This is a genomic window from Cupriavidus sp. SHE (assembly GCF_000812445.1).
Taxonomy (GTDB): domain Bacteria; phylum Pseudomonadota; class Gammaproteobacteria; order Burkholderiales; family Burkholderiaceae; genus Cupriavidus; species Cupriavidus metallidurans.
The window spans coordinates 1-106,316 of sequence record NZ_JWMB01000003.1 but is presented as its reverse complement, the minus strand read 5'-3'; the positions used below and the strand labels follow the sequence as shown (position 1 = coordinate 106,316).

Sequence of the window (106,316 nt, the reverse complement as noted above, 5' to 3'; positions counted from 1 at the left end):
ACCAGATCGCCCAGGCGGTCCGACGACATATCCATGCCGTAGACCTCCCATTGCGTCGTTTCCAGGATGCGGCGCGTCAGATGGTGGCCGATGAAGCCGTTGATGCCAAGAATCAGGACTCGCTTCTGCTGCATGGATATATATGAAACCAAATTGATAGTGACCGACCTGAAGCCAGCCGGGGAGTTATTCGGAGCAGGTTTTACTGGGGCCCGGCAAGCGATGCCACGTTCGCCACCACCACGCGACGCCAGTCACGCGCCACCACGTACATCGACAAGGTCGGCGCGAGCGCCAGATAGGTGTCCGGGGACATCACGGCCATGGCCGGCTGGCCGTTCTTCCAGAGCTTGGTGAAACTGTCGACATCGGGCACCACGCGCTGCGGCTCCACCGTCGCGCCAAACGTCAGTTCGTCGGCTTGCCCCACCATCGTCAGCGGATGACGCAGGTAGAACGGCAACGTATGGTCGAGCATCTGCACGCCGTAGAGCGGCATCTCCGGCGTCAGCTTCTGCGCGATCTGCGGCGCGATATCGGCGCCCGACGCCGGGCGGCCGACCGTCTCGTGGCCAAGCAGCGCCACGGTGAAGCCCAGGTACATGCCCATCGCGTAGACCGCCACGCTGGGCAGCACGCCACGGCGCAGCAACAGGCGGGCCGCCGCGATGCCCAGCAGCATCACGACAAAGGCCACGGCCACCCAGACTGCGTAGGCGCGGTAGAACGAATTGGGGATGTGGTTGGCATTGAGCGTGGCCACCACGGGACTGGCCAGCAGCCCGCAAGCCGCCACGATGGCCATGCCGATGAGTTGCTTGCCCCAGCTACGCGGGCTCAGGCGATCGAGCGCCACCCCGGCGAGAATGCCCAGCGCGGGGATGACCGGCACGATATAGCCCGGCAGCTTCGAGCGGGAAATGCTGAAGAACACGAAGATCGCGATGGCCCAGATGCCGGCCATCAGCGCCGGACGGAAGCGTGCCTGCGTGCCTTCGACCGGCGCGCGCATGGCGGTCCACAGCTTCGGGAAGATGCCCGCCCACGGCAGGAACCCGCCGATGACCAGCGGCAGGAAGTAGAAAACCGAGCCCGAGCGCGAGTGGATATTCGACGTGTAGCGCTGCCAGTGCTCGTGAATAAAGAAGAAGTTCGGAAATTCGGGGTTACGGACCGATACCAGATAGAACCACGGTACCGTGATCACGAGCATCACCACGACGCCCAGCGCCAGATGCAGGCGGCGCCAGAGGCCCCAATCCCGCGTCACCATCGTATAGACCACCAGCACCAGCCCCGGGAGCGCGATGCCCACCAGCCCCTTGGTCAGGATGGCCACGCCCATCGCGGCCCAGCAGGCGACCATCCAGCCGCGCCGCGCCGCCACGGAGGCGTCCGGATGCTGGCCCATCAGCATGAAGGCAAGCACGCAGGACATCACGCCCGCCAGGGTCATGTCGAGCGTATTGAAATGGGCCGCCACGCTCCACATCGGCGCGGCCAGCAGGGCAAGGCCGGTGAAGGCCGCGGCACGCGCGCCGAACCAGCGACGCGCGGCCATCATCGACACGCCGATGCCGAGCAACCCGGACAGCGCCACGGCCAGCCGTGCCTGCCACTCGCCCAGCCCGAACAGTTCGTAGCCCACCACCGTCACCCACATATGGAATGGCGGCTTCTCGAAATACTTCAGCGCGTTATAACGAATCGTCACCCAGTCACCCGAGGCGAACATCTCGCGCGAAATCTCCGCATAGCGCCCTTCGTCGGGCCCGACCAGATGGCGCATGTCCAGCGAGACGAACCAGACCACCAGGGCCACGGCGACGAACAGCGCGACCCAGCCTGTGGCGGCCGACCAGCCGACCGCCCCTTGGGTCGACTGCGAGGATGCGACGGACGCGCGTTGCTGAGAGGTGGGTTGCGGCATGAAAGGGAGGGATGGAAAGGTGGGCTATCAGGGAAATCTCTGGCGCGACGCCATGCCCAGAACAGCCGGCGCTCGCGATGACACCGGCTAAAAATAGCGCGCAGATTATGAGAGAAACGTTAACGTCAGATTAATAATGCGACACACAGCCTGCGATGCTACGCTTTCCACCGGCTGATATGGACCTTACGGCGCGATTGGTGCCACTATCTCAAACAGCCGTTTCAGTCACTATAAGATGCGAATCCTGATTGTTGAAGACGACCCGATGCTCGGCGACGGGCTCCAGCGCGGCCTGAAACTGATAGGTCATGCCGTGGACTGGTTTGGCACTGCCGCTGAAGCGGACCGTGCCATTGGCATGATGCACTACGACGCAGTGGTGCTGGACCTTGGTCTGCCAGACGACGATGGCGTGGCGTTGCTCGGCCGTTGGCGCCAGCAGGGCCGGCAGATGCCGGTCGTGGTGCTGACCGCGCGCGATGCCGTGGCCAGCCGGATCTCCGGGCTAGACGCCGGCGCCGATGACTACCTGGTCAAGCCAGTGGAACTGGACGAGCTGGCGGCCCGCCTTCGCGCGGTCACCCGCCGTGCGGCCGGGATGCCCGAGCCCGTCTGGCGCCATGGCCCGCTCGAATACCAGCCCGCTGCGCGCCTGGCGCTCTGGCACGGCAAGGCCGTGGACCTGACCAGCCGGGAATCCATGCTGCTGGAACTGTTGCTGACCTACCCCAACCGCGTGCTGACGCGCGAATTCCTGCGCGACAAGCTCTATGACTGGGACAAGGGCTCCGAAAGCAACACGCTGGAAGTCCACATCCATCACCTGCGCAAGAAGCTCCATCCCGGCATCGTGCGCACGCTGCGCGGCGCCGGCTACACCCTGGGCACGCTCGAGGCGATCGAGATCGGCACCTCGGAACCCGAGGGCGGGGATCGCGCATGACGCTGCGGCGGCGGCTGATCCTGGCCGTCCTGGCCGCCGTGGCGTTTGCATGGGTACTGACCAGCGCATTGATCTACCTGAGCGCCCAGGAAGAAATCAACGAGCTCTATGACACCGCGATGGTCCGCATGGCCCAGCAGATGCAGGCCCTGCTGCCGCGCGTGCATACGCAAAGCTCGCCGGCGCCGCCGTCGGGGAACGGGCCGATCCCCGGAGATGCCGATCTGGGCGACGAGGGGTCGGCCGGGCTTGGTGATCTGGCGATCGCCGCATGGCGCCCCGACGGGGAGCCCCTGCACATCGACCCGGACGGCGATCACCTGCCCCGGCTGCCCGACGTCCAGGGGTTCACCGAGCGCAAGATCGACGGCGTGCCCTGGCGGCTCTACTACCTGAACGACCCGGCACAAGGCTGGCGCGTATGCGTCGGTCAGGTCAAGGCCGAGCGTGGCGAACTGATCGTCGCGTACCTGCAGGCGCAGGTATTGCCCTGGGTCTTTGGCCTGCCGCTGCTGACCACGCTGCTGCTCTGGGGCGTGAGCCGCGCCCTGCATCCCGTGCTTACGCTGTCGCAGGCCATTGCCGCGCGCGTGCCGGGCGATCCCACCCCGCTGACACTGCATGAGGTGCCGCGCGAACTCGTGCCGCTGGTCACGGAAATGAACAAGCTGCTGAGCCGCGCGACGGCGCTGCTCGAGCATGAACGCCGCCTGACCGCCGATGCCGCGCACGAACTGCGCACGCCGCTGGCGGCCCTGAAGGCCCAGTGGGAAGTCGCTCGCCGCTCCGACGATCCGACCGAGCGCTCCCGCGCCGCCGCCAACGTCGAGGCCGGCATCGACGGTATGAGCCGGCTGGTCTCGCAACTGTTGACGATGAGCAGGCTCGAGGACGAAGAGGCGCCGCCCACGCGTGGCCCGGTGGACTGGCGAGAGGTGTCGCGGCAGGTGCTGTCGGATTGCCTGCTGCTGTCCGAACGGCGCAACGTCGACATGGAAGTGCTGTGGCCCCCGGCAGGCCAGCAACCGCTACCTGTCAACGGCGACCCGACACTGCTCGGCACGATGCTTCGTAATCTGGTGGACAACGCCATCCGCTATAGTCCGGCTGGCACGGTGGTGACGCTGGCGTTCGAACCGGACCGGATTACCGTGTCCGATCGTGGACCGGGCGTGGCACCGGAACTGCTGCGGCGGCTCGGCGACCGCTTCTTCCGCGCCGCAGGCCAGCAGGAGCAAGGTAACGGACTCGGGATTTCGATCGCGCGCCGCGTGGCCGTGCTGCATGGGCTCGCGCTGGAGTTCGCCAACCGTCAGGATGGCGACGGCAGTGGACTGGTGGCTGCCATCCGCCTCAATGGCATGTATTGATCGGCATTGGCCCACAATGACGGGAAATCGTCAGAACCAGCATCCGGCATGAGCACGCTCCGCGCCACCGAAACCCATCGCGCCAGCCAAAGCGCCTGGGAGGTCTTCCTTGTCTTCCTGCGGCTCGGTCTCACCTCCTTTGGCGGACCGATCGCCCATCTGGGCTACTTCCGCGACGCCTTCGTCACGCGCCGTCGCTGGCTCAGCGAACACGCTTATTCCGATATCGTCGCGCTATGCCAGTTCCTGCCCGGCCCGGCCAGCAGCCAGGTAGGCATGGTGGTCGGTCTGTCGCGGGCCGGCTACCCCGGCGCGCTGGCCGCGTGGGTCGGCTTCACATTGCCATCGGCAATCGCATTGATCCTGTTCGCGCTGGGCCTGTCGCACTACGGCAATCTGGTGCCACCGAGCGCGCTGCACGGGCTCAAGGTGGCGGCGGTGGCGGTGGTCGCGCAGGCGGTCTGGGGCATGGCACGCTCGCTGTGCCCCGACGCTCCGCGCATCACGCTGATGATTCTCGCCGCCGTAGCCGTGACACTGATCCCTTCGCCGTGGTGCCAGGTCGGTGTGATGGTGGTCGCCGGGATGGTCGGCGCGCAGCGCTTCCGCACCGCACAGGTCCCGCCACACGAACCGCTGTCGATACCCGTCGGGCATGGCGCGGCAATCGGATTCCTGCTGCTGTTCGCGGGACTGCTGGCCGGCCTGCCCGTGGTTGCCAGCATGATTCCGAACCATGCCCTGGCGCTGGTCGATGCGTTCTACCGTGCCGGCGCGCTGGTGTTCGGCGGCGGACACGTGGTACTGCCGCTGCTGCAGGCGGCAGTGGTACCCACAGGCTGGGTCGACAACGACACCTTCCTGGCCGGCTATGGCGCAACGCAGGCAGTGCCGGGCCCCCTGTTCACGTTCGCGGCGTTCCTCGGCGCAGCCGGTGGTCCCGCGCCGACTGGCTGGATCGGCGGCATCGTGTGCCTGTTGGCGATTTTCGCGCCGTCCTTCCTGCTGGTCCTTGGCGCCCTGCCGTTCTGGGAGCGGTTGCGCCGCCACGCGGGCACGCGTGCGGCGCTCGCGGGTGTCAACGCGGCCGTGGTGGGCCTGCTGCTGTCCGCGCTCTATCAGCCGGTCTGGACCAGCGCGATCCATGCCCCCGCCGATTTCGCGCTGGCACTGCTCGCGCTGGCTGCGCTGACCGTGTGGCGCGTGCCACCGTGGGCCGTGGTGACGGGTTGCGCGCTGGCGGGCTGGGGGATGCATGTGGGCGGGATGGCCTGAGCCAATGAAGCGCGCGGGGCTGGCTCGCCCTTGCGCCCGCGTGGCAATCGCCGCGCTGATCACGCTGCTGTCGGGCTGCGCCACCTCCACCGAAACCCCTGCTGCGAATGACCCGGCCACCACCATCGACGTGGTCGAGCGCGACTGGCACACCGACGTCTGCATCCGCACCGAGGATGCGGATACGCACCTGATGCGGCTGGTGGTCGGGTACGAGGGCTCGCATTACCTGTGCTTCGGCTTTGGCGATCGACACTACCTGCTCAGTCGCGAGCGCGGCCCGATGACGCTGCTGTCGGCGCTGCTCCCAGGCGCAGGCGCCATCCTGCTGACGGTCCTGCGCGATACGCCGGCCGCAGCATTCGGCACGGACAACGTGGTGCGGCTCGACGTCGGCGAGCCCGGCATGGAACGGCTACGGGAATTCCTGGGCAACGCCGTGCAGACCGACGATGCCGGCGCGCCGATCAGCCTTGGAGAGGGCCCCTATCCAGGCGGCCTCTACTTCGGCGCCACGGCTGACTATGACGGCTTCTATACGTGCAATACCTGGACCGCCGACGCCTTGCGCGCGGCCGGCATCCCGATTCTTGGTCCCGTGCTGTTCGCCGACGGTGTCATGCGACAGGTCCGGCAGATTGCGCAGCCCGCGCGCTAGGCCACTAGCACGGCGCCGGACTGCAGATCGTTGTCGTGGTACCCGGGGCCGGTGTCACCACGGTGGTCTTCTGTGGAGGACTGGGATCGCTGCTGCTGAACGACACGCAACCGGCAAGGCAGATCGGCAGCATCAGGATCAAGATGAGTCTGGACATGGTGTGTCCCTCCTGGATGTGCAAAAGAACAATACGCGGCCAGTTTAAATAGCGGTACTCGGGCGCCGCCATCGGCCTATCTCCTACAGCGGGTAGACAAGAAGACGCTGGCAAGTGGCGTTGGCAACGCCCTGAAAAGAGAGTGCCGAGCCGGTTGTGGCGGTCCGGAAACAAATAGAGCCGTCTCGAAAGACGGCTCCATGCCCCGCGTATTTAGCGTCAATTCGCCACCCGCCCATCCTGGTGCCTCTGCGGGCCTCCATGGAAGATACCGGCGATAGCGAAGTCGGCCCGCGGCAACCCCTCCGGTCGCATCTGGATTCCCGACTTATTCAGCGGGCCAACAACGGATGACATTCTGACGATGCAATATTTCGGAAATAAGACGCTGCCGAGCCTGATACCGCACACGTGGATCAGATCCACGCTTATTTCTGTGGCGTCCGTTATCGTGGCGCCATCCACTCGCTAGAATGAAACAACCTGCTTCCCGGAGAGTACGTATGAAACGCGATGCCGTTGCCGTGACCGAGACAACTCCAGAGGGGCTGGCCGCCCTGATCTATCACATTGCCCACAGTGCCAGTCAGGGGCAGCTCGATCCCGAATTCGTACGCAAGCTTGGCAAGCGCGTGGACAAAGAACTCGAAGCGATGGAAGCCGTTGGCAAGATGAATGCGACCGACAAGAAACAGTTGCTGCACGCGGTGCAAACGCTGCACACGACCACAGACGTGGAGGAAGGCGCCCGCCTGACACGAGCGCTGGAGCGCCTGCGCGATCATGATGCGCGCGCCGCGCTGCCCCCCGCCCAGTAAAAGCCCCCGCTGAAAATGAAGAACGCCCCTGGGCCGCCAAGTCGGTCCAGGGGCGTTTTTTTATCCGGCAGGACGGGGGGAAAGGCCCCGCCTGTCGGTGCCTCCCTTTAGCCGGATCGTGGTTGCTTAGAAGCGGTGACGGATACCTGCGATGGCACCGGTCTGGTTGGCACCGGCGATAGCCGTGCCAGCACCGTTGAGGCCCAGGTTCGATGCGCCCTTGTTGGTCACGTAACCCACGTTCAGGTAGGCATCGGTGCGCTTCGAGAAAGCGTAATCGGCCGACAGCACGAACATCCACGAATCGTTGTTGCTCTCATGCGCATCAGTGTAGTACGCGGCACCAGTCAGGGACAGGGCCGGGGTCACGCGGTACAGGCCGCCGAGCCAGTAGACATTGTTGCGCGCGGCGGCAGTAGCTGCCGTGGCCACGCCATCGTCACGCATCCAGCGATAGCCGGCGAACACCTTGGCCGGGCCAAAGTCGTAGGACGTACCCACGGCCAGACGCTTGATGGCGCGGTCCGAGATGGCCGGCGTGCCGCTCTGAGTCTGGTCATAGGCGGTGCCGACCGAGAAGGCGCCGGCGGTGTAGGCCAGGCCGGCGCCGAATGCGCGACCAGCCTTGTAGTTGCCCGGCACTTCGCCGTTATTGTTGGCACCCGTGCTGTAGTACCCGGTGCCGGTCAGGCCACCGAACTTGCCGGTGTACTTGAGCGAGTTGTCGGCGCGGCCATTGAAGCCCGAGTCAACCGAGTTCAGCGAGTACTTCGGACCCACGCCCATCGGGTCGTAGGCACCGAACAGGTCATACAGCGCGTTCTGCTGGCGACCCAGGGTCACTGCACCGAAGCCGCCCTGCAGGCCCACAAAGGCCTGGCGACCGAACAGTCGGCTGCTCTGGCCGGACAAACCGGTGTCGATGTCAAAGCCCGACTCGAGCGTGAAGATCCCCTTCAGGCCACCGCCCAGGTCTTCCACGCCACGCAGGCCCCAGCGCGAACCGGACATGTTGCCCGAGCTCACGCGCACCGCGGTACCACCGTTGCCACCCGGGGAATGGGTAGCGAATTCAATACCTGCGTCGGCGATGCCGTACAGGGTCACGTTCGAGGCGGTTTGTGCCGATGCAACGCCGGACAGGGCGCACGTACCCGCAGCCGCCAAGGCAAATAGAGCTTTCTTCACTGTAAATTTCTCTGTTTTGTTTAAGACATTGAGATGCTTCCCCGCTCCGCAGTCGTCCGGAAAGTGCTTGCAACACAACGCCGTCGAGCGGCGACCGATGGGGGCGCATCGCAATTATTCCGATTCAGTATGAAATTCTTGTGTCGTAACCCGAGTTATTGCCATATCAGGAATCCACCCTCATAGAGGGTTGTGCTTTCAGACGATGCGTGATCCGGGTTTTCCCTGCCCACAATTTGGTAGCATTCACACTTTTCCGAGAACGGCATTTGACGCCCCGATGACAGCGCGCAACGGGACTGAGGTGCCTGTGTCAATGCGCCTGGATTCCATCAAGACCTTCATCGCTTCACGCCTGTCGCTGATCCGTCAGCATTTGCGCCGTCCCACGCGGCGCGAGGTCGTGCTGGCGGTGGCCGCCATCCCGGCGCTGGTGCTGCTCTATATCCTGTTGCTGATCCCGTTCACGCCGGGCATCAGCGACATCCGCAAGGCCAAGTCCGAACAGCCCGCGCAGGTGCTGTCGGCCGACGGCAAGGAGATCGCGGTCTACCGCTGGGCCAACCGCGACTGGGTCAAGCTTTCCGAGATCTCGCCCAATGTGGTCGACGCGCTGATCGCCACCGAGGACCACCGCTTCTACCAACACCACGGGCTCGACTGGCGGCGCACCGCCTCGGCCGCCCTGCATACGTTCTCGGGCGACCGCCAGGGCGGCTCCACGCTCACGCAGCAGCTGGCGCGCAACCGCTACCCGGACGAGATCGGCCGCGCGCCCACGCTGACGCGCAAGCTCAAGGAAGCGATCACGGCCCTGAAGATCGAAGCGCTTTACTCGAAGGACGAGATCCTCGAGACCTACCTCAACACGGTGCCGTTCCTGTACAACGCGTTCGGCATCGAGATGGCCGCGCGCACGTACTTCGACAAGTCCGCCGACAAGCTCGACGTGCTGGAAGCCGCGACGCTGATCGGGATGCTCAAGGGCAACAGCTACTACAACCCGGTGCTGAACCCCGAGCGCGCGCTGGATCGCCGCAACACGGTGCTGGCCCAGATGGTGAAACGCGGCAAGCTCGACCCGGCCCGCTTCGAGACGCTGAAGAAGCGGCCACTGCGCATCGACTTCGAGCGCCAGATCGAGGCACCCGGCCCCGCGCCCCACTTCGCCCAGCAACTGCGCAAATGGCTGATCACCTGGGCTGACCGCAACGACTACAACCTCTATACCGACGGCCTGGTCATCCATACGACGATCGATTCGCGCCTGCAGACCATGGCCACGCAGGCACTGACGCGCCAGGGCAACCAACTGCAATCGATCGCCAACGCTGCCTGGGCACCGCGCGCGGGATGGTCCGAGAGCCGGGGTCTGGTGCAGGCATTCGTGCGCGAAACGCCGGAGTTCCGCGCCGCGGTGGCTGGCGGCCAGAGCGAGGAAGACGCGCTGAAGCGCCTGATGGCCGATCGCCCCTTCATGCAGGCGCTGCGCGAGCAGAAGACGCGCGTGCAGGCCGGCTTCATGGCGATGGACCCGACAACCGGTGAAATCAAGGCCTGGGTCGGCAGCCGCGACTTCACCGTCGACGCGTTCGACCACGTGGCCCAGGCGCGTCGCCAGCCCGGTTCCACGTTCAAGCCTTTCGTCTATGGCGCCGCGTTCGCGCGCGGGCAGAGTCCCGACGAGACCTTTATCGACCAGCCGGTCGAGATCAAGCTGGCCGGTGGCGAAATCTGGCGCCCCACCGATGAATCGCCACCCACGGGCCGCGCGCTGAGCCTGCGTGACGGTCTGGTCTACTCGAAGAACACGATCACCGCCCAACTGGTGCAGACGATTGGCGCGGACCGCGTGGCGCAACTGGCCCGTGCGATGGGCGTGCGCGACAGCAAGCTCGAAGCCGTGCCATCGCTGGCGCTGGGCACGAGTCCGGTAACGCTCAAGGAAATGGTCAGCGCCTACGGCACCATCGCCAATGGCGGGCAATACCTCGCGCCGACCATGGTCACGCGGATCGAGGACCAGCAAGGCAATGTGCTGGCGCAGTTCCGCGAGCCGTCACCGCAACGCGCGCTGTCGACCTCGGCCAACGAAACGCTCGTCGACGTGATGCGCGACGTGATCGACCGCGGCACCGGCACGGCGATCCGCACCCGCTTCGGCATCCGTGCCGACGTGGCCGGCAAGACCGGCACCACCCAGGACAATGCCGACGGCTGGTTCATCCTGATGCATCCCCAGCTCGTGGCCGGCGCATGGGTCGGCTTCAACGACAGCCGCGTGACGCTACGTAGCGACTACTGGGGCCAGGGCGCACATAGCGCGCTGCCGATCGTCGGTGACTTCTATCAGCGGGCCCTGCGTGCGCGGATCATCGACCCGCGCGTGCGCTTCGCGGAATCCGACGAGAAGACCTGGTACTCCGCGATTACCGATCAGATCAAGGGCTGGTACCAGAAGCTGTTCGGCGCCGGCAAGAAGGAAGAGGCCGCGCCCGTTCCACGTCCGGCGCCGCGCCGCCCGGCACTGCCGGAGACCGATAACGACGCCTTGCCACCGGCCAGCGCATCGGCGGCAATCGCCGACGGCGGCATGGCACTCGACCCGGGTGAAGTGGTGGAAGCCACGCCACCGTCGTCTTCCGCAAGCGCCCCGGCCGCCCCGGCCGCGTCCTCCATCTCGGCATCGGCACCGCCCGTGCCAGCGGTCTCGCCCGTACCGCCAGTGGCACCTTCGGTGGCCGGCGAGCCGGCTCAGTCGCCCCAGCCAGATACCGCGCCGGCTACGACGCACTGACCCAGACGCTGGTGACTCAGGGCGCCGCGCGCAACGCGCGCAGCGCCTCCTCCGACAACGTCAGCGCCGGCACCTCGGCGGGACGTGCCAACAGGTAACCCTGCGCATAGTCGATACCGAGTTCGCGGCACACGAGCAGATCGTCCACGCGCTCGATGCCCTCAGCCACCAGCTTCGTGCCACTGAGCTTCGCCAGCTTGCACAGCGCGCGCACGGCTTCGAGCTGGAACGTCGACGTGGCAATGCCGTCGATGACGACGCGGGCGATCTTCACGTAATCGGGCTTCATCGCGATCCACTGGCCCAGGTTGGCATGGCCGGTGCCGTAGTCGTCGAGCGCGAACTGCGCGCCGCGCGCGCGGATCGAGAAAACGGCCTTGGTCAGCGATTCCAGCGGCCCCAGTGGTGCCTGCTCGGTCAGCTCCAGCACGATGCGGTCCGAAGGCATGTCCACGCGCAGCAGGAAGTTGCGCACATCCTCCCGCGTGTCCTCGATATCACGCAGGGAGTCCGCGCTGTAATTCAGGAATAGCTTGCCGGGCAAGCGCGCCTGCATGAATGCGGCAATCGCGGTGCGCGCGGCTAGCCGCTCCATGCGCACCAGCGCCCCCGCCCTGGCGGCTTCCGCGAACAGGGCGACAGGATTCTCCAGCGGCGTGCCCACCGGGCCGCGTATCAGTGCCTCATACCCGAGGATGTCGCCAGTGGCGAGCGACCCGATCGGCTGGAAAACCGGTCGCAGGTACCTTTGTTCGAGGCAATCGGCGATGGTTGGCGTCATGGTGGCGACAAGGCTTGCACTCAAACTGGCGTTGGTTCATGCGGATCTTGCGATCGGAAGAGTCCGCTCCCACCGCAGCTATCGGCATAACTCCACCGCCACTTGAGCCACAACACACCCTACTTGACGGGGGCATCACCCCCTACTTTCGCACCCCCTGCCCCCCGGCTGCCACTACGTATGCCAGCACACCCGCAGCGCTACACCAGACCGATATCCCGCGAGCGCGTCCCCGGAAACACCTGCGCCAGACGCGCATCGTCCAGGCCATACAGACGACGGAAGACACCCCCCAGCACAGCGCGGTAGTCGTTCAGCACGGGATAGTCCCGGTTCTGATTGAGCGAGGCCTGCGTCACCGCGACCTGCTCGCCGACGATGCGGCCACCCCGTACATTGCCGCCTGCCACCCAGTACACCGTGCCATGACCGTGGTCGGTGCCGCGCGTGCCGTTCTCGCGGAACGTTCGGCCGAACTCCGAGATCGCCACCACCGTCGTATTGCGCCAGGTCGGGCCGATCTCTTCGGCGAATCCGGCAATGCCGCGCCCCAGGTTATCGAGCAGGTTCGCCAGTTGGCCCTGCGCGCCCCCTTGATTGACGTGGGTGTCCCAGCCGCCCACATCGATGAAGCCGATATTGAATTTATCGCGCATCAGCCCGGCCATGCGGCGGGCTTCCTGCTCGAAGCCACGGGCACTCAGCGCGCGGCGGTTGGCCGCCTGCATTTCCTCCATGCGACCCGACATCGACTCACCCTCCGCGCTGCGCATCGCGGCCTCGTGCTTGCGCATCGCCTCGGCCTGCTCGGCAACCGTCTGGCGCAGCTCGAAGCCCTCGGCAATCAGCGACTCGAAACGTGTTCCCTTGTACATCTGCGCCAGCATCTGGGTCTGGCGCGCGTCAAATGGTGTGCGCCCGGTGCCCTTCAGCGACACGTTTGGCACGCTGAGCGCGCCCGACATCACCATCGGCAAGCCATCGGTAAACGCGACCGGAGCCGCCTGACCACCCATCGACTGCGCCAGGCGATTCAGGAAACCGCTCCCGCGTGGCATGCCGCCGCCGTGCCCATCACCCGCCAGTCCGGCTTCGATACCATCCTGCGTCTCGAAGTGGCTGCGCGACATGTCACTGGTCCCCGCGAACGGGATAAACGCCAGTTGCTGGCGCTGCCACAGCGGCAACATCGTCGTGCCCAGTACCGGATGCAGCGCCCAACCGTCCGCCGACAGCGGCAGCGCCGCAGCCGGATCGGGCGACGCGCCGTCGGCCACCGGACGCTTGATGGCGATCGTCGGCCGCGACGCATAGTAGAAATCGCTGCCCGCCGGCACCAGAACGTTGGCCGCATCGTAGCCACCGCGCAGGAACACCAGCAGGAAGCGCGCATCGGCCTGCGCAGGCAGCGCGAACACGCGCGACGACATCGTCGGCAGCGTCAGGGCCAGCCCCGCGCCACCCAGGGTCCTGAGCCAATCACGTCGATTCATGACATGCTCCTTGCGCATTCAACGTTGCATCCATTCGGGCGAACTCAGCAATACCGCATTCCATTCCTGCTGAGACCCAGCCTGCGCCAGTGCGCCGCGCGTGGCGGGGCCCAGCGTGGCTTCGATCGTGTCGTAGAACATGCGGCTATTCGGCATCGGAAAACCACGCCGCTGCGTGGGTTGGCCATCCTCGCCAGTGAACAGGCCCGCCGGGCCATTGCCGATGGTCCGCGCGATCTCGAAGCGCCGCACCAGTTGGCCCGAACTGGCCCACGCGCTTTCAGCGGCCGGGTAGCCGTCCGGCGTCACGTGCCCGTACAGCGGTTCGCCCAACTGATTGAGCCAGTTGATCACCGGACGCAGATTGGTCACCGGCCGCCCGTCATAGGCCAGGCGCATCGACGAGACCACAAAAACCATCGGGTCCTTGAACTTGCGCGCGCCGTGGGCCGCGGCACTGTCGAACTCCTTCGACAGCAGCATCGTCCGCAGCACCGCACCAATATCGCCGTCGGTACGCGTGAACGTGGCGGCCATCCGGTCGACCAATGCTTGCGGCGGAGCATCGGACACGAAGTACGTGGCCAGCTTCGCCGAGATGAACCGCGCCGTGGCCGGATCGCGCGACAGAATGGTCACGGCCCGCTCCACCTCGCTGTAGCCGGTGGGTTCGATGCGCTGGCCCAGCAGCACCTTGGAACCGAAATCATGGCGATTCGGATTGAACTCGAACAGCCCCTCGCCGCGATACATGGCCGCGCGCGCCGGCCCTAGCTTCGGCGGCTCTCCGCGCAGGTTCACGCCCAGCCCGGTCAGCACGCGTGCCAGCTCCTGCACGTCCTGCTGCGTATAGCGCGAGCCGCTGGGCCCGCCCGATATACCCAGCGTGTGCAACTCCATCAGCTCGCGCGCGTAGTTCTCGTTGATACGATTGGCCGCGCTCTGCGCGTTATCCAGATACACCAGCATGGCCGGCGAGGTCACCGTCGCCATCACCAGGTCCCGGAACTTGCCCAGCGCATGCGGACGGATCGCACGCTCTTCGTACTCGGGCAGCATCGACCCGACCTGCCCCTTGGCCGCATAGACGCTGAAGTGGTTCATCCAGAACCAGGTCATCTGCTCGCGCAACTGGCCGGGCGAGTACAACGCGCGCAGCAGATGACGACGCTCGGTGTCGAGCACAAGCTCCCGCGTCTGGCGGTTGATCGCCTGACGCGCCTGCTGTTTCTCGGTTTCGTCGGTAAGCGTGTTGATGCGCTCCCGCTCGGCGCGCACGGCCTGCTGGCGCTGCACGGCGTCGCCCTGGCTGACGGGCAACGCCGCGATTGCCACCGCCACCGGTTGCGGGTCTGCCAGCGGCGTGTGCAACTGCTCTTCCAGATAACGCTCACGTCCGATCGCCTGGAGGCGCTGCACGCTGGCCTGGTCAGCGCCGAAGCTGACCGTGTTCAGCCAGCGCAGGTCGGCCGACGACAGGCTACCGGGCTGCGTCGCCCCCGATGGCGGCGTCTGGGCGCAGGCCGCCAGGAACGTTGCCGTGGCCAGCAGCGCCAGCAGGCGCTGCCACTTCCGCGCGTTCGACTTGGGGTTAACCATGAGGACACCCTCTTCTATGACAGATACAGATGGGAATGCCGGTTTGACGCCTGGACGATGCGGTTGGTTGACGGCCAAAGGTACCGAGTCTGTTACGAGAGCTTTCCGCCTGGGCCTGTCATCGCCCGGTCACACACGCATCCCAGAATTCGCCCTCATGACAGGCGCAGGGCCCGGGCGAATCGCATCGACGATGCGGCATCGCAGCAACGGAAAACCTTGACGCCTGATTTTTCGGCGCTTCAATGAAAACGTTTTCATCGCTGCGTGCCCCCAACCCCCGACGAGGAAGCCCATGCCGACGTCCCGCCGAACCGTGTTGTCGCAAAGCGTTGCCTCCGCCGAGCCCGGCCACGGTGTGACACTGGCCGACGTCGCCCTCGCGGCGAAGGTATCGCTGGCCACCGCCTCGCGTGTGTTCAGCCATCCGCAGCTCGTCAGGGAAACCACCGCCAACCGCGTTCACGAGGCCGCGCAGCGGCTGTCGTTCCGCCCCAACCTGCTCGGCGCCAAGCTGCGCGCGCAGCAGACCCGCATTCTCGGCGTCATGCTACCCACGCTGGAAAACGCGGTATTCGCCGAATGCTGGCGCGGCATCGAGGAATCGGCGATGGTCGCGGGCTACTCGCTGATGCTTGTGACGAGCGGTTACGACACCGAGCGCGAGCGCGAGCGGATCGAGTATCTGCTCCGTCATCGTGTCGACGGCATGGTGCTGACCGTTGCGGATGCCGCCCAGAGCCTTGTTCTCGACCAGCTCGACAAGGAGTCGGTGCCCTACGTGCTGGCCTATAACCAGGTATCGGTTCCAGGCCGGCACTCGGTGTCCGTCGACAACCGCGCCAGTGCATGCGAGGGCGTCAAGGCGCTGATCACCGCGGGCCACCAGCGCATCGCCGTGATCTCCGGCGCCTTCATGGCCTCCGATCGCGCGCGGCAGCGCTTCGCGGGCTATGAGGACGCGATGCGCGCGCATGATTTGACGCCGCTCGCCCCGGTCTGCCTGCCGTCACACACGGCCAGCAATGCCACGCAGATTCGTGAACTGATGACGCGTGCCGACGCCCCCACCGCATTCTTCTGCACCAACGACCTGCTGGCGATCGGCGTGATTTCCGATCTCAAGCGGCTGGGCCGCCGCGTGCCGGGCGACGTATCCGTGCTCGGCTATGACGGCATCGCACTTGGCGCGCTGGTGGAGCCGCCGCTGGCCACCGTCATGCAGCCGAACGCCGAGATCGGCGCGCAAGCCGTTCACCAGCTTCTGCAACGGCTCCAGCATCGCAACCTGAACCACGATGACGCAGCGGAAGGCGCTTTCCTGCTGCCACACATGCTGCGCCTTGACGGTACCGTCAGCGCGCCGCGATAAAACCTGCCAACAAGCGCCATACGCACCACTTGCCGTCTCAACCTTCAACCAGGGAGCTTCACATGTCGACGCAATCCTTCTGGCGCCGTCCGCTGCGCTGGCTGGCCATCACCGCAACCGCCGCGGCCTTCAGCCAGGGCGTGGCCGCGCAAACCGCCATCTGCTACAACTGCCCGCCCGAATGGGCCGACTGGGCCGCGCAGATCCGCGCGATCAAGGAAAAGACCGGCATCACCGTGCCACTCGACAACAAGAACTCCGGCCAGTCGCTGGCGCAGCTGGTTGCCGAGCGCGCCAGCCCGGTGGCCGACGTGACCTACCTGGGCGTGACGTTTGGCATCCAGGCCAAGGCCGACGGCGTGACACAAGGGTACAAGCCGGCCAACTGGAACGACATTCCCGACGGCCTCAAGGACCCGCAGGGCAACTGGTTCGCGATCCACTCCGGCACGCTCGGGTTCATGGTCAACGTCGACGCACTGCGTGGCAAGCCCGTGCCGCAGTCGTGGGCTGACTTGCTCAAGCCCGAGTACAAGGGCCTGATCGGCTACCTCGACCCGGCCAGCGCCTTCGTCGGCTATGTGGGCGCCGTGGCGGTGAACCAGGCAATGGGTGGCACGCTGGGCAACTTTGGCCCGGCCTTCAAGTACTTCCGCGATCTGCAGAAGAACCAGCCGATCGTGCCGAAGCAGACTGCCTATGCGCGCGTGCTGTCCGGCGAGATTCCCATCCTGCTCGACTATGACTTCAACGCCTATCGCGCCAAGTACAAGGATCACGCCAACGTGGCGTTCGTGATTCCGAAGGAAGGCACGCTGGTGGTGCCCTACGTGATGAGCCTGGTCAACAACGCGCCCCATGCCGCCGAAGGCCGCAAGGTGCTTGATTTCGTGCTGTCCGACCAGGGCCAGGCGCTGTGGGCCAACGCCTACCTTCGTCCGGTGCGTAACGTGCCGATGCCGAAGGACGTGCAGTCGCGCTTCCTGCCCGCCGCCGAGTACGCTCGCGCCAAGCCGGTCGACTTCGGCAAGATGGCTCAGGTGCAGAAGGCCTTCAGCGAGCAGTACCTGAAGGAAGTCCGCTGATCCAGGCGCCGCCAGACTCCATCATGACCAGACGATCCCCCGCCCTCTTCCTGTTCGCGCTGCCCGCGCTCGTCGTGTTCCTGGCGTTCTTCTGCCTGCCGATGGCACGGCTGATCGAAGTCAGCCTGACCGGCAAGGACGGCGCGGGGGTCTACTGGACCGTGCTGACCAGCGGCCGCTACCTGCACAGCCTGATGGTGACCGTGCTGCTCTCGGCGCTGGTCACGCTGGCGACGCTGGTGATCGCCGGCATATCGGGCACGTTCCTGCAACGCCATCCGGTGCCGTGCAAACCAGTGCTGGTGGCAATGCTGACGTTTCCGCTGGCCTTCCCAGGCGTGGTGATCGGCTTCATGGTCATCATGCTTGGGGGCCGCAACGGCCTGCTGGCTTCGATTGGCGATGCGCTGACCGGCGAACGCTGGACCTTCGCCTATGGACTCGCCGGCCTGTTCGTTGGCTACCTGTATTTCTCGATTCCGCGCGTGATCCTGACGGTGATGGCCGCCGTCGACAAGCTCGACACCTCGCTGGAGGAAGCGGCGCGATCGCTCGGCGCCAGCCGCTGGCATGTGGTGCGCGACGTGATGCTGCCCGCGCTGATGCCGGCCATGCTGTCGAGCGGCGCGATCTGCTTCGCCACCAGCATGGGCGCGTTCGGCACAGCCTTCACGCTGGCCACCCAGCTCGACGTGCTGCCGCTGACGATCTACAACGAGTTCACCAACTACGCGAACTTCGGCATGGCCGCCGCCCTGTCGATCCTGCTTGGTGCTGTCACCTGGATGCTGCTGGCGCTGGCCCGCTGGTACTCCGGCGATGCGGTCGCCGCTACCGCCTAAGAGGCCTGCCGAGGATGCCCGATGATCTCTAAACCCCGCCGCGCCGCCTATTGGCTGCAACTGGCACTCACACTCGCGGTCTGCGCGTTCATGACGGTGCCCGTGGTGCTGTCTGTGCTGGCCGGCCTGACCAACAACATCTTCGTCGGCCTATCCAGCGGCCTGACTACCCGCTGGCTGGTCGAAGTCTGGTCGCTCTACCGCAACACGATCTTTCTTTCGCTGGGTATCGCGCTGGCTTGTCTGGCCTGCACGCTCGTGATCGGTGTGCCGGCCGCGTACTACATGGCGCTGCGGCGCAACCGCGTGACCCGGCTGATCGAGGAACTGCTGATGCTGCCCGTCGCCGTGCCCGGGCTGGCCACTGCGCTGGGCTTGATCCTGCTGTACGGCGGCTGGCAGGCACTGCGGACGAGCTGGGTGTTCATTCTGATCGGACATGTGCTGTTCACGCTGCCGTTCATGGTCCGATCGGTGCTGGCGATTCTCTCCGCCATTGACATCCGCACGCTCGAGGATGCTGCCGCCAGCCTGGGCGCCACGCGCCTGCAGCGCTTCTTCACGGTGGTGCTGCCAAATTGCCGCCAGGGCATCCTGGCCGGCGCGCTGATGGTGGTGACGTTGTCGGTGGGCGAATTCAACCTGACGTGGATGCTCCATACGCCCACCACGCAAACGCTCCCGGTTGGGCTGGCCGACAGCTACGCGTCCATGCGGCTGGAAATCGGCTCGGCCTACACCATCGTCTTCTTCGTGATGATCATTCCGCTGCTGGTGTTCATGCAGGCGCTGAGCGCGCTGGGAGCGCGTGCGCGCCGCCACGCTCCCCAACCTGAAGCCACCGCCGACCTGCCGGTGACTGCCGTACCCCAATCCGCCGAGACCCGCCATGCATGAGCCCACCGCCATCCGCCTGCGCCACTGCGCCAAAACCTTTGCCGATGGGACGACCGCCCTGCAGCCGCTCGACCTCGATATCGGCGCGGGGGAAACCGTGGTGCTGCTCGGCCCGTCGGGTTGTGGCAAGACCACCACGCTGCGCATCATCGCCGGCCTGGAGCAACCCGATGCCGGGGGCGAAGTCTGGTTCGGGGACACCGCCGTTACCGACCAGCCAATCGAACAGCGCGGCGTCGGCATGGTGTTCCAGAATTACGCGCTGTTCCCGAACATGACTGTGGCCGAGAACATCGCGTACGGCCTGCGGGTGCGTCGTACTGATTCGGCCACGCGCAAGCGCCGCGTCAATGACATGCTGGCGATGATGCACCTGGAGCCATTCGCTGACCGGCGCGTCGACCAGCTCTCCGGCGGCCAGCGCCAGCGCGTGGCGCTGGCACGCGCCATCGCCGTGCAGCCCCGCGTGCTGCTGCTGGATGAGCCGCTCACCGCGCTCGACGCCAAGCTGCGTGACGCGCTGCGTGCCGACATCAACCAGCTTTTACGCAGTCTGCACATCACGGCCGTCTATGTGACGCATGACCAGGCCGAAGCCATGGCGCTGGGCGACCGCATCATCGTGATGGACAAGGGCCGCATTGCGCAGGCCGGCACGCCGCAGGAGATCTACCGCTCGCCCGCGAATGCCTTCGTGGCCGACTTCATTGGCACGATGAACCATCTGCCCGCCGTGGCCGAAGCCAGACGCTGGCGCGTGCCGGGCGGTACGGTGCCGATGGCCCCCTCGAACGACGCCCCGGTCTCAGCGCAGGCACGCCTGATGTTCCGCCCCGAGGACGTGGCGCTGGTTCAGGCCGATCAAGCCCATGTGGAAGGCACCATCGTCACCGCGCTCTTTCTTGGCAACCACACCCGCCTGCTGGTGGACGTGGGGACCGGCCAGCCGATGGTTGTCGAAACCGCCCGCCGCGATGCATGGCGGGCCGGTGAACGTGTCGGCCTGCGGATCGACACGGATCACCTGATCACGCTTCACGAAGCGGCATGACCCGCACGACCTGGACAGACAGCATGAACGCCGCTCCCTATCTGGTCGCGCAACTGACCGATCTCCATATCAAGGCGGGCGGCAAGCTGTCGTACCGCCGGGTCGATACCGCCGGCGCGTTGCGCACCGCCATCGACACCCTGCTCGCCGCGCCGCAACTGCCCGACATCGTCATCGTCACCGGCGATCTGGTGGATTTCGGCAGCGAATCGGAGTACCGCTTCCTGCGCGATCTCCTGCAGCCCCTGCCTATGCCGGTCAGGCTGCTGCCCGGCAATCACGATCATCGTCCGTCGCTGCGTGCCGTGTTCGCCGATCACGACTACCTGTTCGCGCATGGCGATGGCGACGCCCCGGTGCACTACGCCATCGACGCCGGACCGCTGCGGCTGGTCGGTTTCGATTGCACCGTACCGGGCAAACCGGGGGGCCGGGCCGAAGATGCCGGGCTGGCCTGGCTCGATGCCACACTGGCGGCGGCACCGAAGCAACCGACGCTGGTGATGCTGCACCACCCGCCGTTCCACACCGGCATTGGCCATATGGACGACCAGGGCCTGGAGAACGCGCCGGCGTTCGAGGCGGTCATCGCGCGGCACCCGCAAGTGGAGCGCGTGGTCTGCGGCCATCTGCACCGCCATATCACGCGCCGCTTCGGTGGCACCATCGCCATGACCGCGCCGGGGCCCGCGCATCAGGTTGCCCTCGACCTCGATCCCCAGGCCGCGTCGCGCTTCCGCATGGAGCCGCCGGGGTACCTGTTGCATTGGTGGCATCCCGCGCACGGGATGGTGACGCACCTTGCCACCAGCGGCGACTATGGCGCGCTGCATCCGTTCTTCGACGCTAACGGGAAACTGATTGATTGATAGGGCGGCCGGGCTCGTCCGCGTTCGGTACGCCACATTCAAACGCATGAAAGAGAACCAAGAGCCGCGCCAGAACGCCCGGATCGTGCCAAAGTAGGGCTCCCGCAACCGCGCGACGTCGATGCGACGAGCAGAGATTCCCATGAACCCGCTCATCAATCATCCCGCCATCCTTTTCGTTGTCATGCTGGTGGTCATGTCGTCGGCCACCGCACTTGGCGCGCTGGTGCTGCGCCGGATCCGGCCACTCCCTGCCGAAGTCAAGGACGACTTCGGCATCGTCCAGGGCGCCACGCTGACCCTGCTGGCCCTGCTGATCGGATTCACGCTGTCGATGGCCGTGGGACGGTACGATCAGCGCAAGAACCTTGAGGAAGAAGAAGCGAATGCGATCGGCACCGAATATCTGCGGGCGGACCTGATCGAGGGGCCGGAAGCCGAACAGGTCAAGGCGCTTCTGGTCCGATACCTGGACCAGCGCATTCTCTACTACCGCACGCGCGACAGCGCTCAAATGCAGGAAATCGAAGCGGCCACCTCGCAGATCGAGGACGAGATGTGGAAGCTGATGCGCTCGGCGGCACGCGCGAAACCCACGCCGATCACGGGCCTGGTGGTGTCCGGCATGAACGACGTTATCAACAGCCAAGGCTACGCCGAGGCCGCGTGGATCAACCGGATTCCGGCCTCGGCCTGGGGCCTGATGATCGTCATCGCCTTTTTCAGCAGCATGATGCAGGGCTACGGCGCCCGATCTGAAAGCGCCAAGATCATCCTGATGCTGGTGCTTCCGTTCACCGTGTCGCTGTCACTGGCGCTGATCTCGGACATCGACAGCCCGCGCGGCGGCCTGATCCGTGTGTTGCCGCAGAACCTGCTCAGTCTTCAGGCATCGTTGAAGCGATAGGCCGCGCTTGCCCGATCGGTGCGCCCGGTACGGGACGGGGACGGGGGACGGGGAAACCACGCGGCATCCCCCCATGGCGATGCCTATAATGCACTGGCACCCGGCATCGCCCGCAGAGGCGGAGCCCGGCATGCCGACATTGCCCACCCACCCTCCGCCCCGCCATGCATCCTCTTCGCCATCGTCTTGCCCTGGCCACGCTGACGCTTGCCATTGCCACTGGCTACACAGCCTCCGCCCTACTCGCACTCATCGTACTCATCGCACCCTTCGCACCCAACGCACACGCGCAGCCCGCGCCCGTCGTCTGGCAGATGGCTACCGAGTACCCGGCCACGTCGATGCCCGGCGAAGGACTGACCACGTTTGCCCAGGAAGTCGCTACCCGCACGCAGGGCACGTTGGCGCCGCAGCCGACCTTCGACGCCAGCGCGGGCATCAAGTCCGCCCAGATGCCAGCCGCCATCCGCGACGGCAAACTGCAGGCCGGCGATGCTTTCGGCGGCGCGTTGGGCGAGGTCGATCCGATTTTCCTGCTGTCATCGCTGCCGTTCGTGGCGACGTCGGTGGACAAGGCCCATCGCCTGGCCGATCTGGCCCGCGCGGACTACGCGCAGGCATTCGAGAAGCAGGGCCAGCACCTGCTCTACATCACACCCTGGCCGCCAACGGGCCTCTGGACACACAAACCCGTGGGCACGCTCGACGATCTGCGCACGCTGTCCGTGCGCGCCTATGACGAAACGTCCGCCGACGTCATGCGCGCCGCGGGGGCAAAGGCGCAGAACCTGTCGTTCGCCGATGCCATGCCGCGTCTGAAGGATGGCTCGGTCAATGCCGTGCTTTCGTCGGGCGATGGCGGCGCGGGCCGCAAGCTCTGGGACTACCTGCCCTACTTCACGGCCATCGGCTACGCCATGCCGTTGTCTTTTACGACCGTCAACGCAGCCGCCTGGCAATCCCTGACACCCGCCCAGCGAGACGCCGTGACCGCCGCCGCCAAAGCGACCGAAGACAAACAATGGTCGCGGCTGAATACCCGCCTGACCGAGAACACCGCCCGAATGCGCACCAACGGTGTGACCATCGACGACAATCCAGCGCCCGCCGTGCAACAGGCCCTGCAAGCCGCCGGGCTGAGCGCGGTCGGCGTCTGGCAGACACGCGTCGGCGAGCGCGGAGCCGCCTTGCTGAAGACCTATTTCAGCGCGGAGGCAGGGCTCCGCTGAGCTTTGTGGCGTGGGCGGGCGACCGGAAGCGCGTCGACCAGATGTTCGTGCTGAGCATGGCCCGCCTAAAACCCCGTACGTATGCGCTCCCTGGGACAAGTCCGTCTGCAGTTGCAGTAACGAGCAAAGAATGCCGGAATTGAGTGCCCAACGACTGAAAGCATCGATTCAAGAGCACGCAGCTTCCGCATTGTGAAAACAAGAGATCCTCACCAGCACGGGCATGAAGCATGCTGTTTGGGCGGGGAGCGCTTCAGCAGCCGACTAGGCGGCAATCATGCCGTTCAGCAAAGAAAGGCCGCGTCTGCCTTGGCATCCCTCTCCCCCATGCGACCTGACCGCTATCCGGGACTCGTTCGCCAATGACGCCGAGAACGATGCCGGCGTGCCCTTGCGTCTTGAACGGGTATTTAGTCTTTCTAAATCCTGTTATCAAATTACTTCATTTCGAATCGGAGTAGCGCTATAGAAAGCGGGCGGCGTTTCTGAAAACATAGGTTACGTCGAATTGGGGCGTCAATTCTCTTAAAGGAGTGTCAAGCCTTGAATACGCAGCCTACAGCGGTCCGCCCTTGCGGGCATGTCCTACACACCACGCCGGACTTGTACATCCTCGTCCGCTATCAGCCAAAGAAAGGCCAGCCGGATTATTGCCGGGTATCGTGCGAATACGTCGATGATGAAAAAAAGGACAAGGGTAGCGGCATGTCTGTCTACCTCTCCCCGTTTGATGCCTGCATTGATGCGGTCTTTCGTTCCAGTCCCGGCGAGCAATACCACACCATCCCCGCGTATGAGTTCGACCCGCGCGAAATGGTTGCAGATAACAACGGGAATCTGAATTTCTTCTTGCATTGCGGCTGGGGTGCGAGTGACGAGCGTTTGGTCACCCGGAAAAAAGGCAGCCTCGTGAGCCTATATGCCATCGACACGGTAAAAGTCCCGTCCGCTGGCAGGAACGCCATCGACCTGAACATCGACAAGAAAGACCTTGGGCGCTACGACCGGATGAGGCAGAGCGCTGGATTGTTTGCGCACGCTGACTCCCATGGCCGAGTGCTGGCGCTTGATGAACGTCAGCGAATGCAACACGTCGCGCGCGCTATCGATGCCATCCCCGGCAAGGTGGCGGTGGGCTGCGAGATAAACCAGATGGCAATGTATGACTTCGACGCTGCGCAATGGCATTTCATCTCGCTCGAAGTCTTTGATCAAATCATGGACGACAAGGAGGCGTAATGCCTGATACTCGCTATGCCCTGCGCAATGGGGACAAGACCACAACGAACGGCATCCTGATTGCCACGGGCGAAAGCATGACCCATCACGGGGTCAAGGTTGGGGTCGAAGGTGACCATGCAACCTGCCCGGTCTGCAGCGTTGGCGGTCCCGTTATGAATGATTGTTATCCCGCATTCAATGTGCACGGCAAACAGATACTGGTCAGTGGCGCGAGGGTCTACTGCAAGTGCCAAAAACCGCCGCTCGTCATCCACTCTCAGACCAATTTCACGATTGAAGTTAATCGCTCCAGCCGAGGAATAGTTAACACTGAATCGGCATCTTACGCTTCACTCGCCTCCACTGATTCGGCTGAAATTATAGAGCAATATTTCGAAATTACAGGAGAGGATGGGCAGCCAGTTGAAGACTATCGCTATGATCTGTTTGCGAGTGGTGCGCAAGTAGCAAGAAACACCAAAATGAATGGTGGGCGCACAATCTCTGTGGATGGCGGCCATGATCTTCACATCGTTATGTGGCTGGACAAAAATGGGCAGGAATGCGCATGACTGACAAACTCGACGCCGAAACTCGCTTGCTTGCGGCTATTGTTTATGGTGAGTCTTCGACGGCAGATGTCTTTGAGGAAATGGCCGCACTGGCAAATGTCATGGTTCGGCAGAGCAAAGCGAGAGGCTACAATACCATTTCCGCATTCACATCAAAGGAAAAATCATTCTCCTACGTTGTTACTGATGGAAATAAACGGTTTGCAAAATTAATGAAATCGAAGGAATTGGAGATAGAAAAATCCTCTTCGATGTCGGACGCGGTGAAGGCAGCTAATAATGCGCTGAATGGCGGGAAAGATTATTCGAACGGAGCCTATTTCTGGGATGGCGCGGACATTAAATCAAACTACAAAAACCATTTCAAGGTAAAAAATGGAATAAAATTTACAGATCCATTACACAATATCTATGGAATCAATGAATCCACCAGATTAGTAAAGAAGGAGAAAACCACAAAGATCAATATCAATGGAAAAATCGAAACAAAAAAAGAGGAACTCTGGCGATACACTTATATTTATCAATCGACAGCCGCATACGGCGGAACAATTTTTTGGAAGCAAAATCCAGATTATATTAAATATACGCACGCAAAGGAGTACCTATGAAGCAAACATTAACGTTGCTCGCTGGCATCGCCCTTTCTCCCTTGGGAATCGCACAAGTACCCTCGTCGGTATTCGATAGCTGCGTATTGGCAGAAGACTACAAAACGGCAACGTACCAAGAATTTACCGGCGACGCCGTCATCAGCGACGACGAGATACCTGGCCATTTGCTACTGATTTATCAGCATAAAGGAAGCGGCTATGGGTACGCATCCGGCACCACGAATCAACCGGACTTACTGGTAGTTGGCCGACAAAGGGTATCAATCCTAACTGCCAAGCGTACAGGAAACGAGAGGCCAGAGAAAATCGACCCAACTCAGGCGATCTATGGAATAGTTCATTACAACGCGCGAGCATACTATTGTGTGGCCTCTAACTTTGAAGGGCTGGGGAGAAGCGGCTCGTTTCAAAATATACGAGTTGCCTACGTCGCCCCTCTGAGTACTTCCGGGAAGGCGCCAAAAATGAGCGCTCTTTACTACACCGTGCGGGACATTCGCAAGATCGGGAAATAGTCAGATCACAGGAGACGTGGACCCACGCCATCGCGATCCGTGGATCGGTAGGCTACCCAGTTGCGAACCCGCGCCAGCCAGATTGGTACACAAGCAATTCAGTCCCGTAGGACATGCTCGACCGCCCTTCCATCATCGGCCACCGCTGTATCAACAGGTCGGCGACGGTGTGGGCGAGCGCCGGCTTCGCCAAATGAAGGCCCGGGGCTATTCGACCATCGAAGCCTTCACATCGAAGGACAAGAATTTTTCGTTTGTGAGAACAGATGGCAACGTGCGTTACGCTAGGTTAATGCGGGCCACGGAGAAGGACATTGAGAAAAGTCCGGCCATGTCTGATGCAGTCAAGGCCGCAAGAAGTGCCTTTGCAGGGGGTACTGACTACTCGAATGGCGCGTATTTTTGGGATGGGGCAGACATCAAGTCAAACTACAAGAATCACGAGAAGGTAAAGTTTGGAATCCATATCACGAATCCCGCCCACAACATCTATGGAATCAGCGACTCAGGGAAGACGAAAATTCTGTATAAGAATGTAAAGAAGAAGGTAGATGGGCATGTAAAGAATGAGCAGCAAGAGGTCGGTCGCTACTCGTGGGTCTATGAATCTACCGCAGGCGTGGGCGGCACGATTTTCTGGCGTTATGGTCGGGACTGGCTCACAGTCACTCGTGCGAAGGAGTACAAATGATACGCACCGTCATTCTGACCTTCCTTTTGATGTTTTCCGCTTTCGCCCATGCTGAACAGGTGCCCGATGCGGTCATCGATAGCTGCCTGCTAGTCGACAAACCTACTGATTCTTCAGTTTCCATCACTCCAATTGAAGGGGAGGCGCAACTGATAGATGATATTACGGTGCCTGGTTATCAGTTGTTTACGCCCGCCAGTGATAACAACAAGCTTCGGGTTGGCTATGCAACCAGTAAGCACGGCAACACTGACTATGTTTTCGTCGGCTCACGTCGCGGCTACATCAAGCGTGCGGTCGCCCTTGGAACGTTTCAGCCGACGAGCGTTGAACAGCCGAGCCTTGCGGCCTTTGCGGTGCTGCGCCAGCACGGGCAGCAATATGTTTGTGTGATGGAAAGCAATGGCAATGGCAGCGCCGCATTTGTAAGATCGGCCTTTGCAGGTCGTATCTCCCCATCGAAGGGGGCCACGTTGAAATTGTTCTACAAGGTGGCAGACGTGAAGAAGTTCAGGGCGTTCAATGGCCCTGAGCGTTGAAATCGCCAACATTGTTTAACCCTTAAGGGGCGTTGGCGCACGGGTTATTGATTCGCCATGTCGTGTTTCGACCACCCTTCCATCATCGGCCACCGCTGTACCAACGGGTCGGCGCGGTGGTAAGCCGCTTCGACCTTGTTGGCGACGATGTGGGCGAGCGCCAGCTTCGCCAGACCAAGTAGACAGAACGGCAGCGGGATTACCCTTTGTGCCAATGGCGCCCGACCTCCGGGTTGCCGATACTCGCGTTGATATGCTGCCGAGACTGGGGGAGTCCGGCCTTGCCAGGGGGTGCCAGCCACAGCCCTGGCCGCGAGTCAGGATCCTCCGGTATCCGCAGGCGTTTGCGCACGACCCTCGTGTCTACAGGATCTCCCGCCCATGCAATGCTCGATCGGATTCTTCAACCAGATGCCCACGGCGGTGCTGTTCATCACCGTCGGCCTTGGCTACGCCATCGGCAAGCTTCGCGTCGGCCCGATCGTGCTCGGCGGTGTCTGCGGCACGCTGATCGTGGCGCTGCTTGTCGGGCAGACCGGGTGCCAGATGCACGGCGAGCTGAAGGACGTTGCCTTCGCGCTCTTCATTTTCGCGATGGGATATTCGGGCGGGCCGCAGTTCTTCGCGAACCTGAACCGCTCCAGCCTGCGGTTCATGGTCCTGCCGCTCATCGAAGCGTTCGTGGTGCTGGCAATCGTGCTGGTGGCCGTGCGAATGCTGGACCTGGACCCTGGCACGGCGGCGGGCCTCGCAGCCGGCGCGGCGACGGAATCCGCAGTGGTCGGCACGGCTGCGGAGGCGCTCAAGCATCTGAACCTGGTCCCGACAGAACTGGCCCGGATGCAATCGAACATCGCCACGGCCTATACGCTGACCTACCTCGTCGGCCTGATCAGCATCGTGTTCTTCACCAGCCAGGTGGCCCCCTTCCTGCTTCGCTTCAACCTGCGCGAGGCATCGAGCGAACTGGCCAAGGAACTGCAGGCCGCCTCCGACGATGACGTCGCCACGCAGCCGGTGCTGCCCCGCCTGGTGGGACGTGCTCACCGCGTGGAACATGCGGCCGGTTTGACCGTGCGCCAACTGGAAACCGCGCTTGGCGGGCGGACACTGGTGATGGGGCTGGTGCGCGACGGCAAGCTCATGGAGTCGGTGCCTGATCTGACCATAGAACGGGACGACATCGTGGCGCTGATCGGCGTGCGCGACAAACTCGTCTCGGCTCGCGAGGTGATTGGCCAGGAGGTGTCGTTGCCGTTGAGCCAGTCCGACGTGCTGCGGCTCGAAGAGCACCAGGTGATCGTCAACAATCCCGCTGTCAATGGCCGCTCGCTGGCCGAACTCGGCCGGGAAGCCGCCCAGCAACATCTCCGCTACGTCTGGGTCCAGCAGATCGTTCGATCCGGCATGAGCCTGCCGATCACGCCCGCCACACGCCTGCAGCATGGCGACCGGGTGAGCCTGGTGGGCGTGGAACCGACACTGACCTCAGCGGCCCGCAACCTGGGCAGGGATCTGCGCACCACCGATACCACCGAACTCGTCTTCCTGTGCGCGGGCATCCTGATTGGCCTCTTGATCGGCAGCGTCACCCTGAAGGCAGCCGGCATCCCGATCTCGCTCGGCAGCGGCGGCGGCGCGCTGCTCAGCGGTCTTGTCTTCGGCTGGATCAATTTCAAACGGCCCGGCGTGGGCGACATGCCAAGCGCCGCGGTCCAATTGCTGAAAGACCTGGGACTGGCGATGTTCGTGGCCTGCGTCGGCTTGTCCGCCGGACCTGATGCGGTCACGCTGATTCGCGAGCATGGCGCCGTGCTGCCGCTCGTCGGCCTGGCCGTGTCGCTGACGCCGGCTTGCATGTCACTCTGGATCGGCCACAAGTTCCTGAAAATCCAGGGTCCACTGCTGGTTGGCGCCATCGCGGGGCAGCACGTCAGCACGCCGGCGATTAGCGCGGTGCTGGCCGCCAGCCAGAGTTCGGTGCCGCTGCTCGGCTACACGGTGACGTATGCCATCGCCAACGTGATGCTGCCGGTGCTTGGGCCCATTATCGTGGCCCTCGCATATCGCGTTGGCGGCATGTGATCGATAATGGGCGTGTTGCCGCCCTCAGGTGGATGTCATGACACCACGCCCAAACGATCGCGCCGCGCCTGACCAGTCCTCGATGGCGCAAGCGCAAGTTCCTGACCCCAAGGCGTCCCCATCGGACACATCTGATCCCGAGCCAGCGGCCCAATCCTCGTCCGGCTGGCTTCGCACCACGCTCAGCAAACAGGTCGTGGTGCCATCCCTCCTGATCATCGGCGGTCTGCTTGTGCTTTGTGGCGTGTATCCGAAGATCGCCGACCAGGCATTCTCCGTCGCCCAAGCCTGGGTCACACTGCGTTTCGGGTGGTTCTATACCCTGGCCGTCACCAGCTTCCTCCTTTTCCTGCTGTTGCTTGCAGCCAGCCGTTTCGGCGACATCCGCCTCGGGCCGGACAATGCCGAGCCCGAGTTCAGCTTCCTGTCCTGGACCGCCATGCTGTTCGCCGCAGGCATGGGCATCGGCTTGATGTACTTCGGCGTTGGCGAGCCGATGCAACACTATCTGAAGCCACCCACAGTCCAGGGCGGAACCCCGCTCGCGGCACGCGAGGCGATGCTCATGACCTTCTTTCACTGGGGGTTTCATGCGTGGGCCGTCTATGGCGTGATGGGTCTGGTGCTGGCCTACTTCGGATTCCGCTACAACCTGCCCCTGACCATGCGGTCCGGCCTGTACCCCGTATTGCGGCATCGCATCGAGGGGCCAGCCGGCCACGCGGTGGATGCCTTCGCGCTGGTCGGCACCATCGCGGGCATCGCAACGACGCTCGGCTATGGCGTGCTGCAACTGAGCGCCGGCCTGCATCAGGTAGCGGGCTGGGAAACGGAATCGGCCGGCTTCCGGATCGGCCTGGTCGCAGTGGTGATTACCCTGGCCGGCATTTCGGCAGCATCGGGCCTCGACAAAGGCGTTCGCCGACTGAGCGAACTGAACCTGATGCTGGCCATCCTGCTACTGCTCTTTATCCTCGTGGAGGGGCCGACCAGCTTTCTGTTCGATGCGCTGACCGACAACATCGGCAACTATCTGTCGAACATCGTCGGCCTGTCGTTCCGCACCTATGCCTACGTACCCCCGCAAGAGTCCGGCTGGTATGGCGGCTGGACGATTCTCTACTGGGCGTGGTGGATCTCGTGGTCCCCGTTCGTCGGCATGTTCATCGCGCGGATTTCTCGCGGGCGCACCATTCGTCAGTTCGTGCTTGGCGTGCTGCTTGTGCCGACGGCGTTCAACCTGCTGTGGATGACGGTCTTTGGCAATACGGCGATCTGGATCGACACCCATCAGGCCATGGGTGCGCTAGCCCAGACAGCCGGCAACGTCGACGCGCTGCTGTTCCGCTTCTTTGAGTTCTTTCCACTTGCCAAGGGTCTGGCCGCGCTGGCCATCGTGCTGATCGCGGTGTTCTTCGTCACCTCCGCGGACTCGGGCGCCTTCGTGATCGACACCATCGCGTCACGAGGCGCGGCCAACTCGCCCGTCTGGCAACGGCTGTTCTGGGCGCTCGTGCTGGGCATCACGGCTGCTGTCCTGATGGTGGCCGGCGGGCTCAAGGCATTGCAGGCGATGACGCTGGTGGCCGCCCTGCCGGTCGCCATCATCATGATGGCGCTCTGCTATGGGCTCTGGCTCGGCCTGCTTGCCGACCGCGCGCACTACTCGCAGGAGCTTGCGCCAGCCACGACGTTCTGGAGCGGCCAGCACTGGCGCCGCCGGTTGACGCAAATCGTCCATCAATCCACCGAGACCGACGTGCGCCGCTTCCTTGCCGGCCCGGTGCAGGCCGCCATGCGGGAAGTCAGCAAGGAGCTGGAACGCCGCGGTATTGCATCAAGCGTGCAGCACAACGAAGCCGATGGCGCCGTCTGGCTGTCCATTCCGTTCGAGGGCGTGCGCGACTTCCTCTACGGCGCCCGGCCTGTCCGCCGCGCCCTGCCCGCGTTCCTGGTGCGCGAAGCGGCGGAACCCGAGAATCGCCGCGCTCATGTCTTCGAGCCAATCACGTTCTTCGAGGATGGCCGCGAGGGCTACGACATACAGTATCTGCGCGACGAGGAAATCATTGCCGACATCCTGCGGCACTACGAGCGGCACCTGTCGCTCAGCGCGGACCAGAGGACGCATCTATTGAGCAAGGCGCCGGGGCATCATTCCGGAGGCGGATAGGTGGGCTCAGCCGCTGCCCCGGAACGGAATCCGTAGGCCGTCACACCTTCCGGACGAACTCCGATTTCAGGCTCATGGCGCCAAAGCCGTCGATCTTGCAATCGATATCGTGATCGCCATCGACCAGGCGGATGCTCTTCACCTTGGTACCCATCTTGATCGTGCCGGCAGATCCCTTCAGCTTGAGATCCTTGATAACGGTGACGGTATCCCCATCCTGCAGCACGTTGCCCGCCGAATCGCGATGGACCCTGACTTCCGCCTCGGCCGGCGCGGACGCCTGCGCCGACCATTCATGCGCGCATTCCGGGCAGATAAAGAGGCCGCCATCCTCGTAGGTGTATTCGGAATGACAGTTCGGGCAGGCGGGCAATGCGCTCATGGGGAATCCTGAGTGGTGTGACAAAGGCGGGAAGTATACTGCGCCGCCCGACCTCATCCCGGCCAGCGCTCTCCGAGCGGGAGTACCCATGATGGCTACCGTCCGATACAACACGGATCACCGTATCGGACGTATATTGCCGGCTCCCGCAACGTCTCTGTCCCGTTCACTCGCGGGGCCCGTCAGCCGCGCTCTCTCACAAGATGAAGACCACCCGCATCGACGCGACCACTTTGTTCCTGCTGACATTCCCGCCGCTGGCCTGGGCCGGAAATGCCATCGTCGGACGCCTCGCCGCGGGCACCGTGCCACCGATCACGCTGAATCTTGTGCGCTGGATAATCGCGGCATTGCTGCTGGCCCCCTACGCGTGGCGGGGCGTCATGACGCATCGCGCCGCGCTGCGACAGCATCTCGCCATGCTCGCCACCATGGGCCTGTTGTCGATCGCCAGCTATAACGCGTTCCAGTATCTGGCGCTCACCACCTCCACGCCGATCAACGTCACCCTGATCGGCGCATCCACCCCGCTCTTTTTGCTGCTGATCGGCGCCTGCTTTTTCCATGAGCGGTTCCGGCCGTGGCATGTGGCGGGCGCCCTGCTCTGCCTGCTGGGCGTATCGTTCGTGCTGATGCGCGGCGAGCCTGAGCGGCTGGCCCATCTCGAATTCGTGCCAGGCGATCTGTACATGATCGCCGCGACAATCACCTGGAGTTTCTACACCTGGCTACTGCGCAAGCACCGCCCCGACCTGCCGCTGCCGGTACTTCTGTTTGCGCAGATCGTGGCAGGCGTCATCGCCAGCATTCCCGTCGCCGCGTGGGAACTCGGCCGGCTGACGGAACCCCTGCAGTGGAACAGCAAGGTCGCGTGGATCCTGCTGTATGTGGGCACCGTGCCGTCGCTACTGGCGTATTTCGTCTGGGATCGCGCCATCTCGCGCGCTGGGGCGCAATTGCCGGTTTTCTTCATCACCCTCACGCCGCTATTCGCGGCCGTGCTTTCCACCGTTCTGCTGGGCGAGTCGCCGCATTGGTATCACGGGATGGGCCTTGTTTGTATCGGGGCGGGGATCTGGTTGGCGCAGCGGCGGTAGGGGGATTGGGAGCGCCACATCTGCTCGGCCATTCCCACCATGTCGGCTACGCCGACATCACCTGCGGATTGCCACTCCGCCGCCAACTCTCCGCCTGCCGCTCCAGATGCACGCGGATGAAATCCATCAGCGTGCGGGTCGCCAGCGTCGGGTAGCGATTCGATGCCGTCAGCATGTAAACGCTGTCCCCCACGCCCTCCGCCTCGCATTCGGCGAGCACCTCGCGGACCTGTCCTGTCTGGAGTTGCCGCCAGACGGCATAGCGCGGCAGCAGTGCCACGCCAAGGCCTCCAATCATCGATTCCAGCAGGAACGGATAGTCGCCGGACTGGATACGTGGTGACACGCGCAAGGTCGTCGGGGTGCCTGCCATCCACACCTTGAGCGTGAAGCGTCGGCCCAGCGATGCGGGCGCGATCATGTCGCAGCTCTCCAGATCGGCCACGCTCAGGATCGGGCCACGGCTGCCCAGGAAAGACGGCGTCGCGCACAGGCACCAGCCAACGTCGCAGATGCGTCGCGCCACGTGGTCATCTGGCGGTTGGGACGTGATTTTCAGCGCCATGTCGACCTCCGCGGAAATCAGGTCGCCGATGTTGTCGTTGATGACCACGCGCAGCGAAATCTGCGGATAGATACGGGCGAACTCCAGCAGCAGCGGCGTCAGGTAGAGGTGGCCGAGCCCGGTCGGCAGGCGGATGCGCACGTCGCCACGCACCACCGTGCCGAGGCTGTCGATCGCGGTCTTGGCCGATTGCAGTTCGTCGAGCATCCGCAGTGCGTGGGCGTAGAGCAGTTGCCCGGCCTCCGTCAGCTCGACGTGCCGGGTCGTCCTGCGCATCAGCTGGGCGCCGAGGTGCTGTTCAAGCACCTTCAGACGGCGGGACACATTGGAGCGGGTCATGCCACTGCGCTCGGCAGCCGCCGTCAACGTGCGCGATTCCACCATCGTCACGAACAGCCGCACTAGGTTGAGGTCCAAGCTATTGTCAATCATGAGTCAACACCACTGGCACAAAACGATGGATTGTCACGGCGGAGGCGTAACCCTAGCATAGGCATCGCGCTAAATCATGCCGAACCGCCCATGCCGAATGCCCTTGCCCCCACCCATCCAACCGATGACGGCCTGCCCGGCCTGCTCGATCTGCCCGACCTGCCTTTTGCCGGCCTGCGTGTGCTGGACATCAGCCAGGGCATCGCCGGCCCGTACTGCGCGCATATCCTCTGGCAGCAGGGCGCGGAGATCATCAAGGTCGAGCCGCCGTCCGGAGACTGGGGGCGCAAGGTCGGGGTCGTGCGCGGTGATACGAGCGCGCTGAGCATTGCGTACAACGGCGGCAAACGCAGCATCTGCGTGGACGCCACGGTCGAAGCTGGCAGGGATGTCCTGCGCCAGCTGGCGCTGCAGGCCGACGTGGTGGTACAGAACTTTCGCCCGCAGGTAGCGGATCGGCTTGGCGTGGGCCATGCCGCGCTGGCGGCGCTGCGCCCCGAACTGGTCTATGTCTCGATCAGCGGCTACGGCCCGGATGGCCCCTACGCCGACTACCCGGCGTCCGACTCGGTGATGCAGGCCGACAGCGGGTTGATGTTCGCGAACCGTGGCGTCGACGGAACGCCCCGCCGCATCGGCATGTTGCTGGCGGACGCCGCCACCGGCCTCTACGCGGCCCAGGCCTGCGCCGCTGCCTTGTGCCGGCGGTACCGCACCGGGCGCGGCGGTCATGTCGAACTGAATCTGTTTGACGCCTGCTGCGCGCTGCAGGCCAACAATCTCCTCGAGCACGCCATCGCGGGCCAGGCCATTGCCGGCCCGGTCAGCGCGCCCAACGGGGTCTTTGCCACCCGTGACGGCAGTGTGACGCTGCTGGCCCTGAACGATGCGCAGTTCGCCAAGCTCTGTCACGCCCTCGACCGCGACGATTGGCTGGCTGACCCGCGCTTCGTCAACAACGCCAGTCGCATGGAACACGCGGCGCTGCTGAACCGGCAGGTCGGCGACATCATCGTCACGCGCACTACCAGTGCGTGGCAGGAACAGTTGAGCCGCCACGACGTGCTTCACGCCCCGGTCCGCAGCTATGCCGACGTGCTGCAGCACCCGCAGGCGGCGCACCGGCAGACATTCCAGTCGATCGAACAACCGGGGCTGGGCGCTCTGCCCTTCGCCGGGATCCCGGCCCGGGACATGCGGCGGCCCGCCGGGCCAGCCCCCGAGAATGGCGAACACACCGTGCAGTTGCTGCAGGAGGCCGGTTTCGGCAGCCACGCCATCGACGAATGGTTGCGGCTAGGCGTGGTGCGACAGGCAGCTCTCTCGTCGGCGAAGGCGATGGCATGATGAAGGCGCTCGTATGCAAGCAGTTCGGCGGCGTCGAGGATGTGGAACTTGCGACCGTGTCCGAGCCCGCCCTGGCCGACCCCCATGCGGTCACGATCGAAGTGGAGTTCGCCAGCGTCAGCCATGCCACCGGCCTGATGATCGCCGGCCAGTATCAGCGCCGCCCGCCGCTGCCATTCGTGCCCGGCACGGAAGCGGTGGGGCGCGTGGTGGCCTGCGGCAAGGCCGTCACGCGGCTGCGCCCAGGTGACCGGGTCGTAGCCATTGCCGACTGGGGCTGCTACGCGGAGCGATTCACGGTACCTGAGTACACCGTCTACCCTGTCCCCGACTCGCTGCCGCCGAAGGCCGCGCTGCCGATCCCGCTCTCGTACGGCACCGCCTATTGCGGCCTGGTCTGGCGTTGCGCGCTGACGCCGCAGGACACCATGCTGGTGCTCGGCGCTGGCGCTGGTGTCGGACTCGCGGCGGTGGAGATCGGGCGGCAACTTGGGGCGACCGTGATTGCCTGCGCCAGCACCGAGGCAAAACGCGCCGACGCGCTGCGCCGCGGGGCCACGCACGCGGTTGCGCCTCAGGACCTCGCCGCGCAAGCCAAGGCACTCACCGGTGGCCGTGGCGCGGATGTGGTGGTGGACCCGGTCGGCGGCGACCTGTTCGGCCAGGCGCTGCGCGCGGCAGCGCCAAACGCGCGCATTCTCAGCATCGGCTTTGCCAGCGGGTCCATCCCGCAGGCGCCGGTCAATCTGCTGCTGGTCAAGAACCTGACGCTGCACGGCTTCTTCTTCGGCCGATACATCGGCTGGACGCCGTCCGACGAGCGCGCCGAGCACGCCCCGGCGTTGCAGCAGGTCATGTCCACCCTGTTTCAGTGGGCTGCGGAAGGGAAGCTGGAGCCGACCGTGTCCGCTGTCTATCCCATCACCGGCCTGGGGGATGCCCTCGCCGCGCTGGAATCCCGCAAGGTTGTTGGCAAGGTGGCAATAAAAATCAAGGAGACAGAGACATGAATCATCCATCTACAAAGAAGCCGGCATGGTCACGGCTGCATGTTGCGCTGGCAGTCGTGGGAACGGCCTTCGCCATGCTGCCCGCCGTTGGGTCCGCGCAGACGTTTCCACAACATCCGGTGCGGATGGTCTTGCCCTACCCCGCCGGCGGACCGACCGACCTCCTTGCGCGGGTGGTCGCGGTCAAGATGGGCGAGAGCATGGGCCAGAGCGTTGTCGTCGACAACAAGCCCGGGGCCAGCGGCATGATCGGCGCGGAAGCAGTCGCACGCGCTACGCCCGATGGCTACACGATCCTGGCCAATGCCTCGCTGCACGTGATCAACCCGAGCATCTACTCCAAGATGCGCTACGACGCGTTCAAGGACTTCGTTCCGATCACGCAACTGGCCGAGGTGCCGCTTGTACTGGTGGTCAACAACGATTCGCCGGTCAGGACCGTGCAGGACCTGATCGCGTACGCCAAGCGCCAGGGTGGCGCGCTCAACTTCGGCTCGGCCGGTAATGCATCGGCACAGCAACTGGCTGGCGAATCATTCAAGCTGGCGGCCAAGGTGCCGATGCAGCATGTGCCTTACAAAGGCAGCGCGCCGGCATTGACCGACCTGATGGGCGGACAGATCCAGCTGATGTTCGATTCGATGCCGTCGGCCATGCCGTTTATCAAGTCGGGCAAGCTGCGGGCGGTGGCGGTGACCACCGCGCACCGCGCCAGCGCCCTGCCAGACGTGCCCACCGTCGCCGAATCGGGCCTGCCGGGCTTCGACATCAGCACGTGGTATGGCCTGTGGGCGCCGCGCGGCACGCCGGCTCCGATCGTCGAAAAGCTGGCGGCGAATGCCGCTGCCGCGCTGAAGCGCCCTGACGTGCGCCAGCAGTACGCCGACATGGGCGCCGAACCCGTCGGGTCCTCGCCGGCGGATTTCGCGCGGTACAACGTCTCCGAGGGCAAGAAGTGGGCGGAGATCGTGCATCGCTCCGGCGCAAAGGCCGACGAATGATGCCAATCGGCATACTTTACCTAGGCATTGAGTAGGGATCCCGGTCGATGTCAGCCTGACTTCTCCGGGACGCGCCCGACGCACGTGCTTCATTGCGGCAACAATGTGCTGTGAATAGACCTGTAGTACCGCAGTCGGGGCAAATGGAACCGCCCGATACGGATCAAGTATCAGGCGACATCAACAAAGTATTATCCGAGCGCTCGGTTGGTCCGTAGCATCCTTCACGGATGAGAACCCAACTGGAGTCAATCATGAGCGGACCGCTTTCCGGAGTACGAGTCGTCGATGTGACGACCGTACTCATGGGGCCCTACGCCACGCAGATCCTCGGCGATCTCGGTGCCGACGTCATCAAGGTGGAGTCGCCCTCGGGCGACAATGTCCGCACGATCGGCGCATCCCGGCACGATGGCATGTCCGGCATCTTCCTTCACTGCAACCGCAACAAGCGCAGCGTTGTGCTCGACCTGAAGCATCCCGAAGGCAAGGCCGCGCTGCTCAAGCTGGTGGAAACCGCCGACGTCTTCATCTACAACGTGCGCCCGCAGGCCATCGCGCGCCTCGGGCTGGACTATGAGACGCTGGCCGCCATCAACCCGCGCCTGATCTACGCCGGCGTCTACGGGTATGGCCAGGGCGGACCGTATGCCGCCAAGCCGGCCTACGACGATCTGATCCAGGGTGCCGCGGGCATTCCCACACTCTCGCTGCTGGCCGGCAGCGACGTGCCGCGCTATGCGCCACTCGCCATGGCGGACCGCATTGTCGGCATGAGCGCCGCCAATGCCGTAAGCGCCGCCCTCTTCCACCGGGAACGCTCCGGCGTGGGCCAGCGCATCGACATTCCCATGTTCGAGACCATGGCCGCGTTCGTGCTTGGCGACCATATGGCGGGCACCACCTTCGAGCCCCCGCTGGGCCCACCAGGCTACGCCCGCCTGCTCAACGAACACCGCAAGCCCTACCAGACCCGTGATGGCCATGTCTGTGTGCTGGTCTACAACGACAAGCAGTGGAAGACATTCTTCACCTTGATCGGCCAGCCGGACCTGATGGAGACGGACCCGCGCTTCGCCACCATCGGCAAGCGTACCGAGAACATTCACGCGTTGTACCGGATGGTGGCCGAGGTGATGCTCACCCGCACTACCGCCGAATGGCTCGAACTGCTCGAACAGGTCGATATCCCCGTCATGAAGATGAACACCATGGAGTCGCTGCTCGCGGATGAGCACCTGAATGCCGTGGGGTTCTTCCAGGTGATGGATCACCCCAGCGAAGGCAAGACACGCCAGATGGCCTCGGGCTCGACCTGGTCGCGCACGCCCCCCGAAATGTCGCGGCACGCCCCGCGCTTCGGACAGCACAGCGCCGAAGTGCTTCGTGAAGCAGGCTACGACGACACGCACATCGCGGCGCTGGCTGCCAACGGCGTGACGTCGCTGGACCGCGGCGCCTGACCGCGCAACTCCGCCCATCGAAAAAAGACATCGAGACATGTTCCAGCCAACCCCGCAGCAACAGGAAATACGCGACGCCATCCTCAAGGTTTGCGCGCGCTTCGACGCCGACTACTGGCTGGAAAAAGACCGCTTGGGCGGCTTCCCCGCCGACTTCCACGAGGCGCTGGCCGCTGCTGGCTGGCTCGGTATCGCAATTCCCGAAGCCTACGGCGGCTCCGGTCTGGGCATCGCCGAAGCCGCCGTCATGATGCAGGCCATCGCCGAGTCGGGCGCCGGCATGAGCGGTGCCTCGGCGGTCCACATGAACATCTTCGGCCTGAGCCCGGTGGTGATGTTCGGCACGGAGGCGCAAAAGCACAGGATGCTGCCGCCGCTGATTGCCGGCACCGACCGCGCCTGCTTCGCCGTCACCGAGCCCGACACAGGGCTGAACACCACGCAACTCAAACTCCGTGCCGAGCGCCGGGGCGACCACTACGTTCTCGATGGCGCGAAGACCTTCATCTCCACGGCAAGCACGGTGGAGAAAATCCTGATCCTGGCCCGTACCACGCCGCTCGACAAGATCCGGAGCAAGACCGACGGGCTTTCACTCTTCTATACGGACCTTGACCGCAACCACATTGAGACCCGCGAGATCGACAAGATGGGACGCAAGGCGGTGGACACCAACCAGGTGTTCATCGACAACCTGAAGGTACCGCTGGAGGACCGCATTGGCGAGGAAGGCAAGGGGTTCCATTACATCCTGCACGGCATGAACGCCGAGCGCATCCTGGTTGCTGCGGAAGCCATCGGCCTGGGCCGGGTCGCGCTGCGGCGCGCCACGCAATACGCGAAGGAACGTGTGGTGTTCAACCGGCCGATTGGCCAGAATCAGGGTATCCAGCACCCGCTGGCCCAGTGCTGGATGGAACTGGAAGCGGCAGACCTGATGATGCGTAACGCGGCCCACCTGTTCGACCGTGGCGAGAACTGCGGCGCGCAAGCCAACGCCGCCAAGTACCTTGCCGCCGAGGCCTGCCACAAGGCGTGCGAGACGGCCGTCATGACGCACGGCGGCTTTGGCTACGCGAAGGAATACCACGTCGAGCGTTACCTGCGCGAATCGTACGTCCCGCGCATCGCGCCGATCAGCCCGCATCTGATTCTGTGCTTCATCGCCGAGAAGGTGCTCGGTCTGCCGAAATCGTATTGACCAACGGCCACCCTGGAAGACCACTGAAAACGAACATGAGCGACTTTCTGCAGATCGACCGCGAAGGACCTATCGCCATCGTCACGATGAACCGACCCGAAACGCGCAATGCACTGTCCGACGATGACGTGGCCAGCGCGTTCGTCGCGTGTTGCGAAGCGATGAACAGCGACCTCTCGGTACGCGTGATGATCCTGACTGGCGCTGGCCCGGCGTTTTCGTCCGGTGGCAACCTGAAGACGATTCGCGACACCATGGGCAGCGGCCTCGGCGAGCCGTCGATGAGCCGCTATGCCTACCGCGACAGCATTCAGCGGATTCCGCTCGCGCTGTACAACCTGGAGGTACCCGTCATCGCCGCCGTCAATGGTCCCGCCTATGGCGCCGGAAACGACCTCACGTGCATGTGCGACATCCGCATTGCCGGAGAGCGCGCGGTATTCGCCGAAAGCTTCGTCAAGCTGGGGCTCACACCCGGCGACGGCGGCGCCTGGCTGCTGCCGCGCGTGGTGGGCATGTCGCGGGCGTGCGAGATGTCGTTTACCGGCGACCCCATCAATGCCCAGCAGGCCCTGGCATGGGGCATGGTCTCGCGGGTCGTGCCGGACGCCGAACTGATGCCCGCCGCGCTGGAACTGGCGCGCCGCATCGCCGTGAATTCCGGGCCGGCGCTGCGCATGACCAAGCGCTTGATCCGTGAAGGACAACACACCCGGCTGGATACGCTGCTGGAGATGTCGGCCGCCTTCCAGGCGCTGGCCCACCACACGGCGGAGCACGACTCGGCGCTCGACAGCGCGTTGCAGCGGCTGTCAAAGTAGTTCCGGCAAACCTGCCCAACGAGAAGCAGCGCCAATTCAGCACGTGCATCACCACAAGACATAGGAGACACGATGGACCGAAAACGTCGCCTCGCGCTGGCAGCCTTGCCGGCATTCGGAGCCATGGCCACCCCGCTGCGTGCCCTCGCGAGCGAGCCTCCCGGCTGGCCCACGAAGCCGATCCGGATGGTGCTGCCCTACGCCGCCGGCGGCCCCACCGACGTGGTGGCACGCGCGCTGGCCGCGAAGATGTCGCAGCGATTCGGGCAACAGGTGGTCGTGGAGAATCGCACCGGCGCGAGCGGCAACATCGCCTGCGAATTCGTAGCCGGAGCGTCGCCGGACGGCTACACGGCGCTGTACCATTCCTCGGGATTCGCGATCAGCCCGGCGCTCTACACGAAGCTTGGCTACGATCCGCTCGGCGGCTTCGCGCCGGTCGGGCTGGCCGCGGTCATACCTGCCGTGCTGATGGTCAACAACCAGTTGCCCGTGCGGAACGTCCAGGAGTTCATCGCCTACCTGAAGGCCAGGCCGAACCAGCTCAGCTACGGCACCGGCGGCGTCGGCAACATCACGCACCTGGCCGTGGCGCTCTTCCTGCGGGCCACTAAGCTGGAGGCGACGCACGTGCCATACAAGGGAACCGCTCCGGCCATGACCGACCTCATCGGCGGCCGTACGCAGTTCATGCTCGACGCGGTCAGCTCCGCACTTCCGTACATCAAGGACAACCGCGTACGTGCCCTCGCGCTCACCAGCAAGGAGACGCTGCCCGCGCTGCCCGGCGTGCCCACGCTCGACGCCACGGTCATGCCAAGCTTCGTTGCTCCAACTTGGCACGGCATCTTCCTGCCAGCCCATGCACCCGGCAGCGTGGTGCAGCGCTGGAACGCCGCGCTGGTGGAAGCCACGCGCGACCCCGCGCTGGTGAGCCAGTTCACCCCGATGGGCGTGGAGTTGAAAGGCTCCACGCCAACGGCGTTCCAGGCCTACCTCAAGACCGAGATCGGGCGCTGGGAACAGGCCGCCCGCGCCGCCGGTGTCGAACGTGAATAGCACTGCACCCGCATCAACCAACAAAACGAGAGAGAGGAGACAACCCGTGGCTATCCTGAAAACCGTGCTGGCCGGCGCAACCGCCGGCGTGGCGCTGCTTGCCGCAACCGTGACACCCGCGTACGCCGCGTGGCCAGACCATGCCGTCAAGGTCATCGTGTCGCTACCGCCAGGCAGCGGCGCCGATACCACCGCGCGCTTCATCTCGCAAACGCTCTCGAAGGAACTGGGCCAGCCGTTCGTGGTGGAGAACCGGCCCGGCGCCAACAGCTTCATCGCGGCTCGGGCCGTGGCCGAGGCGGCGCCCGACGGCTACACCATTTTCGTCGCGAGCAATTCGCCGATGGTCACGAATGCCGCCGTGTTCAGCAAGCTTCCGTACGACCCGGTGAAGAGCTTCGCGCCGGTAGCGAGCATCGCGCGGTTTCCGATGGTGCTGGTCGTGCCGGCAAACTCGCCGTTCAAGACGCTGCAGGACCTGGTTGCCGCAGCGAAGCGCGCACCGGGTCGGCTCAACTACGCCAGCGGCACACCGACGTACCAGGTGGCGATGGAGCGGTTTCATCATCGCAACGGCATCAAAGCCAACCCAATCCAGTACAAGGGCACCTCGCCCGCGATCAACGACCTTGCTGGTGGCAATGTGGACTACTCCATCGCGGAAATCAGCGCCGTGCTGCCGCTGATCAAAGGTGACAAGCTCCGCGCGCTGGCAGTGGGAAGCGACACGCGCCTGAAAGACCTGCCCGACACGCCGACGGTGTCGGAATCGGGTACCACCGGTTACGAGGCCTATGCGTGGACCGGTGTCTTCGCGCCAGCCAACACGCCGGCCAATATCGTCGACAAGCTGTCGGCGCTCGTGCGCAAGGCAATGAACAGTCCAGAGGGCGCGGCGTTCATCAACAACCTCGGCGGCATCTTGTTTACCGGCACGCCGGCACAGTTGCGCGATTTCCAGGTCAAGGAAATCGAGGCCACCCGCGAGATCGTCAAGGCAGCAAACATCCCCGTGGAGTGACGGGCGCCAATCAGGCCATCAGGCCGCCACGCTCCCCGCGGCCACCGCCTCGTGCGCGAGTGCGATAAACCTGCGCGCGGCCGGCGTGAGCGCATCGGGGAGCGTGGCAAGCGCAATCGCGACGTTCATGGTGCCCGGCACGTCGTCGAGGGCCAGCAGGCGCACGTTGTCCCCAGCGTACCTGGCCGCCTGCGATGGCACCAGCGCCACACCCAGGCCGCACTCCACCAGGCTCAGCAGCGTCTGGACCTGCACCGCCTCCTGAGCGATGCGCGGGTGGATGCCGGCCTCGTTGAACGCGTGCATGGTGAGCGCGTACATGGTCGGCACCATTGTCCGCGAATAGACGATGAACGGCTCGTCGGCCGCGTCGCGCAGCGAGATACTCTTGCGGTCAGCCAGTGCCGAATCAGCGGGAACCGCAAGCACCATCACGTCTTTCTGCAACAGCGACAGCTCGGCCTCGGTGGGCACCAGCACCGGAAATCGCACCAGCGCGACATCAAGTGTGTGGCTCTCCACACGCCGGAGCAGTTCCACGGTTGTGGACTCCTCGATCACTAGGTCCACGCGCGGGTAGCGCCGGCGGAACTGCCGGATGATGTGCGGCATCATCGAATAGCTCGCGGAGCCCACGAAGCCCACCTTCAGCAGCCCCTGCTCCCCTGTCTCACCCTCACGCGCCGCGCGTTTCACCTCGTCGGCGAAGAACATCGTGCGGCGCGCGTTGCGCACCACCGCCTCGCCCGAAGGCGTCAGCTTCAACCCCGATGGCAAGCGCTCGAACAGCATCACGCCAAGCTCTTCCTCCAGTTTCTTAATCGATGTGGAGAGGGGCGGCTGTGCCATGTGCAGCAGCTCGGCTGCACGATGGAAGTTGAGGGTTTCGGCCAGGGCAATGACCTGCTTGAGTTGGCGGAGCTCCATTGATATCGCGTAAGGGGTGAGGAGTAAGAGGTGAGAGCAATGCGTGACCGACCAATACGCGCTGTGTATCGCGGGGTCTGAAACCGGTATTGGACGAATTGCCTTGCACGGAAGAAGAATCATACAGTTCGACGCCGCGATGCCAGGCCCACTACCTGCTTCCATCTTGTACTCCACATGGGTGCCAATTTGAATCCAGTCTTTCCCGCACTGTCACTGGCCTCCATCCCACCCGAGGATGAAGCGCTACGCGCCCCCGTTCGCGCGTTCCTGCAAGACTATCTGCGCGAGATGTCCCCCGACATGCGTGCCCGCTCGTGGCTGGGCTTCGACGCCGCCTTCAGTCAGGCCCTTGCCAGGCAGGGCTGGATTGGCCTCACGCTGCCAGAGGAGTATGGCGGCGCGGGCCGCAGCGGATTCGCCCGTTTCGTACTTCTCGAGGAACTACTCATGGCCGGCGCGCCGGTCACGGCCCACTGGATCGCAGACCGGCAAACCGCGCCGCTCATATTGCGCTTCGGCTCGGAAGCCCAGCGCCAGATGCTGATACCGAAGATCGTGCGCGGCGAAGCATTCGTCGCGATCGGCATGAGCGAGCCCGACACCGGCTCCGACTTGGCCAGCGTGCGGACACGCGCCACGCGCAACAATCATGGCTGGCTGCTCAACGGCCGCAAGGTCTGGACAACCAATGCACACCGCTCCCACTACATGATCGCGCTGGTACGCACCTCCGGCACGCCGGAGGACCGCCACAAGGGGCTGTCGCAGGTGTTGATCGACCTGTCGCTCCCGGGCGTCGTCGTCCGACCGATCCAGGACATTTCGGGCGACGCGCATTTCTGCGAAGTCCTGTTCGAGGACGTCCAGCTTACCGAACACGCACTGGTCGGCAACGAGGGCGACGGCTGGAAGCAGGTCACCGCCGAACTCGCATTCGAGCGCAGTGGCCCCGAGCGGATCTACTCCAGCATCGTGCTGGCGCAGACCTGGCTCGACGAGTTCCGCGCCTCGGGCAGCCTGCATCCCACCGCGGTTGCCATCGCCGGTCGCATGGCGGGCCGGCTGGCCGTCTTGCGCAGCATGTCGCTGGCGGTGGCCGCCAAGCTCGACAAGGGCGAGCGCCCCGATCTCGAGGCCGCGCTGGTCAAGGACCTCGGCACCGAGTTCGAACAACGCGTGCCAGGCTGGATTGGCGAGGCCCTCGATGCCGCCGGCACGCTGCCGTCCGCCGCGCTCATGCGCACGCTGGCCTACGTGATGCAGCTCTCTCCGTCCTACTCGCTGCGGGGCGGCACGCGTGAAATCCTGCGCGGCATCATCGCGCGCGGGCTTGGGCTGCGCTGACACATGCACCGACCTGATATCGACTGGAACAAACATGACTGATGCCATTTCCGACGAATTTGATCGCGCGCTAGCCGGGCTGTGCGCCGACACGCGCCTGCGCGCCATCGAAGGCGGTGCGGATGACGGCGCCGAGGCCGACGCGCTGTGGGCGGAGGTGGACGCGCTTGGCTTCACCGATGCGCTGGTCGGCGTCGAGCAAGGCGGCGTTGGCCTCACGTTGGACGATGCCTGTTCCTTGTTGATCGCGGCCGGCCACGCGGGCTTGAATCACCCGTTCGGCGAAACCATGGTGGCGCGCGCGCTGCTGGCGCAGGCAGGCTGGCGACCGGACGGCAGTTGTATCGCCATGGCAAGAGCGACCCTCTCCGAGAGCGGCGAACTGGCCTGCACCGAAGTCCCGGGCGCTGCGCTGGCTGGCCATGTGTTGGCCGAAGCCTGCGACGAGTGGCTGCTGCTGCCGGTGGACGCGGCAGCGAGCACGGCGGGCGCGTTCCGTCCGCATGCCTCCGCCTCGCTGCGCTGGACTGGCGCGTCGCTGGCAGTCACCCGCTTTCCGCGCCATGGCACCAGCGCTGAGACCATCTGCAATGCCGTGCACGCCGCCGCCATGGCGGGCGCGCTGGCCCGGGTGCTGGCACTCAGCGTTGCCTACGCCGGAGACCGCAGGCAATTCGGCAAGGCGATCGGCCAATTCCAGGCGGTGCAGCAGCAACTGGCCGTATTGACGGAGGACGCGTGCTCGGCCGCCGTTGCGGCGCGGATGGGCTGCTCGGCCGCGATGCTGCCGGACCCGCTGCACGCGGCCACCGCCAAGCTGCGCGCCTGCGAGGCCGCCGCGCGCGGGGTCTCCACTGCCCACGCGGTGCATGGCGCCATCGGCATCACCGAAGAACACGCACTGGGCCTATTTACCAACCGGCTGCACGAATGGCGCATGACGCCGGGCACCGAGGGGCGTTGCGCGCAACAGCTTGGCGAGGCGCTGCTTGCCGACAACGGCTTGTCGTTCGCAGATTTCACCCGCACCCGCCTGACACCCACGCTGCCGATGGTGGCTCGCTGAACTCAATACCTGGAAAACACCATGCAAGATCGAAACGACCGCATCGTCATCGTTGGTGCCAAGCGCACTCCCATCGGCGCCTTCGAAGGTGCACTGTCGCCGCTGCGCACGCCACAACTTGGCGCCGTCGCCATTCGCGCGGCGGTAGCGCAAGCCAGCGTGCAACCGAACGAAGTGGACGAAGCTATCATGGGCTGCTGCCTGTTCGCCGACCTCGGCCAGGCCCCTGCGCGGCAAGCCGTGCTCGGCGCTGGGCTGGCTCCATCCACGCCGGCCACCACCATCAGCAAGATGTGCGGTTCTGCCATGAAGTCCGTGATGCTCGCGCACGACTTGCTGCTGGCCGGAACCTGCACGGTCGCCGTAGCCGGCGGTATGGAATCGATGACCAATGCGCCGCACCTGATTCCGCAGGCGCGCCAGGGCTACCGGCTCGGCCACGGCGCGCTGCTCGACCACATGTATCGAGACGGGCTCGAAGACGCCTACGAAGGCAAGCTAATGGGCCACTACGCCGACGTGGCCGCCGAGCTGCAGGGTTTCACCCGCGCCGGGCAAGACGAATTTGCCGCAGAGAGCGTGACCCGCGCGCAGGCGGCAGTAGCGGACGGCCGGTTTCGCGACGAGATCGCGCCAGTCACAGTCAAAGGCCGCGGCGGTGACATCGAAATCACCGACGACGAGACCCCGGCGCGCTGCAACCTCGACCGCCTTGCCACGCTCAAGCCCGCCTTTCGCAAGGAAGGCACGGTCACGGCCGGCAATGCCTCGTCGATCTCTGATGGCGCCGCCGCGCTCGTGCTGATGCGCGAATCCGAAGCGGCTCGCCGTGGTGCCACCGTGCTGGCGCGTTTCTCCGGGCTCGCCACGCATGCCCAGGCGCCTTCCGAGTTCACATCCGCGCCGGTCGGCGCCATCCGCCGCGTGCTCGACAAGGCGGGCTGGACGAAGGACGACGTCGACCTCTACGAAATCAACGAAGCATTCGCCGTGGTGACGTTGTATGCGATGCGCGAACTTGATCTGCCGCACGGAAAGGTCAACGTCAACGGTGGAGCTTGCGCGCTCGGCCACCCCGTCGGCGCGACCGGCGCCCGCCTGCTGGTCTCCTTGCTATATGCGTTGCGCCAGCGAGGCCTGCGGCGCGGCGTGGCCGCGTTGTGCCTGGGCGGCGGCGAAGCCACCGCAATGGCGATCGAGCTTGCCTGAGCCCGCCATCCCCCGCCAACCACCGACTATCTCGACGCATCAACAGGAGGCAAGAATGGGTCCGCTCGCCGGCATCAAGATCATCGAACTAGCTGGCATCGGACCCGGGCCAATGACCGCTATGTTGCTCGCCGACCTGGGCGCCACGGTGCTGCGTGTGGAACGCCAGGAGCCGGTCGAGCTGGGCGTGAAGCGCCCGCTCGAGTTCAACCTGTTGCTCCGCAACCGTCAGGCCATCGCGCTCGACCTGAAAGATCCCGCTGCCATCGAACTGGTGATGGACCTGATCGAGCATGCCGATGGCATGATCGAAGGGTTCCGGCCAGGCGTGACCGAACGGTTGGGTCTTGGCCCGGACGCCTGCCTGGCGCGCAACCCGAGACTGGTCTACGGCAGGATGACCGGCTGGGGGCAAACCGGTCCGCTGGCCCACGCAGCTGGGCATGACATCAATTACATCGCAATGTCCGGCGCCCTTAACGCAATTGGTCGCAAGGGCCAGCCGCCCAGCGTGCCGCTTGCGCTTGTAGGCGACTTTGGCGGCGGCGCGATGTTCCTTGCGATGGGTATGCTCGCCGCCATCATCGAGGCGCGCAATAGCGGCAAGGGCCAGGTGGTGGACGCCGCCATCGTCGACGGCGCCGTCGCGCTAACCACAGCGATCTATGGCCTGCATGCCGCCGGCCTTTGGGACCGCGAACGCGGCAGCAACGTCCTCGACTCAGGCGCACCGTATTACGATGTCTATCAGTGCAAGTGCGGCGGCTATGTCTCTATCGGGGCCATCGAGTCACGATTCTACGGAGATCTCGTCAAGCGGCTCGATCTCGACGCGGCCGAGCTCGGCGACCAGAACGACAAGGCGTCATGGCCGAGAGCCAAGGCTGCGGTCGCGCGCGCATTCCAGACTCGGTCGCGCGATGAATGGTGTGCTGAACTGGAGGGCACCGATGTCTGCTTTGCGCCCGTGTTGTCCTTCGACGAGGCACCGCGACATCCTCATTTCATCGGACGCGAGAGCTTCATCGAGGTAGACGGCGTGGTGCAACCGGCACCTGCTCCGCGTTTCAGCAGGACGCCGTCCGTAACCCCAACCGGTCCGCAGGGGGCTAGCGCCGCAACGGTTGATAACGCCTTGGCCGGCTGGCTCGAAGCCCCGGCAGTACGCGCGTGGAAACGACGAGGCGTCTTTGGCACGCAAGCAATGCAAGCCTCCGACCCTGTGCCCGTGAAGTCAGCACGGCACAAGCAGGACTGAAACCGGGGACTCGCAGCAGGTACGTCCCCTCCCCCTTTTCAGTCATCGGCTCGGTCGCTGCATTTGAAGGCCAGCGGTGGGCCTGGTACTGCACTTGGATCGGGGCCGCCCAGTACGCGAGCGCGCAATATCAGGCTTTGCTGGCACGCCATCAGGTGGTTTGCAGCATAAGTCGAGAAGGCAATCATTGGGATGACGCAGTGATGGAAGAGTACTTCCTGGCCCTGAAGTTGGCGCGTGCGTGGCGGCGTCAGTATGCCAAGCACGCCTAGGCACGGCGCGACATCACCCAGTACATCGTTGGCTTTTACCAACCCGGTGCGCTTGCACTCAACCCTGGGGTATCTGTCACCCGCTGCCTACCAGGCGAAATCGAAGAGCCTATCTGCCTGTCCGAAATAACTTGACCACTACATCTCTGGCTAACACTTCCCCTTGCCGGGCGCGCAAAAAAATACCCGCTGCCGGGTGGAGCGGGTACTCAAAGTGGTATGGACAAGTCGCGGAATTCGTCCATGTCAGCATCGTGGCAGCGACTTTACGCGTTGCCAATAATCTTTCCGGACTACCCCAAATGCGGGGCAACGCCGGAAAGACGGCCGGGGGGTAAGCATCATGGACAAGCACGCTGGAATCGAGTCCAATCGTCCTTGTCTGTCGCCCCCCGCACTTTCTCATGTCGCAAGCCCGGCTTCTGTTGATCGATGACCACACGCTGTTCCGCACCGGACTGAAGCTATTGCTGGCCGCCAGCCCGAACGTCGCGTCGATCATGGAGGCGGGGTCGGTCATGGAGGCCACCGAGGCGCATGGCGACAAGCCCGTCGATATCCTGTTGCTGGATATCCAGATGCCCGGGCTGAATGGCATCGAGGGCATCAAGGTGCTCCGTCGGCATTTCTCCCGCGCACCGATCGTGATTGTCTCCGGCACGTCGGGCATCGACGCGATTCCCGACGAGGCACGCAAGGAAGTCGCTGGTTTCCTGCCGAAATCCGCCGACCCGCGCGAGATCGAGGAAGCGATTGCCTGCTGCCTGGCGGGCGGCACGTACTTTCCGACCGAACAGCCCTGCGACTGCCTCCCCCAGACCCGGGCCTACAGGCCCAGCCAGCTCACACCGCGCCAGCTCGAGGTCCTGAACCAGCTCAATCTGGGGCGTTCGAACAAGGTCATCGCCTATCACCTCGGTTTGTCGGAAAACACCGTACGCGTGCACGTGGCGGCGATTCTCGACCACCTCGGCGTGGTCAGCCGCGTGGAAGCCATTCTCGAAGCCCAGCGCCGCGGTCTGGTGCAGGCACAACGCTGACGCCCACGCCCGGCATGTGGCCCTCCTTGCTGCCTCACTATGACGAGCCGCGCCTGCTTGCGGCGCAGATGGAGCTGATCGACCAGAGCTTCGGCATCGCGATGCTTGGCTGCTCGCTTGCGGCGATCATCCTTGCAGTCGGCCTGACGGTCACGGGTGGACACCCCGGCGCCATGCCATGGGCCGCGTCGATGGTCGTGCTCTGCGCCATCGCCCATTTCGGCCGGCTGGCCGTGCCCGACCGTCTGACCGAGGCTCGCGCGGGACGTTACGCGCGCGCCATGACCGTCATGCTGGTGCTGATCGGCAGCCTGTGGGGACTGGTGGCCTGGCTCTACCTTGATATCCGGTCGCCCGCCGTGGTGATCTGCGTGCTGTCGCTGATTGCCGGCATGAGCGCGGCGGCGCTGGCGGTCTTCTCCGCCTGTCTGCCGGTGGCCATCGGATTCTTCATCCCCGCGATCCTGCCGGTATGGATCGTATTCCTGCTCACGCGCGACATTGCCTACCTGCCGATGTTCTTTGGCACGCCGCTGTATCTGCTGGTGCTGCTGATCTTCGCACGCAACTACTCGCGCGTGGCGTGTCATTCGATTGCGCTGCGCTTCGAGAATGTCGAACTGATCTCGCAGTTACGCGACCAGACCGCGCGCGCAGGACAGGCGTTGCGCGAGGCCGAGAACGCGAATCGCGCCAAGTCGGTGTTCCTGGCATCGGCCAGCCATGACCTGCGCCAGCCCCTGCATGCGCTGGGCCTGTTTCTCGTGTCGCTCGGGCGCACGCCGCTGGATGCGCACCAGCGCCAGTTGCTGGACCACATCGAGGCGTCGTCCGGCGCGGCGCGGGAGATGCTCAACACGCTGCTCGATTTCTCGAAGCTCGAGGCCGGTGTGATCACCGCTCGGCCGCGCCCGTTCAGGCTGCAGCCGATGCTGCACAAGCTCGAGAACGAGTTCGCACCGCAGGCGAATGCGCGTGGACTGGTCTATCGCACCCGCGATACCACGGCCACGCTGTTTGGCGACCCGGCGCTGGTCGAACTGATCCTGCGCAACCTGATCGCCAACGCGATCCGCTACACGCACACCGGCGGCGTGCTGATCGCCTGCCGGCCCCGGCGCTTCCATGCCTCGATCGAGGTCTGGGATACCGGCATCGGTATTCCCATCGCGCAGCACCGCGAGATCTTTCGCGAGTTTCACCAGCTCGGCAACCCCGAGCGCGACCAGCGCAAGGGGCTTGGGCTAGGTCTGGCTATCGTCGATGGGTTGGCGCGCACGATGCAGACCGGCGTAACGCTGGATTCGATACCGGAACGCGGCTCGGTATTCCGTCTGCAACTGCCACTGGCCTGGGGCGCGCCCGAGGAAGTCACGTTCCCCGGCAGCGTGATCCGCCTGGATGGTCTGCGCGTGCTTGTCATCGACGACGATCCGGCAATCCGCCAGGCAATGGCCGAATTGCTGGCAGCCTGGGATTGCGACTGCCGGCCCGCTGAGTCCGAGGACGAGGCGCTGGCCCTGCTCGACACCTTCACCCCCGACCTGATCCTGGCCGACTACCGGCTGCGTGGCCATCGCACCGGCCACGAAGCCATCGCCGCGATCCGCGAGCGCACCAGCCAGGCGCTGCCGGCCATCATCATCACCGGCGATACGGCGGCGGATCAGCTCCGCAACGTCCACGCGGGTGGCACCGCGCTGCTCCACAAGCCCGTGGTCCCGGGCGAACTCCATTCGGCCATTGGCGCCCTGCTCCGGGGCTCCGAATGGTATCTGGTCCAACAATAAGCATCAGCCACATTCATGCATTCAAAGCATGAATAGATCAGTCCTATTAATTGGACTTAGGTCTGGCGGCCCACCACACTGCAAGGCACTGCGGGCCTGATTCCCTCGGCCAACGCGCACGTCATTTCAAACCATGACTCAAGCGAGGAGCCTTCCATGACCGCCACACGCCCCGACTTGCCGAAGCACGATCTGCTGATCGACGGCAAGCGGCTGCCCCCCGGCAGCGGTGAGTATTCCACCGACATCAACCCCGCCACCGAGGAACCCATCGCGCTGGTGGCGCAAGGCAGCGCCGCTGACGTCGACACCGCCGTGCAGGCGGCCCGTGCGGCACTCAAGGGCTGGGCGGGCATGCGCGCCGCCGATCGCGGCCGCATTCTCAGCCGGTTCGCCGACCTGCTGGAAACTCACGCCGAGGAACTGATCACGCTGGAGAGCCTCGATGCTGGCAAGCCGCTGGCGGCTGTACGTCGGCAGGATCTGCCGGCCGTTGTCGACACCGTGCGGTATTACGCGGGCTGGTGCGACAAGATCCACGGCGCGGTGATTCCAACGCGGCCAGACGCGCTGACCTACACGGTGCGCGAGCCTGTCGGCGTCGTCGCGGCCATCATCCCGTGGAATTTCCCGCTGATGATCGGCATGTGGAAGATCGCGCCCGCCCTGGCCTGCGGTTGCACGCTGATCGTGAAGCCCGCCGAGATCACGCCACTGACGGCCCTGCGCGTGGCCGAACTGGCGCTGGAGGCCGGCGTGCCGCCGGGCGTCTTCAACGTCGTCACCGGCAAGGGCAGCGTGGTGGGCAATGCGCTGGTTGCACACCCGGGAATCGACAAGGTGACGTTCACGGGATCGCCCGGCGTCGGACGCGGGATCATGCAGGGCGCGGCCAGCAACTTCAAGCGCGTCACGCTGGAACTGGGCGGAAAGTCTGCCAACGTGATCTTTGCCGATGCCGACATCGATGCGGCCACGCGTGCCGCGGCATCCGGAATCTTTTTCAACTCGGGGCAGGTCTGCTCGGCCGGGTCGCGCATCCTGGCGCAGCGCAAGGTGTACGACGAAGTGGTGGAAAGGCTGACCACCCGCGCCCGCGCGATACGGGTCGGCGATCCGGCCTCGCCGGACACGACGATGGGCCCCGTGGTCTCGGCGGCGCAGATGAAGACCGTGCTCGACTATGTGGAAATCGGCAAGCGCGAAGGCGCCAGCGCGGTGACCGGCGGCGCGCGCATCGGCCAGCGCGGCTTCTTCGTCGAGCCAACCGTGTTCGCGAACGTCGAGCATGAAATGCGGATCTCGCAGGAAGAGATCTTTGGCCCGGTGGCCAGCGTGATTCCGTTCGAAGACGAGGCCGATGCCGTGCGCATCGCCAACGGCACCGCGTTCAGCCTGGCCGCAGGGGTATGGAGCGCGGACATCGCGCGCGTGCACAAGGTAGCCGGGGAATTGCGGGCGGGCACGGTGTGGATCAACACGTACGGCTATACCGACGTGCGTCTGCCCTGGGGCGGCGCCGGCGACTCCGGACTCGGCCGTGAGCACGGTGACGCCGCCATCGAGAACTTCACGGAACCGAAGGCGATCTGGCTTTCGCTGCGATAAGACGAGCGCTGACACAGCAGCGCACGCCGCAGTAGCGCACAAGTAGCGCGTGCGCATGACACATCCCCGCCCGATTCACATGGGCGGGGGCTTTGTCGCAGATACGCGGCTGTCAGCCAATCATCCGCATTGGCAACAGCGAGTAGACGACCGTGAGCACGCCGACCACCGCCGGCGAAACATACTTCAGCGCGATGCTCTGCGACTGCACGCCAAGATAGGCGTACATGCAGATCAGCAGCATGGCGCAAACGAAGACGAGGCCGTCATAGACTTGCATGGATGTCTCCCAGAGTTCGTTCTTCGACTACTTCTGTGAAGGCGGGCCTGCACGTGGGGGGAGCCCGTCTCTACTGCCCAACGCAATCTATTGAGGCCATGGTCGCGCTTGTCGCCCTGGGGCGACAATCATGGTAATCCCTTCGTTTCTGGCATTTTTCGATGTTGCGGCGCGGCACTTCGTGGCGCCGGAATCACCGCTTTCCGCGTCGGGAAAAGTCAAGGAGGAATTGTGCGGGCGCGCAGCGGCGACAGTTCGCCCGGTGTGGCGTGACCGATATCAAACAGCATCCGTCGCGACATGCCTAGAATCAAACGTAGCCTTGCCCATCCATTGATCCATCGCAGGAGAGTTGCCAATGTTTCCGGAATATCGCGAACAGATTTCCATGCTCAAGGTGCATGACGCCCATTTCGCCCGGCTGTTCGACATGCACAACGATCTGGACCAGAAGATCCTGAACATGGAGGCGGGTCTCGACCCCCCCCCTCCGCTAGAGATCGAGAGACTGAAGAAGGAAAAGCTGCGGATCAAGGACGAGCTCTACGCCATTCTGCGCAAGACGCGCCCTTGATATTGATCTGACACCTCGGATCCGAAAACCATAAAGAACAAAGCGGGAAGGCAGCATCTGCCTTCCCGCTTTTACGTTCCCTGCCAGCCGCTCAACGGCCGCCCACTCAAAGGCCACCAGCTCAAAGAACGCCCATCAACGCTGGCCGAAGTGCGCGTCCTTGAACAGCTTTTCCAGCCCGCGCGGCTGCGAGCGCCAATACTGCTTCGGCGCATTGACACTAGCGCCAAGCTTGGCCGCCGCGTGCCACGGCCAGCGGGGGTCGTACAGCATCGCGCGGGCGATCGAGATAATGTCCGCCTCATTGTTGGCGATGATCGATTCGGCCTGTTCGGCCTCGGTGATCAGCCCGACCGCCATCGTCGGCAACCCCACCTCCGCCTTGACGCGTTGCGCGTAAGGCACCTGATATCCCGGGCCAATCTTGATGGCCTGCTGCGGCGACACGCCGCCCGTGCTCACATGCACTGCCGCACTGCCACGCGCCTTCAGTTCGTGCGATAGCGCGATCGTCCCCTCGATGTCCCATCCATTCGGCACCCAGTCGGTGGCGGAAACGCGCATCCAGACCGGACGTTCGGCCGGGAACGCCTCTCGCACGGCGTCGAACACTTCCAGCGGGAAGCGCATCCGGTTTTCGAGGCTGCCACCGTATTCGTCCGTACGGTGATTGGCGATGGGAGAAAGAAACTGGTGCAACAGATAGCCGTGAGCGCCATGCACTTCGATGCCTTCGATACCCAGGCGAGCCGCACGCTTGGCAGCCGCGACGAAGTCGTCGCGAATCTTCTTCATACCGGCCTTGTCGAGCGCGGCCGGCGGGACTTCTCCCGCCGCATGTGGCACTGCCGACGGCGCGAAGGTCTGCCAGCCTCGCGGCTGGTCGGGCCGAATCTGCCCGCCGCCATCCCACGGCGCTTCGCTCGATGCCTTGCGGCCAGCATGGGCAAGCTGGATGGTCACCGCGATGGGCGAATGGTTGCGCACGGCGTCTAGCACACGGCCCAGCGCAGCTTCATTGGCATCGTTGTACAGGCCAAGGTCGGCCGGCGTGATGCGGCCTTCAGGCGAAACCGCGGTGGCTTCGATGATAAGCAGGCCCGCTCCGGACAGCGCCATCTGGCCCAGGTGAATCATGTGCCAGTCGGTGGCATTGCCTTCCTGTGCCGAGTACTGGCACATCGGCGCGATGGCGATGCGGTTGGCAAGCTCGAGATTGCCGATCCGGTACGGATCGAAGAGATGAGGCATGAGGGCCATCCTTGCGGGGTGTTCTGGTCCGGGCGATTGTAGTCGCCGCTGAAAAACCCTGCTGACCCTGCCGGCGGCATGGGATACGGCCCTGGCCGCCCCATGTCGCCGGCATCCGGCTACGTCACTGACTCAGCTTGGTGACGCTCAGTTGCGGATCCGCCGCGATGGCCTGCTCCGAGAACGGCAGCGAAATCCAGCGCTTGGCCGAGAACTGCCGCATCTGGTCCCAGGCATGGGGCGAAGCCGGGTCGATCGACTGGCCGTAGACCAGCAGCGCCTGCGCCACCGGCCCATTGGCATCGAAACCCACGGTCTGCACATAGCTCGTTCCGAAGAACACCTTCAGGCCGTCGGCCGACACCGGCTGGCTCTGGAGCTTGTTCAGCACGCCCTCGTACTCCTCCCCACCGTGCAGCGGAATCAGACCGTTGGGCGACTTCGCGGCCTGCACCTCGCCAAGCGGGGCATCCAGCGCGAAGCCAGCCTTGCGCATGGCCCCCACGGCATCCTTGAGCGCCTTCAGCACGGCCGTGTTCACCGTAGCGTCCTGCATGCGCAGGCCACGCGGCGTGTTGACCGGATCGGCAGGATTGAAGGCGATGGCATACACGTTCGGAATGACGTGCGCGCGCATCCAGAACTCGCGGAACAGCGGCGCGGCCCGGCTTTCCAGATTGCTGCGGCGATCCCACTTGCCCAGTGCCGTGCACCCGTCACGCAGATCGCTGTCGCCCTGAACAGCCTTGGTGCGGCAGGCCCGCAACAGGTCGTCCAGCACAAGCTCGGCAGCCAGATTGCGATCTCGGAACAGCACCGTCTGCAGGTTCTGGATGTCGAAGCGGTTGCCCGGCAGGCCGTCCACACCGTTCAGGCGCTTGCCGATCTCCATCAAGCCAACACGCGTGCGCAAACGCTGCGGCACCGCCTGCGGCCCGAGCACCGGAGAGAAGCCTTCCATCTTCTGCGCGGGATTCGCCAGCCACGAACTGTCATTGCTGTTGGCCACGAAGTCTTCGCGTTCCAGCACCGGCATGGCCGATGGCGGAACCAGACCAGGCACCGGTGACGCCGGATCGACGGTCCAGTTGCAGGCACCACGCGAGCCGTCGAGCAGCACCATGCCCGTAGCGGCCATCAGCTTCTTCGCCAGCACGGCACCGTCTCCGGCCGGCGCGCAGCTTTCCAGCATCGAGGTCGAGACATTGGGGGTAACTGAGACATCGGCAAACATCGCGCGGCCCGAACGGTCGGTGGCAATCGTGTTGACCCACGGAATGCCCAGGTTGCCGATCGCGGTGCGGATCTCGCCCACGTTATGCGCCCGCGCGATATCGAGCCACGTGTCGATCGAGCGCGTGTTGTTCTGGTTGGCGTCCCGCAGCGTGTACGCCTTCTGCGCCGTCCACGGCAGCCCTGCCTGCGGCATGGCCACGACCGGACCGTACTCGGTCATGTAGAACGTATGCGAACGCTGCTCGGTACGGCCATCGGCCAGCGTTGCCGCATAGCTGACCGTCTTGGTGGTCATCTTGCGCGGCTTGCCGTCGATCAGGTAGGTGGTCGGATCTCCATCGGCCAGCTTCAACTCGAACAGCGTGAAGCGGCGCGCCGTGGAAACGGTATGCGTCCAGGCCACGTCCTTGTTGAAGCCGATGCTGATGATCGGGAACGAGGCAATCGACGCGCCCATGACGTCGAGCTTGCCCGGCACCGTCAGGTGCGCCTGATAGAAGCGGTTGGTGGTCGTCCAGGGGAAGTGCGGGTTGCCGAGCAGCAGGCCGGAACCATCTGCCGTGGCCGCCTTGCCGAACGCCCAGCCATTGCTGCCGATCGGCGGATCGAGCAACTGCAGGTCGCGGTTCACCGCCTCGAAATCAATCGCGGCGATATCGACACGTGCGGGTAGCGCGGCAGACTTGGCAGCGGACTTGGTGACCTGAGGCGGCGCGGCCGCGACGATGCCGGCAGCGAGCGCGCCGGCGCTGGCCTGGATACTCTTCTCCTCGGCAAGCCGCGCCATGTCGAGTGCCGTGATCGGGCGCACCCACGCCGCATCGCGGCAGGCGGCCGGGCGCTTCGACGGCGGCGTATCGCGCAGGTAACGGTTGTAGCCAGCGATATAGCCACGCAGCAGTTCATGCGCTTCGGGCGATTGCTTTGCCGCGCTGGCCTGCAAGGCATCGTCGTCGAGAATGGCGCGGAAGAACGCATCGGCGTCCGCATTGCGCATCGGCTTGAAGGACACCTCGGTGGTGCCGTCCGGCCCGAACGTCGCCGAACGCTCGCCGCTGACCGTCACCACCTGGCTGGCCATCAGGCAGACGTTGTCCTGCGCATAGGCGTACGCCATGCCGAAGGCGACGCTGGCGTAGTCGTTGGCGCGGATGTGGGGAATGCCGTAGGACGTGCGGCGGATTTCGGCGCTGAGGCCCTGCTCGCTCCAGTTACCGTTGCCAGTGGCGCAACCGCTCAAGGCCGCAGCCGCCAGCGTAGCCGTGCCAAGCACGACCGCGCCGCGCGCAATGCGTGGGGTCATCTGTCTCTCTCCTGTTTGCTTTGTTGTCGTCGTGGCTGCGGCGGGCAATCTCGCGCGCCGCGAGCCATCGGCAATGGTCAGGCAAACCGGGGGGTGACAGATAGAGCCTATCCCGCCAGATGGCGTGCCGATACCGCCACGGTTACCACCACCATGAGCGGCCTGACGACACGCGCGGGAGAAAGGCAATCAAAACTTGGGAATACGGAGGGTCTTCGAGATCATCAGCGAGCCCGACAGCACGAATAGCAACGCCATCGGATGCAGCGTGCCGGGGCCAATCTCCCACGCGCCGCCGACCAGCGCATCGCCGATCCTGCCCTGGGATGCGCACCAGGCCAGCACGCCGGTCAGCACGACGCTGGTCGGAATCGGTGTGCCCTCGAAGTACTTGACCTTGCCGGTGCCCTCGGCCATCGACTCGGCGGTGACATTGAATCGGGCAAGACGGCTCACACCGCAGCAGACGAAGTAGATCAGCGCCGCCAGATCCCAACCGCCGCGCATGCCGGCCGCAAACGCCAGCGTGGCCGGGCCGACGCCGAACGAGATGATGTCGGAGAGCGAGTCGAGCTCGCGGCCGAGCGCCGAATGCGCATGGCGCCAGCGGGCAATGCGTCCGTCTAGCACATCGAAGATGAACGCGGCGGGCGCCAGCGCCGCCGCGATATAGAAGGTCCGGAGCGAAGGCTCCGCCACGAAGAACATGGCGAAGAACACCGAACCCATGCCGCACGCCGCGTTGGCCAGCGTGAAGAAATCGGCCAGTTGCAGATCGCGCAGCATCGAGAAATGCCGGGGGCGCGGTTGAGGCGTCGACATGGAATCGGTCCGGTTGAAGCAGTGATCAGATAACGGTATTGACGTGATGCACCTGCGGCGGCGCGACGAAGCAGTCCCCCACGAGCTTGCGCCAGGTCTGGAAGTCGTCCGATTCGCGGAAATGGACCATATGGTCTTCCACGGTCTCCCACGCCACCACCAGCGTGTAGCGCGACGGCTCCTCGATCGAGCGCTGCAGGTTCAGGCCGTGGCAGCCGCGGGCGCGCAGGAACAGCGGTTTGGCTTGCGCCACGCCGGCCTCGAACTGGGCTTCCATGCCGGGCTTGATGGTGATCTGGGCGATTTCGTGAATCATGATGGGTCTCTTCTCGGGTTCTTCGTCGACAGGAGTCTGATACGGTGCGCGGCGCCGGCGTGCGCCACATGGCGTCTACCTTAGCAGATTCGCATGGCTGGCTCAGCCACTGACCTTGTGCCGGGCCAAGCCCTGCGCAAGATAAACGACCACCAGCGCATTCGCAATGGCCAGGCCGCCGTGCAGCCATGTGGGATGCCGGATCGCCTCGTAGAGCTCCACCGGAATATAGATGCCGCCTGACCAGACACCGATCCAGTTGCCCCACGCCAGCCCCCGCCACAGGCCATAGGCCTCGGCAAACCGCATCAGCGCGTAGACGAACGCGGACCCGCCGATGGCCCAGAGACGGCCATCGCCGGGATTCGCCAGCAAGGACAGGAAGATGGTCGGATAGTGGCTGGCCGGATTGATGTGTATCCGCCGGATGATGGTCTCGGCGATTTCCTGCGCATCATGGTGCAGCAGCGCCATCAGGCCGACACCGGCCAGGATGACGAGCGCCCCCTTGGCGGCTTCGAACAGTGCAATACCCTTGAGCCCCAGTGGCGATCCGGAGTGAGCCATGGCGGAATCGATGAAATGTGCGAAGCCGCCATTGTGCTGTCATCCGGGCGGCGGCGCTAGCGTCCGCCCTGCCGTTCGACCATCGGTCCGTTCGCGTTGATATTGCCGGCGGCCTCCAGAGCGCCATTCACGGTCAGGGGGCCGTTGACGTAAAGGTCGCCGTGCACCGCCATTGGCCCCTGCACGGTCAGCGGGCCATGGAACACCTTGAGCAGGCCCTGGGAGGAAGGGCGGGAATAGCCGCCAGGCGAGGCAAACCAGTCGGCGGTGAGCGGACCGTTGGCGAAGACGTTACCGTCAACGCGTAGCGTGCCCATGATGGTGGCCGGCCCTTCGACCCGCGCCGAACCGCCGACGATGATCGGGCCAGTGTTCGCCGGCTGTGCGTCGGCGGGCCATGACACCGTCATGCCAAAGGCAACGGCGACGGTGACAATAGTGACCGCCATCGCAAGCGGATACGTGCCTGTATGTGATCTCGTTCGATGTCGCATATCGGCCCTCCAAACGAAAGCTGGCGCGACGTTTCCAGTGTAGTGCTCCGGAAACGCCACGCCAGCGTGAAATTGCCGCCAAATGTTACTTGCGGCGTACGGCTCTCAGTTCTTCGCCACATTCTCCGGCAGAGGGCCCCAACCGCCACCAAGGCTACGCACGAGCGACACCGTTGCCGCCGCCCGCAGCCCGGCCACCGCATTGGCATCGCGTTGCGATTGCAGCACCGTGCGGTCCGCATCGATCACGGTGAGGTAGTCCACCGCGCCCGCGTCATAGCGGCTGCGCGAAGTGCGCTGCGCGCGCTTCGCGCCGGCCAATGCACTGTCGAGCGCCGCGCCCTGCTGGCTGAACCAGCGTACGTCGGCCAGGCTGTCCTCGACCTCGCGGAACGCCACCAGCACGGTCTGGCGATAACGCGCCACACTTTCCTCGTGCGCCGCGCGCGCGCCGGCCAGGTTCGAGCTGTTGCGGCCACCGTCGAACACGGTCTGGGCGACGGTGGAACCCACCAGCGGCCCAAGCAACCATGCGCGTGACGACCACTTGAACAGGTTCGAGATATCTGACGACTCGAAGCCGAACAGCGCTGTCAGCGAGATGCGTGGGAAGAACGCCGCCTTTGCCACACCAATCCGCGCGTTGGCGGCCGCCATCTGGCGTTCCGCCGCGGCGATATCGGGGCGACGTTCGAGCAGTTCCGACGGCAAGCCGGCGGGAACCGCAACCGGCGGCGTGTCAAACGGTCGCGCCGCCAGCGCGAACTGCGACGGCGACACCCCGGTCAGGACGGCCAGCGCGTGCTCCTGGTTGGCACGACGCCGCTCGATGCCAGCCAGATCAGCGCGGGCGGTGCCAAGCTCGGCCTCGGCGCGGGCCGGATCGAGATCGGTGGTTTCGCCGGCCTCGTAGCGCTTGCGCAGCAGCGTCAGCGCGTCCTCGCGCAGCTTGATCGTCGCGTTGAGCAGATCGCGGTCGCTATCGAGCGTGCGCAGCGCGAAGTACGCCTGCGCCGTATCGGCCTGCAGCGCGAGCTGCACCGAGCGGTACAGGTCTTCGGCGCCCTGCTCGTCGGCGCGTGCTGCATTGACGCTGTTGGCCACGCGGCCGAAGAGATCAAGCTCGTAGTTGGCGATCAGACGCGCCTGGTACACGGTCTGCGGCGACACCCGCGTGCCATCGGGCAAGCCTTGCGAGGCTGCCGAGGGCTGCGCGCGCGTCGGGCTGAACCCCGCGCTCAATTGCGGATACAGGTCCGCCTCGGTCGCGCCCGTGAAGGCACGTGCCTGCTTCAGACGCGCCGCGGCTGCAGCGAGGTCCTGGTTGTAGGCGTTGGCCGCGTCGATCAGACGATCGAGATCGGCATCGCCGAAGACCTTCCACCATTCACCGCGATGCTGGCCTTCGGCCGGCGTCGCGGTCTTCCACTGCGCGCCTTCTGCAGCAGCGGCCTCGGCTTCCTTGAACGTCGACGCGGTGGGCGTCTCAGGCACCTTGTAGGTCGGCGCCAGCGAGCAGCCCGCCAGCACCAGCGCGGCGGCCAGCATACCCAGCTTTGGCAGGACCAGCTTCATTGCGTTATTCATGTTGTTCACCCTTATTCTGCCGATGCCACCGCCTGCGACGCCGATGCAGGCTGCTCAGCCACCTTCTGGCGTTGGCCTCGCGTGGCCAGCAAACGCAGCGCCACATAGAAGACCGGCGTCAGGAACAGGCCGAAGAACGTTACCCCCAGCATCCCCGCGAACACGGCCACGCCCATCGCGTGGCGCATTTCCGCGCCGGCGCCGGTGGACACCACCAGCGGCACCACACCCATGATGAATGCGAACGACGTCATCAGGATCGGGCGCAGACGCAGGCGGCTGGCCTCGATCGCGGCCTGTACCACGGTACGGCCGTGATGCTCCAGTTCACGCGCGAACTCGACGATCAGGATCGCGTTCTTCGCGGATAGCCCCACCAGCACAATGAAACCGATCTGCGTGAAGATGTTGTTATCGCCACGGGTCAGCCACACACCAGTCATGGCGGCCAGCAGGCTCAGCGGCACGATCAGGATCACCGCCAGCGGCAACGTCAGGCTTTCGTACTGGGCTGCCAGCACCAGGAACACCAGCAACACGCACAGCGGGAAGATCCAGACGCCCGCATTGCCGGCCAGGATGTCCTGATACGTCAGCTCGGTCCACTCGAAGGCGATACCCTTGGGCAGCGTCTCCGCGGCGATCCGCTCGGCGGCGGCCTGCGCCTGGCCCGACGAGAAGCCAGGAGCCGGACCACCATTCATATCGGCAGCCGTGAAGCCGTTGTAGCGGATCACGCTGTCGGGGCCGAAGCTCTGCTTGACCTGCACCAGCGACGACAGCGGCACCATCTCACCACTCACGTTGCGCGTCTTCAGCTGCAGGATGTCCTCCGCATGCTGGCGGAACTGCGCATCGGCCTGCACCTTCACCTGGTATGTGCGACCAAACTTGTTGAAGTCGTTGACGTACGCCGAGCCGAGGTAGGTCTGGAGCGTGTCGAAGACGTCGGTCACGGGCACGCCGAGTTGCTTGGCCTTGGTGCGGTCCAGTTTCACGTCGAGCTGCGGCACGTTCACCTGATAGTTGCTGAAGATGCCGGCCAGTTCGGGCGTGGCGCGCGCCTTGGTCATGAACGCGTTGGTCGCATTGAACAGTTCGTCATAGCCCAGCGCGGCGCGGTCCTCGATCATCATCTTGAAACCGCCGATCGTACCCAGGCCCTGCACCGGCGGCGGCGGGAACACCGCGATGAAGGCGTCCTGGATCGAGCCGTACTGCTTGTTCAGATCGGCCGCGATCGCATTGCCAGACAGCTCCTTGCTCTTGCGCTTGTCGAACGGATCGAGCGTGACGAACACGATGCCGGCGCTCGGGCTGTTGGTGAAGCCGTTGATCGACAGGCCCGGGAATGCCACCGCCGACTCCACGCCCGGATGCTTGAGCGCGATATCCGACATGCGGCGGATCACGTCTTCCGTGCGATCCAGCGTCGCGCCGTCAGGCAGCTTGGCGAAGCTCACCAGGTACTGCTTGTCCTGCGCCGGCACGAAGCCCTTCGGCACCATCTGGAACACGCCCCAGGTTGCCACCAGCATCAGCGCGTACACGCCGAACACCGAGCCCTTGCGGCGAATCACGCCCTTCACGCCCCGGCCATAGTTGTCCGAGCTGCGGCGGAAGAACTGGTTGAAGCGGACGAAGAACTTGCCGAGCACCTTGTCCATGGCGCGCGTCAGCCAATCCTTCGGCGCGTCGTGGCTCTTGAGCAGCAGCGCGGACAGCGCGGGCGAAAGCGTCAGCGAGTTGAACGCCGAGATGATCGTCGAGATCGAGATCGTCAGCGCGAACTGCTTGTAGAACTGTCCGGTCAGGCCAGTCATGAATGCCAGCGGCACGAACACGGCGATCAGCGTCAGCGCGATGGCGATGATCGGGCCGCTTACTTCGCGCATGGCCTTGTACGTGGCTTCCTTCGGCGACAACCCTTCCTCGATATTGCGCTCGACGTTCTCCACCACCACGATCGCATCGTCCACCACGATACCGATCGCCAACACCAGACCGAACAGGCTCAGCGCGTTGATCGAGAACCCGAACGCGTGCATCAGCCCGAACGTGCCGACGATCGACACCGGCACGGCCAGCAGCGGAATGATCGACGCGCGCCAGGTCTGCAGGAACAGGATCACCACCAGCACCACCAGCGCGATGGCCTCGAACAGCGTGTGCGTCACCGCCTCGATACTGTGGCGCACGAACTGGGTCGGGTCATAAACGATGCTGTAGTCCACGCCCTCCGGCATGTTCGCTTTCAGCTCGGCCATCGTCTTGCGCACATCGTCCGAGATCTGGATCGCGTTCGAACCCGGCGCCTGGAAGATCGGCAGCGCCACGGCGGACTTGTTGTCGAGCAGCGAACGCAGTGCGTACTCGGAGGCACCCAGCTCGACGCGGGCGATGTCCTTGAGGTACGTCACCGCGCCGTCCGGCGAGGTGTTGACGATGATGTCGCCAAACTCCTCCACCGTCTGCAGGCGGCCCTGCGCGTTGACCGACAGTTGCAGATCGGTGCCCGGCAGCGAGGGCGATTGTCCGATCACGCCGGCAGCCACCTGCACGTTCTGCTCGCGGATGGCCTTGACCACGTCCGAGGCCGCCAGATGACGCTCGGCGATCTTGTCGGGGTTCAGCCACACACGCATCGAGTAGTCGCCCGAGCCGAACATCTGCACCTGACCGACGCCCTGGATACGCGCCAGGCGGTCCTTTACGTTGATCAGCGCGTAGTTGCGCAGATACGTCATGTCATAGCGATTGTTCGGCGAGACCAGGTGCACCACCATGGTCAGGTCAGGCGAGCTCTTGACCGTGGTGATGCCCAGGCGGCGCACGTCCTCGGGCAGGCGCGGCTCGGCCTGCGAGACGCGGTTCTGCACGAGCTGCTGGGCCTTGTCCGGGTCCGTGCCCAGCTTGAAGGTCACTGTCAGCGTCAGCGTGCCGTCGCTGTTGGCCTGCGAGTTCATGTAGAGCATGTCCTCGACGCCGTTGATCTGCTCTTCCAGTGGCGTGGCCACGGTCTCGGCGATCACCTTCGGGTTGGCGCCCGGGAACTGCGCGCGCACCACCACCGACGGCGGCACCACTTCCGGGTACTCCGAGATCGGCAACTTGAACATCGATATGGCGCCGATCAGGAAGATCAGCACCGATAGCACACCCGCAAAAATGGGGCGGTCGATAAAGAATTTCGAGAGATTCATCTTGGTCTCGGCGAAAACAGCCCCCCCTGACGGTCCGCTCGCAAGCGGACGCCATTCGATGCCACGAAGGGGGGGAAATTGTCTGTGTCTGGCTAGACTGGGTTGCTTAGCTCACGTTGGGCTTCTCGGCCTTCTCTTCCGCTGCCTGCTTGCGGTCCGGCGCGTTGCCTCGCGGCTCGAGCTCGCTGCGGAAGGCCATCGATACCGGCTTCGGCGCAACGGTGTCGCCTGGCCGCACACGCATCAGGCCATTGACGACGATGCTCTCGCCCGGCTTCAAGCCCTTGCGGATCACACGCAGCCCTTCATACGTCGGCCCGAGTTCGACTTCGCGATACGTAAGCTTGTTGGCCTGATCCACCACGAGCACGAACTTCTTGCCCTGGTCCGTGCCGATGGCGCGATCGTTGATCAGCACGGCCGGATGCGGCGTGCCGCCACCGAGCTTGATCTTCGCGTACAGGCCCGGCAGCAGGCGGCCATCTTCATTTGCGAAGATCGCCCGCACGCGGATCGTGCCGCTGCGCGTATCCAGCCGGTTGTCCACCGAGTGGATCTTGCCTTCGTGCGGAGTGTTGTCCTCGTTGGCCAGCCCCAGGAACACCGGCAGATCATTCTTGCCGCCGCTGGCGCCCGGCGCCGTGTAGCGCAGGTAGCTCTGTTCGTCGACGTCGAAGCTCGCATACACCGGCGACACGGACACCACCGTGGTCAGCGCCGGAGACGCCGCGCCGGCGGCCACCAGGTTGCCCACCGTGATTTCGGCACGCGACACCTTGCCCGAGACCGGCGCGACGATACGCGTGTAGCTCAGGTTCAGCTTCGCCACTTCCAGCGCCGCCTGCGCGCCGCGCACGTCGGCCGACATCTCGCTGGCGGCGTTGATCCGCTCGTCGAACTCGCGACGCGAGATCGCGTTGTCGTCCAGCAGGCGCTGGGCGCGGGCTTTCTCGGTCTGCGCAAGCGATGCGCGTACCTGCGCCGCCGCCAAAGCCGCTTCGGCGCGTGCCACTTCGGCTGCATACGGACGCGGATCGATCGTGAACAGCGGATCGCCCTTCTTCACGATCGAGCCCTCGCGGAAATGCACGGTTTCGATCGTGCCGGAAACGCGCGGACGGATCTCCACGCGGTCCACCGCTTCGATGCGGCCGGAAAATTCATCCCATTCGGTGATGGTCTTGCCGACCGCCGCGGACACTTCCACCGCCGGTGCCGGCGGCGGGGTATTGGCCTGTGCTTCCCCGCCGTGCCAGGGACGCAGAACCGAGGTTGCCACGCCGGTGCCCAGGATCGCCACGATGGCAATCGCAATCAGCGTGCGTCGAGACTGTTGATTCATTTTTATTCACTCCGTGATTCGTCGGGTTTCTTCAACTGGAAAAGCAAAAAATCGAGGCCGAACGCCGCCCGCCGGGCCGAGTGGCCCGGAAATTGGGAATACGGGGGTGTTCCCGTCCGGTCAGGACGGGATTGCTGCTGCCAGCCTCAAACGGCGCTGGCCGTTGAATCCGATACCGTCATGCTCCCGGTATCGGCCGGTGTTCGGACCGGTTACGAGGCGTCGTCGGTCTTGGCGAAACAATCGCGCAAGAACCGCGCACCTTCTTCGACCCATGCCTGACACTTCTCATGGGACTGTTCCACCCCGTCGCCACAGGCGCCGGGCATGATCAGGGCCCTGGCCGATATCCCGGCCTTGGCCAGCTTCGCGGCGAAGGCTTCTCCTTCGGCACGCAAGGCGTCTTGTTCCGCTACCTGCACCAGCGTGGCAGGCAGGCCGGACATCCGCGATGCCAGTGCCGGCGCCGCATATGGATGCACGCTGTCAGCCGGCGTCGGCAGATATTCGCGATAGTTGCAGGCCAGCCGGCGCAGCATTTCCATCGGCACCTGACGCGTCGAAGACATCGCCGACAGGCACGGGTCCGTAACGGGGCGGATCAGCCACTGGCCCGCCGGCTGCGGCAGGCCGCGATCCCGCAGCATCTGCGCCGTGGCAATCGCCAGGTTGCCGCCGGCCTCTTCGCCGACCAGCGCGAAGCGCAGCTTGTCGACCTTGAGCTTCTTCGCCTGCTTCAGTACCCACGTCACCGTGGCCACGGCGTCCTCGGGCGCGGCCGGGAACGGATTTTCGGGCGCCAGCGAGTAGCCCGGGGTCACCACCACGGCCGGGACCGACTCCGCCAGATCCCGCGCCAGTTCCTTGGCTGCCTCGACGTCACCTTCGACAAAACCACCGGCATGGAGATACACCAGCCATGGCAAGGTTGCCGAGCCTGCGCTCAACGGCCAATAACCTGCGGGGTAACACACGCAGACCTTGATCTCCCGATCGCCACTGACGACCATATGCTGCACCACGTACGGTTCGCCCTGTTCTGCGGCCGGTTGCACGGCGGAACTACGGGCTGTGGTGGTCTTGGTCATGGCGTTCAGGCGACCGGCATGGGTCGTCGATACTGTGTTGCGATGCACCGAATTATGGTGATTGACGATGATGGGATAAAGCGAGCTATTGCCAACGCACTATTTCTGAGTTGGAATAATCGCTGAAGTGAAACCACATGCTTGGCAAGGTCACCCAAAATGTGATTCACTCCGGTCCTTTGGTGCCGCGCAGTTTGGGGAAACATGCGCGTCCACCACGCCCCCAGGCTCCACCCGTCCCCGCTCCGGCCTCCACTGGCGGACCGCCGGCAGCAAACCCAGGCCGCGCACTTGACATGCAGCGGACCCATTCCCGCCAGACATCCTTCTGAACGCAAGCTAGCTCGTACTTCTTTCGAAAGCTTCTCAATCATGGATCGTCTTGTTTCCATGCAGGCATTCACGCGGGTGGTGGATGTCGGCAGCTTTGCGCGTGCGGCGGAGTCTTTAGACCTGCCAAAGGCCACGCTCACCCGCCTGATCCAGAATCTGGAAACCCATCTGGGCGTCAAACTGCTGCATCGGACAACGCGCCGCATCAGCGTGACAACCGATGGCGCTGCCTATTACGAACGCTGCGTCCGTATCCTGGCCGACGTCGAGGAAGCGGAACAATCGCTCACGCGGCACAACAACTCGCCGCGCGGCACGCTATGCGTCGACACCACGAGCGGGCTCGCGCAGATGGTGCTGCTGCCGCACCTGCACGACTTCTTCAAAGCCTATCCCGACCTGAAGCTCGAGCTGACCATCAATGGCAAGCCGATCGATCTGCTCAAGGAAGGCGTGGACGTGGTGCTGCGCGTGGGCGCGCTCGACGAGTCGATGGTGGCGCGACGTATCGGTCAGTTGAAGCTGGCGTTCTATGCGTCGCCGATCTATTTGCGTCGCGTTGGCACGCCGCAGAATCTGACCGAGCTGGCACAGCACAAGGCGGTCAACTTCCTGTCCAACCGCACCGGCCGTGAAATGCCCTGGCCGCTGTCGCGCGGCGGCGAACGCACCGAGGTGTTGCTGCCATCGGCCATTTCGACCAACGATGCCGATGTCTACATGGCCTGCGCGCTTGAAGGCCATGGCATCGCCCGCATCTCGCGCGCGATGGCCGAACCCTATGTCAACAGCGGCCGGTTGGTCGAGGTGATGAGCGACTGGCAGACGGACGAATTGCCGATCTCTGCGATGTACCCGCAGAACCGGCACCTGTCGGCCAAGGTGCGGGTCTTCGTGAACTGGGCAGCGGAACTGTTCTCGCGCCATCCGCATTTCGGCGCGGCCCCGCAGGCGGTGGCAGCGTAGTTGTCGCCGCCTGCTTGTTCCCTCTCCCGTTAGCACGGGAGAGGGAATCTTGCCGCAGCATTCGATACGCTTAGTTCTTTCCGATTTCCTGCAGCATCCGCGTCATCAGATACAGACGGGGCACGATCGAATCGAGTTCCACGTATTCGTCGCGAGCGTGGTACCCGAAGCCAGACAGGCCGAAGCTCTCCAGCACCACCGCCTTGCCCGAGCGCCCCGCATAGCCAGCGTCCGTGCCGCCACCCGTCCCGGGGATCAACAGCAGCGAGCGGCCGTCGAGTTCCGCATAGACCTGCTGCGCGCGTTTGGCCAGTTCCTTCGCGCGGGCGTCGGCCACGTAGGCGGGGCGGCCCTCTTCCATCGTCACCGTGGTCTGCGTATCGGGAACCAGGTGGCCCGCGTTGACCTTCTCCTGCAGCGCGGTCTGCAGCTTCTGCGCGGCGCCGTTAGCCGTGACACGCACATCGCCATACGCACTGGCCAACTCGGGGATCTGGTTGCCTACGTCGCCGCCCTTGGCCATGGTCCAGTTCAGTTGAGAGCCGGGCACCGACTTGGCCACGTCACGCGTCTGCTGCAACTGATAGGCCAGTTCGATCAGCGCGTTGCGGCCCAGCTCCGGCGCCGCGCCGGCGTGCGACGAGCGGCCCTTGACCTGCATCGTCGCAGTCGCCGTGCCAGCAGCGCCCAGCAGCAGCGACTCCGACTTGGCGACAGACTTGGCCACGTTCGGCTCGCAGGACAACACCACGTCCTGCTGATCGGCCAGCGCCGCAATCGTTTCGCCCGATCCGCCCGAACCGACTTCCTCGTCGGCGTTGAACAGCACGGTCAGTTGCGCGTAGTCCTTCCATCCCTGCGCCTTGAGGATTTCCAGCGAATGCAGGATCACCGCGATGCCGCCCTTGTCGTCGGCGATGCCGGGACCGTAGAGGCGGTTGCCGTCCTCACGGATCGGCTGCGTCTTGAGGATACCGGCCGGATAGACCGTATCCATATGGGCGATCAACATGATCTTGTGCTTGCCCGTACCGGTCAGCGTCGCCTTGACGATCGGGCTCTTGCCCGAGCTTGCCGGCACACGCTCCACCTTGGCGCCCAACGCCTGGAGCCGCTTCGACGTGTAGTCCGCCATGCGGTCGAGCCCTTCGATATTGGCGCTGCCCGACTCTATCGACACCATGTCCTTGAGGGACTGCACCACGGCCGGCTGGGCGGATCGCGCGGCATCGAGCAACCCGGTATCGGCGCCGGCAGCCACGGCGGCATTGCAGACCACGGCAGCAGCAGCGGCGATGGCAAGGTGGCGAAGGGAAAGCAGCATGACGTCTCCTGTTCTGATGGAAGCCTCAAATGTAGCCCTTGCGATATCTCGCGGGGAGGCTCAATATCGCCATTCCCAAAGCCGATCCCGCCATACCCTTTCTTCTGCCCCCTTCTTTCCCCCTTCTCGCCCCACGCATGGCCGATCCCGCTACCACGTCCAATCACCCGCTGCACGTCAAGTTGCTATGGCTGCCCGATGCGATGCCCGGCACGCTGTTCGGCGCGCTCGACGTGCTGCGCACGGCGGCCGGCGTCGCCCAATTGCAGCGGCCTGGCGAATCGAATCTGCTGACGTGGGAAATCATCGGAGGCAATGGCCGGGCACTGCCCGCGCCGCTGCCTGGCCTGCAGGCGGTACCCGCCCGGCGTGGCCAGCGCCATGGCCGGACGCTGATGATCGTGCCCGGACTGATGGCCCATAGCGCGCCGCATCTGAGCGAGATGGTTACGAACGATACCCTCACGCAGCGCACGATCGCGCGTCACGTCGACGCAGGCGGCTGGCTGGCGGCCATCTACTCGGGCATGGTTTACCCGCTGGCGCTGGGCCTGCTCGACGGCGCGCGATGCGGGGCGCCGTGGATGTTCCAAAGCTCGCTGGCACAGCGATTCCCGGGTTGCGACCTGTCCTCGGACGAACCGATAGGCCTGCACGAACGCGTGTTCCATTGCGTCGCCCCGGCGCTGCTGACCGAATTCATGCTGCGCGTGCTGGGGCATCTGCACGACCCTGACCTCGCGCAGACTGTCTCGCGCTTGCTGCTCTATCAACAGGAACGCCAGCAATGGGTGCCGGAACTGGTCTCGCAGCGCTGGCTCGGTAAAACGACGGACAGCCCGGTGTATCGCGCCATTGGCTGGCTGCAGGCCCACGTCGACGAGCCCTACCGGCTTGGCGCCGTGGCCGAGGCGGCAGCCGTCAGCGAACGGACACTGCTGCGCCATTTTCGGCAGGTCACCGGGCAGACGCCGCTCGACTACCTGCACCGGCTGCGCGTGGAACGCGCGCGCATGTTGCTCGAAGTCACGCTGCACGGCACGCAGGCCATCGCCGAAGCGTGCGGCTACAGCGATGCCGCGGCGTTCCGGCGGCTGTTTCAGCGCGCCATGCAGATGTCGATGTCGGAGTACCGCACGCGCTTTGCGTTGCGCACGCGCCGCCGTTACTGGCGTGTAGAAGGCCAGGCGGCGCGACGTGGCCGCGCCGCGCCGCAGACGTGAAGTGTCCCGCGATGAATCGCCGGAACCGTTAACTGCTCAGGGCGATGTGATTGATGACGTTTTCCACGCCGTGCACATACCAGGCGTCCCGTTCGACTTGCCTGCGCGCGCCATCGCTGGACGCGTAGCCGTCGAGCGTCACCACACGGCGATCCGTACGCACACTGATGCGAGCTGCGTCGACGAACGGGTCGGTTTCCAGCACCAGCCGCAATGCCTCGGAGATCTCCTCGTCGCTATCGGCCTCGGCCGGCGCGATCACGATGTCATTGATCACGCAGCGGCAGCCACGTGACCACCAGGCCAGCACGCCGGCCAGCCGCATGTGCGACAGGCTGATCACCTGCCCGTTGAGCGTGACCGCGCCGTCATGCACGGAGACCTCCAGCCAGCCGCTGCGCTCGCCCACCGCTTCGCGCACGGGCTCGAGCTGGCCCTTGACCCGCGCGCAGATCTTGCAGTTCCGGAAATCAATCGCGCTCCGCAGTCGCTCGCAGACCGCCGCACGTACCTCGCCGTCACCAATCGGTGTGCCGCCGTTGGCAATGCGCAGGTGATCGATCACCATCGTGACGCCGTCCACACGCCGCAACTGGGCCGCGGTACGGGTCTTGTCGACAATATCGGCAACTTCGCCTTCGAGAATCAGCGCGCCGTCGGACAGGCGCAGGTTGATGGTGGGATGGAGATGGTGGCCTTGATATGGCACATGAGCCAACGCGGCTCGTGCCAGCGTCAGCACCGCTTCGCTACTATGCATGATGTCAATCTCCCCATTTGGCGTGGAGATGGTGGGATGCGTGCCCCTGCCTGCAAGCACGTGTAGCGCGTCGGCCGGGGACATCCGGCGGAAGTCCCCGCGTCCGCCTAGGCATTATAGGAAGCGCCCCGCCGCATCACCGCGCATCACCACGCGTATGGCGCGCGCATATTGACCCGTGACACCTTAGCGTGGACGATACGCGGCAGACCGGCTCTCAGGAGCGCCCGCATGTGCACGAACTACGCCCCCGTCCAGCAGCGAATCCTGCGTGAAATCTTCGGTGTGGAGCCACCTCCGGGGATCTACCCGCAGGAAACCTGGCCCGACTACGCCGCGCCGATCGTCCACGCCGCCCCGGACGGACCACGACAGTGCGCATTGGCCACCTTCGGCATGGTGCCGCGCAAGCGTACCCCACCCGGTGGCCGCCGCTACGATACGACCAACGCACGCAGCGAGACCGTCGGCGAAAAGCCCACGTTCGCGCCTGCCTGGCGGCACGGTCAGCTTTGCCTGGTACCCGCGAGCGCGTTCTACGAATATGCGTACCCCGAGGACGGCACGCCCGAGCACCCGGGCAAGGCGGAGCGCTGGAAGATCTGGCTACCCGACGCCCCCGCCTTCGGCATCGCCGGGCTCTGGCGGACGTGGCCCGACCAGACACTGTCCTTCACGATGCTCACGGTCAACGCGGAGACCCATCCAGTGTTGCGCCGGATGCACCGGCCGGGCGCCGAAAAACGCTCGATCGTGATCGTCCCGGCGTCCGACTGGGATAACTGGCTGCATTGTCGCAACCCGGAACTGGCCCGCAGCTTCCTGCGTCTCTACCCTGCGGAAGGCATGGCAGCCGCGCCAGACCCCGTTGTGCGAGTGGCAACCGAAAAGACGACCCGCGCGTCGAAAGACCTGGACGGCCCCGGCGAGGGTTCCGCCACCTGACGCCATCGCCCAAATGGGTGATGCGAGCGCCCTACTGAGTGAGGGTGTCGGATGTAGCCGTACCTGACCATACTGGCCCGCACCAGCCATCAGAGCTGTCCAACAGGTCAGAACAATATGAATTCGGTCACTTTTGTCGGTTACGGTCTTGCGTTCCTCATCGCGGTGATCATCGCCGCGCGCTGGATCTATCTCCATCATCCTGCCCTGCGGGACAGTAACCTCGATCCGCCCAGGAAATCGCCGGGAAACAAGCCAGCAGCCACCGGCCCGGAAGTACTCGACACCGCTACCCGTCCACTGCCGCGCGACTGATACTCGCCCCGGCCGGGAACTGTGGCCGCCCTTCGTTGCCAGAATATCTCTTGCGCGCGCGCCGTCTGGCGTGCACGCTGTGCTTCTGCACGCCACAAAAAGAAAGGAACACAAGGGATGGCAACTTCCAACAAGCTGCCGGCTTGGACCGTCTGGTCCCCGCTGGCTGCCTGGGCAGCGTTCGGCCTGGGCCTTCTATTGACGGGACAGTCGTGGATGATCGCGGTGATGGCCGTGGCCCTGGCGGGCGCGGTATTTTCCGCAGTGCACCATGCCGAGGTCGTCGCCCACAAGGTCGGCGAGCCATTCGGCACCTTGGTGCTTGCGATTGCCGTGACGGTGATCGAAGTGGCGCTGATCGTGTCGGTGATGCTGTCGTCCGGGCCGGAAAAGGCCGGCCTCGCCCGTGACACGGTGTTCGCGGCGGTCATGATCATCTGCAACGGGATCGTCGGGGTCTGCCTGTTCGTCGGCGGCCTGCATCACCGCGAACAGGCGTTTCAGGCGCCCGGCGCCAATGCCGCGATGGCCATCCTGGTTGCCCTGCTCGGCCTGACCATGGTGCTCCCCAACTTCACCAGTTCAACGCCGGGCCCCATGCTGTCCCCGTCGCAACTCGCCTTCGCCGGCGCCATGTCGCTGGTGCTCTATGGCAGCTTCGTGTTCGTGCAGACGGTGCGGCACCGCGACTACTTCCTGGTGGAAGGCAGCAGCGACGAGAACGAGCATGCGCCGCCGCCTCCGGTGCGCGTCGCGGTAGTCAGTGGCGTGCTGCTGGTCGTCTGCCTGGTGGCCGTGGTGGCGCTGGCCAAGCTGCTGTCCCCATCGGTGGAAGCGGCCGTATTGGGTGCTGGGCTGCCTCCTGCCGTGGTGGGTGTGGTGATTGCAGCGCTGGTGCTGCTGCCTGAAGGGCTGGCCGCGTTGCGCGCGGCACGTTCGGACCGGATTCAGACCAGCCTCAACCTTGCGCTCGGTTCCGCGCTGGCCAGTATCGGCCTGACGATTCCGACCGTGGCGGCCGTGTTCATCATGCTCAGCCGGCCGCTTGAACTCGGGCTCGGCCCCAAGGAAATGGTCCTGCTGTTCCTGACCATGATCGTCGCCTCGCTGACGCTGGGCATGGGACGGACCACGATCCTCCAGGGCGTGGTGCACATGGTGATCTTCGCCGCGTATCTGTTCCTGACGATCGTTCCGTAAGGGTACGGTCTTCGGTACGGTCTTTCGCCCCACTCCCATATATGGAAGCGGGGCGAAACGCGACGGTTTACTTCTGCCGCAGGAATCCGATCACGGCATTCCCAAACGCCTCGGGCAGTTCCCAGTTGGACAGGTGAGCGGCAGCCAGCTCCAGATACTCCGCGCCCGGAATCGCCCGGGCGACCTCCTGGCCCTGGGCCGCGGTAGTGGCCAGGTCCTGCTCGCCGGCAATCACCAGCACCGGCGCCTGAACACCCGGCAGCAATCCACGCAGATCAGCGTCGCGCACGGCCGCGCAGTTGGCAACATAGCCTTCGGCGCTGGTACCCGTCAGCATCCGCCGCACCGGCTCGTACTCGTCGCGACGCGTGAGCACGTAGTGATCGGTGAACCAGCGAGCCAGCACGCCGTTGACGATAGCCGCCATGCCATCGCGCCGCACGGTCTCGATCCGGGTGTTCCACACCGACTCTGGGCCGATCAGCGCGGCGGTGTTCGCCAGCACAAAACGTCCGAAACGCCCCGCGTGATGGCGCGCCAGGTACATTCCCGTCATGCCGCCCATCGACAGACCGCAGAAGTGCGCGCGCTCGATGCCGGCATGATCCATGATTGCGATCACGTCTTCAGCAAGTTCGCGCATCCCGAACGACGACGATGGCAAGGCTGAGCGCCCGTGGCCGCGCGTGTCATAGCGCAGCACCCGGTAATGCGCGGTCAGCGCCGCCATCTGCGGCCCCCACATGTCGAGCGTGGTGCCCAGCGAATTGGACATCACCAGCACCGGCTTGTCGGCGGCGCCCTCGATCACGTAATGGAGCCTGCACGTCGGTTCAGTCGGCATGAATGCCCTTCTCGCGAATGAGCGTGCCCCACTTGGCGGTTTCCTTGGCCAGGTGGTCCTTCAGCGCGGCTGGCGTGCTGCCGATCGGCTCGGCGCCGATGCCTGCCAGGCGCTGCTGCACGGACGGCTTCTTCAGGGCATCGAGCATGGCCTTGTTCAGCGTGTCGATGACGGGCTGCGGCGTCTTGGCCGGCACGAATGCCGCGAACCACGGCGACAATTCATAGCCCGGCAGCCCCGCTTCGGCCACCGTCGGTACATTGGGCAATGCCGACGAACGCTTGCTGGTGGTGACGGCGATCGCGGTCAGCTTGCCGCTGTCGATATGCGGCTTGGCCGAGGTGATGCTGTCGAACATGTAGTCCACCTGGCCACCGAGCAGATCGGTCATCGCTGGGCCCGATCCCTTGTACGGGATATGGAGCATGTCCACATGGGCCATCGACGTGAACAGTTCGCCTGCCAGGTGAATCGACGTACCGTTGCCGGCCGACGCATACGTGTACTTGCCCGGCTTGGCCTTGGCGCTCGCGATGACTTCGGCCACGGTCTTGACCGGCGTCTTCGCCTTGTTGGCCACCAGCACGTTGGGCACCACGGCCAGCAGCGACACCGGCGCGAAATCCTTGACTGGGTCATAGCTGAGCTTGCCGTACAGCGCCGGATTCACGGCCATGCCGTTGGCGACGATGATCAGCGTGTAGCCATCTGCCGGCGAGCGGGCCACCATTTCGGCGCCGATGTTTCCACCCGCGCCGGGACGGTTTTCGACCACGATCGCCTGGCCAAGCGTCTTCGACATGTCTTCGCCCAGCGTGCGGGCGATGTTGTCCATCGCGCCGCCGGCCGGGAACGGCACGATCCAGCGGATCGGGTGGTCGGGATAGGCCGCATGTGCGGGGGCGGCGGCCGCGAACAGCATCGTGGCGGCGAGAGCGGCCGACAGAACGTTCGACCGTTGCAGCAAGGACTTCATTGTCTCCATTCCTTCTTGTGAGCGCGCCGATCAGCGGATCGACGACGGGTGCTTGGCCAGTGGCGTGACGTGGATCTTCATGTACGGGAACAGCGGCAGCGCCGACAGCAGCGTGTGCAGTTCATCGTTCGACTCTACGTCGAACAGGCTGTAGTTGGCGTACTCGCCCACCACGCGGTACAGCGCCTGCCATTTGCCCTGGCGCTGCAGGTCTTGTGAGTAGGCCTTCTCGCGTGCCTTGATCTCGTCGGCCTCGGCAGCCGGCAAATCATGCGGAATCTGAACGTCCATCCTGACGAGAAACAGCATTGGGATCTCCTTGTGTTTGAAGGATGCGGTTAGGTGGTGGGCCGATCAGCCAATCAGGCGGACTTGCGACGATAGTGCGCAAGCTTGTCTTCGTCGATTGCCAGACCCAGCCCCGGACCCTGCGGCAGATGCAGCGAGAAGTCCTTGAACACGGGGCGCTCGACAACGATATCGTCCTTCACCAGCAGCGGGCCGAACAATTCCGTGCCCCACGCCAGTTGCGGCAGCGTGCAGAAGCCATGCGCCGCGGCGATCGTGCCGACGCTGCCTTCGAGCATCGTGCCACCGTAGAGCGCGATACCTGCCGCATCGCCCACGGCCGCAGTCCGCAACATGCCGAAAATGCCACCGGACTTGGCGATCTTCAGCGCAAACACATCGGCGGCACCCAGGCGTGCCAGTTCCATTGCATCCTCGGGGCCCGTCACGGCTTCGTCGGCCATGATCGGCACCACGAAACGGGCGGCCAGACGCGCCAGCGCCGTGCGTTGCTCGCGCGGCGTCGGTTGTTCGATCAGGTCGATGCCGGCCGCTTCGAGCATGGCGATGCCGGTGGCGGCATCGGCTTCGTTCCAGGCCTGGTTCACGTCTACCGTCACGCGGGCGCGATCGCCCAGCGCGCGCTTGATCGCCGAGACATGCGCCACGTCTTCACGCACGCTGCGGCGACCGATCTTGAGTTTGAACGTGTTGTGGCGGCGTTCCCCCAGGAAGCGCTCGGCTTCCTCGATATCGCGTGCGGTATCGCCGCTGGCCAGTGTCCAGAGCACCGGCAGCGTGTCGCGCACCGCGCCACCCAGCAGCGTGGCCAGCGGCACGTCCAGACGCTTGCCCTGCGCGTCGAGCATGGCCGATTCCAGCGCCGACTTGGCAAACCGGTTGCCGCGCGCGACCTTGTTCAGGCGCGCCATCGCGGCGTGAACATTGGTGGCGTCCTGGCCGACCAGCGCCGGCGCCAGGTAGGTATCGATCGTCAGCTTGATGCCCTCGGGACTTTCGTCGCCGTATGACAGGCCGCCGATGGTCGTGGCCTCACCGATGCCCTCGATCCCGTCGCTGCAGCGCAGCCGCACGATCACCAGCGTCTGCTGCTGCATCGTGGCCATGGCCAACTGATGCGCCCGGATCGTGGGCAGATCGACCAGAATGGCCTCGATGGAAGAAATCGTCGCTGTCATACCCGCTGTCATACCTTTTCCATGCAAATTAGTCTCGTGCACGGAGTATGTACCTTGACTTGCCAGGCGTCCAAGACCGAAGATGTCTCATTTCATACCTTTTCGGTATGCCAGGATTCTCCTCCTCTCCCTGCTGCGGGAGAGGGGAAGAACCCACCGCGATCACCATCACCATGGAACTCCGCCACCTCCGCTACTTCCAGACGGTTGCCCAGGAACTCAACGTGACACGGGCGGCCGAAAAGCTTCATATGGCACAGCCGCCACTTTCCCGGCAAATCCGCCAGTTCGAGGAAGAAGTCGGCGTGGCGTTGTTCGATCGTGTCGGGCGGGGCCTGAGGCTGACCGAAGCGGGCCGTTTCCTGCTCGAGCAGTCGCTGCAACTGACCCAGCGACTGGAGGAGACGCTGGAAAGCACGCGGCGCATCGGCCGCAATGAAAAGCGCTGGTTCGGCATTGGCTTCGTGCCGTCGGTGCTGTACGGCGTGCTGCCGGAGCTGATCCGCGAACTGCGTGGCGACGATAGCCAGGTGGAAGTCGGCCTGACTGAGATGATCACGGTGCAGCAACTCGAAGCGCTCAAGTCCGGGCGGATCGATCTGGCCTTCGGGCGTCTCACGTTCAACGACCCGGCGATCGTCCAGCAGGTGGTGATGGCCGAATCGCTGGTGGCGGCAATCCCGGGCACGGCGCCCACCCCCAACGCTCCTTTCGACGCAGACGCGCTGGCCCGACAGCCGCTGATCCTCTATCCGGCCCGGCCACGGCCAAGCTACGCCGATCATGTGCTGTCGCTGTTCCGCGGCCAAGGGTTGCAGCCCCGCGTGGTGCAGGAGGCCAACGAACTGCAGACCGCGCTCGGCCTCGTCGCCGCCGGGCTAGGTATCACGCTTGTGCCGTCCTCGGTGCAGCGCCTGCATCGTGACGATGTGCGCTATGTGCCGATCAACGCCCCGGGCTTCGTCTCACCCGTGATCATGAGCTACCGCTCGGGCGACACCTCGCCATATCTGGCCCGCGCGGTCGCATGGGTCCTGCAGCAAGCGTAGTCACTCCTGGGCCGGCGGAATGTACTCCATGCCGATTTCCTCGTAGAGCCGGTAGATCATGTCCAGCATCGCACGCAGATCCTCGGATTCGTCCAGTGTGCGCATGCTCATGATGATCGGCGACACCAGCTTCGCATCATCAAGCTCAACGTAGGTCACATCGTCACGCTTGAGGCCGTAAACGCTGCTGGGTACCACCGAGATACCCTCGCCCATCGCCACCAACCCCAGTGCGATCTGCAACTCGCGTACCTCGTGGATGCGGCCCGGACGCAACGCGCGGTCGTGAAACGCCGCCAGCACCTGGTCGGCAAAACTCGGGCGCGGCGCCTTTGGGAAGATGATCAGCGTGTCTTCGAGCAGATCCGGCAACGCCAGCATCTTCCTGCCGATCGACAGCGGATGCCCCACCGGCAGGGCCACAATCATGCGTTCCTCGCGCAGCACCACACGGCGGACGGCCGGGTCTTCGTGCCGGATGCGGCCAAAGCCCACATCGATGCGCCCTTCCTTGAGTGCCTTGATCTGGTCCATCGTCGACATCTCGTGCAGCGTCAGTTCGATCTCGGCGTGTTCGGTCCGGAAGCGGCGAATGATGCGCGGCAACATGCCGTAGAGCGTGGAGCCCACGAAGCCGATCGACATCGCCCGCTCGATCTTGCCAACCCGGCGCATCATCGCCTCAAGTTCGGTGGTCTGCGCCAGCAGTTGCAAGGCGTGGGTGTAGAAGAAGCGCCCGGTATCGGTCAGCTTGAGCGGCCGGGAGTTGCGCTCGAACAGCAACACGCCCAGCGACTCCTCCAGTTGCTGGATCTGGCGCGACAGCGGGGGCTGCGCGATATGGAGCCGCTCCGCGGCGCGCGTGAAGTTGCGCTCCTCGGCCACGGCCACGAAGTACCTCAAATGTCTCAATTCCAACGCTATACCTCACAGGTATCGTCCGGATACTCAATCAGTCTTGGACTGCCCAAACACCCCTGAACTATGCTCCGCAACAAGTCGGACGGCAATCCTCGATACGGGTTTATACCCACAGAGCATTAACCGACCGATCATTCGACCCCAACCAAAGAGACATTTCGGAGTGAGACATGACGCACGCTGACATCGAAGCGCTGGTAAAGCAGTTCCTCGTACACACCGCCACGCAAGGCACACCGGACGCACGCGTGCAACAGGTCGTGGTACGGCTGACGACCGACCTGTTCAAGGCGATCGAGGATCTGGATTTGAGCGCCACCGAAGTCTGGAAGGGCATCGAGTATTTCGCCGAGGCAGGCGCCACCCACGAGCTGGGCCTGCTGGCCGCCGGCCTGGGTCTGGAGCGATTCCTGGACATCCGCGCCGACGAGGCAGAAGCCCGCGCCGGCCTGACCGGCGGCACGCCGCGCACGATCGAAGGCCCGCTGTATGTGGCCGGCGCGCCCGAATCCACCGGCTTCGCACGGCTCGACGACGGCACGGAGGACGACAAGGGCGAGGTGCTCTTCATGCAGGGCACGGTCTACGACACCGACGGCAAGCCGCTGGCCGGCGCGAAGGTCGAGGTATGGCACGCCAACCTGCTTGGCAATTACTCGTTCTTCGACAAGAGCCAATCCCACTTCAACCTGCGCCGCACGATCGTCACCGATGCCAACGGCCGCTACCAGTTCCGCAGCATCGTGCCGATGGGCTATGGCTGCCCGCCCGAGGGCACGACGCAGCGCCTGCTGAACCTGCTGGCCCGCCACGGCCGCCGCCCCGCACATATTCACTTCTTCGTATCCGCCGCCGGCCATCGCAAGCTGACCACGCAGATCAACATCGACGGCGACGAGTACCTGTGGGATGACTTCGCCTTTGCCAGCCGCGATGGTCTGGTGCCGGCGGTCGAGCGCGTCGGGGACGCCGCGCGGCTCGACAAGCATGGCGTGAGCAAGCCGTTCGCCTCGATCGACTTCGACTTCCGCCTGCTGCGCGAGGCCAGCGACGCCCCGGCCGCCGAAGTGGACCGCATGCGCGCTGCCGCCTGAGGCCAGCGCCAAGGGCCATCGCCCAAGACTGCGTGAGATCGCCCAAAGCGATCTGATTCACCGGGACGCGCCACCACCGCGCGTCCCGACCCCTTCCCCGCCGCTCTGGCAGGAGACCACCATGATCCCGATCCATCTGGATACCGGGACGGGCCCCGCTCGTCCCCAGCATCAGCCCAACCGCCTGGCGAACCTTGACCAGTTCCTGGTCGAAGACAAGACCACCGGCGACTATCGGCTGCACCGCAGCGCGTTCACGGACGAGGCGCTGTTCGAACTCGAGATGCAGCACATCTTCGAGGGCAACTGGATCTACCTGGCGCACGAAAGCCAGATCCCGAACAACAACGATTACTACACGACGCATATCGGCCGCCAGCCGATCGTGATCGCGCGCAATCGCCAGGGCGAACTGAACGCGTTCATCAACGCGTGCAGCCATCGTGGCGCCATGTTGTGCCGGCACAAGCGCGGCAACAAGGCCACATACACCTGCCCGTTCCACGGCTGGACATTCAACAACAGCGGCAAGCTACTCAAGGTCAAGGACCCCGAACAGGCCGGCTATCCGGAATGCTTCAACAAGGAGGGCTCCCACGACCTGAAGAAGCTGGCGCGCTTTTCCAACTATCGCGGCTTCCTGTTCGGCAGCCTCAACGCCGATGTGCCGCCGATTGAGCAGTTTCTGGGCGATGCCGCGCGCATCATCGACATGATCGTCGACCAGTCGCCCGATGGCCTGGAGGTGCTGCGTGGCTCGTCGACATACACGTTCGCCGGCAACTGGAAGCTGCAGGCCGAGAATGGCGCCGATGGCTACCATGTGTCCGCCGTGCACTGGAACTACGCCGCCACCACAAGCCACCGCAAGCAGCAGAATGAACGCGAGGACAAGATCCGCGCGATGGATGCGGGCAAGTGGGGTCAGCAAGGCGGCGGCTTCTACGCGTTCGATCATGGCCATATGCTGCTGTGGTCACGCTGGGCCAACCCGGAAGATCGTCCGAACTTCGCCCGCCGCGACGAGTTCGCGCAACGCTGTGGCGAGGAGCGCGCCGACTGGATGATCCAGAACTCGCGCAACCTGTGCCTGTACCCCAATGTCTACCTGATGGACCAGTTCGGCTCGCAGATCCGCCTGCTGCGCCCGCTGTCGGTGGACCGCACCGAAGTCACGATCTACTGCATCGCCCCCAAGGGCGAATCGGACGAGGCCCGCGCACGCCGCATCCGCCAGTACGAGGACTTCTTCAACGTCAGCGGCATGGCCACGCCCGACGACCTCGAGGAGTTTCGCGCCTGCCAGCAGGGCTACGCGGGCCAGGCACTGGCCTGGAACGACATGTGCCGGGGTGCCACGCACTGGATCGACGGTCCCGACGACGCAGCAAAGCGCATTGGTCTGAATCCTGTAATGAGCGGGCTGCGTACCGAGGACGAAGGGCTCTATACCGTACAGCATCGCTACTGGCTGGAGACGATGAAGCGGGCCGTGGCACAGGGAGATGCAGCATGAGCGCCGCCATCCCCATGAGCGATGTCTCGGCCTTTCTCTACCGCGAGTGCCGCCTGCTCGACGACGAGCAATGGGATGAATGGCTGACCTGCTATCACCCCGAGGCGCGATTCTGGATGCCTTGCTGGGATGACGACGGCAAGCTCGTCACCGATCCGGAACGAGAGATTTCGCTGATCTTCTATCCGAACCGGCAGGGGCTGGAAGACCGCATCTTCCGCATCAAGACCGAGCGGTCGAGCGCGACGATCCCCGACACGCGCACGAGCCACAACCTGAGCAATATCGAAATCGAGTCGACCGACGGACAACTGGCCACGGTGCGCTTCAACTGGCACACGCTCGCGCATCGCTACCAGACCAATTTCAGCTACTTCGGCATGTCGCGCTACGTGATCGATTTCTCGCAAGGCACGCCGCGCATCCTGGACAAGTACGTCGTACTCAAGAACGACTACATCCACCAGGTCATCGACATCTATCACATCTGATCCGCTCGCCGCATCAGGCAGCACCACGGAGGGACAAGGCCATGGAACATACGATCGCCCTGCAGTTCGAAGACGGCGTGACGCGCTTCATCACGTGCGGCGACAAGGAGACGCTCTCGGACGCCGCCTATCGCCAGCAGATCAACATTCCGCTCGATTGCCGCGACGGCGCGTGCGGCACCTGTCGCGGCCTGTGCGAATCCGGCCACTACGATCTGCCCGAATCGAGCTATATCGAGGACGCGCTGACCGCCGAGGAGGCGGCCAAGGGATACGTGCTGGCCTGCCAGACACGGCCGCGCTCGGATTGCGTGATCCGCGTGCCGGCTTCGTCCGCGGCCTGCAAGACTGGCGTGACTCGATTCGAGGGCGCGATCGCCGCCGTGGCGCCGCTGTCCGATTCGACCATCGGCTTCTCGATCGACCTCGATGACCCGGCCGCGCTCAGCTTCCTGCCCGGGCAGTACGTCAACGTGGAAATCCCGGGCAGCGGACTAACGCGCGCGTACTCGTTCAGTTCGCCGCCGGGAGCGTCTCAGGCGGCCTTCGTCGTGCGCAATGTGCCACAGGGCCGCATGAGCGGCTTTCTGGCCGGCGAGGCGCAGACCGGACAGCGCATGGCATTCTCCGGCCCGTTCGGCAGCTTCTACCTGCGCGCCGTCACGCGGCCCGTTTTGTTCCTGGCCGGCGGCACCGGCATCGCGCCGTTCCTGTCCATGCTCGACGTACTGGCCGCCAGCGGCAGCGCGCACCCGGTGCGCATGGTCTACGGCGTGACCCATGACATCGACTTGGTGGCCACCGAGCGGCTTGAGGCTGCCGCGGCCAGCATCGACGGATTCACCTACCGCACCTGCATTGCCGACGCCGCGAGCACGCACGAGCGCAAGGGCTATGTGACCACGCATGTCGACCCCGCATGGATCAACGACGGGGACGTCGACATCTACCTGTGCGGCCCCGTCGCCATGGTGGAAGCCGTGCGTGACTGGCTGCGGGATGCCGGCATCACGCCGGCCAATTTCTACTACGAGAAGTTTTCGGCCAGCGCGGAGGCATGATGCGCACGACGCAACGTTTCGCCGGCCGGACGATGATCGTCACGGGCGCGGCGCAGGGTATCGGTCGCGGCGTGGCAATGTCCGCGGCGGCCGAGGGTGCAAGTGTGGTGCTGGTGGACCGCGCCACGCTGGTCGAGGAAGTCGCCGCCGAGATTCTGGCTGCGGGCGGCACGGCACTGTCCGTCAATGCGGATCTGGAGACGTATGCGGGAGCGCAGGCGATGGTGGCCACGGCCACTGCTGCCTTCGGCCATGTCGACATCCTGATCAACAACGTGGGCGGCACGATCTGGGCCAAACCCTATGAGCACTACGCTGAAGCCGAGATCGAGGCCGAGATCCGCCGGTCGCTGTTTCCCACGCTCTGGGGTTGCCGCGCGGTGTTGCCGGGCATGGTCGAGCGCCGCGCCGGCGTCATCGTCAACGTGTCGTCGATTGCGACGCGTGGCATCCATCGCGTGCCCTACGCGGCGGCCAAAGGAGGCGTGAATGCGCTGACCGCGAGCCTGGCGTTCGAGCACGCGGCGGATGGCATTCGCATTAACGCGGTGGCTACGGGCGGCACCGAGGCGCCGCCGCGCAAGATCCCGCGCAACACGCAGCAACAGTCGGAACAGTCGGAACAGGAATCGAAGTGGTATCAGGCAATCGTCGATCAGACCGTGTCGTCGAGCCTGATGCACCGGTACGGGACGATCGAGGAACAAGTAGGTGTGATCCTGTTCCTGGCCTCGGACGAGGCGTCGTATATGACGGGGACTGTGGTGCCAGTAGGTGGCGGAGACCTTGGCTGACGCGCTGACTTGCCACTTGATCACGCCCCTCTCCGATTTGCATGGGAGGGGGCGCGCATGACGCGCGATCACACGCGATCACAGACGATCAAACGCGATCACGCGCGCGATGGCTATGCAGTGACGATCGCCGACTTCGCGGCCACCTTCTTCGCTTCCTTCCTTCGGCCATACCAGCCGCCGACCACCAGCAGGATTGCCACCGCCACCAGATCGCCGCCCAGCGCCACCGGGCGCGTGGGCCGGCCGCCGGCGATGCCATAGGTGAAGCCTTCGATCGTCACCGACACCACGGCGCCCAGCACGAAGCAGAACAGGCTATGCCGGCCGATCTGCACCACCGGCCCCATAAAGCGGGCCACGCGCTCGACCCATCCCGCGCGCGCCGCCAGATAGACCAGCCATGCCAGCCCCAGGAAGCTGAGCACGCGCAGGAACGCCAGGCTCTGCTTCGGCAGCGGAAAGACCATTGATGGCAACCACGCCGGCAGCCAGGCCTCATACACGTGCGGACGCATCCACAGATACGCCAGCGCCATGCAGGCCATCGTGACGACCACCGCTCCGATGGTGCAGGCCCAGCGCGCGATGTTCTGTTGCGGCAGCACGAAGTCCGGCCGCAGGCGTGCCAGCAGGCCCATGCCGAACATCAGTTGCCATGCGAACGGGTTGAAGCTCCAGCCGCGCGGCTCGCTGCTCGGCAACAGCGGCAGCAGCGCCGGCGCCATGATCCAGAGCGCCACGCTGCCGCAGACAAAGGCCAACGGATATTTTCTCGCCCAGCCGATCGCCAGCGGCGCCAGTCCAATAAACACCGCGTACATCGGCAGTACATCCGAGACGAATGGCTGCCGCGCCAGGCCGATCACCTGGAACAGCGTCTCGATCGGTTGGGCCATGAACGCCGGTGCCTCGGTGGCGCGCACGGCGGGCGCGGGCACCTTGCACATCGCCAGCAGGAACCCGAACAGCAGCATCAGCACCCCGGTCAGCACGAAGGCCTTGTAGATCTCCCAGCTACGGCGGTGCAGGCGTTTGCTCGCGGCGCTCGCGCCCTGGCGGGCCTCCATCGCGAGATAGGCGGCGCCCGCCGAATAGCCGGCCAGGAAAACGAAGACCTCGGCGGCGTCGAAGAGCGTGAAGTTGCGGATCGTGTAGTCGGCCAGCACGCTGCCGTTGACATGGTCGACCACGATGAAGAGCAGCGCGATGCCGCGAATCAGGTCGACCTCGGTGCGCCGCTGGTTGTTGTTCACTGCGTTCACAGGCGTGCTTCCCAATGCAAACGGGCCGAAATTGCTTCCGGCCCATGTCTTATGACACGAATTTTACCGTGGCATCAGGGTTAACGTGTACGCACTGTGTTTCAGTAGATTACGCTGCCGAATGTGCCGAATGTGCCGTATGCAGCCTGGCAAGCGTCCGCCTCCCGGCATCGACCACGCCGCCGGCATGCGTGGTCTGGTAGCGGACGATCATGCCCTCGATGCAGAGCATGGCCTCTTCCGCCACTTCGCGCGGACTGGACAGCCCCAGATCGCGTGCGATCCCGGTGACGAAGTCCTCCAGCGACGCCTTGTGCGCCACTGCCTGCGCCAGCAGCCGTGGGTCGTCACCGGCACCGCCGCCTGCCTCCGCAATCATGTTGATAAAGGAGCAGCCACGAAAATCCTCGGTGGCGAACCACTCGCCCAACGCATCGGCCATGACATCGAGGTTGCCGCGTGCGACCAGTCGCCGGGTCACTGCATCGCGGAACCAGCCCATCCAGTAGTCATGCCGGCGCTCGAGATACGCGACGATCAGGTCGTTCTTGGAAGGGAAATGCCGGTAGAGCGACATCTTGGCCACGCCCGACTCGGCGATGATCCGGTCGATCCCGGTACCGCGATAGCCATCGCGGTAGAACAGGCGTGCTGCGGTATCGAGGATGCGGTCGCGCGCGGATGGGGTGGGCATGACGGGTGACAGGGAAAGACGTTGGCGTGGATAGGCGCCATTATAGGAGACAGATCTGTCTTGATCTGTCTCGATCTCTCTATATACATCCCGCCGAATGAACAAGGGCCGGAAGCGAGACATCGCTTCCGGCCCTCCCAATCAAGCCAGGCTCACGCTGCCGTCCGATCAGGCGGCTTCCTGCAATTGCGCCAGCTTGGCTTGCGCATCACGCAGCGCCGTGCGCAAGCCCTCTTCCACCACGGGATGGTAGAAAGGCATGGCCAGCATCGCGGCGATCGTCAGCCCCTGCTGGTACGACCACGCCAGCAGATGCGCGATGTTCTCGGCGCGCGGGCCAATCCATTCGGCGCCAAGGAAGCGGCCCGTGGCGCGATCCGCGTAGACGTGCATCAGCCCCCGGTTCTTGAGCATCACACGGCTGCGGCCCTGATCCTCGAAGCTGACCTCGCCAGTCACGAAGCTGCCCGGCGTCAGATCGGCAAAACGCTTGCCGACCATCGCGATCTGCGGATCGGAGAACACCACCGCAATCGGCGCGCGGCGCGTCAGCGGCCCGACCTTCGGCCAGAGCGCAGCGTTTTCGCCGGCAATCTTGCCTTCGTCGGCCGCCTCATGCAGCAGCGGCAGGACGTTATTGGCATCGCCAGCGATGAAGATCGGCGATTCACCGCACTGGAGCGTCACCGGGTCGAATGTCGGCACGCCCCGCCCATCGAGTTCCAGCGCGGTGTTGCCCAGCCCAAGATTGTCGACATTGGGCTGGCGACCCGTGGCGGCCAGCACGTAGGCAAAGCGCTCTGTCACGGTCTGGCCGTCGGCGTCTTCGAACGTGATAACGGCGTCGTCGCCCTCGCGGCGCATCTCAAGCACGCGCGCATCCGGCAACAGCGAGAATTCCTGGTTGAAGGACTTGGCAGCGTAAGCACGAATTTCGGGGTCCGACAACGGACCGACGCCGCCGCCGACACCAAACACGCGCACCCGCACGCCAAGCCGCGACAGTGCCTGCCCCAGTTCCAGACCAATCACGCCCGGGCCGAACACGGCCACGCTTTGGGGCAGGTCTTCCCACGAGAACACATCGTCATTGACGATCAGGCGATCGCCGAACACGCCAAAGGACGGCGGTACGGCGGGGCGCGAGCCCGTGGCGATCACCACGCGGCTAGCGCGCACGACAGTGTGGTCGTCAACCTGGAGGATCGTGTTGTCGATGAACCGCGCCTGCCCGATCAGGCGGTCGTCCTGGGGAATGCCCTCCACGCCGCGCACCACGAAGCCGACAAAGCGGTCGCGTTCGCTCCGCACGCGTTGCATGACTTCCCGGCCGTCGATGCGGACCGGGCCATCCACGTGCACGCCAAATGCAGCAGTGTGACGCGCTTCGTGCGCGGCTTCCGCCGCGGCAATCAGCAGCTTCGACGGCATGCAGCCCACGCGGGCGCAGGTCGTGCCATAGGCGCCGCCCTCGATGATCACGGCGCGCTTGCCGGCGGCAATGGCCGCGCGGTAGGCGGCCAGGCCGGCAGTGCCCGCGCCGATGATGGCCACGTCAGTCTGGACGGTCTGGACAGTTTGAGCGGTCTGGGCATTCTGGTTCGTGTTCATGTGCGTTTCCTGTATCGATCGTCAATCGGCGTACGGGATGGCGCCGCCACATACGCGGCGCCATCGGATGCGACGACTAGCAAGGGGGGAGACAGTGCCCAGGACACCGGTCGGGGGAACCGGGCCCGGGCGAGGGAGATCAGCGAGCCAGGTACTGTTCGAGCGCTTCGGCGCCACCGACCAGCTTGCCGTTGATGAACACCTGCGGCGCGGTCATTTCGCCCGACACGGCGCCCAGCACCTTGCCGCGAATCTTGTTCTCGAGCGGCACGTCGATGTACTCCAAGCCGTTGTCCGACAGCAGTTGCTTGGCCTTGGCGCAGTGCGAGCAGCCAACCTTCGAGAACACCACCACCTGGTCCGGCTGCTTGGCGGTCGGCGCGATGTAGTTCAGCATCGTGTCGGCATCCGACACCTTGAACGGGTCGCCCGGCTCTTCCGGCTCGATGAACATCTTGTCCACGACACCATCCTTGACCAGCATCGAATAGCGCCAGCTACGCTTGCCAAAACCGAGGTCGGCCTTGTCGACGAGCATGCCCATGCCGTCGGTGAATTCGCCGTTGCCGTCGGGGATCATGACGATGTTCTCGGACTCCTGGTCCTTGGCCCACTCGTTCATGACAAAGGTGTCGTTGACCGACACGCACAGGATCGCGTCAACGCCTTGCTTGGCGAACACTGGCGCCAGTTCGTTGTAGCGCGGCAGGTGCGTGGACGAGCACGTCGGGGTGAAGGCGCCCGGCAGCGAGAACAACACTACGGTCTTGCCGTCGAACAGTTCGGCCGTGGTCACGTCCTTCCACTCATTGTTTGCACGCACACGGAACGTGACGTTGGGAACGCGTTGGCCTTCACGGGATTGCAGCATCTGGATCACTCCTCTGGGTCAGGTTGGCGCCGCGTGTTGCAGCGATGGAGTGGATTCTGAAGATCCCAATGTGATTTGTACAATTCATCGTTTCAACCAAACCGATTGATAATTGCTATTATCAATCGCAGGGAAACGATTGATTTTCTCTATCGACGAGTGATCTCCCTGCTTTCTTGCCGCATCGGGCGCCGCTATCATTCGGCCACCCAACAATGACAACCCGGACAACCGAAGGGACAAACCCGATGAATCGTCTGACTGCACGACTGCCAGCGGCAACCCTGCTGGCCGCCGCCCTGCTCGCCTGCCCGCTGACACCCATGGCGAACGCGGCGACCATCGCCAAGCCGGAGCTCGACCAACTCGTGGCCGGTGCCACGACAACGCCTCCAGCCAGTTTCAATGCCTTCCTCGACGCCGCGGTCAAGGCCGGCCCGAAACTTGCGCCTTCCGTGCGAGCCTATCGGGCAAAGCGCCCGCTCACGGGCGACGACCTCGTCAACATCGGACGCCTGCTCGGCGTCTACAACCGCGTGCGCAACGGGCAGGCCGTGCTCGACAGCATCAGCGAGATGGTGGCGCTGCGCACGGTGCGCGACGACAAGGTGCCGCAGCACGAGAACCCCGCGATCATCGAGTTCGGCAAGCTCGTGGAGCGGATGGCCAAGGACTTTGGTCTGCACTATCGCAACATCGACAACCGCGTGTTCGAAGTCACGCTGCCTGGCACCGGCAAGGACACCTTCGGCATCCTTACCCATGCCGACGTGGTGCCCGTGGTGGCCGACGAGTGGGTACTCGACGATGGCACGAAGCTCGACCCGTTCAAGGTCACGCGCGTGGGCGACTACCTCTACGGACGTGGCACGATCGACGACAAGGGCTCGATTGCCGCCGCCCTCTATGCGATGAAAACCGTGCGGGAAAGCGGCGTGCCACTGGCGCGTTCGATCCGGTTGATGATCGAGACCACCGAGGAAACCGGTGGCGACGGCATGAAGTACTACCGCGAGAAAACCGCCCTGCCCGAGTACAACATCGTGCTCGACAGCAAGTACCCCGCCGTGGTCGCCGAGAAAGGCTCGGGCGCGCTGACCGCGCGCTTCGCGGATCAGGCGGTGGGCGGCAAGCAGGCGGCCATCGTGGCCATGAGCGGCGCGGCCTCGGCCAACGCGATTCCTCAGACGGCGACGGCACGCATCAGCGGCGGTGACCTGGCAGCCGTGGCCGCCGGCCTGGAAAAGGCGCGCGCTGGTTTCATCGCCCAGCATGAGGCCCAGGGCAAGTTCTCGATCGACATCGCGCGTGACGGCGACGTAGTCGTCGTGAAGGTGACTGGCACGTCCGCCCATGGCTCCCGCCCCGAGGAAGGCGTGAACCCCGTGCCGCGTCTCGCGATGTTCCTGCAGTCGTCGGGCGTCGCCTTTGCCGACAACCAGTACGTCCATGCGATCCGCTACCTGACCGACCTCTATGGCACCGACTATCTCGGGGAAAAGCTCGGCGTGGCCTATCGCGATGACTTCATGGGTCCGTTGACGATCTCGCCGACGCTGATCCGCGAGCGCGGCGGCAAGCTCGAAGTCACCGCCAACGTGCGGATGCCGCGCGGTTCAACGCCCGATGCCTTGCGCGGGAAGATCGCCGAGCGCATCCAGGGCTGGGCAGCAACCACGCACACCGCGCTGGAAATCCAGCACGAACAGGGCGACTGGATGGCCCGGGATCCCAAGGGCGCCTGGCTGGCCACATTGCTGAACATCTACGGTGATACCACCGGGCTCGAAGCCAAGCCCGTGCCGACCGCCGGCAGCACCACGGCCAAGCTGATGCCGAACGCGATCAACTTCGGGCCAGCGATGCCGGGCAAGAAGTACACCGCGCACAACGCGAAGGAGTACAAGGAAGTGCCCGACCTGAACCTGGACATGCAGATGTTCACGGAGATGCTCGTGCGCGTTGGCAATCTGAAATCGATGCAGTAAGGCCGCTCGGCTGGCCGTGCCGGGATACATCGAAGCGGTGCGGCCCGTTAAACGGATCCGCTAACGGATCCGCTAACGGGTCCGCAAAGGGTCCGCTTAGCGGAGTCGTAGCGGGTCGTTTAGCGGGAATTCCTCTTGTTGTTATCGATTTAATCTGTTTTACATGGCTTGCGGCACTGAATAGGCTTTATCCCCGTCCTCACCCCCGTGTGTGCGCCCCCGCGGCCACGGCCCAAGATAAGAACGACGGAGACAAGCCATGGAGAATCGAGTCCGGCGACGCCGGTTTCTCAAGCAGGCTGGCGCGCTGACGGCCAATGCGGTCGTCGGCACCACCGCCCTGAACGCCCTCGCCGCCAGCGGCGACAAGCAGGTCCAGCTCCCCTTCGACAACGGCGCGCGCGAGCTTGTGGCGTTTCCGCAGAAGCGGCCGCTGATCCTGCTGACCAGCCGGCCTCCGCAGCTGGAAACCCCGTTTAGCGTGTTCAACGAGGGGATTCTGACGCCTAACGACGCGTTTTTCGTGCGTTATCACTGGAGCGGCATTCCGACCTCGGTCGACCCACAGACCTATCGGCTCCGCATTGGCGGCAAGGTGAAAACGCCGCTCGAGCTATCACTGGCCGACATCAAGGCCATCGCGCAGCCGGTGGAAGTCGTCGCCGTCAACCAGTGCTCGGGCAACAGCCGTGGCTTTCTTGCTCCGCGCGTCAATGGCGGCCAGCTCGCCAACGGCGCCATGGGCAACGCGCGCTGGACCGGCGTGCCGCTGAAGGCCGTGCTCGAACGAGCCGGCGTGCAACCCGGCGCTGTCCAGGTCAGTTTCAACGGGCTCGACCGGCCACCACTCGACAACAGCCCCGACTTCGTCAAATCGCTCGATATCGACCACGCGCTCGATGGCGAGGTCATGCTGGCGTGGTCCATGAATGGCGAAGACTTGCCGATGCTCAATGGCTACCCGCTACGGCTGGTGGTACCAGGCCACTACGGTACGTACTGGGTGAAACACCTTTCCGATATCACCGTTCTCGACAAACAGTTCGACGGCTTCTGGGTGCAGAGCGCCTATCGCATTCCCGACAACGCCGGGGCCAATGTCGAACCCGGCTCGGCACCGGCACGCACGCGCCCGATCGGGCGCTTCAACGTGCGCTCGTTCATCACCAGCCTGACCGAAGGCGCGACGGTCCCGTCCGGACGTGAGACCGTGGTAAGAGGCATTGCGTTCGACGGCGGCTACGGTATCGCCGAAGTCGCATTCTCGGCCGACGGCGGCCGAAGCTGGACGGAAGCCACGCTCGGCCAGGATCTCGGCAAGTACTCGTTTCGCGAATGGCGCGCCGCATTCCGCCCGCCACGCAAGGGTGCCTATGATCTCCGGGTGCGCGCGGTCAATCGTATCGGCCAGAGCCAGCCGATGACGGCGTTGTGGAATCCGCCCGGCTACATGCGCAACGTGGTGGAAACCACGCGCGTCAAGGCAGTCTGAGGAGCCCGCCATGCAAAAGACCCCTTGGACCCCTTGCAGCCGCTTCCCGGCGAGACGCCTTGCCATCAGCCTGGCGCTGATGCTCTCCGCCCTGCCCGCCGCGCACGCGCTGGAAATCCAGCTTCCACCCGAAACCGCAAGCTATCAACCCAGCGAACTGCCCGGCTATCGGCTGGTGCAGCAGAACTGCATGACCTGCCATTCGGCGCAGTACGTGTCGACGCAGCCGCAGTCGCTGGGCCGCGCTTACTGGGATGCCACCGTCAAGAAGATGAAGACTGCCTTCGGCGCGCCACTGCGCGACGAAGACATCCCGGTGATGGCCGACTATCTGGTCCGGACCTATGGTGCGGAACGCCAGACGACTGCCGCCGCGGCCGTATCGCCTGCTCCCGCCGCATCGGCAAAGCCAGCGCCAGCCAAGGCACACGACGCCAGCAGCCTCCTCGCGACCAACAACTGCCTCGCCTGCCACGCCGTGGACAAGAAGGTAGTGGGCCCCGCATTCCACGATGTTGCCGCGAAATACGCCGGCCAGGCCGATGCCGTCAGCACCGTGATGCGTAGCATCCGCGCCGGAGGCAGCGGCAAATGGGGAAGCGTGCCGATGCCGCCGTTCGCGGATGTCAGCGACGCCGACCTGCGCGAACTGGCTGGCTGGGTACTCGGGCGCTAAAGGACTGCGCTCAGAAGCCCAGGTCGCTCAGGCCCGGATGGTCATCGGGCCGGCGACCGAGCGGCCAGTGGTACTTGCGATCGCTCTCGCGAATCGGTGCGTCATTGATGGATGCATGACGCTGCCGCATCAGGCCGTTCTCGTCGAATTCCCAATTCTCGTTGCCATACGAGCGGAACCAGTTGCCCGAATCATCGTGCCACTCGTAGGCAAACCGCACCGCGATGCGATTGCCCTCGTACGCCCAAAGCTCCTTGATCAGCCGGTAGTCCAGTTCCTTCTGCCACTTGCGGGCAAGAAAGGCCTGAATCTGCTCGCGGCCATGCACGAACTCGGCACGATTGCGCCAGGCGCTGTCGATCGTATAGGCCAAGGCCACACGGGCCGGATCGCGCGTATTCCAGCCGTCCTCGGCTGCACGCACCTTGGCGATGGCGCTTTCACGGGTAAACGGCGGCAGCGGCGGCCGGACTTCGGGGACGTTCGACATCGAGGGACTCCTTCCTGCGTGTGATCAGATGGGGGTGATACAGATCTGTCTACACAGTGTATGTAGACAGATCTGTATGTCAAGCAGGAATGCCCCGACTCCGGGGTACGGCGAGTCAGCCGATCACATGCGAACAGCCAAGGCGACGGGTTGCAGGTCCGCCAGATACCGGTGGATCTGCGCAACGACCGCCGCGCCCTCACCCACGGCGGCAGCCACGCGCTTGGTCGAGCCGGATCGCACGTCTCCGATCGCGAACACGCCCGGCACGCTCGTCTCAAGCGTGAAGTCGGCGCGTTCGGTGCAGGAGCGATGGGCCTCGTATCCGGTCAGCACGAAACCCTTGGCATCGGTCTCCACATTGCAGGCGCGCAACCATTCGGTGTTGGGCGCCGCGCCGATGAACAGGAATACGTGGCGCATCGGCACAGAAATGCAGTCGGCACCCTGCGTTTGCTCCCGATAGCGCACGATCGACAGCCACTCCTCGCCCTCCAGCGCGGTGATCTGGGCGTGCGTGTGCAACGTGACGTTGGGGAGGCTGCGGATGCGGTCGATCAGGTAGCGCGACATCGTTGCCTCGAGCCCTTCGCCGCGCACGAGGATGTGCACCTCCCTGGCGTGGGACGCCAGGAACACCGCTGCCTGGCCGGCCGAGTTACCGCCGCCGACGAGCATCGCATGTTCGTCCTTGCACAGCTTAGCTTCTACCGGCGAAGCCCAGTAGTAGACGCCACGGCCTTCATAGCGATCGAGCGAGTCGATCTCCGCGCGACGGTACTGCGCGCCGGTGGCGATCACAACGGTACGCGTGGGAATCTGACGACCGTCCGACAGTTCGATCCGGATCGGATTCTCACCACAATGCAACGCCTTTGCTTCCAGTGGAATTGCCAAATGCGCACCGAACTTGAGCGCCTGGACGAAGGCCCGCCCCGCCAGCGCCTGCCCGGAAATGCCGGTGGGAAAACCCAGGTAGTTCTCGATCCGGGCGCTCGCGCCAGCTTGCCCGCCCGGCGAGCGGCAATCGATCACGGCCACGGACAACCCTTCGGACGCCGCATAGACGGCCGTAGCCAGCCCCGCCGGGCCTGCGCCGACGACGATCACGTCATAGACGTGATCGGGATCGAACTCGGGAACCAGGCCAAGGCAACTGGCAAGCTGACCCTCATCCGGCGCGCGCAGGATGCTGCCATCCGGGCAGATCACCATCGGGAAATCGCTTTGCGGGGCATTGCTGAGATCGAGCAGACAGGTGGAGTCGTGATCCGTCTCGATATCGATCACCTTGTGCGGGTGGCCGTTACGACGCAGGAACGCCTGCAGCGCCAGCAACAAGGGCTGCGTGCCACGTCCCACAAGCACCGGGCCACTGCCGCGCTCGATCAGGCCAACCCGGCGCAGGATCAGCGCCCGCATGATGCGCTCGCCCAGATCGGCCTCTGCCACCAGCAGCGCGCGCAGGCGCTCGGGGACAATCACCAGCGCGACGGTGTCCTCGATGGCCAAGGCGTCGACCAGCGCCGGCTTGCCGGTCAGTTGCCCGACCTCCGCCAGAAACTGGCCGGGCCCTTCCTCGGTAATGGTGCTGCGGTTACCCAGCCCGTCCCGCTGGATGATGCGCGCGCGGCCGGACAGGACGACGTACATCCCGCGCCCCACGTCGCCCGTCGAGAAGAGCATCTCGCCAGCGCGCCACGATCTGACTTCGCCGAAACGGTGAATGCGCTCGATTTCGGCCGCCGTCAGCGTTGGAAACATCTGGTGGCTGCGGGATTCCAGTAGCGAGTACGGCGCCTCCAGCCCGGAAACCGGCTCGTGACCACCGTCGCCACCCGAGGTATCAGGATTGGCATCGGTCTCCGATGTCGCCCGCGTCATCTCCATGCTTCCCCCTTGCAATCGTGTGGTGGCCGGATGTTCCGGCCGCGCAAGGATTGATGGTAGTCATGCCTCGCGCCTCGCACCAAGTACACATGAAGATTTTAGGCAGCGGCGGCAGGAAAGACCCGCCGGATCACCTGCCCCGCGGCGGAAATGTCGAACTCGCCGTTCCATGAAAAAACCGACTTGATACCAGTGATTTAAATCATGGTGAGAATATTAAGCGGTAGCTACACTGTGCTGCGCGCCTGTTGACACGCAACGTCCGCCGCGATTCACAAGGTCCGCTGGCGGAGAACCAGACAGCCCCCAAGCAAGCAAGGAGACGAGATGTACCGCGATCGCATTCGCCTGGCAGACCTGCAGAACAGGATCATGTCGGCCGATCAAGCTGCAGCACTGATTCAGGATGGCATGACGGTAGGGATGAGCGGGTTCACCCGCGCAGGCGACTGCAAAGCCGTACCGGTGGCGCTGGCGCGCCGCGCTGCCACCGATCCGCTGCAGATCACGCTGATCACGGGCGCATCTCTCGGTAATGACACCGACAAGATCCTGGCGGAGAGCAATGTGCTTGCCCGCCGCCTGCCTTTCCAGTCCGACTCCACGCTGCGCCGCAAGATCAACGATGGCGAGGTGATGTTCATCGACCAGCATCTGGGTGAAACCGTCGAGCAATTGCGCAGCGGCCAGATCGCACCCGTCGATATCGCGGTTATCGAAGCCACGGCTATCACCGAGACGGGTGGCATCGTGCCCACCACGTCGGTCGGCAACTCCGCCAGCTTCGCGATGATGGCGAAGGAGGTGATCGTCGAACTGAACCTGAACATGCCGACCGGGCTGGAGGGGCTGCATGACATCGCGTTCCCGGTACAACGCCCGTATCGCCAGCCGATTCCATTGATCGCTGTCGAGCAACGCATCGGCCTGCCGTACATCCCCGTCGATCCGTCGCGCATCGCCGCGATCGTGATCACCCAGCGCGACGACAGCCCGTCCAACGCACTGCCGCCCGATGGCGAAACGCGCCAGATCGCCGGACACCTGAATGCGCTGCTCGATCGTGAAGTGCGCGCCGGACGGCTCTCGACGTCGCTGCAGCCGCTGCAGGCCGGTATTGGCACGATCGCCAACGCCGTACTGCACGGGCTGGCCGACTCGCCGTTCCATGATCTGACCATGTACTCGGAAGTGCTGCAGGACAGCACGATCGCGCTGATCGACGCGGGCAAGCTGCGCTTTGCCTCGGCATCGTCGATGACGCTGTCGGCACCCGTGTATCGCCGCGTGCTCGATGATATCGAGCGCTACAAATCGCGTCTGATCCTGCGCCCGCAAGAGATTAGCAACCACCCTGAAGTGCTGCGCCGCCTGGGCCTGATTACGATCAACACCGCGCTCGAGTGCGACATCTATGGCAACGTGAACTCCACGCACGTTGGCGGCACGCACATGATGAACGGTATCGGCGGCTCGGGCGATTTCGCGCGCAATGCTTACCTGTCGGTGTTCGTCACCAAATCGGTGGCCAAGGACGGCAAGATCTCCAGCATCGTGCCGATGGTCTCGCATGTCGACAACAGCGAGCACGACGTCGATATCCTCGTCACCGAACACGGGCTGGCCGACCTGCGCGGACTGGCACCGCGCGAGCGAGCGCTGCAGGTCATCAACAACTGCGCCGACCCCGCCTACCGCGACGGACTGCTCGACTACTTCCGCCGCGCCTGCCTCCGTGGTGGCCAGACGCCTCATCTGCTCGAAGAAGCGTTCGCCTGGCACATCAACTACCGCGAACAAGGCACGATGCAGCCGCAGGGCCACGTTGGCAAGGCCGCCATCGAAGCGCTGGCAGCCTAGGCCAAGTAAGCTGGGGCCCTTCCTTCAGTCTTCCATCAACACCCGGAGCATCCGCTCCGGGTCGACCAGAAAGTCACGCGTGATCTGGTAGTGCTCGGTGTCCTGATAGGCGATCGGCTCGATGCCGCGCGCCGAGCACTGGTAGATGCATGCGTCGGGATAAGCCATCAGGATGGGCGAGTGCGTGGCGATCACGAACTGCGATCCTTCCCGCACCAAGTCGTGCAGCCGCGAAATCACCGCCAACTGCCTTGCCGGCGATAGCGCAGCCTCGGGCTCGTCGAGGATATAGAGCCCCTTCCCCTGGAAACGCTGGGTCAGCAGCGTCAGGAAAGCCTCCCCATGTGACTGCTCGTGCAATGAGTGGCCACCATACGAGTTGATCACCGGCGCGCCTAGCCCGGGTTCCGCATCAAGCCGTTCAATCTCCGTCGCAACGTTGTAGAAGCTCTCCGCGCGCAGGAAATAGCCCGTGTTCGGCCGGCGGACGCCTTTGGCGATGCGCAGGTATTCGTGAAGATCCGAATGCGACGCGCGCGTGGCGAAACTGAAGTTGCGACTGCCGCCTTCGGCATTGAAGCCGAGCGCCACCGCAATCCCTTCCAGCAGCGTCGACTTTCCGGAGCCGTTTTCGCCGACCAGGAACGTCACGCGAGGGTGCAAATCGAGCGCCTCCAGCTCGCGCACGGCGGGCAACGAGAACGGATAGCGATCGAAGCCCGGAACCTTGTCCCGAAGCAGGGTTACGCGGCTGACGAATTGGCTGGACAGCATGTGCTTGGCGACGAAGTCATTCAGACGACCGCAATGTTTGCACATCTTGCTCTGCCCCCTTACCTGCTGGCCAACTTAAAGGCTGTCTGAAGCGTTTCCTGGCCGTTAATTGCACATTTGAATTTTTACATTTTCGCGCGAGATAGCGCCAATTTCGGCGCAATTCGAGACTGTTTTGCGGATGGTTGGTAGCCTTTTCGATCACGTCAGCCCAGTTGACATGGCACGTATGGTTGTCAATTGACAACCTATCACTATCAGCCTATCGTAGGAGCCCTGAATGGATCGAAACCAACATCCGAAGAAGGAAGTGGAAGCCGCACTCCGGTATGCGGAAAGCGAATTCTGGCGATGCGAGCCAGGTGGAAGCCACGCATGGGGCAAGCTCTATTGCCCATACAACTGCGCGGACTGCCGCTGCGGGGAATTCTGCATCGTTTGCATCTGGAGCACGCCGCGCAACCCGGCAAACCATGCGCGCCATCTGCGCCGCGTGGTTGACCACTGCGCGATTCATCAGCATCACAAAGCCAAGTCGCCCCCTGGTGTCACGCATTGAGAAGACAACATGGAATACACCTTCACGCTGAAATACCAGCTCTCGCCATGGGATATCAATCTGGATGAGCTGGTTGAACGCCTGGGCGCAGACGGATGCGATGATGCGCTCACGGGTATCGGCCTGCCGGGCCGCCTTGCCTTGCTGTTCACGCGCGAAGCGCCCTGCGCACGCGATGCCATTCTGAGCGCCCTTGCCGACGTTCGGAGAATCGCACCGTCCGCGCAATTGATCGAAGCCACGCCTGATTTCGTCGGCCTCACCGACGTGGCGGAGACTGTTGGCATGACACGCCAGAACATGCGTAAGTTGATGATTTCGCATTCGGCCTCGTTCCCGGTGCCCGTACATGATGGCGCCGCGTCCGTCTGGCATCTGGCCGACGTGCTGGCATGGCTGGCCGAGCGGGGTAGCTATGACCTCGATCCAACGCTCGTCGAGGTCGCAAACACGACCATGCAAGTCAACCTGGCCAGGAGCGTCCGTCGACTAAGGCCCGATTTCCGGCAGGAACTGACCGAACTAGTCGCATAATTGCCGGTGCCACCGCTTCCCTTTGGGGCTGGCCGGAAGTGGCCTATGCTGTCCTCACGACCATCACGCGACAACATTGACGGGCGCCCTGCCCTTCATACCGATATCCATGGAAAAGACTGCATTCGTATTCGCCGGCGGTGGCAGCCTGGGCGCCATCGAGGTCGGCATGCTGCGGGAACTGGTGAAATGGGGTGTGGCACCGGACCTTGTCATCGGCGCATCTGCGGGAGCGATCAACGGGGCCTACTTTGCGTGCAACCCCCATGCCGAAGGTACCGCCAGGCTGGAATCGCTGTGGCGGAGCATCACCAGGGCGGAAGTCTTGCCATGGTCGTGGCGCAGCATGCTCGGGATGATCGCTGGCAACCGGGGACACCTCGTGGAATCCTTCGGTTTGCGGCGCCTGCTCAATCGCAACTTTGGCGCGGCCAGGCTCGAAGAGTCCGCTGTACCGCTTTATGTGGTCGCCACGGACATGCAAACAGGTGCCGAAGTTGTGCTCTCCGCGGGCAACATCGTCGATGCAGTGCTGGCCAGCGCCGCCATTCCCGGTGTCTTTCCACCGGTGGAAGTCGGTGGCCGCAAGCTGATAGATGGCGGCGTCGCCAACAATACCCCTGTATCCACCGCCATCCGGCTGGGCGCGACCCGCATCATCGTGCTGCCAGCCGGTTTTGCCTGCGCCGAACGCAGGCCGCCACGCGGGGCCGTCGAGCACGCCTTCAATGCCCTGTCGCTGTTAGTGGCGCGGCAGCTCGTGTATGACCTGGAACGCTGGTCGGAGCAGGCCCAGATCGCGGTGGTGCCACCGCTTTGCCCGCTAGATATCTCGCCTTATGACTACACTCGCTGTGGCGAACTGATCGAGCGTGCGGCCGAGGCGACGGTGGCCTGGCTGCGTGCCGACGGCCTGTCCAGCCGACGCGTGCCGGGCGCGCTGGAGCCGCACACACACGACGAAGCGTCGCCAAGCTGCAGCACAGACCTGCTTGGCGCCGCCAGTGGGCACGCTCATGCCAAGCAGCACGGACACGGCCATCCACACTGATATCTCAAGCGCACGCAGCAGCTAGCCGTAAAATCGTGGCTGATCATTCAAATTCGGAAGCCACAGCTACTCGATGAAGACGTTTGCCTTGTTCTGCACCGCCCTGCTAACCAGCGCGGTGGCCCACGCTGAAACCCTCAATACTGCCGCGCCGCTCGGCGTCGAACTTGGAAAAACGACGTGCGCGCGTATGCCGTCGGGCCCCAATCGCACCAAGACCGGCACCTCGCCCTGGGCTGGCGGCGACACCATCGAAATCCGGAATCTGGAACGATTCAAGCTGCCAGGCCTGACCAAGGCGACGGTCAACTGCGACCAGCATGACACCGTGGCGCTCGTCACCCTGAACTTCGACCGGTCGGCAATGGACGATGTCGTCCGGCAACTCGACGCGCGGTATGAGTCGAAACGCAAGACCGATGCCAATGCCGAAAATGGCTATGCGGAATGGGCGGCGGCAAACGGCGGCATCGAAATGCTCTACGCCCGCGATGGCAAGGCGCTCGTCGTGGCCTACTGGGCCAAGGGCGCGAAGGCCAAGTACTTCTCGTACAGCGCGACCCGCGACAAGCAGCCGCCTGCGGCCGTCACCCCACAAAGTCAGCTCTGATCCTGCCCAAGATTTTGGGCGCGTATGATCTATTAATGATCATTTTGACCAAAATGATCATTAAGCTAATCATTTCGCCTTGAAGAACACGCGGCAACTTGCTACTCTTTCTATGCATTCATGCATAAATGAGTAGCATAATGAGCACAGCCTTACAGAGCGAACTAGAATCAGCCCGCCGTGCCGCCGGCGTCAGCCAACAGGAACTCGCGTCACGCGCAGGCCTGTCGCGGATGACCGTCCAGCGCACGGAAAGCCACGAAATCGATCCCAGACTGTCCACCGTCATCGAAATGGCGCGCGCCCTGGGCATGGACGTGATGCTTGTGCCAACGGTGCTACGGCCGGATCTTGAGAATTTCGTTCGCGCCGGAGGCAAGTATCTCGCCCAACCTCCGGGCGGCGATGCCCCACCGTCGGTCGTCGACACCTTGATCGCGAAATGACCACGTCGATCCGCTATCTGCGCCTGTTTCTCCATACGGCTACCGGGCGCCGTGGCATCGGCTACCTGTCCCAGTATGGCGACATCCTCCGGATCTCTTTCGACCGTGATTACATCGAGGATGAGAATCGCCCCACGTTGTCGCTCGGATACGTCGGTGAGACAGAGGCGGCTACGCGGGCGATCCTCACGGCGCTACGGGACGTCCGAGTGGTCCGCACGGATGGTCACTGGCCGGTGTTCTTCCAGAACCTCCTGCCGGAGGGCCACAATCGCGAGCGCCTGGCCAGCGAGCGCGGTTGCAGCACGGAAGACGAGTTCGAACTGCTGGCGGCGGCCGGTCACGACTTGCCGGGCGCGGTGGAAGTCGAACCCGTTCCGCCCGCCGAAGGCGTGCCCCAGATCGTGCGCAACTGGCACACCGCGCTAGGGCTCGATGTGCTGGAACCCGGCTTCGTCGAAGACCCGGTGGAAGACGCCGCGGCCATCCCCGGCGTGGTCACGAAATTCTCGGCCATCCAGCAGGGGCGGCGTTACGTGGTCAAGCGCCACGGCGAGGCTGGCGACTTCATCCTCAAGCTGCCATCGACACGCCATCCCGATCTGGTCGAGAACGAATTCACGGGTTACCAGCTATGCCGGGCCCTGGGGCTCGATTGCGCAGAGGCAACAGTCATCTCGCGCGAGGAAGCCGAGCTACCCGAGCAGGTGCCCTTCCAGCGCATTCTGGCCGTCAAGCGCTTCGATCGCGCCCCTGGCGGGCATCGCGTTCACATGGAGGAGTTCGCGCAGATTCTCGGGTACGCACCGCGGAACAAGTACGGTCGCGCGCTCGCGCTCGACTACGGCAATATGCTTCGCGTCCTCGATCGACTGTCGGCGCGCCCCGCACCCGACGTCCAGGAGTTCATCAAGCGTTTCGTTGCATTCCTGTTGATGGGCAACACCGACGCCCATCTGAAAAATTGGGCAGTCCGCTATCCGGACGGCCGGGCGCCTGTCCTCTCGCCGCTCTACGACCCCGTATGCGTGACGGCGTTTTTCGACGACGTTCCCGTGACGGACTACGGCATCAATCGCGCGATCGACAAAACCCTGCGCGCCTATACGTTCGACGACCTCGACGCCATGGTGCGCTCCGCCGGCCTGCTCAGGCGCTCGCGTCTGCTGTCGATCGCGAGGGAAACCGTGCGTCAGGCTCAAGCCGATTGGCCACGCATTCTGGAGGACGCGCCCGAAGGTGTCCGCCGCGCCGTGTCGGAGCGTCTCGCCGGTGGCGTGGCACTGACCCGAACCTGACGCCAGGTGCGCCAAGTGCGCCAAGTGCGGACACAGTGCCCGCTACCTGGATCAGGCCGTAGCGCCGCCGTCGAGCCCGATCGTCTGCCCGGAGATATAGCGTCCCGCGGGCGATGCCAGCAGCACGGCCAACCCCGCCACGTCGTGCGCCTCGGCAATGCGCCGCATCGGGATGGAAGCAGACAACGCCTTCTCGCGGTCGGGGTTGCCCCATAGCGCATCACGCGAGAAATCGGTGCGGACCGGCCCCGGATTGATGCTGTTCACATTGATGTTGTGCGGTCCGAGCGTATGAGCGAGGCTGCGCATCGCCAGATCGACGGCCCCCTTCGAGATGCTGTACAGCGGCAACAGCGCGGATCCCCGACGTGCCGCGATGCTCGACATGAAGATGATCGAGCCATCGTTGCGGGAAATCATCTGCGGCGCCAGTGCGTTGACGAGCACGAGATTGCCACGCACGTTGCCCGCCATCACCGCGTCGAAGTCCTCAGGCCCCTGCTCCAGGATTGAACCGGCCACACCACTGCCCGCGGCATTCAGGACTAATGCGTCCACGCGGCCGAACGTCTCCAGCACCCGGTCGGCAAAGGCCCGCACGCTGGCGGTATCGGCGATGTCGCAGGCGAGGCCAGTGGCGTCGATGCCCTCCGACTTCAGTTCGGCGGCAACTTTCTCGCTGACCACCGCGTCGCGCCCAGACACCACCACCCGGGCCCCGGATGCGCCGAGCGCTCGCGCCATTTCCAGACCCATCCCCTTGGTGGACCCCGTGACGACCGCGACGCGGCCGGACATATCGAAGAGCTTGTACATGAGTGGAACTCCTGTAACTGATCAGGTTAGGTAGATGCCGGCCTCACAATTTGGATGATGCTCGACATCTATTGAATAAAGTATGTTCATCATCTAAACTCGCGTCAAGCAAGAACTCACGATCGGGAACGAAGGAGATCGTCATATGGCGCGAGCATCACGAGCGGTTGCGGAGCAGCACAAGGCAGCCATTGAGGCGGCATCGGCCCGGCTGTTCCGGGAACATGGGCTACATGGCGTGTCGGTCGCGCAGGTCATGGCCGATGCCGGGCTCACCCATGGCGGGTTCTACGGCCACTTCCCTTCACGGGACGCACTGGTCGCCCGGGCCTGCGCCTTGGCGTTCGAGGAGTCGGCCACACGCTGGCGGCAACGCATCGACCAGGCGCAAGGTGACCGGAAAGCGGCACGCCGGAATCTGGTCGTGCAATACCTGAGCACAACCCATCGGGATGCAGCAGGCCGGGGATGCGCTGCCTCGGCGCTCGCCGGCGACGTGGCACGCGAGGCCAGCGACAAGCCTGTACACGATGCGTATCTGCACGGCCTCAAATCACTGATCGACATCTGGCAGTCCACCGCGCCGGATGGCGACGATGCCGCCAGCGACTCGGCACTGGTCGATCTCGCCACACTGGTCGGCGCCATCACCATCGCGCGTGCAACGCGTGGCGACGCCCTTTCCGACGACATCCTCGCCGCAGCCCGAGACCGCCTGCTGGCCAGCCACAAACCCACGGACGCCTGACCGCAGGCCGCACCCATTCTCATTGCCCCCAGGGGAGACCCATGTTTGCACAAGCCCTATCGAACCGGCTCGACCGGCGTGGCATCCACTATGCGTGGATCGTCGCAGCCATCACGTTCAGCGTGATGCTCACTACCGCCGCCGCGCTCGGCCTGCCCGGCGCCTTTCTCAAGCCGCTGACCAGCGAGATGGGCTGGAGCACGGATCAGGTCTCGTCGATCCTAGCGGTGCGGTTTGCGCTGTTTGGTTTGATGGCGCCGTTCTCGGCGCTACTGATGGATCGCTTTGGCGTCCGCAACGTAGTCTGCGTGGCGCTGGCGTTGATCGCCGGGGCCATGGCGCTGGCCACGGTATCGACGCAGCTTTGGCAGTTGTTCATCGCGTGGGGGCTGATGCTCGGTATCGGGTCGGGCATGACGGCGATGGTGCTTGCCGCGCTCGTCGCCAACCGCTGGTTCACGGCGCGACGCGGGCTGGTGATCGGCATGTTGACCGCCAGCTCCGCAACTGGCCAGCTAGCATTCCTGCCGGCGGCTGCCTGGCTGATCGAACACATGGGCTGGCGCTTTGCCGTGCTGCCGGTGCTGTTTGCCTGCGGCACACTGGCGATCCTCGTGTTCGCCTTCATGCGCAATCGCCCCGCCGACGTCGGCCTGGTGCCGTTCGGGGAATTGCCCGGCACGGCGCCCGCCACCACGGCACCGGCCATGCCGCTGACATGGCGCGGACCGTTCGTGGTGTTGCGCGACGCGGCGCGCACACAAACGTTCTGGATCCTGGCCGGCACCTTCTTTATCTGCGGGCTGTCGACCAACGGCCTGATCCAGACGCACTTCATCTCGCTATGCGCGGATTTCGGGATGTCGCCGGTACCTGCCGCATCGGCACTGGCCATGATGGGCGCGTTCGACTTCGTCGGGACAATCCTCTCGGGCTGGCTGTCGGACCGCTATGACAACCGCAAGCTGCTGTTCTGGTACTACGTGCTGCGCGGGCTGTCGCTGTTCTGGCTGCCGCACTCGGAGTTCACGCTGTACGGCCTGTCGGTGTTCGCGATGTTCTATGGACTCGACTGGGTGGCTACGGTACCGCCGACGATCAAGCTGGCTGGCACCACATTCGGGAGAGAACGTGCTGCGATGGTATTCGGCTGGATCTTCGCCGCGCATCAGATCGGCGCGGCAACGGCGGCATTCGGTGCGGGATTGTCGCGCACGGCCTGGCTGACCTACTCGCCGGCGCTCTACGTGGCCGGTGCCGCATGTATCGTCGCCGGACTGCTCGCATTGATGGTACGGCGCCCGGCCCCTCGGGCAGATGGCGTCACGCCGCAAGCGGCTGGCGCCTGAAGGCGCCTGAGCGCGCCGGAAGGCAACACTAGCGTTCGTGGCAGGCCGCCACGAACGCGTCGATCAGCGCTGCCGCGCTGGCACGCTTCAACGCCGATTGCCGGACCAGCACGCCGATCTCCCGATACATCGGCATACCCGGCATCGGCACCTGCTCGACATTCGGGGTCTGCGCCAGCGGCACAAGCTCGCAAGGAATGATCGCGCAGCCGAGCCCCTCGCCAACCATCTGCAGGATGACTGCAGGCTCGTCCAACTCCATGCCCTCACGTACCCAAAGGCGGTGCCGTTTGAGGTAGCGGTCCACGAGTTGCCCGCCGGTCGAGTGGCGGGTGTTTTGGG

At 64.4% G+C, this 106,316-nt stretch carries 99 protein-coding genes; 62 read left to right on the top strand and 37 right to left on the bottom strand.

The features are described from left to right. Both RN01_RS33700 and RN01_RS01410 read right to left on the bottom strand, forming a co-directional pair. Positions 1-134: NAD-dependent epimerase/dehydratase family protein (locus RN01_RS33700; RefSeq protein ID WP_156149770.1), on the bottom strand; the 134-nt coding region annotated here is incomplete at its 3' end. Positions 135-202: 68 nt separating this feature from the next. Beyond that, complete coding sequence (locus RN01_RS01410) at positions 203-1,930, bottom strand: glycosyltransferase family 39 protein (protein WP_017515375.1); 1,728 nt, start codon at positions 1,928-1,930, stop codon at positions 203-205. Between the two features lie 238 nt (positions 1,931-2,168). Here RN01_RS01410 and RN01_RS01405 point away from each other — a divergent pair, with 238 nt between their 5' ends. The 4 genes from RN01_RS01405 to RN01_RS01390 are packed head-to-tail and all read left to right on the top strand — an operon-like array spanning position 2,169 to position 6,179. Then, the gene (locus tag RN01_RS01405; RefSeq protein WP_011519254.1) at positions 2,169-2,876 is read left to right on the top strand and encodes a response regulator; all 708 of its coding nucleotides are present in this window, start codon (positions 2,169-2,171) and stop codon (positions 2,874-2,876) included. Next, positions 2,873-4,246, top strand: a complete 1,374-nt coding sequence (locus RN01_RS01400) for an ATP-binding protein (protein ID WP_024570201.1) — start codon at positions 2,873-2,875, stop codon at positions 4,244-4,246. Before RN01_RS01405 ends, RN01_RS01400 begins: the two co-directional genes overlap by 4 nt. Positions 4,247-4,294: 48 nt before the next feature. Next, positions 4,295-5,521: a chromate efflux transporter gene (chrA, locus tag RN01_RS01395; RefSeq protein WP_017512949.1), complete on the top strand. Its 1,227-nt coding sequence runs from the start codon at positions 4,295-4,297 to the stop codon at positions 5,519-5,521. 4 nt (positions 5,522-5,525) lie between these two features. Further along, positions 5,526-6,179 (top strand): DUF2459 domain-containing protein, encoded by a 654-nt coding sequence (locus RN01_RS01390; RefSeq protein WP_017512948.1) that lies wholly within the window; start codon positions 5,526-5,528, stop codon positions 6,177-6,179. Between the two features lie 4 nt (positions 6,180-6,183). Here RN01_RS01390 and RN01_RS33695 read toward each other — a convergent pair whose 3' ends face one another. Further along, positions 6,184-6,336, bottom strand: a complete 153-nt coding sequence (locus RN01_RS33695) for a hypothetical protein (RefSeq protein WP_156149769.1) — start codon at positions 6,334-6,336, stop codon at positions 6,184-6,186. Positions 6,337-6,839: 503 nt separating this feature from the next. Between RN01_RS33695 and RN01_RS01375 the strand changes: the two genes are divergently transcribed. Further along, positions 6,840-7,154: a hypothetical protein gene (locus RN01_RS01375; protein WP_017512945.1), complete on the top strand. Its 315-nt coding sequence runs from the start codon at positions 6,840-6,842 to the stop codon at positions 7,152-7,154. A gap of 126 nt (positions 7,155-7,280) precedes the next feature. Here the strand turns inward: RN01_RS01375 and RN01_RS01370 are convergent, their stop codons facing one another. Beyond that, the gene (locus tag RN01_RS01370; RefSeq protein WP_011519260.1) at positions 7,281-8,342 is read right to left on the bottom strand and encodes a porin; all 1,062 of its coding nucleotides are present in this window, start codon (positions 8,340-8,342) and stop codon (positions 7,281-7,283) included. A gap of 316 nt (positions 8,343-8,658) precedes the next feature. Here RN01_RS01370 and RN01_RS01365 point away from each other — a divergent pair, with 316 nt between their 5' ends. Then, positions 8,659-11,139: a penicillin-binding protein 1A gene (locus RN01_RS01365; RefSeq protein WP_017512944.1), complete on the top strand. Its 2,481-nt coding sequence runs from the start codon at positions 8,659-8,661 to the stop codon at positions 11,137-11,139. Between the two features lie 16 nt (positions 11,140-11,155). Here the strand turns inward: RN01_RS01365 and RN01_RS01360 are convergent, their stop codons facing one another. The 3 genes from RN01_RS01360 to RN01_RS01350 form a co-directional block, all read right to left on the bottom strand. After that, complete coding sequence (locus RN01_RS01360; protein WP_017512943.1) at positions 11,156-11,920, bottom strand: EAL domain-containing protein; 765 nt, start codon at positions 11,918-11,920, stop codon at positions 11,156-11,158. Between the two features lie 200 nt (positions 11,921-12,120). Beyond that, positions 12,121-13,413, bottom strand: a complete 1,293-nt coding sequence (locus RN01_RS01355; protein ID WP_024570200.1) for a DUF1501 domain-containing protein — start codon at positions 13,411-13,413, stop codon at positions 12,121-12,123. A gap of 18 nt (positions 13,414-13,431) precedes the next feature. Further along, the gene (locus RN01_RS01350; RefSeq protein WP_017514942.1) at positions 13,432-15,012 is read right to left on the bottom strand and encodes a DUF1800 domain-containing protein; all 1,581 of its coding nucleotides are present in this window, start codon (positions 15,010-15,012) and stop codon (positions 13,432-13,434) included. 295 nt (positions 15,013-15,307) lie between these two features. On the opposite strand from RN01_RS01350, the gene RN01_RS01345 reads away from it, so the two are divergent. The 16 genes from RN01_RS01345 to RN01_RS01270 all read left to right on the top strand — a co-directional run bounded on the left by RN01_RS01345 (position 15,308) and on the right by RN01_RS01270 (position 31,674). Then, on the top strand, positions 15,308-16,384 hold the full coding sequence (locus RN01_RS01345) for a substrate-binding domain-containing protein (RefSeq protein ID WP_017514941.1): 1,077 nt from the start codon (positions 15,308-15,310) through the stop codon (positions 16,382-16,384). 62 nt (positions 16,385-16,446) lie between these two features. Then, the gene (locus RN01_RS01340; protein WP_024570199.1) at positions 16,447-17,469 is read left to right on the top strand and encodes an ABC transporter substrate-binding protein; all 1,023 of its coding nucleotides are present in this window, start codon (positions 16,447-16,449) and stop codon (positions 17,467-17,469) included. A 23-nt stretch (positions 17,470-17,492) separates the two neighbouring features. Beyond that, positions 17,493-18,311 (top strand): ABC transporter permease, encoded by an 819-nt coding sequence (locus RN01_RS01335; protein ID WP_017515700.1) that lies wholly within the window; start codon positions 17,493-17,495, stop codon positions 18,309-18,311. A gap of 21 nt (positions 18,312-18,332) precedes the next feature. Continuing rightward, positions 18,333-19,208, top strand: a complete 876-nt coding sequence (locus RN01_RS01330; protein ID WP_024570198.1) for an ABC transporter permease — start codon at positions 18,333-18,335, stop codon at positions 19,206-19,208. Then, positions 19,201-20,259: an ABC transporter ATP-binding protein gene (locus tag RN01_RS01325; protein ID WP_017514002.1), complete on the top strand. Its 1,059-nt coding sequence runs from the start codon at positions 19,201-19,203 to the stop codon at positions 20,257-20,259. Before RN01_RS01330 ends, RN01_RS01325 begins: the two co-directional genes overlap by 8 nt. Before the next feature lie 23 nt (positions 20,260-20,282). Next, the gene (locus tag RN01_RS01320) at positions 20,283-21,128 is read left to right on the top strand and encodes a phosphodiesterase (protein WP_024570197.1); all 846 of its coding nucleotides are present in this window, start codon (positions 20,283-20,285) and stop codon (positions 21,126-21,128) included. Positions 21,129-21,270: 142 nt separating this feature from the next. Next, a complete protein-coding gene (locus tag RN01_RS01315) occupies positions 21,271-22,035 on the top strand; it encodes a hypothetical protein (protein ID WP_017514004.1) in 765 nt (254 codons plus the stop codon). A gap of 164 nt (positions 22,036-22,199) precedes the next feature. Beyond that, positions 22,200-23,264 carry a TRAP transporter substrate-binding protein gene (locus RN01_RS01310; RefSeq protein ID WP_017514005.1) on the top strand — a complete coding sequence of 355 codons (1,065 nt, stop codon included), beginning with the start codon at positions 22,200-22,202 and terminating at the stop codon, positions 23,262-23,264. Positions 23,265-23,807: 543 nt separating this feature from the next. Continuing rightward, on the top strand, positions 23,808-24,503 hold the full coding sequence (locus tag RN01_RS01305; RefSeq protein ID WP_017514006.1) for a hypothetical protein: 696 nt from the start codon (positions 23,808-23,810) through the stop codon (positions 24,501-24,503). Next, positions 24,503-25,057: a PAAR domain-containing protein gene (locus tag RN01_RS01300; protein WP_017514007.1), complete on the top strand. Its 555-nt coding sequence runs from the start codon at positions 24,503-24,505 to the stop codon at positions 25,055-25,057. The genes RN01_RS01305 and RN01_RS01300 overlap by 1 nt, the downstream gene beginning before the upstream one ends. Continuing rightward, complete coding sequence (locus tag RN01_RS01295) at positions 25,054-25,668, top strand: hypothetical protein (RefSeq protein ID WP_024570196.1); 615 nt, start codon at positions 25,054-25,056, stop codon at positions 25,666-25,668. Before RN01_RS01300 ends, RN01_RS01295 begins: the two co-directional genes overlap by 4 nt. Then, positions 25,665-26,186: a hypothetical protein gene (locus RN01_RS01290; RefSeq protein ID WP_017515179.1), complete on the top strand. Its 522-nt coding sequence runs from the start codon at positions 25,665-25,667 to the stop codon at positions 26,184-26,186. Before RN01_RS01295 ends, RN01_RS01290 begins: the two co-directional genes overlap by 4 nt. 193 nt (positions 26,187-26,379) lie before the next feature. Continuing rightward, the gene (locus tag RN01_RS01285) at positions 26,380-26,877 is read left to right on the top strand and encodes a hypothetical protein (RefSeq protein ID WP_017515178.1); all 498 of its coding nucleotides are present in this window, start codon (positions 26,380-26,382) and stop codon (positions 26,875-26,877) included. Beyond that, complete coding sequence (locus RN01_RS01280) at positions 26,874-27,416, top strand: hypothetical protein (protein WP_017515177.1); 543 nt, start codon at positions 26,874-26,876, stop codon at positions 27,414-27,416. The genes RN01_RS01285 and RN01_RS01280 overlap by 4 nt, the downstream gene beginning before the upstream one ends. 381 nt (positions 27,417-27,797) lie before the next feature. Continuing rightward, positions 27,798-29,501: an aspartate-alanine antiporter gene (gene aspT, locus RN01_RS01275; protein ID WP_008641419.1), complete on the top strand. Its 1,704-nt coding sequence runs from the start codon at positions 27,798-27,800 to the stop codon at positions 29,499-29,501. A gap of 82 nt (positions 29,502-29,583) precedes the next feature. After that, complete coding sequence (locus tag RN01_RS01270; protein ID WP_369799812.1) at positions 29,584-31,674, top strand: BCCT family transporter; 2,091 nt, start codon at positions 29,584-29,586, stop codon at positions 31,672-31,674. A 40-nt stretch (positions 31,675-31,714) separates the two neighbouring features. Here RN01_RS01270 and RN01_RS01265 read toward each other — a convergent pair whose 3' ends face one another. After that, positions 31,715-32,056: a zinc ribbon domain-containing protein YjdM gene (locus tag RN01_RS01265; protein ID WP_017514809.1), complete on the bottom strand. Its 342-nt coding sequence runs from the start codon at positions 32,054-32,056 to the stop codon at positions 31,715-31,717. A gap of 203 nt (positions 32,057-32,259) precedes the next feature. Between RN01_RS01265 and RN01_RS01260 the strand changes: the two genes are divergently transcribed. After that, positions 32,260-33,153: a DMT family transporter gene (locus RN01_RS01260; RefSeq protein ID WP_024570195.1), complete on the top strand. Its 894-nt coding sequence runs from the start codon at positions 32,260-32,262 to the stop codon at positions 33,151-33,153. Positions 33,154-33,199: 46 nt separating this feature from the next. Here the strand turns inward: RN01_RS01260 and RN01_RS01255 are convergent, their stop codons facing one another. Continuing rightward, entirely contained in the window at positions 33,200-34,150 is a 951-nt protein-coding gene (locus RN01_RS01255) for a LysR family transcriptional regulator (protein ID WP_017515707.1), read from the bottom strand. A gap of 90 nt (positions 34,151-34,240) precedes the next feature. Here RN01_RS01255 and RN01_RS01250 point away from each other — a divergent pair, with 90 nt between their 5' ends. The 8 genes from RN01_RS01250 (at position 34,241) to RN01_RS01215 (ending at position 43,073) form a co-directional block, all read left to right on the top strand. Further along, a complete protein-coding gene (locus RN01_RS01250; protein WP_024570194.1) occupies positions 34,241-35,497 on the top strand; it encodes a CaiB/BaiF CoA-transferase family protein in 1,257 nt (418 codons plus the stop codon). Further along, complete coding sequence (locus tag RN01_RS01245) at positions 35,497-36,507, top strand: NADPH:quinone oxidoreductase family protein (protein ID WP_017511854.1); 1,011 nt, start codon at positions 35,497-35,499, stop codon at positions 36,505-36,507. Before RN01_RS01250 ends, RN01_RS01245 begins: the two co-directional genes overlap by 1 nt. Further along, complete coding sequence (locus RN01_RS01240; protein WP_017511855.1) at positions 36,504-37,508, top strand: tripartite tricarboxylate transporter substrate binding protein; 1,005 nt, start codon at positions 36,504-36,506, stop codon at positions 37,506-37,508. The genes RN01_RS01245 and RN01_RS01240 overlap by 4 nt, the downstream gene beginning before the upstream one ends. A gap of 254 nt (positions 37,509-37,762) precedes the next feature. Continuing rightward, the gene (locus RN01_RS01235; RefSeq protein ID WP_024570193.1) at positions 37,763-38,971 is read left to right on the top strand and encodes a CaiB/BaiF CoA-transferase family protein; all 1,209 of its coding nucleotides are present in this window, start codon (positions 37,763-37,765) and stop codon (positions 38,969-38,971) included. A 37-nt stretch (positions 38,972-39,008) separates the two neighbouring features. Further along, entirely contained in the window at positions 39,009-40,172 is a 1,164-nt protein-coding gene (locus RN01_RS01230; protein WP_017511857.1) for an acyl-CoA dehydrogenase family protein, read from the top strand. A 35-nt stretch (positions 40,173-40,207) separates the two neighbouring features. Beyond that, a complete protein-coding gene (locus tag RN01_RS01225) occupies positions 40,208-40,993 on the top strand; it encodes a crotonase/enoyl-CoA hydratase family protein (protein WP_017511858.1) in 786 nt (261 codons plus the stop codon). Positions 40,994-41,065: 72 nt separating this feature from the next. Beyond that, positions 41,066-42,052: a tripartite tricarboxylate transporter substrate binding protein gene (locus tag RN01_RS01220; protein ID WP_017511859.1), complete on the top strand. Its 987-nt coding sequence runs from the start codon at positions 41,066-41,068 to the stop codon at positions 42,050-42,052. Between the two features lie 52 nt (positions 42,053-42,104). Next, complete coding sequence (locus RN01_RS01215; RefSeq protein ID WP_051068957.1) at positions 42,105-43,073, top strand: tripartite tricarboxylate transporter substrate binding protein; 969 nt, start codon at positions 42,105-42,107, stop codon at positions 43,071-43,073. 18 nt (positions 43,074-43,091) lie between these two features. Here the strand turns inward: RN01_RS01215 and RN01_RS01210 are convergent, their stop codons facing one another. Then, positions 43,092-44,000 carry a LysR family transcriptional regulator gene (locus RN01_RS01210; RefSeq protein ID WP_017511861.1) on the bottom strand — a complete coding sequence of 303 codons (909 nt, stop codon included), beginning with the start codon at positions 43,998-44,000 and terminating at the stop codon, positions 43,092-43,094. Between the two features lie 177 nt (positions 44,001-44,177). Between RN01_RS01210 and RN01_RS01205 the strand changes: the two genes are divergently transcribed. The 7 genes from RN01_RS01205 to RN01_RS01175 all read left to right on the top strand — a co-directional run bounded on the left by RN01_RS01205 (position 44,178) and on the right by RN01_RS01175 (position 53,590). Next, positions 44,178-45,347 carry an acyl-CoA dehydrogenase family protein gene (locus RN01_RS01205; protein ID WP_017511862.1) on the top strand — a complete coding sequence of 390 codons (1,170 nt, stop codon included), beginning with the start codon at positions 44,178-44,180 and terminating at the stop codon, positions 45,345-45,347. A 34-nt stretch (positions 45,348-45,381) separates the two neighbouring features. After that, positions 45,382-46,413, top strand: coding sequence for an acyl-CoA dehydrogenase family protein (locus tag RN01_RS01200; RefSeq protein ID WP_017511863.1), 1,032 nt, complete (start codon positions 45,382-45,384; stop codon positions 46,411-46,413). 21 nt (positions 46,414-46,434) lie between these two features. Beyond that, on the top strand, positions 46,435-47,622 hold the full coding sequence (locus RN01_RS01195) for an acetyl-CoA C-acyltransferase (RefSeq protein ID WP_017511864.1): 1,188 nt from the start codon (positions 46,435-46,437) through the stop codon (positions 47,620-47,622). A gap of 55 nt (positions 47,623-47,677) precedes the next feature. Next, the gene (locus RN01_RS01190; protein WP_017511865.1) at positions 47,678-48,880 is read left to right on the top strand and encodes a CaiB/BaiF CoA-transferase family protein; all 1,203 of its coding nucleotides are present in this window, start codon (positions 47,678-47,680) and stop codon (positions 48,878-48,880) included. Positions 48,881-49,556: 676 nt separating this feature from the next. Then, a complete protein-coding gene (locus tag RN01_RS01185) occupies positions 49,557-50,192 on the top strand; it encodes a response regulator transcription factor (protein WP_008641435.1) in 636 nt (211 codons plus the stop codon). A 14-nt stretch (positions 50,193-50,206) separates the two neighbouring features. After that, positions 50,207-51,982, top strand: a complete 1,776-nt coding sequence (locus RN01_RS01180) for an ATP-binding protein (protein WP_024570190.1) — start codon at positions 50,207-50,209, stop codon at positions 51,980-51,982. Positions 51,983-52,138: 156 nt separating this feature from the next. Continuing rightward, on the top strand, positions 52,139-53,590 hold the full coding sequence (locus RN01_RS01175) for an aldehyde dehydrogenase family protein (protein ID WP_017515159.1): 1,452 nt from the start codon (positions 52,139-52,141) through the stop codon (positions 53,588-53,590). A gap of 112 nt (positions 53,591-53,702) precedes the next feature. Here RN01_RS01175 and RN01_RS34225 read toward each other — a convergent pair whose 3' ends face one another. After that, positions 53,703-53,870: a hypothetical protein gene (locus tag RN01_RS34225; protein WP_008641438.1), complete on the bottom strand. Its 168-nt coding sequence runs from the start codon at positions 53,868-53,870 to the stop codon at positions 53,703-53,705. A gap of 358 nt (positions 53,871-54,228) precedes the next feature. Between RN01_RS34225 and RN01_RS01170 the strand changes: the two genes are divergently transcribed. After that, entirely contained in the window at positions 54,229-54,444 is a 216-nt protein-coding gene (locus tag RN01_RS01170) for a YdcH family protein (protein ID WP_039016594.1), read from the top strand. A gap of 135 nt (positions 54,445-54,579) precedes the next feature. Here the strand turns inward: RN01_RS01170 and RN01_RS01165 are convergent, their stop codons facing one another. From RN01_RS01165 to RN01_RS01120, 10 genes are all read right to left on the bottom strand, one after another. Beyond that, entirely contained in the window at positions 54,580-55,695 is a 1,116-nt protein-coding gene (locus RN01_RS01165) for an NADH:flavin oxidoreductase/NADH oxidase (RefSeq protein WP_024570189.1), read from the bottom strand. A gap of 124 nt (positions 55,696-55,819) precedes the next feature. Beyond that, on the bottom strand, positions 55,820-58,234 hold the full coding sequence (locus tag RN01_RS01160; protein WP_024570188.1) for an acylase: 2,415 nt from the start codon (positions 58,232-58,234) through the stop codon (positions 55,820-55,822). A 189-nt stretch (positions 58,235-58,423) separates the two neighbouring features. After that, positions 58,424-59,056 carry a phosphatidylcholine/phosphatidylserine synthase gene (locus RN01_RS01155; RefSeq protein WP_011519284.1) on the bottom strand — a complete coding sequence of 211 codons (633 nt, stop codon included), beginning with the start codon at positions 59,054-59,056 and terminating at the stop codon, positions 58,424-58,426. 25 nt (positions 59,057-59,081) lie between these two features. Next, positions 59,082-59,372 carry an antibiotic biosynthesis monooxygenase gene (locus RN01_RS01150; RefSeq protein WP_008641446.1) on the bottom strand — a complete coding sequence of 97 codons (291 nt, stop codon included), beginning with the start codon at positions 59,370-59,372 and terminating at the stop codon, positions 59,082-59,084. A gap of 102 nt (positions 59,373-59,474) precedes the next feature. Next, a complete protein-coding gene (locus tag RN01_RS01145; protein WP_011519285.1) occupies positions 59,475-59,939 on the bottom strand; it encodes a DUF2127 domain-containing protein in 465 nt (154 codons plus the stop codon). Positions 59,940-59,995: 56 nt separating this feature from the next. Further along, on the bottom strand, positions 59,996-60,388 hold the full coding sequence (locus tag RN01_RS01140; protein ID WP_017511233.1) for a hypothetical protein: 393 nt from the start codon (positions 60,386-60,388) through the stop codon (positions 59,996-59,998). A gap of 150 nt (positions 60,389-60,538) precedes the next feature. Further along, positions 60,539-62,020 (bottom strand): efflux transporter outer membrane subunit, encoded by a 1,482-nt coding sequence (locus tag RN01_RS01135; protein WP_011519287.1) that lies wholly within the window; start codon positions 62,018-62,020, stop codon positions 60,539-60,541. Between the two features lie 11 nt (positions 62,021-62,031). Then, positions 62,032-65,223, bottom strand: coding sequence for an efflux RND transporter permease subunit (locus RN01_RS01130; protein ID WP_017511235.1), 3,192 nt, complete (start codon positions 65,221-65,223; stop codon positions 62,032-62,034). Between the two features lie 106 nt (positions 65,224-65,329). Then, positions 65,330-66,565, bottom strand: coding sequence for an efflux RND transporter periplasmic adaptor subunit (locus tag RN01_RS01125; RefSeq protein WP_011519289.1), 1,236 nt, complete (start codon positions 66,563-66,565; stop codon positions 65,330-65,332). Positions 66,566-66,777: 212 nt separating this feature from the next. Further along, positions 66,778-67,653 carry an alpha/beta hydrolase gene (locus RN01_RS01120; RefSeq protein WP_017511236.1) on the bottom strand — a complete coding sequence of 292 codons (876 nt, stop codon included), beginning with the start codon at positions 67,651-67,653 and terminating at the stop codon, positions 66,778-66,780. 372 nt (positions 67,654-68,025) lie between these two features. Between RN01_RS01120 and RN01_RS01115 the strand changes: the two genes are divergently transcribed. Then, positions 68,026-68,952, top strand: coding sequence for a LysR family transcriptional regulator (locus tag RN01_RS01115; RefSeq protein WP_008641456.1), 927 nt, complete (start codon positions 68,026-68,028; stop codon positions 68,950-68,952). 70 nt (positions 68,953-69,022) lie between these two features. Here RN01_RS01115 and RN01_RS01110 read toward each other — a convergent pair whose 3' ends face one another. Further along, complete coding sequence (locus RN01_RS01110) at positions 69,023-70,276, bottom strand: M20/M25/M40 family metallo-hydrolase (RefSeq protein ID WP_017511238.1); 1,254 nt, start codon at positions 70,274-70,276, stop codon at positions 69,023-69,025. A 137-nt stretch (positions 70,277-70,413) separates the two neighbouring features. Between RN01_RS01110 and RN01_RS01105 the strand changes: the two genes are divergently transcribed. Next, positions 70,414-71,499: a GlxA family transcriptional regulator gene (locus RN01_RS01105; RefSeq protein WP_017511239.1), complete on the top strand. Its 1,086-nt coding sequence runs from the start codon at positions 70,414-70,416 to the stop codon at positions 71,497-71,499. 28 nt (positions 71,500-71,527) lie between these two features. Here the strand turns inward: RN01_RS01105 and RN01_RS01100 are convergent, their stop codons facing one another. Next, positions 71,528-72,259: a BON domain-containing protein gene (locus RN01_RS01100; protein ID WP_017511240.1), complete on the bottom strand. Its 732-nt coding sequence runs from the start codon at positions 72,257-72,259 to the stop codon at positions 71,528-71,530. 231 nt (positions 72,260-72,490) lie between these two features. Between RN01_RS01100 and RN01_RS01095 the strand changes: the two genes are divergently transcribed. From RN01_RS01095 to RN01_RS01085, 3 genes are all read left to right on the top strand, one after another. Then, positions 72,491-73,204, top strand: coding sequence for an SOS response-associated peptidase (locus RN01_RS01095; RefSeq protein ID WP_017511241.1), 714 nt, complete (start codon positions 72,491-72,493; stop codon positions 73,202-73,204). A gap of 117 nt (positions 73,205-73,321) precedes the next feature. Beyond that, positions 73,322-73,519, top strand: a complete 198-nt coding sequence (locus RN01_RS01090; RefSeq protein ID WP_008641463.1) for a hypothetical protein — start codon at positions 73,322-73,324, stop codon at positions 73,517-73,519. A gap of 117 nt (positions 73,520-73,636) precedes the next feature. Then, positions 73,637-74,719 carry a calcium:proton antiporter gene (locus RN01_RS01085; RefSeq protein WP_008641465.1) on the top strand — a complete coding sequence of 361 codons (1,083 nt, stop codon included), beginning with the start codon at positions 73,637-73,639 and terminating at the stop codon, positions 74,717-74,719. Between the two features lie 67 nt (positions 74,720-74,786). Here the strand turns inward: RN01_RS01085 and pcaD are convergent, their stop codons facing one another. From pcaD to RN01_RS01065, 4 genes are read right to left on the bottom strand one after another with little or no spacing between them, the layout of a single operon-like run. Then, complete coding sequence (pcaD, locus tag RN01_RS01080; RefSeq protein ID WP_008641467.1) at positions 74,787-75,563, bottom strand: 3-oxoadipate enol-lactonase; 777 nt, start codon at positions 75,561-75,563, stop codon at positions 74,787-74,789. Then, the gene (locus RN01_RS01075) at positions 75,553-76,539 is read right to left on the bottom strand and encodes a tripartite tricarboxylate transporter substrate binding protein (protein WP_024570186.1); all 987 of its coding nucleotides are present in this window, start codon (positions 76,537-76,539) and stop codon (positions 75,553-75,555) included. The genes pcaD and RN01_RS01075 overlap by 11 nt, the downstream gene beginning before the upstream one ends. Before the next feature lie 30 nt (positions 76,540-76,569). After that, positions 76,570-76,848: a muconolactone Delta-isomerase gene (catC, locus tag RN01_RS01070; protein ID WP_008641477.1), complete on the bottom strand. Its 279-nt coding sequence runs from the start codon at positions 76,846-76,848 to the stop codon at positions 76,570-76,572. Between the two features lie 53 nt (positions 76,849-76,901). Beyond that, a complete protein-coding gene (locus tag RN01_RS01065) occupies positions 76,902-78,026 on the bottom strand; it encodes a muconate/chloromuconate family cycloisomerase (protein ID WP_008641478.1) in 1,125 nt (374 codons plus the stop codon). Between the two features lie 173 nt (positions 78,027-78,199). Between RN01_RS01065 and RN01_RS01060 the strand changes: the two genes are divergently transcribed. After that, positions 78,200-79,075 carry a LysR family transcriptional regulator gene (locus RN01_RS01060; RefSeq protein ID WP_024570185.1) on the top strand — a complete coding sequence of 292 codons (876 nt, stop codon included), beginning with the start codon at positions 78,200-78,202 and terminating at the stop codon, positions 79,073-79,075. Here RN01_RS01060 and RN01_RS01055 read toward each other — a convergent pair whose 3' ends face one another. Next, positions 79,076-79,993 (bottom strand): LysR family transcriptional regulator, encoded by a 918-nt coding sequence (locus tag RN01_RS01055; RefSeq protein WP_011519301.1) that lies wholly within the window; start codon positions 79,991-79,993, stop codon positions 79,076-79,078. It lies immediately after the preceding gene. Between the two features lie 173 nt (positions 79,994-80,166). Here RN01_RS01055 and catA point away from each other — a divergent pair, with 173 nt between their 5' ends. The 5 genes from catA (at position 80,167) to RN01_RS01030 (ending at position 84,952) form a co-directional block, all read left to right on the top strand. Further along, positions 80,167-81,090, top strand: a complete 924-nt coding sequence (gene catA / locus RN01_RS01050) for a catechol 1,2-dioxygenase (RefSeq protein WP_024570184.1) — start codon at positions 80,167-80,169, stop codon at positions 81,088-81,090. Between the two features lie 121 nt (positions 81,091-81,211). Beyond that, positions 81,212-82,606, top strand: coding sequence for a benzoate 1,2-dioxygenase large subunit (benA, locus tag RN01_RS01045; protein ID WP_017513562.1), 1,395 nt, complete (start codon positions 81,212-81,214; stop codon positions 82,604-82,606). Further along, positions 82,603-83,097, top strand: coding sequence for a benzoate 1,2-dioxygenase small subunit (gene benB / locus RN01_RS01040; protein WP_024570183.1), 495 nt, complete (start codon positions 82,603-82,605; stop codon positions 83,095-83,097). Before benA ends, benB begins: the two co-directional genes overlap by 4 nt. A 41-nt stretch (positions 83,098-83,138) precedes the next feature. Further along, positions 83,139-84,158 carry a benzoate 1,2-dioxygenase electron transfer component BenC gene (gene benC, locus RN01_RS01035; RefSeq protein WP_017513561.1) on the top strand — a complete coding sequence of 340 codons (1,020 nt, stop codon included), beginning with the start codon at positions 83,139-83,141 and terminating at the stop codon, positions 84,156-84,158. Beyond that, positions 84,158-84,952: a 1,6-dihydroxycyclohexa-2,4-diene-1-carboxylate dehydrogenase gene (locus RN01_RS01030; RefSeq protein WP_017513560.1), complete on the top strand. Its 795-nt coding sequence runs from the start codon at positions 84,158-84,160 to the stop codon at positions 84,950-84,952. Before benC ends, RN01_RS01030 begins: the two co-directional genes overlap by 1 nt. A 113-nt stretch (positions 84,953-85,065) precedes the next feature. On the opposite strand, the gene RN01_RS01025 is transcribed toward RN01_RS01030, so the two are convergent. From RN01_RS01025 to RN01_RS01010, 4 genes are all read right to left on the bottom strand, one after another. Next, positions 85,066-86,217, bottom strand: coding sequence for an OpgC domain-containing protein (locus RN01_RS01025; protein ID WP_008645762.1), 1,152 nt, complete (start codon positions 86,215-86,217; stop codon positions 85,066-85,068). Positions 86,218-86,326: 109 nt separating this feature from the next. After that, positions 86,327-86,911, bottom strand: a complete 585-nt coding sequence (locus RN01_RS01020) for a TetR/AcrR family transcriptional regulator (RefSeq protein ID WP_017513559.1) — start codon at positions 86,909-86,911, stop codon at positions 86,327-86,329. Between the two features lie 168 nt (positions 86,912-87,079). Further along, the gene (locus RN01_RS01015) at positions 87,080-88,522 is read right to left on the bottom strand and encodes a dihydrolipoyl dehydrogenase (protein ID WP_017513558.1); all 1,443 of its coding nucleotides are present in this window, start codon (positions 88,520-88,522) and stop codon (positions 87,080-87,082) included. Positions 88,523-88,661: 139 nt separating this feature from the next. Beyond that, complete coding sequence (locus RN01_RS01010) at positions 88,662-89,393, bottom strand: glutathione peroxidase (RefSeq protein WP_024570182.1); 732 nt, start codon at positions 89,391-89,393, stop codon at positions 88,662-88,664. Positions 89,394-89,641: 248 nt separating this feature from the next. On the opposite strand from RN01_RS01010, the gene RN01_RS01005 reads away from it, so the two are divergent. From RN01_RS01005 to RN01_RS00995, 3 genes are all read left to right on the top strand, one after another. After that, entirely contained in the window at positions 89,642-91,381 is a 1,740-nt protein-coding gene (locus RN01_RS01005; protein ID WP_024570181.1) for a dipeptidase, read from the top strand. A 259-nt stretch (positions 91,382-91,640) separates the two neighbouring features. Continuing rightward, positions 91,641-92,873 carry a molybdopterin-dependent oxidoreductase gene (locus RN01_RS01000; RefSeq protein ID WP_017514967.1) on the top strand — a complete coding sequence of 411 codons (1,233 nt, stop codon included), beginning with the start codon at positions 91,641-91,643 and terminating at the stop codon, positions 92,871-92,873. Positions 92,874-92,883: 10 nt separating this feature from the next. Beyond that, positions 92,884-93,549 carry a c-type cytochrome gene (locus RN01_RS00995; RefSeq protein WP_024570180.1) on the top strand — a complete coding sequence of 222 codons (666 nt, stop codon included), beginning with the start codon at positions 92,884-92,886 and terminating at the stop codon, positions 93,547-93,549. Positions 93,550-93,559: 10 nt separating this feature from the next. On the opposite strand, the gene RN01_RS00990 is transcribed toward RN01_RS00995, so the two are convergent. Further along, complete coding sequence (locus RN01_RS00990; protein WP_011519315.1) at positions 93,560-94,039, bottom strand: nuclear transport factor 2 family protein; 480 nt, start codon at positions 94,037-94,039, stop codon at positions 93,560-93,562. A gap of 123 nt (positions 94,040-94,162) precedes the next feature. Beyond that, positions 94,163-95,929: an FAD-dependent oxidoreductase gene (locus tag RN01_RS00985; RefSeq protein ID WP_017514444.1), complete on the bottom strand. Its 1,767-nt coding sequence runs from the start codon at positions 95,927-95,929 to the stop codon at positions 94,163-94,165. 327 nt (positions 95,930-96,256) lie between these two features. Between RN01_RS00985 and RN01_RS00980 the strand changes: the two genes are divergently transcribed. Continuing rightward, positions 96,257-97,789 (top strand): acetyl-CoA hydrolase/transferase family protein, encoded by a 1,533-nt coding sequence (locus RN01_RS00980; protein ID WP_017514443.1) that lies wholly within the window; start codon positions 96,257-96,259, stop codon positions 97,787-97,789. 24 nt (positions 97,790-97,813) lie between these two features. Here the strand turns inward: RN01_RS00980 and RN01_RS00975 are convergent, their stop codons facing one another. Beyond that, positions 97,814-98,563 carry an AAA family ATPase gene (locus RN01_RS00975; RefSeq protein WP_024570179.1) on the bottom strand — a complete coding sequence of 250 codons (750 nt, stop codon included), beginning with the start codon at positions 98,561-98,563 and terminating at the stop codon, positions 97,814-97,816. 280 nt (positions 98,564-98,843) lie between these two features. Between RN01_RS00975 and RN01_RS00970 the strand changes: the two genes are divergently transcribed. From RN01_RS00970 to RN01_RS00945, 6 genes are all read left to right on the top strand, one after another. Continuing rightward, complete coding sequence (locus RN01_RS00970) at positions 98,844-99,122, top strand: hypothetical protein (protein ID WP_008645783.1); 279 nt, start codon at positions 98,844-98,846, stop codon at positions 99,120-99,122. A 9-nt stretch (positions 99,123-99,131) separates the two neighbouring features. Further along, a complete protein-coding gene (locus RN01_RS00965) occupies positions 99,132-99,656 on the top strand; it encodes an AlpA family transcriptional regulator (RefSeq protein WP_017513117.1) in 525 nt (174 codons plus the stop codon). Positions 99,657-99,765: 109 nt separating this feature from the next. Then, positions 99,766-100,707 (top strand): patatin-like phospholipase family protein, encoded by a 942-nt coding sequence (locus RN01_RS00960; protein WP_017513116.1) that lies wholly within the window; start codon positions 99,766-99,768, stop codon positions 100,705-100,707. A 73-nt stretch (positions 100,708-100,780) separates the two neighbouring features. After that, positions 100,781-101,317 carry a hypothetical protein gene (locus tag RN01_RS00955; protein WP_017513115.1) on the top strand — a complete coding sequence of 179 codons (537 nt, stop codon included), beginning with the start codon at positions 100,781-100,783 and terminating at the stop codon, positions 101,315-101,317. Positions 101,318-101,457: 140 nt separating this feature from the next. Further along, positions 101,458-101,763, top strand: a complete 306-nt coding sequence (locus tag RN01_RS00950; RefSeq protein ID WP_017513114.1) for a helix-turn-helix transcriptional regulator — start codon at positions 101,458-101,460, stop codon at positions 101,761-101,763. Next, the gene (locus RN01_RS00945; protein WP_017513113.1) at positions 101,760-103,061 is read left to right on the top strand and encodes a type II toxin-antitoxin system HipA family toxin; all 1,302 of its coding nucleotides are present in this window, start codon (positions 101,760-101,762) and stop codon (positions 103,059-103,061) included. The genes RN01_RS00950 and RN01_RS00945 overlap by 4 nt, the downstream gene beginning before the upstream one ends. A gap of 51 nt (positions 103,062-103,112) precedes the next feature. On the opposite strand, the gene RN01_RS00940 is transcribed toward RN01_RS00945, so the two are convergent. Beyond that, on the bottom strand, positions 103,113-103,877 hold the full coding sequence (locus RN01_RS00940; protein ID WP_017513112.1) for an SDR family NAD(P)-dependent oxidoreductase: 765 nt from the start codon (positions 103,875-103,877) through the stop codon (positions 103,113-103,115). 145 nt (positions 103,878-104,022) lie between these two features. On the opposite strand from RN01_RS00940, the gene RN01_RS00935 reads away from it, so the two are divergent. Then, the gene (locus RN01_RS00935) at positions 104,023-104,625 is read left to right on the top strand and encodes a TetR/AcrR family transcriptional regulator (RefSeq protein WP_017513111.1); all 603 of its coding nucleotides are present in this window, start codon (positions 104,023-104,025) and stop codon (positions 104,623-104,625) included. Positions 104,626-104,666: 41 nt separating this feature from the next. Continuing rightward, positions 104,667-105,974 (top strand): MFS transporter, encoded by a 1,308-nt coding sequence (locus tag RN01_RS00930; protein WP_017513110.1) that lies wholly within the window; start codon positions 104,667-104,669, stop codon positions 105,972-105,974. 28 nt (positions 105,975-106,002) lie between these two features. On the opposite strand, the gene RN01_RS00925 is transcribed toward RN01_RS00930, so the two are convergent. Continuing rightward, positions 106,003-106,316, bottom strand: a 314-nt coding sequence (locus RN01_RS00925) for a LysR substrate-binding domain-containing protein (RefSeq protein WP_039016593.1), incomplete at its 5' end; no start/stop codon positions are given.

What these genes read in the sequence shown, in the direction of transcription:
- RN01_RS01390 (WP_017512948.1), top strand. Translation starts at nt 5,526, where the DNA reads ATGAAGCGCGCGGGGCTGGCTCGCCCTTGCGCCCGCGTGGCAATCGCC.
- RN01_RS01110 (WP_017511238.1), bottom strand. Translation starts at nt 70,276, where the DNA reads ATGCTGCTTTCCCTTCGCCACCTTGCCATCGCCGCTGCTGCTGCCGTG.
- RN01_RS01330 (WP_024570198.1), top strand. Translation starts at nt 18,333, where the DNA reads ATGATCTCTAAACCCCGCCGCGCCGCCTATTGGCTGCAACTGGCACTC.
- RN01_RS01335 (WP_017515700.1), top strand. Translation starts at nt 17,493, where the DNA reads ATGACCAGACGATCCCCCGCCCTCTTCCTGTTCGCGCTGCCCGCGCTC.
- RN01_RS01115 (WP_008641456.1), top strand. Translation starts at nt 68,026, where the DNA reads ATGGATCGTCTTGTTTCCATGCAGGCATTCACGCGGGTGGTGGATGTC.
- RN01_RS01240 (WP_017511855.1), top strand. Translation starts at nt 36,504, where the DNA reads ATGAATCATCCATCTACAAAGAAGCCGGCATGGTCACGGCTGCATGTT.
- RN01_RS01030 (WP_017513560.1), top strand. Translation starts at nt 84,158, where the DNA reads ATGCGCACGACGCAACGTTTCGCCGGCCGGACGATGATCGTCACGGGC.
- RN01_RS01165 (WP_024570189.1), bottom strand. Translation starts at nt 55,695, where the DNA reads ATGCCTCATCTCTTCGATCCGTACCGGATCGGCAATCTCGAGCTTGCC.
- RN01_RS01020 (WP_017513559.1), bottom strand. Translation starts at nt 86,911, where the DNA reads ATGCCCACCCCATCCGCGCGCGACCGCATCCTCGATACCGCAGCACGC.
- RN01_RS01315 (WP_017514004.1), top strand. Translation starts at nt 21,271, where the DNA reads ATGAACCCGCTCATCAATCATCCCGCCATCCTTTTCGTTGTCATGCTG.
- RN01_RS01225 (WP_017511858.1), top strand. Translation starts at nt 40,208, where the DNA reads ATGAGCGACTTTCTGCAGATCGACCGCGAAGGACCTATCGCCATCGTC.
- RN01_RS01175 (WP_017515159.1), top strand. Translation starts at nt 52,139, where the DNA reads ATGACCGCCACACGCCCCGACTTGCCGAAGCACGATCTGCTGATCGAC.
- RN01_RS00985 (WP_017514444.1), bottom strand. Translation starts at nt 95,929, where the DNA reads ATGGAGATGACGCGGGCGACATCGGAGACCGATGCCAATCCTGATACC.
- RN01_RS01230 (WP_017511857.1), top strand. Translation starts at nt 39,009, where the DNA reads ATGTTCCAGCCAACCCCGCAGCAACAGGAAATACGCGACGCCATCCTC.
- RN01_RS01285 (WP_017515178.1), top strand. Translation starts at nt 26,380, where the DNA reads ATGAAGGCCCGGGGCTATTCGACCATCGAAGCCTTCACATCGAAGGAC.
- RN01_RS01065 (WP_008641478.1), bottom strand. Translation starts at nt 78,026, where the DNA reads ATGACAGCGACGATTTCTTCCATCGAGGCCATTCTGGTCGATCTGCCC.
- RN01_RS00960 (WP_017513116.1), top strand. Translation starts at nt 99,766, where the DNA reads ATGGAAAAGACTGCATTCGTATTCGCCGGCGGTGGCAGCCTGGGCGCC.
- RN01_RS01190 (WP_017511865.1), top strand. Translation starts at nt 47,678, where the DNA reads ATGGGTCCGCTCGCCGGCATCAAGATCATCGAACTAGCTGGCATCGGA.
- RN01_RS00980 (WP_017514443.1), top strand. Translation starts at nt 96,257, where the DNA reads ATGTACCGCGATCGCATTCGCCTGGCAGACCTGCAGAACAGGATCATG.
- catC (WP_008641477.1), bottom strand. Translation starts at nt 76,848, where the DNA reads ATGCTGTTTCTCGTCAGGATGGACGTTCAGATTCCGCATGATTTGCCG.
- RN01_RS00990 (WP_011519315.1), bottom strand. Translation starts at nt 94,039, where the DNA reads ATGTCGAACGTCCCCGAAGTCCGGCCGCCGCTGCCGCCGTTTACCCGT.
- RN01_RS01105 (WP_017511239.1), top strand. Translation starts at nt 70,414, where the DNA reads ATGGCCGATCCCGCTACCACGTCCAATCACCCGCTGCACGTCAAGTTG.
- pcaD (WP_008641467.1), bottom strand. Translation starts at nt 75,563, where the DNA reads ATGCCGACTGAACCGACGTGCAGGCTCCATTACGTGATCGAGGGCGCC.
- RN01_RS01135 (WP_011519287.1), bottom strand. Translation starts at nt 62,020, where the DNA reads ATGAATAACGCAATGAAGCTGGTCCTGCCAAAGCTGGGTATGCTGGCC.
- RN01_RS01300 (WP_017514007.1), top strand. Translation starts at nt 24,503, where the DNA reads ATGCCTGATACTCGCTATGCCCTGCGCAATGGGGACAAGACCACAACG.
- RN01_RS01365 (WP_017512944.1), top strand. Translation starts at nt 8,659, where the DNA reads ATGCGCCTGGATTCCATCAAGACCTTCATCGCTTCACGCCTGTCGCTG.
- RN01_RS01250 (WP_024570194.1), top strand. Translation starts at nt 34,241, where the DNA reads ATGCCGAATGCCCTTGCCCCCACCCATCCAACCGATGACGGCCTGCCC.
- RN01_RS01185 (WP_008641435.1), top strand. Translation starts at nt 49,557, where the DNA reads ATGTCGCAAGCCCGGCTTCTGTTGATCGATGACCACACGCTGTTCCGC.
- RN01_RS01245 (WP_017511854.1), top strand. Translation starts at nt 35,497, where the DNA reads ATGAAGGCGCTCGTATGCAAGCAGTTCGGCGGCGTCGAGGATGTGGAA.
- RN01_RS01125 (WP_011519289.1), bottom strand. Translation starts at nt 66,565, where the DNA reads ATGAATCAACAGTCTCGACGCACGCTGATTGCGATTGCCATCGTGGCG.
- RN01_RS33695 (WP_156149769.1), bottom strand. Translation starts at nt 6,336, where the DNA reads ATGTCCAGACTCATCTTGATCCTGATGCTGCCGATCTGCCTTGCCGGT.
- RN01_RS00975 (WP_024570179.1), bottom strand. Translation starts at nt 98,563, where the DNA reads ATGCTGTCCAGCCAATTCGTCAGCCGCGTAACCCTGCTTCGGGACAAG.
- RN01_RS00945 (WP_017513113.1), top strand. Translation starts at nt 101,760, where the DNA reads ATGACCACGTCGATCCGCTATCTGCGCCTGTTTCTCCATACGGCTACC.
- benA (WP_017513562.1), top strand. Translation starts at nt 81,212, where the DNA reads ATGATCCCGATCCATCTGGATACCGGGACGGGCCCCGCTCGTCCCCAG.
- RN01_RS01220 (WP_017511859.1), top strand. Translation starts at nt 41,066, where the DNA reads ATGGACCGAAAACGTCGCCTCGCGCTGGCAGCCTTGCCGGCATTCGGA.
- RN01_RS01270 (WP_369799812.1), top strand. Translation starts at nt 29,584, where the DNA reads ATGGCGCAAGCGCAAGTTCCTGACCCCAAGGCGTCCCCATCGGACACA.
- RN01_RS01100 (WP_017511240.1), bottom strand. Translation starts at nt 72,259, where the DNA reads ATGCATAGTAGCGAAGCGGTGCTGACGCTGGCACGAGCCGCGTTGGCT.
- RN01_RS01340 (WP_024570199.1), top strand. Translation starts at nt 16,447, where the DNA reads ATGTCGACGCAATCCTTCTGGCGCCGTCCGCTGCGCTGGCTGGCCATC.
- RN01_RS01200 (WP_017511863.1), top strand. Translation starts at nt 45,382, where the DNA reads ATGACTGATGCCATTTCCGACGAATTTGATCGCGCGCTAGCCGGGCTG.
- RN01_RS01325 (WP_017514002.1), top strand. Translation starts at nt 19,201, where the DNA reads ATGCATGAGCCCACCGCCATCCGCCTGCGCCACTGCGCCAAAACCTTT.
- RN01_RS00965 (WP_017513117.1), top strand. Translation starts at nt 99,132, where the DNA reads ATGGAATACACCTTCACGCTGAAATACCAGCTCTCGCCATGGGATATC.
- RN01_RS01255 (WP_017515707.1), bottom strand. Translation starts at nt 34,150, where the DNA reads ATGATTGACAATAGCTTGGACCTCAACCTAGTGCGGCTGTTCGTGACG.
- benC (WP_017513561.1), top strand. Translation starts at nt 83,139, where the DNA reads ATGGAACATACGATCGCCCTGCAGTTCGAAGACGGCGTGACGCGCTTC.
- RN01_RS00970 (WP_008645783.1), top strand. Translation starts at nt 98,844, where the DNA reads ATGGATCGAAACCAACATCCGAAGAAGGAAGTGGAAGCCGCACTCCGG.
- RN01_RS01120 (WP_017511236.1), bottom strand. Translation starts at nt 67,653, where the DNA reads ATGACCAAGACCACCACAGCCCGTAGTTCCGCCGTGCAACCGGCCGCA.
- RN01_RS01130 (WP_017511235.1), bottom strand. Translation starts at nt 65,223, where the DNA reads ATGAATCTCTCGAAATTCTTTATCGACCGCCCCATTTTTGCGGGTGTG.
- RN01_RS01195 (WP_017511864.1), top strand. Translation starts at nt 46,435, where the DNA reads ATGCAAGATCGAAACGACCGCATCGTCATCGTTGGTGCCAAGCGCACT.
- RN01_RS01410 (WP_017515375.1), bottom strand. Translation starts at nt 1,930, where the DNA reads ATGCCGCAACCCACCTCTCAGCAACGCGCGTCCGTCGCATCCTCGCAG.
- RN01_RS00940 (WP_017513112.1), bottom strand. Translation starts at nt 103,877, where the DNA reads ATGTACAAGCTCTTCGATATGTCCGGCCGCGTCGCGGTCGTCACGGGG.
- benB (WP_024570183.1), top strand. Translation starts at nt 82,603, where the DNA reads ATGAGCGCCGCCATCCCCATGAGCGATGTCTCGGCCTTTCTCTACCGC.
- RN01_RS01295 (WP_024570196.1), top strand. Translation starts at nt 25,054, where the DNA reads ATGACTGACAAACTCGACGCCGAAACTCGCTTGCTTGCGGCTATTGTT.
- RN01_RS01310 (WP_017514005.1), top strand. Translation starts at nt 22,200, where the DNA reads ATGCATCCTCTTCGCCATCGTCTTGCCCTGGCCACGCTGACGCTTGCC.
- RN01_RS01155 (WP_011519284.1), bottom strand. Translation starts at nt 59,056, where the DNA reads ATGTCGACGCCTCAACCGCGCCCCCGGCATTTCTCGATGCTGCGCGAT.
- RN01_RS01170 (WP_039016594.1), top strand. Translation starts at nt 54,229, where the DNA reads ATGTTTCCGGAATATCGCGAACAGATTTCCATGCTCAAGGTGCATGAC.
- RN01_RS01320 (WP_024570197.1), top strand. Translation starts at nt 20,283, where the DNA reads ATGAACGCCGCTCCCTATCTGGTCGCGCAACTGACCGATCTCCATATC.
- RN01_RS01160 (WP_024570188.1), bottom strand. Translation starts at nt 58,234, where the DNA reads ATGACCCCACGCATTGCGCGCGGCGCGGTCGTGCTTGGCACGGCTACG.
- RN01_RS34225 (WP_008641438.1), bottom strand. Translation starts at nt 53,870, where the DNA reads ATGCAAGTCTATGACGGCCTCGTCTTCGTTTGCGCCATGCTGCTGATC.
- RN01_RS01015 (WP_017513558.1), bottom strand. Translation starts at nt 88,522, where the DNA reads ATGAACACGAACCAGAATGCCCAGACCGCTCAAACTGTCCAGACCGTC.
- RN01_RS01355 (WP_024570200.1), bottom strand. Translation starts at nt 13,413, where the DNA reads ATGAATCGACGTGATTGGCTCAGGACCCTGGGTGGCGCGGGGCTGGCC.
- RN01_RS01090 (WP_008641463.1), top strand. Translation starts at nt 73,322, where the DNA reads ATGAATTCGGTCACTTTTGTCGGTTACGGTCTTGCGTTCCTCATCGCG.
- RN01_RS01180 (WP_024570190.1), top strand. Translation starts at nt 50,207, where the DNA reads ATGTGGCCCTCCTTGCTGCCTCACTATGACGAGCCGCGCCTGCTTGCG.
- RN01_RS01260 (WP_024570195.1), top strand. Translation starts at nt 32,260, where the DNA reads ATGAAGACCACCCGCATCGACGCGACCACTTTGTTCCTGCTGACATTC.
- RN01_RS00950 (WP_017513114.1), top strand. Translation starts at nt 101,458, where the DNA reads ATGAGCACAGCCTTACAGAGCGAACTAGAATCAGCCCGCCGTGCCGCC.
- RN01_RS00955 (WP_017513115.1), top strand. Translation starts at nt 100,781, where the DNA reads ATGAAGACGTTTGCCTTGTTCTGCACCGCCCTGCTAACCAGCGCGGTG.
- RN01_RS01085 (WP_008641465.1), top strand. Translation starts at nt 73,637, where the DNA reads ATGGCAACTTCCAACAAGCTGCCGGCTTGGACCGTCTGGTCCCCGCTG.
- RN01_RS00930 (WP_017513110.1), top strand. Translation starts at nt 104,667, where the DNA reads ATGTTTGCACAAGCCCTATCGAACCGGCTCGACCGGCGTGGCATCCAC.
- RN01_RS01210 (WP_017511861.1), bottom strand. Translation starts at nt 44,000, where the DNA reads ATGGAGCTCCGCCAACTCAAGCAGGTCATTGCCCTGGCCGAAACCCTC.
- RN01_RS01000 (WP_017514967.1), top strand. Translation starts at nt 91,641, where the DNA reads ATGGAGAATCGAGTCCGGCGACGCCGGTTTCTCAAGCAGGCTGGCGCG.
- RN01_RS01005 (WP_024570181.1), top strand. Translation starts at nt 89,642, where the DNA reads ATGAATCGTCTGACTGCACGACTGCCAGCGGCAACCCTGCTGGCCGCC.
- RN01_RS00935 (WP_017513111.1), top strand. Translation starts at nt 104,023, where the DNA reads ATGGCGCGAGCATCACGAGCGGTTGCGGAGCAGCACAAGGCAGCCATT.
- RN01_RS01205 (WP_017511862.1), top strand. Translation starts at nt 44,178, where the DNA reads ATGGGTGCCAATTTGAATCCAGTCTTTCCCGCACTGTCACTGGCCTCC.
- RN01_RS01265 (WP_017514809.1), bottom strand. Translation starts at nt 32,056, where the DNA reads ATGAGCGCATTGCCCGCCTGCCCGAACTGTCATTCCGAATACACCTAC.
- RN01_RS01375 (WP_017512945.1), top strand. Translation starts at nt 6,840, where the DNA reads ATGAAACGCGATGCCGTTGCCGTGACCGAGACAACTCCAGAGGGGCTG.
- RN01_RS01235 (WP_024570193.1), top strand. Translation starts at nt 37,763, where the DNA reads ATGAGCGGACCGCTTTCCGGAGTACGAGTCGTCGATGTGACGACCGTA.
- chrA (WP_017512949.1), top strand. Translation starts at nt 4,295, where the DNA reads ATGAGCACGCTCCGCGCCACCGAAACCCATCGCGCCAGCCAAAGCGCC.
- RN01_RS01350 (WP_017514942.1), bottom strand. Translation starts at nt 15,012, where the DNA reads ATGGTTAACCCCAAGTCGAACGCGCGGAAGTGGCAGCGCCTGCTGGCG.
- RN01_RS01060 (WP_024570185.1), top strand. Translation starts at nt 78,200, where the DNA reads ATGGAACTCCGCCACCTCCGCTACTTCCAGACGGTTGCCCAGGAACTC.
- catA (WP_024570184.1), top strand. Translation starts at nt 80,167, where the DNA reads ATGACGCACGCTGACATCGAAGCGCTGGTAAAGCAGTTCCTCGTACAC.
- RN01_RS01075 (WP_024570186.1), bottom strand. Translation starts at nt 76,539, where the DNA reads ATGAAGTCCTTGCTGCAACGGTCGAACGTTCTGTCGGCCGCTCTCGCC.
- RN01_RS01290 (WP_017515179.1), top strand. Translation starts at nt 25,665, where the DNA reads ATGAAGCAAACATTAACGTTGCTCGCTGGCATCGCCCTTTCTCCCTTG.
- RN01_RS01145 (WP_011519285.1), bottom strand. Translation starts at nt 59,939, where the DNA reads ATGGCTCACTCCGGATCGCCACTGGGGCTCAAGGGTATTGCACTGTTC.
- RN01_RS01405 (WP_011519254.1), top strand. Translation starts at nt 2,169, where the DNA reads ATGCGAATCCTGATTGTTGAAGACGACCCGATGCTCGGCGACGGGCTC.
- RN01_RS01150 (WP_008641446.1), bottom strand. Translation starts at nt 59,372, where the DNA reads ATGATTCACGAAATCGCCCAGATCACCATCAAGCCCGGCATGGAAGCC.
- aspT (WP_008641419.1), top strand. Translation starts at nt 27,798, where the DNA reads ATGCAATGCTCGATCGGATTCTTCAACCAGATGCCCACGGCGGTGCTG.
- RN01_RS01360 (WP_017512943.1), bottom strand. Translation starts at nt 11,920, where the DNA reads ATGACGCCAACCATCGCCGATTGCCTCGAACAAAGGTACCTGCGACCG.
- RN01_RS01280 (WP_017515177.1), top strand. Translation starts at nt 26,874, where the DNA reads ATGATACGCACCGTCATTCTGACCTTCCTTTTGATGTTTTCCGCTTTC.
- RN01_RS01010 (WP_024570182.1), bottom strand. Translation starts at nt 89,393, where the DNA reads ATGCTGCAATCCCGTGAAGGCCAACGCGTTCCCAACGTCACGTTCCGT.
- RN01_RS01095 (WP_017511241.1), top strand. Translation starts at nt 72,491, where the DNA reads ATGTGCACGAACTACGCCCCCGTCCAGCAGCGAATCCTGCGTGAAATC.
- RN01_RS01345 (WP_017514941.1), top strand. Translation starts at nt 15,308, where the DNA reads ATGCCGACGTCCCGCCGAACCGTGTTGTCGCAAAGCGTTGCCTCCGCC.
- RN01_RS01400 (WP_024570201.1), top strand. Translation starts at nt 2,873, where the DNA reads ATGACGCTGCGGCGGCGGCTGATCCTGGCCGTCCTGGCCGCCGTGGCG.
- RN01_RS00995 (WP_024570180.1), top strand. Translation starts at nt 92,884, where the DNA reads ATGCAAAAGACCCCTTGGACCCCTTGCAGCCGCTTCCCGGCGAGACGC.
- RN01_RS01140 (WP_017511233.1), bottom strand. Translation starts at nt 60,388, where the DNA reads ATGGCGGTCACTATTGTCACCGTCGCCGTTGCCTTTGGCATGACGGTG.